We start from the raw sequence: 114,383 nt of genomic DNA, 5'->3' as shown, positions 1-114,383 counted from the left end.
TGCGTTGCCCAGAGCTGGATCCTCGGTGTAGGCGTAGAGGTCCTTGGTTGGTGGGTTCCACAGGTCCTCGAGGAAGCCGGTCTCGATGGCGCGGCCCCAGACGTTCTGGTCGATGGAGAACGGGGACTTGGTGGACTGCTCGATAGGAAGGTTGATTTCCTCGGCGAAAGCGATGGCCTTGTCGCGGGTCCAAGCGTAGTCACGAGCTGGTGCGATGATCTCCAGGGAAGGATCCAGGGCGCGGAAACCGACCTCGAAGCGGACCTGGTCATTGCCCTTACCGGTGCAACCGTGGGAGACGTGCGTGCCACCGTGCTCCTGAGCAGCCTCAATCAGGTGCTTGACGATCAGTGGGCGGGAAATAGCAGATACCAGTGGGTACTGCTTCATGTACATGCCGTTGGCCTTGATGGTTGGCAGGCAGTAGTCGTTGGCGAATTCGTCCTTGGCGTCGATCACGATGGATTCGACAGCGCCGCAGTCAAGGGCGCGCTGGCGGACGGACTCCATGTCCTCGCCGCCCTGGCCGAGGTCAAGAGACACTGCCACAACTTCGCCGCCGGTCATCTTGGCAAGGTATGGGATGGCGACAGAGGTGTCGAGGCCGCCAGAGTACGCGAGAACTACGCGATTAGACATGGTATTGAAAACTCCTTGTTAAATGGTTTTTTAGTTATGAGCGGCGGCTGAACAATTCGCCAAGTTCTTTGCCCGACATGGGTTCGCGGGCGAGAACGAATACCGTATCGTCGCCTGCAATCGTACCGACGACCTCATTCATTCCTACACGGTCAATGAAGCTCGCCAGGTATTGGGCTGCCCCTGGCGGCGTACGCAGCACCGCGATGTTGCCGGTGTGATCGACGGAGACCAAAAGATCGTCCAGCATGCGGCGCAACTTCTCTTGCGGGCCACGGGGTTGTTCGATCCGTTGGCCGTCGACAAGCCCAACGGCGTAGAACGCGCGACCGCCGTCGGGACGTACCTTCTTGGCGCCGAGTTCGTCCAGGTCGCGAGACAGGGTCGCCTGGGTGATGTCGATGCCTTCGTCGAGCAAGAGCTCGGAAAGCTGCACCTGACTGGAGACGCGGTAGCGTTCCAGGATCTCGAGGATGCGGGCTTGGCGAGCAGTGCGCGTAACCGGGTTTGTCATGTACTTATCCTTGGTGTTCCATCAGCCAAACAAGCAGGGCCTTCTGCGCATGGAGGCGGTTTTCGGCTTCGTCGAAAACACGGGACTGTGGACCATCAATGACCTCGGCGGTCACCTCATTGCCACGATAAGCAGGCAGGCAGTGCAAGAATACCGCAGACTCCTTCGCACGCTGCATCACGTCGGCGTTTACCTGGTACGGCAAGAACGGCGTCCGGCGATCAAGGCCATCGTTTTCCATGCCCATGGAAACCCAAGTATCGGTGATGACCACGTCTGCGCCGTCGACCGCGTCCAACGACGAAGTCACGGTGACAGTTGCCCCGGTCTCCGCTGCGCGCTTTTCAGCACGCTCGACGAACTCCTGCTGAGGCTGAAAATCCTGTGGCGCGCAAATGGCAATGTCCATACCCGCGGTCGCGAAACCAAGCAGGTAGGAATTAGCCATATTGTTGTCGCCATCGCCCAGATAGACTGCCTTCTTGCCCTTCAGACCGGCAGGACCCTGCTCCGGGCAGAGATTCTCAACGCAGGTCTGCAGGTCCGCCAGGATCTGGCAGGGGTGCAGGTCATCGGAGAGCGCGTTGACGATCGGCACCGTAGCAGTTTCGGCCATCTGGGTCAGGTTCGTGTGCGCGTACGTGCGCCACACGATGGCAGAGACAAACCTAGATAACACTGCGCCGGTGTCCTGGAAAGACTCGCCCTTGCCCATTTGGGAGCTGCCGGAATCGACGACGATGGCGTGCCCACCCAACTGTGCGATGCCCGCATCGAAGGAAAATCGGGTGCGCGTGGAGGTCTTGTCAAAGAGCACTGCTACCGACTGCGGACCTGCGAAGGTATCGCGAGAGTAGGGTGCCTTCTTCAGCTCCGCAGCCAAGGCCAGGACTTCTGCCTGCTCTGCAGGGGTGAGATCGTCGTCGGCGAGGAAGTGACGGACCATTTAGGCCTCCTTGGAGATGTCGGCGAGCAGCCGCGAAAGGCGCTCGGTTGCTTCGGTGAGTTCGGCGTCAGTGATGATCAGCGGCGGGGTCAAGCGCAGCACGCTTGCCGACGGCGCATTCAAGATCAACCCATAGTCGGGCCCCTTCGCCACTGCCTGCTTCGCCCAGTCACCCTTGAGCACGATGCCCAACATGAGGCCGCGGCCACGCACGCTGTCAACCTGAGCAATCTGAGCAATCTGAGCTGCAATTTCGCTACCCTTGCGGGCGACGTCAGCGCAGAACGCGTCGTCGATAATGCTCAGCACGGCGTTACCTGCAGCGCAGGACACTGGGTTGCCACCGAAGGTGGTGCCGTGGGAGCCAGGCGTGAACAGCTGCGCTGCCCTGCCGTGCGCCAGACAGGCACCGATCGGCAGTCCACCGCCCAGCCCCTTGGCCATGGTGACCACGTCGGGAATGACGCCGTCGTGCTGGTGCGCGAAGAAGTCGCCGGTACGGCCGACGCCCGTCTGCACCTCATCGACGATGAACAGAATCTCGTTGTCATCGCAGAGTTCGCGCACGTCCTTGAGGAATCCCGCTGGCGCCGGAACCACACCGGTCTCGCCTTGGATTGGCTCGAGGATGATAGCGGCCACGTCAGTTGGGTTGATGGCGACCAGCTTGCGCAGGTAGTCGATGTCGCCGTACGGGTAGAACTCAACGCCAGATGGCATGGGTTCGAATGCCTTACGCTTGTCCGGCTGGCCGGTCATTGCCAGCGAGCCCATCGTGCGACCGTGGAAACCGTGCTCGGCAGCCAGGATGCGACGCTTGCCGGTCAGGCGTGCCAACTTGAAGGCTGCCTCGTTGGCTTCCGCTCCAGAATTGCAGAAGAAGACACGAGTCTCGGCGGCAAGCTCTGAATTACCAGCGGCAAAACGCTGAATCAGAGCAGCGCCCAAATCCATCGCTGGATCCGTCTGAAACAGGTTAGAGGTGTGCGCGAAGTTGGCCACCTGCTCGGAAACGGCGGCGACCAGCGCTGGGTGGCCATAGCCGAGCGCGTTCACCGCAATTCCGGCCAGCAGGTCGATATGCTCGCGCCCCGCCGAGTCCGTGAGCGTCGCACCCGACCCGCTGACTATCTTGAGCGCCGGCGTGCCGTAATTGTCCATCAAAGTGTCAGACCATTGCGCCATTTACTTGTCCTTCCTGAAAACGGTGCCGTCCGGGTAATTGTCGCGGTCGTAGCCGTCGGGTAGCACCATGGTGCCGATGCCACCCATGGTGAGCAGCTCGAGCAGCACGGAGTGTGCGATGCGACCGTCGATGACGTGCGCTGCAGCAACGCCATTATCGACGGCTTCGAGACATGACTCCATCTTAGGGATCATGCCGGAATCAAGCTTTGGCAGGATGTCCCGCAGCTTGGAGGACTTAATGGCGCTGACCAGCGAGTCCTTGTTCGGCCAATCCGTGTAGAGCCCCTCGACGTTGGTAAGGATCACTAGTCGCTCCGCACCGAGTGCACCGGCGAGTGCGCCAGCAGCGGTGTCAGCGTTGATGTTGTACACCTCGCCGTCATCACCAGGAGCGACGGTCGATACCACAGGGATTCGACCAGCATCAATGATGTCCATGATCGTGTTGGCGTTAACCTCAGTGATGTTGCCGACGAGTCCGATGTCGGTGAGGACGCCGTCGACGTCGACAAGCCGCTTTTCGGCGCGGAACAGCCCACCATCCTCGCCGGAGGTGCCCACGGCATAAGGCCCGTGCGAGTTGATCAGGTTGACCAAGTCACGTCCGACTTGGCCAAACAGCACCATGCGGACCACTTCCATAACCTCGGGAGTGGTAACGCGGAAACCGCCCTTGAACTCGCCGTCAAGGTCGAGTCGTTTGAGCATGGCGGAAATCTGCGGTCCGCCGCCGTGGACAACCACCGGCTTCACGCCTACGGTGCGCAGGAATACCATGTCAGCGGCGAAAGCTGCCTTGAGTTCCTCGTCCACCATGGCGTTTCCGCCGTACTTCACGACGACGATCTTGTCGCGATAGTGCTGCAGCCAGGGCAATGCCTCAGCTAGGACATGCGCCCTCTCAGCAGGATTGAGATCGGTAGTCATGATAAGCTCCTAGCTGGAATATGCCGAGTTGATTTCCACGTATTCGTGGGAAAGATCCGTCGTGCGCACCATGGCAGTACCAGGGCCGCCGGTTCCCAGGTCTACGAGGACATCAATGTCCGCGCCGGACAGATCCACATTGCGGGCATTCGGGGTACCCGTCGTCTGCTCGCAGACAGCCTCGCCGTTGAAGTAAACGGAAATGTTCTCTGGGTCCATGTCGGCGTCAGCCATGCCAACTGCGGCGAGGACGCGGCCCCAGTTCGGGTCTGAGCCAAACATGGCGCACTTGAACAGGTTGTCCCGGCCCAAGGTGCGAGCGGCATTGAGCGCCTGCTCATTCGTGGTGGTGCCCTGCACGGTGATCTTGACGCGCTTGGTTACGCCCTCAGCATCGCCTTGGAGCTGATCAGCTAGATCAGCGCAGGCCTGCAGCACAGCAGCTTCGAACTCTTCCACACTTGGCGTGATTTCCGAAGCGCCATTGGCCATCAAGATAACGGTGTCATTGGTGGATGTCGAGCCGTCGATGTCCAAGGTGTTGAATGTGAGGTCGCAGGCCTTCTTCAGTGCAGCCTGCGCAACATCCTGAGCCAATGAGGCATCAGTAGTTAGGCAAACCAGCATCGTGGCCAGGGACGGGGCCATCATGCCCACTCCCTTGCCCATGCCCGCCAGTTGCCAGCCGTTGCCGGCAACGAGGACTTCTTTCTTCACGGTGTCAGTAGTCATGATAGCTTCCGCTGCAGCAGAGCCATTGTCGCCGAGGCTACCGGTCAGTTCGCCTACGCCGGCAAGGACCTTATCCATCGGCATTGGCTCGCCAATAAGCCCGGTGGAGCATGCGGCGACGTCTTCGGACGCGAAGCCCAATTGCTCAGCGACGGCTTCCACAGAGGCGACGGCATCCTGGTAACCACGTTCGCCGTTGCAGGCGTTAGCGTTACCGGAGTTGTACAAGATTGCTTTGAGCTGGCCGTCGGCAAGCGCTTGCTTGGACAGCTTTACTGGGGCGGCAAACACGCGGTTACGGGTGAACACGCCGGCTGCGGTGAACTCAGGACCTTCGTTGACGACGAGCGCCATGTCCGGATTGCCTGATGGTTTGATTCCGGCAGTCGTTGCTGCGGCCAGGAACCCCTTAGGGGTGGTGATAGACATTGGATCTCCTTTAAGGGGCCAGGCCGGTCAGTGGCAGGCCAGCGGTTTCGTGGTATCCGACAGTCAGGTTCATGCACTGCACGGCGGCACCGGCGGTGCCCTTGGTCAGGTTGTCGATCGCGCTGGTCACCAGGAGCACGCCTGCATCCGGGTTGGCTTCGACCTGAATGTGGACGGAGTTGGAACCAACCACGTTCTTGGTTTGCGGCTGCTCGCCTACTGGGAGCACGTGAACAAACGGCTCATCCTTGTAGAACTCCGCGTAGATCGCATGTGGATCTTCATCGCTGATCAGCGGCGCGGTGATGGTGGTGAGAATGCCGCGTGGCATCGGCGCGAGCACCGGCGTGAAGCTCACGCTCACCTGCTTGTCCGTCACCTCGGCCAGGTTCTGCGTGATCTCCGGGGTGTGCCGGTGCTTGCCAGCGGTGTTGTAGGCCTTGGCATTGCCCATGGTTTCGGCACCGAGCATCGCAACGCTGGCCTTCTTCCCCGCCCCGGACACGCCGGTGATGGACACCACGTTCAAGGTCGGCTCTACCAGCTGCTTTGCGACGGCCGGGAGTGCCGCCAGCGTTGCGCCCGTTGGGAAACACCCAGGTACGGCTACCCGATTCGTGTTCTTGATCTGCTCACGATGCCCTGGCATTTCCGGGATGCCGTATGCCCAGGTGCCCGCATGTTCAGAGCCGTAAAACTTCTCCCAGTCCGCCTTATTCTTGAGCCGGAAGTCGGCGGCGCAGTCGATGACGATGGTGTCCGGACCGAGCTGCTGGGCGATCTCGGCTGAGAAGCCGTGCGGCAATCCGAGGAACACTACGTCGTGGCCCGCGAGAGTATCCTTATTGGTGTCAACCAGACGTCGGTCACGTAGCTGTGGCAGGTGCGGCATGAGGTCCCCCAAGGACTGGCCCGCATTGGAACCGCCCGTCAGAGCACCGATGGTCAGGTCACCGGAAATATACGCCGGGTGATTCAGCAGCAGGCGGAGGATTTCCCCACCTGCATAGCCGGAAGCCCCAGCGATCGCTACGTTCAAAGTCATGCCGACCAGGATAGCATACTATGCATGTTTTTGGAAAGTATGCATTAGCTAGTTTGCAGCCATGATCCAAAAGTAGCCCGGACTGTTTCCTCGCAAAACCCGATTCCTAAAACACGATAGCGCGAGTAGCGCTCTTGATACTTCTTTCTTTTCAGGGAAAAAGAAGAAGCCCTACTCGCACTATCGTGTTCCACACATCGAGGATCAGAGAATAGAAAACCCGCCCACCCTCTACCATTCGGCAAGGGCAAGCGGGCACAAACTAACAAGAGCTTAAGCGTTGACAGTTTCCTTCAGAGAAGCGCGGTTGCGGTGCCAGTAGGCCATGCCCAGCGCCACGATGGAGCCACCGATGATGTTGCCGATGGTCACAGGGATGAGGTTGTCCACGAAGTACGAGCTCAGGGTCAGGCCGGACAAGTCCTTGCCTGCCATTGCTTCCATCACTACCGGGTCTGCCTGGGCCTTGAGCAGCAGACCTAGTGGGAGCATGAACATATTCGCTACAGAGTGCTCGAAGCCGGATGCCACGAACAGGCCAATTGGGAAAGCTACTGCCATGATCTTGTCCGTCACGGTCTTGCCAGCGAAAGCGAGCCACACAGCAAGACACACCATGACGTTACACAGAATGCCCAGGAAAATGGCCTCCACGAAGGAGTGGCTGACCTTACTCAGAGAGGAGTTCAGCACCACTGCTCCCCATGCACCCTTGTTAGAGGCTGGGGTGCCGGCAAAGAAGATGAACAGCGCCGTAATGAAAGCGCCAGCCATATTGGAGAAGTAGACGATGGCCCAGTGCTTGAGCATCTCGCCTACGTTGAGAACCTTTTCCTTCACCAGGAATGTGGTCATGGTCGTAGAAGTAAAGAGGTCTGCGCCAGTGACGATGACCAGACCAAGGCCGGTGGAGAATACGACGCCACCGACAAACTTTGCCCAGCCAAGTGGCATGTCTGCCGAACCCATTTGGGTGGTGATGAAAAAGATGAAGCCGATGGCGATCATCGAACCGGCGAACATCGAGGACACGATCATGGTGCCGAGAGGAGCTTTGGCTTTCGCCAGGAGGCCGCCCTTGGCGGTGTCAATGATCTCGACAGGAGTCGAGATCAAGGTGGATGCAGACATGGATCACCAATCTGTTAAGAGGTGCGAGGATTTACATCAGTATCTTAACGTCAAAGTGATCCATACCTGCAAGTGAAATTCACTATCCGCGCATTTCAGCACCAAAAGCCTGAGCGGCAGCTTCGGCAGCAGCCAGGCGGGCGGTGTTGCACTCCTCATCGGTCAGGGTCCGATCAGATGCGCGGAACACCAGTGAGAACGCGAGAGATTTCTTGTCGGCGCCCAGTTGTTCGGAGCGGTAGACGTCGAAAAGCTCTGCCTTCTCCAGCAGCTGGCCAGCACCCGCCTCGACCACCTTGCGCACGGACTCCACTGGCGTATCTTCCGCCACGACCAGCGCCAGGTCCTGCAACAACGCCGGGAACGCTGACAAAACTGGTGCAGGCAGGCTCGGCTCGAACGGCAGCGCCGTGATGTCCATTTCCATCGCGCAAGTGCGGGCAGGCAATCCAGCGCGCTCGAGAACCTGTGGGTGCAGCTCGCCGGCGTAGCCCACAATCTGTCCATCTACCTTCAGCGCAGCGCAGCGACCTGGGTGCCACGGCAGCATGTCGGCGTTTTCCAGCTCCAGCGTCACGTCTGCAGCGCGCGCGACAACCTGGGCTGCCTCGATCGCATCAGCGTAGGTGTACGCGCGACCTTCGCCCCACGGGCCTTCCGGCTCGAGGTCTCCGGAGCCCACCACAGCAACATGCAATGGCTGGTGTGGGAGGGACTCGATCAGTTCCGCGATCTCTGCCTCGGTTGGGCGCTGGCTTACCGACGGCATCGGCGAAACTCCCGTGCCCCGAGCGAAGGAAACCTGCTCCACGCCATAGAGAGAAACATCGACCTGGCCGCGGGCCACGTTGCGCTTCACGGCGTCCAACATGGACGGCAGCAAGGTGGTGCCGAGGATCGCGTGGTCAGATTCCAGCGGGTTCTGCACGGTCACTACGCTGCGACGCGGGTCGTCCTGGTCCAAGCCCCATACGTCAAAAGTGTCGTTGGCAATGAACGGCGTCGGCAGGATCTCGAGGTAGCCATTGTAGGCCAGCGCGTGGGTTACTGCGCGGCGACGCTTCTGTGCAGGAGTCAGACCTTGGCCTGCGGGCGCGGTCGGCACGATGGATGGAATTGCCTCCAGGCCTTCCAGACGCAGCACCTCTTCAACGAGTGATTCCTTGTAGGTCAGGTCAGAGCGCCACGCAGGAGCGGTGACGGCGAGCTTGCCGCCACATTCAGAAACCTCGACTGCGCAGCCGACTTCTTCCAGGCGCTTGATGACGGTGTCGCGGTCGTAGTCGACTCCCGCAATCACGCTCGGGAAGTTCACTGGCATTTCTACCGTGGCTGGTGCTGGCAAGGAGCCGACCATGGTGCGGCCAGCATCAACGGTGCCGCCACCGTACTGAGCCAGCAAGGATGCTGCGATATCCAGGGCGATTTCTGGCAGCGTTGGGTCGACGCCACGCTCGAATCGTCGGGAAGCCTCGGAAGAGAGCTTGTGGCGACGGCAAGTGCGGGCCACGGTGATGGGATCCCAGATTGCCGCTTCGAAGTAGACGTCAGTCGTATCGTCGGCGATCTCCGAGGTGGAACCGCCCATCACGCCTGCCAGGGACTGGATGTTCTCGGAGTCGCAGATGACGACGTCTTCCGGATCCAGCTTGCGCTCAGCGTGGTCCAAAGTGGTGAGCTTCTCCCCTGCCTTAGCGTTGCGTACCGTGAGTGCGCCGTTAATACGTGCAGCGTCGAAGGCGTGCATTGGCTGGCCGAGCAGGATCATCACGAAGTTGGTGATGTCGGTCGGCAAGTTGACCAGGCGCTGGCCCGAAAGCAGCAATTCGCGTTCCATCCAGAACGGGGTCTTTGCCTTCGGATCAATGCCAGTGACTTTACGCAGGCCGAAGCGGACCGCCTTGGTCTCTGGGGAAAGAGTTACCGGCAGCGCCTCGCCGGCTACAGCAGGAACGTCCACCGTGATGCCCGCGATGGAAGGGTCCAACGCGACATCACCATAAGAAAGGTCGAACGCGGACGCGATTTCGCGGGTCAGGCCACGGGCCGACAGCGCGTAGCCACGATCTGGCGTGACGTTGACGTCAAAGACGGTGTCGTCCAAACCGAGGACGGCGCGAGCGTCGTCGCCAGGTTGCCCTGCAGTGGTCGGCAACGTGATGATGCCCTTGGTCTGCTTGTCGGCCATGCCGAGCTCGGCGGCGGAGCAGATCATGCCTTCGGAGACGTGATCGTAGGTTTCACGGGCAGCGATCTTGAAGCCGCCTGGCAGTTCAGCGCCTGGCAGGGACACGACAACCATGTCTCCCTCGGCAAAGTTGCGGGCGCCACAAACAATGCCCTGGAGCTCGCCAGTACCGTTTGCGGAACCCACGTTGACCTTGCAGTAGCGGATCGGCTTCTTAAATCCGGTGAGCTCTTCGATGGTTTCAACGATGCCCAGCACCAGCGGACCGGTGGTCTCTTCGATCGGCGCGTAGCCTTCGGTTTCGAAGCCGACGCGGACGTAGCCGGCATCCATCTCTTCAGCGGTAACGGACCAGCCCGAGTTCTTAGCGTTCAGCAGCGAGGTGACCCAGTTTTGGGAAAGCAGCATGGTTTCAATTTCTCCTTAAGCCTGGATGCCGAACGGCAGGGTGAATCGGACGTCGCCTTCGACCATGTCACGCATGTCCGATAGGCCGTTGCGGAACTGCAGGGTGCGCTCAAGGCCCATACCGAAAGCGAAACCGGTGTAGACCTCCGGGTCAATGCCAGCAGCAATGAGCACGTTCGGGTTGACCATGCCACAGCCGCCCCACTCAATCCAACCTGCGCCGCCCTTCTTGTTAGGGAACCACACGTCTACCTCAGCAGACGGCTCGGTGAATGGGAAGTAGTTGGTGCGCATGCGGGTGCGGGTCTCTGGGCCGAACAGGGTCTTTGCCAAGTGGTCCAGCGTGCCGCGCAAATGCGCCATGGTCAGGCCCTTATCGACGGCCAATCCCTCCACCTGGTGGAAGACCGGCGTATGCGTCGCGTCGAGTTCATCCGTGCGGAACACGCGGCCCGGGCAAGCGATGTACACGGGGACATCCCGGGAAAGCATGGTTCGGACCTGCACTGGTGAGGTGTGGGTTCGCAATACCTGTCGCGAGCCTTCTCGCGACACGTGGAAGGTGTCCTGCAGGGTGCGAGCTGGGTGGTCCGGCAGGAAGTTCAGCGCGTCGAAGTTGAAGTACTCAGCCTCGATCTCAGGGCCGTCGGCGATCTCCCAGCCCATGCCGATGAAGATATCGGCGATGTTTTCAGACAGCTGGGTGATGGGGTGCATCGCGCCGCGGCGACGGGTGGTTGGGACAGTGACGTCGACACGCTCTGCCACGAGGACCTCGGCATTGCGCTTCTCCTCGAGAACGACCTTGGCCTCAGCAAACGCCTTCTCCGCGCGGCCACGAGCCATGTTCACAAAGCGACCAGCATCCTTGCGCTGGTCCTTCGGGATCGAGCCCAGCGCCCGACGAGCCATAGAAATCGGGGCATCGTCAGCTAGGTGAGCCTTACGCGCCTCCGCCAGCTCATCGAGGTTCTGCGCCTGACTAAATGCGGAAACTGCTGCATCCGCTAAGTCATTGAGGTTAGCTTCGGTCAACTCGATGTCGCTCACCAGTAAAGTCCCCTTGAATCGAAGTGAAAGTTCTAACCCAAGTACTATACCGCGCTGTCCAGACGCGCAGGCGTAGCACCTACACACCCATTACCCCGCAGCCAAAAGTCAGTCGAGATGATTAGGTCGAGTGAATCGGCGAAACACAAAAAGTTCCACGCTAGCAATAAGAGCTGCAGGGACGATGGCAAATATCAAAAGGAAGAACGGGGGCATCGGTGTCGGAGCGGTAGCTACGATGTACGCCAAGATCGAAAGAACCGCGCACATGCCGAGGATATAACCATAAAATGTCCCTGGATGATTCATCCGCCCTCGTACCGAGACAGCCAAATTAACCGGAATCATCAGCGTTCCAACAAGTAGAAGCACCAAATAAATGACTGACCAGTAGCCGGTGACGTGAAATCCCACCAAGACCAGCGCCAGCACGAGGTGAATTCCAACGCCGATGCGCAACATTCTTGAACCTCCCACCTAGAATATCAATTCCAAGCCTTGCACATGGCTTAATGAAAAAGACGTTTGTTATCGTACTGATACTTATTTTTCCGATTGTTAACGATTTCAAATGAGCATGTGAATCATGAAACATTTTCGAACTCTCACACTCATTGCCCTCCTGCAGTCAGCGCTCAACCAGGCGCTTCCGCGACACCGATAACCGAAACAGAAGTTGTGCCGGAACCGTATACAACGCACGATTTCGTCACGCCTATGAGACTTGGACCCACTTACGGAAATCACTGCGGGTATGACAACTCCAGTGATGCTATTCCAAAGGACAGCCTTGACGCAGCATGTCAACGTCACGACCTATGTTTGAAAAACGCCGCTGGCAATCGGGACTTTATGATCAGCTGCGACAATTCTTTTCTCGCTGAACTTCGATCGATGCAGGGATGGATGACTGGTGGCGCCTTGAACTATATTCGAATCGCCATTCCGGTGATTGAAGGTGCGAAAGTCTGTCGTCCCTGGTGCCGCTAGTCCCCAACTAACCGCCTGTTTGCTTCCTCCAGAACCTCATCCTTCTTGCAGAACGCGAACCGTACCTTGGTTCGCCACTGCTCGGGATGGTCGGTGAACACCTCGAGTGGGATCGCAGCCACGCCCACCTGCTGTGGCAGGTTCATACAAAACTCAAGGCCAGGCTGCCCAACGTCCGCGACGATGTAATAGGTACCCGCGGTGTCGTAGACGTGATAGCCGCGGGCGCGAAGGCCGTCGGCAAGCAATTTCCGCTTGTTATCCAGCTCGGCAACCATACCCTGCACCCAGCCCTTTTCCTCACGCAGCGCGTATGCAACCGCGGGCTGGAAAGGGGTGGCACCCACGTAAGTCATGAATTGCTTGGCCTTCACGACGCCGTCCAGCAGGTCGCGCGAGGCCACCGCCCAACCGGTCTTCCAGCCAGTGCAATTAAAGGTCTTCGCCGCCGAGGAGACCGAGATGGTGCGCAGCCACATGCCGGGCAGCTCCGCTAAACGAATGTGCTGTGAACCCGGGAAGACCAGGTGTTCGTAGACCTCGTCGGACAGGACGATCAGGTCGTGGCGAACACACAGCTTCGCCAACTCTTCGAGCGCCCCGCGGGAAAACACCGCACCGGTGGGGTTGTGCGGCGAATTCACGATGATCATCGCGGTTTTGTGAGTCACTGCAGCCTCAACCGCATCGACATCCACATCCCACGTGTTGCCGACTGCTTTCAACGGTACCGCCACGCGCTTGGCCCCTGCCAGCGCAATCGCCGCAGCATAGGCGTCGTAATACGGCTCCAGGACAATCACTTCCTGGCCGGGCTCCACGTGACCGAGCACGGCGGCCGTCAACGCTTCCGTGGCACCAACCGTGATGAGGACATTGTCGGGTGCCACGACCCGATCGTAGGCCACAGCTTCACGCAGCTTCGCGACGCCCATCCCCGGCGCATACTGGTTGTTGCCACCGGCAATTTCCTGTTGGGCTATCTCCAGCATCCGCGCTGGGCCATCCGTATCTGGGAATCCCTGCCCCAGGTTGATGGCGTCGTGCTCGACCGCCAAAGCGCTCATGCGCGCAAAGATGGTTTCACCGAATTCTTGCAGACGGGATACTGTCATCGATTCTGAGCCTTCGACGATTCATACATGCAGATCGAGGCTGCCGTCGCCAGATTCAGTGACTCAGCGCGACCACGGATAGGGATCCGCATAGTGATGTCGGCCTTGTCCAGCAGTTCTTTTGGCAGTCCGTGTGCCTCGTTGCCGAAAAGCCAGGCAGTTGGCTTTGCAAGAAGTTCATCGGCGTCATCCAGGCTTGCTTCCCCATCTGGAGACGTCGCGATGATCTGCAAGTCACGTGCCTTGAGTGAATCAACGATGGTTTGGAAGTTAGTCTCGCGGATCACTGGAATGTGGAACAGCGAACCTGCTGACGCGCGAAGCGCCTTCGGGCCCTGTGGATCCACTGTTTCACCGGCGAACAGCACCGCGTCAGCTCCCACAGCATCCGCTACACGGATGAGCGTGCCTGCGTTTCCGGGTTCGCTGGTTTCCACAGCCACCATCACCAGGCGTGGCTTGCTGCGCATGACGTCGCGAAGCGGCCACAGCACTGGCTTGCACACCGCAAAAATGCCCGTGGTGGTGACGGTGTCGGACAGAGTTTTTGCGGCCTTGTCCGAGATCGGGTGGACGTAGACGTTCATGTGTCCTGCGGCTTTGAGCAACTCCGTGAAACGCTCGGCTGCTCTCTCGGTAACAAAGACGTCCTGCGCAGCGCCGGTGGCGATCGCTGCTTCCACGGAGTTCTCCCCTTCTGCAAGGAAGAGCTCTGCCTTTTTTCGACCAGCGGTCTTTAGTAGCTTTGCCGCGTTCACCACCCGTGGCGTGCGCTCCGTGAATGCCTGCGAAAAGTCTAAGTTCATGGGCCTTAGGTTACCTTCCCTCCCCATCGAGGTACTGCTGGGCTGCCCGATTGCCCACGAGGATCACCGGAACGAACATCAGCAACCCCACCATGAGGATGGCGAAAAATGTCCGCCCTGTTATCTGAAAGGAAGCGAGCCACAATGCACCCAGAGCCCCAAAGAAGTAGATGGCGATGAACACGTTGATCGTAGACACCGTGCGGTGAGCCGCCTGCCACGCGCCTTTCGACGCCGTGGTGGTCGGCGTATTAATTCCAGGGAACTTTCGGTAGTCCCCTCGCGGCGCTACCAAGCCCATGAAGAGGAAAAGTAGACCGAAAAGAGTCAGTGTCACCGTCATGAAGATCATTGCCACAGCTTAACCCCAAAGGAACGCCCCCATCCGGGCGATCCTTGCATCACACCCCCATGACCTGGCTTTTTTTAATCATTTAGGTGACGTATCTATTATTGCTTAGTCATATGCTTGGTTCTACCGTAAAGCTATCCAACAAGAACCAGAAAGGTCGCAACAGAAATGGACAAGTAAATCTACGGTGCCATGTCCCGCGTCTTTGGAGTCGTCCTCACCATCGTCGGCGCAATCCTCCTGTAAACAGGCATGTTCGCCCACGGCTTCGCCACCGACCGACTCAACCAGGAAAAGACCACCATGCCTTCCGGCCAAGCGATCACGTCCCTGAAGAGCCAAGAATCCCAAGATGCCCTCAAACCATTCGAAGGCCAGCCAATGACCACCGGCCCACAGGCCAAGGTCTACTCGGACCACTTCATCTGGGATCACATGATGGCGTCCTCCGATGGCAAGACGTACCAAGAAATGGGCGATGTCATCAAGAAGGCCAAGGCGGACGGCAAGTCGGAAGACGAAATCAAGAAAATGAACGAGACCCGCGACTCCCTATTCAAGGGCGACGCACTTCGAGGCATCCTGCTTAACGCCTACGGCTGGTGGCTCGTCGGTACCATCGCTATCTGGGCAGGAGCTGCACTGCTAGCTCTCGCTGCCATCCTTCTCGCGCTAGGGTTCACGGTCCTGCGCACTAAGAAGTAGCCTAAAACAGAATTTGCCCCTGGCCAGGATTTCTACAATCCTGTTCAGGGGCCTTTTCATGTGTGCTATTTGGTCAGTGGAACGCCGTTGGCGTCACGATCGTATGGCGAAGATCCCGCGAGAATCATGACGAACTCGACTAGCACCCAGATGCCGATAGCCATCAAGATGAAGAATCCGATGATGAGCCACGCCGTAAAAAGTCCAAGGATCGTACCGATGAGCTGCATGACTGCGCGGTTCGTATTGCCCAGATAGAAGTTGTGCGCACCCCAGCCACCGAGGAAGAACGCGAGCAACGCTGCAACGATCATCTGTTTAGGCTGCTGCTGCACCATCGGCACCGCATACTGCGGCTGACCGTAAGCAGGGGGCACCGGCTGAGCCGGGAACTGCTGCGCAAACTGTTGCTGCTGAGCATAAGGGCTTTGCGGTGCCGGCTGGCCGAACGGGTTTTGCGGAGCCGGAGGTGGAACGGGCAGCCCGTCCTTGTCAAATGCCTGATACGGATTCTCTGGATACGTCATTCCTATTGCCACCTTAAAATTTGAGGGTCCATTGTGATTGAAGCCCAAACCACAACTAAGTGCAAATGCGAAAAGCACCCCATCTTTCGATGAGGTGCTTCCAGATCAAACCTAAGCTGCAGGAGCGTTAACGTCCTCAGGCAGAGCTGCCTTGGCAGCCTCGCAGATCGCAGAGAATGCAGCGAAGTCGTTGACTGCAAGCTCAGCGAGCATCTTGCGGTCGACCTCGATCTCAGCAAGGCGCAGGCCCTGGATGAGACGGTTGTAGGTGATGTCGTTCATGCGAGCAGCCGCGTTGATACGGGTGATCCACAGGCGACGGAACTCAGACTTGCGCTTACGGCGATCGCGGTAAGCGTAGGTCATGGAGTGGAGCCACTGCTCCTTGGCCTTACGGTAGAGGCGGGAGCGCTGACCACGGTAGCCCTTGGCGGACTTCAGGATCTCGCGGCGCTTCTTCTTGGCGTTCATTGACCGCTTGACACGTGCCATTGAAATACTTCCTTAACTGTCTAAAAAGTGAATGGGGTGAAAAGTGGTCGAAATTAAGCCAGGCCGAGCAGGCGCTTCATGCGCTTCTCGTCAGACTTGGCAACGTCGGTGGTGCCCTTCAGACGACGGGTGCGGGTAGAAGGCTTGCCTTCGAGCAGGTGGCGACGGTTAGCCTTCTCACGACGCAGCTTGCCGGAGCCGGAGATCTTCACGCGCTTAGCAGTGCCCTTGTGGGTCTTGTTCTTCATTTAAGTTGTCCTTATTAGAAAGAGTCGGTTACTTCTTGCCCTTGCGGACTGGGCCGAGGACCATGGTCATGTTTCGGCCGTCCTGCTTTGGCCTCGACTCGACGATGCCAAATTCGGCAACATCTTCGGCGAGACGTTCCAGGAGTCGGTAGCCAAGCTCAGGTCGGGACTGTTCGCGACCGCGGAACATGATGGTGACCTTGACCTTGGATCCCTTTTCCAGGAATCGGATCACGTTACTCTTCTTCGTCTCATAGTCGTGATCGTCGATCTTTGGACGAAGCTTCTGCTCCTTGACCACAGTCTGCTGCTGGTTCTTACGAGCTTCGCGGGCCTTCTGGTCCTGCTCGTACTTGAACTTGCCGAAGTCCATGATCTTGACTACGGGTGGCTTCGCGTTAGGTGCGACCTCGACCAGGTCGAGATCAGCATCGTAGGCAAGCTTGCGTGCGTCCTCAATACGGACGACGCCGACCTGCTCACCATTTGGACCTACAAGACGTACCTCGGGAACCCGGATACGTTCGTTGATGCGAACTTCAGCGCTGATGTGTACTCCTCAATTTGCAGTAAAATAACGTGGTACCGCTTGGCTTGAAGTGTCGATTCCCCCGAGCACTCACGACAAAAACCCGCAAGACCATAATCGGTCGTGCGGGAGATCCGTAAGCAATAAAGCTCTTCTTTGACCATTATCCAACCCGATGGGCGGCTTCTGGTGGGAGGGACCTCCACTTGCGGCCTGCACACGAAGAAGTTTTCGCGCACGAGGCGGTAGCCCCATAAAGTTAGCATGCGGGCATAACAATTCCAAATCCCGCCAGCACAGCGATTCATAACTCCATACAATGCCGGTATGAAGCTGAATCCAAACGAAGACGCACAGCTGAGGCAAGTGGCGAAAAAGCTCCAGGAAGCCGAAGCTCTTCTCGGCGACGTGCGCGAACTCCTTTTCACACTCTACGAGTCACAGGACCAGGCGGTCCAACCCGCCCCGGCTCCGAAGCCAGTGCCGGTGGCACCGCCGCTGCTGCGACCTGCGGCCGTCGAGAAGCCTGCAAAGCCTGTCAGCGCCGAGAAGGTCGTGATTCGGCTCGTCGCCGCCGCTGGCGTATTTGTCACATTGCTCGGCGTCGCCTTCCTGTTGTGGCTGGTGTGGAACCTTGTAGGCCCGCTCGGCAGAGTAGTTGCCGCCTGGCTGATCTCTGTTCTGCTGTTCGTTGGTGCGGTCCTCGTTCGTCATTTCAAGCTCGCCAACGAGGGCAGAATCGCCTTCGCTACCGCGTCGCAACTGACCAGCTCGCTGACGGTCATGGCAACGGTGTCGCTGCTGCATTGGTGGACCCCGCTCACCGGCGCCATCGTGTTGCTCCTGCTCCTTGCCTTCTTTGCCGGAGTGGCAAGACTGTGGAACTCCGAGCTCATGCTAATCATTACGAACCTCGCAGGCTTTGCGCTGTTTATCGGCTACGTCTTCTTCGGGGACTTCTTCTCTTTCCCCGTCATCGCGCCCGTCCTGTTTCTCGCCGTGGCTTCCATGCAGCGTCAGTGGTTTACCGCGAGGACCCTCGCAGCGGCCTGTGGCCCGATCGCAGTTCTCGTCGCTGCCACCGATGAAGCCAATGTCAACCACGCCTTCCCTATCAGCCTGACGGTCCTGCTCGGCGTGGCGGTGTTCGTCGCCGTCCCGCTTATCGACGACTGGCGCTCCCGATCCGATATTTATCTGGGCTGCTACTCGCCGGTCGCAATGCTACTGATCGGTGGTGTCTTCGCCGACACCTTCTTGGAATTGACGATCATGATCTTCCTCTTCGTGGCATTCGCACTGCTCTCGGTCATGTTCCACGGCGCGCATGCCGTCGCACCGCTGACCGCCCTGCCGATCGTCTACCTGTTCTGGTGGGCGAAGGCGCCAGAGCTCGGGTCCGGTAGCTTGATTGCGCAGCCGTGGTTGGTCGCACTGTACTTCCTCGTCGCCAGCGGATTCGCCTGGTGGCTGGGCAGGAACAATCGCTATAGCTGGTACCCGTGGGCGTCGATGTTCGTGGTGTCGCTGATCATCTCCGGAGAGCTAGCCATGGCTGTGTTTACCAGGAAACCGCTGTGGCTGACGGATCACGTGGCCCTCGTCCAGGTGCTTACGATCAGCGTGTTCATTGGAGTCGTCTTGTTGGTCCGCCGCGCGCTCCAGGGATTCTCGCCAGTTGCACTGGTGATCATTGGGCTCGGTGGCCTGCATTTGAGCACCCTCGTGGTGGTCGGCCTGTCCACCTATGTGTTTGGCCTGCTGGGCGACGACGGCATGCGCCTTGGTTACCTCTTGGGGCACGCGGCCGTTTCCTTGCTGTGGCTGCTGCTCGGCGCCTACATCTTGATCATCACGCGGAAGCTGTCCGAACGCACTTCCCTCATGGTCGGACTCGTGCTGACGTTGGCGTCGCTGTTCAAGCTGCTCTTCTTCGACATGAGCACGCTTGACTCCTTCATTCGCTTCATCACCTTCCTTTTCGAAGGTGTCCTGCTGCTCGTGATCGCTTCCCTGCGCGCTCGGCGCACGAAAACGCTACAGCAGGTCCCGCAGGAAAGTGCCGGTATGGGACCCCACTACTGATGCAACGTGCTCCGGAGTGCCAACGGCAACGACCCTGCCGCCACCGGAGCCTCCCTCCGGGCCCATGTCGATGACCCAGTCAGCGGCCTTGATCACGTCGAGGTTGTGCTCAATGACGACCACTGAGTTGCCCTTGTCCACGAGCCCCTGGATAACCAGCATGAGCTTGCGGATGTCCTCGAAGTGCAGGCCAGTGGTGGGTTCATCCAGGATGTAGATGGTGCGCCCCTTGGAACGCTTCTGCAGCTCGGAGGCCAACTTCACACGCTGCGCCTCACCACCGGAGAGCGTGGTCGCGGACTGCCCCAGGCGCACGTATCCCAAACCCACCTCAACCAGCGTGTTGAGGTAGCGGTGAATTGAGGTAATCGGCTCGAAGAACTCAGCTGCCTCAGAAATCGGCATGTCCAGCACCTCGGCGATGTTCTTGCCCTTGTAGTGCACCTCGAGCGTTTCGCGGTTGTATCGCGCCCCATTACACACCTCACACGGCACATACACGTCTGGCAAGAAGTTCATTTCGATCTTCAGGGTGCCGTCGCCGTGGCAAGCCTCGCAGCGTCCGCCCTTGGTGTTGAAAGAGAACCGGCCAGGCTTGTAACCACGCACCTTCGCCTCAGTGGTTTCGGCGAAGAGATTACGGATCTTGTCAAAGACACCCGTATACGTGGCCGGGTTCGAGCGCGGGGTACGACCGATCGGGCTCTGATCAACCTGGACCAGCTTGTCCAGGTGCTCCAGCCCCTCAACTCGCTTGGCTCGGCCCGGCACCTGGCGCGCACCATTGAGCTCGTTAGCCAAGGTCGTAGCCAAAATCCGGTTAATCAGGGTGGACTTACCAGAGCCGGACACACCCGTAACGCAGGTGAGGATGCCGAGTGGAATCTCCACGTCGATATCATCCAAGTTGTTTTCGCGGGCGCCAACTACTTTCAGCATGCGCTCCGGATCCAGCGCTCGTCGCTCGTCCGGAACGCCCAACACTCGCCGACCCGACAAGTAGGCGCCAGTGAGCGATTCATCGCATTCCAGGATTCCTGCGGGCTCGCCCTGGTACACCACCTCGCCACCGTATTCGCCGGCCTTCGGGCCAATATCAACCAGCCAGTCCGCGGCCTTGATGGTGTCCTCGTCGTGTTCCACCACGATCAGCGTGTTGCCGATTTCCTTCAGCCGCTGCAGTGTTTTGATGAGGCGCTGGTTATCACGCTGGTGCAGACCGATGGACGGTTCATCCAGGACGTAGAGGACGCCCGCGAGACCGGAGCCGATTTGCGTCGCCAAGCGGATGCGCTGAGCCTCGCCACCGGACAGCGTCCCCGCCGAGCGCGACAGGGTGAGGTATTCGAGGCCGACGTCGAGGAGGAACTTCAGACGCGCATTGATCTCCTTGAGCACCGCGCCGGCGATGATTTGCTCACGGGCATTGAGCTGCAGCGTGGTCAGGAACTGGGCAGCATCCTTGATTGAGAGGTCGGTCAGCCCCGCGATGGACTTCTCCCCTTCCGAAGACGCCAGTCGGACCGACAGAATTTCCGGCTTCAGGCGCGCGCCGCCACAGGAATCACACGGCACCTCGCGCATGTAGCTTTGGTAGCGCTCCTTGGACCATGCACTTTCGGTCTCGTCCGACTTGCGATGGAGAAACGGAATCACGCCTTCGAACGGCGCCGACCAATTTCGCACTCGCCCATAACGATTCTTGTATCGGACGGACACGACTTCCTTGGAGCCGTACAACACCTTCTTCTTATTCGCCGCGCTCAGCGACGAGTACGGCGCCTTCGGATCCACGCCAATGCTCTCGGCGAAACCTTCAATCAGCTTGTCAAAATACTTACTGTTCGGCGAGGACGTCCACGGCTGGATCGCAGCATTCAGCGCCGCGTCCGGGTCCGGAATAATGAGGTCAACGTCCACCTCCTGCTTGGTGCCCAGGCCGTCACAGGTCGGGCACGCACCGTATGGAGAGTTGAAGGAGAACGCACGGGGCTCCAGCTCTTCGACGGACAGGGTGTGGCCGTTCGGGCAGGCCATCTTCTCAGAGAAGCGTCGGATATCGCCGGTGTCGACGAATTCGAGCGCGACAACACCGTCGGCAAGCTTCAGCGCGGTTTCGATGGAATCTGTCAGGCGTTGCTTCTGCGAAGCTTTGACCTGCAGACGGTCGACCACGACCTCGATGTCATGCTTGATCTGCTTTTCCAGCTTCGGCGGATTGGTCAGCTGGTGGACTTCCCCGTCAACACGCACGCGCGAATAACCCTGGGCTGCCAGATCCGCGAAGAGGTCCACGAACTCGCCTTTTCGGGTACGCACCACGGGAGCTAGGACCTGGAATTTCAGCCCTTCCTCCATGTCAAGCACCTGATCCACGATTTGCTGTGGCGTCTGGCGCTCAATCTTCGCGTCGCATTCCGGGCAGTGCGCTGTGCCCGCGCGAGCGAACAGCAGACGCAGGTAGTCGTAGACTTCCGTGATCGTGCCGACGGTGGAACGCGGGTTGCGGTTCGTCGACTTCTGATCGATCGACACTGCCGGCGAAAGACCATCGATGAAGTCCACATCCGGCTTATCCATCTGCCCCAGGAACATGCGGGCGTAGGAGGACAGGGACTCCACGTATCGTCGCTGGCCTTCCGCAAAGATCGTGTCGAAAGCCAGCGAGGACTTGCCCGAGCCCGATAGGCCGGTAAACACGATCATTTTTTCGCGTGGAAGGTCGATGTCGACGCCTTTGAGGTTGTGCTCCCGTGCGCCACGTACGATCAGCCGATCAGCCACTGCGTACACCCTTCGTCCGTTGTTTTGTACTCAAACAACAGTACCCTGTCGGTATGACGCTCATTTTGGACAGCATCTCCGTATCCGCCATGGACAACAACTGCTACCTGCTCGTCGCGGGCAATGAGGCATTGCTTATCGACGCCGCTGATGACGCCCCCGCCTTGCTGAAACTCGCGGAAAAGCACGGCGCCCACATCTCACACGTCCTCACAACGCATCGCCACTCGGACCATGTCCGCGCTCTACCTGCAGTGCTCGAGGCCACCGGCGCGACCCATATCGCGTCCTTCCTGGACTCCCCGGCACTCCCCGCACCAGTAGATCTGGAGCTGCACCATGGCGATGCGTTCACCTTCGCAGGCCACGAATTCCGCGCCATCATCCTGCGTGGTCACACCCCAGGTGGGCTCGCATTCGCGGCCACTGTGGACGGTGCCACCCACCTGTTCGTCGGTGACTCCCTCTTCCCCGGCGGCGTGGGCAAAACCAACAACGAGAATGAATTCCGTCGCCTCTTCACCGACGTGACTGAGCGCATCTTCGACGTTTTCCCTGACGACGCCATCGTCCACCCAGGCCACGGCACGTCGACCACGCTCGGTGCCGAGCGCCCGCAGCTGCAGGAGTGGGCAGAGCGCGGCTGGTAGTTATCGAACAGTTATTTTCCCTGCTCAACGCCGCAAAATTCCGGGGGTAGCAACAAAAAGCTCCTGCGATGTTGTCAGAAAACTGTCTACCATGGTGCTACACCACTTTAGAAGGAGATTTAGACATGATTCGTAAGATTGCCCGCCCAATGCTCGCTTCCGCTTTCGTCGCATCCGGAGCCGATATGGTGATGAACTCCGACGAGCACCGCGATGGCACCAAGGAGATGCTGACCAAGCTGCGCTCTGTTGTGCCGGCACAATACGCCTCCTACATCCCTAATGACCCAGACATGGTCACTAAGGCCCTCGGTGGCGCCCAGGCAGCCTCCGCTTCCCTGCTGGCGCTGGGCAAGGCTCCTCGCCTGACTTCCGCTGCCTTGGCTGCCATCACCATTCCGACCGTGCTGTCTCGTTACGCATTCTGGGAGACCCAGGACGCGAAGGAGAAGCAGGATCGTCGCAATGGCCTGATCACCAACACCGCTCTGCTTGGCGGTTTGATGATCGCTTCTGCCGACACCCAGGGAAAGCCAGGTCTGCAGTGGCGCGCTGAGCACGCTGGCAAGGCCGCTAACAAGAAGATCCAGGCCGCTTTGCCAACCAAGTCCGAGCAGGAGAAGATCGCGGACAAGGTCACCGGTTACATCGACGATGCCGCCAAGTACTTCGATGACAACAAGGATGACTGGCTCGCCCGCGCTCAGAAGAACTCCGAGGTAGCCAAGCACAAGTTTGTGCAGGTAGCAGCCACCGCGCAGGAGCGCGCTCAGGAGCTGCAGAAGGTGGCCGCTGAAGAGGCAGGTCGCGCACAGAAGAAGGCCTCCAAGCAGGCTGCTGTCTACCAGAAGAAGGCCGACAAGGCCACTGTTAAGGCACAGAAGAAGCTAAAGAAGTACGATATCTAACTAGTTTCTTTACCCGGCCGTCGCAACCTCTACGGTTGCGACGGCTTTTACCATCGAGGGAGTACATGAGCGAGATAGCGGCAGAGCAACGCTACCTGGACGGCCTCTTCGACCGTATTGACGCCGAAGTGACCAAGGCCAATGAACGACTCAAGGAAGTCATGCTCCGGGTCGACCGGTGCGAGCGAGACGCCGAAGCACTGGTAGAGCGCGAAACGGAATACCACGCCCTCAACGAAAAGCTGGACAAGCTCACCCTCGCCCAACTCGGACTCGTATTCGGACGGATCGACGTGGCCGACGATCAACCGGAGAATCCGGTGCGTCCTGACCTGGACCGACGCTATATCGGCCGCATCGGCATGGATGATCGCGAAGACGGGTACCGCACCCTCCTGTTGGACTGGCGTGCGCCGCTCGCCCGGCCGTTTTACCTCGCTACGACGGCGGAGCCGTTGGGCGTCGAGAAGCGTCGGCACATCCGCACCAAGGGCCGCACCGTCGTGTCCGTGGACGATGAAAATCTGACGCAGGCGACCGAGGATTCGAATGTTGCTGGCGAATCCGCCCTCGTTGCTGCACTGAATGCGGCGCGCGGCAGCCACATGAATTCCATCGTGGAGACGATTCAACGCGAGCAGGACGAGATTATCCGAGACCCGACGCGGGGCGTAATGGTGGTTGAGGGCGGTCCCGGCACCGGAAAAACGGCCGTCGCGCTGCACCGCGTCGCTTACCTGCTGTACTCGTGGCGCGAGCAACTCGCTAAGACCGGTGTGCTAATCATCGGGCCCAACGACGTGTTCCTGGAGTACATCTCCCATGTGCTGCCCGAACTCGGCGAAACCGGCGTCGTGCTGGCGACCACGGGCAACCTCCTTGTCGAGCCATCGGAACAGGACAGCCTGCTCGCGCGCGAAGTCAAAGGCAGCGAAGAGATGGTCTACATCCTGAAAAAGGCCGTGCAGGCGTATCAGGTAGTTCCCGCAGACCGCACACTGCGCATCGGCAGCCTCGATATCATCTGCACCTCGGCGATGGTCAGCAAGGCCCGCGCCACCGCACGCCGTTCGCGCCGCCCGCATAACGACGCCCGTCCCATCTTCGCCGATTCCCTCATCGACCAACTCGCCCACGCCCTCGCCTCAGTGATTGGCGCGGATCCCCTCGGAGGAAAGAATCTCCTCTCCGCAGGCGACATCGCCGAACTCCACGATGAACTCGCCGAGGAGCCGTTGGTCAACCAACTCATCGACGAACTCTGGCCGGAGTTGGAGGCCGAAACCGTTCTCAAGGAGCTGCTCACCTCGCGGACACGCATCGCGGAGGTCGCACACGAATACGACGAGGAAACTCAGGACGCCCTCTATCAACCGCATGACGGCTGGACCCCCACCGACTCGGCGCTGATCGACGAGCTGCACCAGCTCATCGGCATCCCGTCAGAGAGCTCTCTGACGGAGGACTGGGACCAGGAAGTTCTCGAGGCCCAGGCAGCCCTCGATATCCTCGAAGGCTCGGCCGTGCAAGACACCGACGACGGCTTCGATGCCGAGGTACTCCAAGCGCACGACGTCATTGACGCGGAGACCTTGGCCTCCCGACAACAAGTGCGCGATGACCGTTCGACAGCGCAACGGGCCCGCGCGGACCTCACCTGGGCCTATGGACACGTGGTGGTAGACGAGGCGCAGGAGCTCTCCCCGATGGAATGGCGGATGGTCATGCGACGCTGTCCGTCCCGCTGGATGACCTTGGTCGGCGACACCGCTCAGACTGGTTCCCCCGCCGGCGTGGACTCGTGGGCCGAGACCTTGGACCCCTTTGTGGGCGATCGCTTCATCCGGAAGTCGCTGACGGTCAACTACCGCACCCCACGCCCGATCGCTGAGTATGCGCAGATCCCTGCGGAGTCGATCCGCGACGGCGAGCCGGTGCGCTACGGCAAGGTGGCGGATCTGGAGAAGTACTTACCTAAGGACGGGCGTTCCTACGTAATCATCCGCCCTGGCGAGGTCGAAAATGTAAAAGGCCTGGAGTTCGACCACGTTATGGTGGTGAATCCAGACCAGATTCTGGCGGGCCCGCAGGGGCGCCAAAACCTCTACGTGGCCGTCACACGGGCCACGCAAACGCTCACGGTGTTGGACTAGCCAGCGACGGTGTGCACGATCATGACGTCACAGTCGGACTGACGAGCGACATCGGCCGGGACGGAGCCCAGCAGGCGACCCGTCAGAGAGTTAATGCCGCGGTTACCGACGACCAGCAGGTCGGCCTTGTGCTCGGTCACGATAGCCATGAGGGCCTCCACTGGGGTGCCTGGCTTGATGGCGGTCTCGATCTTGGTTGCGCCGACGCCCTGAGCTGCCTCAGAAGCCTTCGCCAGGTTCTCCTGCGCTGGGTCATCGCCCAGGACGGTGACGGAATCCTGACGCAGGGTCTTGTTAGCGTCTTCCTTGGACTCGTAGTAAGCACAACCGATGATCAGGGTCGCATCGAAAGCCGCCGCGATGGCTGCGGCGCGCTCAACGGCCATAAGAGAGGACTTGGATCCATCCGTGCCGACCACGATTTTGGTGTACTGACTCATTGGGGACCTCCAAATAGGGAACGTTTAAAGCTGATTTTACATAAAGCCTAGATTCCGGCTTCATTCAAACCACGCAATTCTTTTTTCAAGTCTATTACTTCATCGCGCAAGCGTCCTGCCAGCTCAAACTTGAGTTCGCGCGCGGCCTCCCGCATTTGGGCGGAGAGGTCGTCGATAAGCTTCTTGATCTCGCCCTGCGCCATCGTGGACGTGTCACGCTTTTCGACGACCACCGCCGCGTCGCCCTCTTCCTCCACCATTTCCAGGATGTCCGCGATCTTCTTCCGCAGCGGTTGCGGATCAATGCCGTGTTCGGTGTTGTAGGCGATCTGCTTTTCGCGGCGACGCTCAGTCTCCTCCATAGCCTGTTGCATGGAGTCGGTGATCCGGTCGGCGTACATGTGGACTTCGCCCGACACGTTGCGGGCCGCACGGCCGATCGTCTGAATGAGCGAGGTGGTCGAGCGCAGGAAGCCTTCCTTGTCGGCATCGAGGATCGACACCAAGCTCACTTCTGGCAGGTCAAGGCCCTCGCGCAGCAGGTTAATGCCGACGAGGACATCATACTCGCCGAGCCTGAGCTGGCGCAGCAGCTCGACGCGCTGGAGAGTATCAATGTCCGAGTGCAAATAACGCACCCGAATACCGTTCTCCAGCAGGTACTCCGTGAGGTCCTCAGACATCTTCTTAGTTAGCGTCGTGACCAGGACGCGCTCGTCCTTCTCCGTGCGCAGGCGAATCTCATGGATCAAATCATCGATCTGCCCCTTCGTCGGCTTCACCACAATCTTCGGATCCACCAGGCCCGTCGGGCGAATGACCTGCTCCACGAACTCGCCACCCGTCGCCGCCATCTCGTACTTACCCGGGGTCGCCGACATGTACACGCACTGGCCCTTGCGCTGATCGAACTCCTCCCACGTCAGCGGGCGGTTATCCAGCGCGCTCGGAAGACGGAAACCGAACTCGACCAGGTTGCGCTTCCGGCTCGCGTCGCCCTCAAACATCGCGCCAATCTGAGGCACAGTCACGTGGGACTCGTCGATGATCGTGAGGAAGTCATCCGGGAAATAGTCAATGAGCGTGGCTGGCGCCGAACCCGCCGGGCGGCCATCAATGTGACGCGAATAGTTCTCAATACCGCTGGTAAAGCCCACCTGCTCGATCATCTCAATGTCATACTCCGTACGCATCCGCAGGCGCTGCGCCTCCAGCAGCTTGCCACGATTCTCGAAGTCAGCCAGCCTGTCGGCCAATTCCTCTTTAATCGCCTTCAGCGCGCGCTCCATCCGCTCCGGCCCCGCCACATAGTGCGTCGCCGGGAAAATTCGCAGCTCCTCCACCTGGCGAATGATGTCACCCGTCAGAGGATGGATGTAGTAGAGCGAATCGATCTCATCTCCGAAAAACTCGACCCGCACCGCGAGCTCCTCGTAGGCGGGGATGATGTCGACGGTGTCGCCTTTGACGCGGAAGGTACCACGCGTAAAAGCGACGTCATTACGCGCGTATTGAATGTCAACGAGCAGCCGCAGGAACTTGTCGCGTTCGATCTCTTCGCCCACCTGTAGATACACAGAGCGATCCAAGTACGACTGCGGCGTACCTAAGCCATAGATGCAGGAAACGGAACTGACAACCACCACGTCACGCCGACTGAGCAGGCTCGACGTCGCGGCGTGCCTCAGCCGCTCGACGTCCTCGTTGATCGAAGAGTCCTTCTCGATGTACGTATCACTCGACGCGATGTACGCCTCAGGCTGGTAGTAGTCGTAGTAACTGACGAAATACTCGACCGCATTGTTCGGCAACAACTGCCTCAACTCATTCGCCAGCTGCGCCGCCAACGTCTTATTCGGCGCCATCACGAGCGTCGGCCGCTGCGTCTTCTCAATGAGCCACGCCGCAGTCGCCGACTTACCGGTACCAGTCGCGCCGAGCAACACCACGTCGCGCTCTCCCCTGCTCAGCCTCTCAGAGAGCTCTCTGATGGCTGTCGGCTGGTCGCCACTGGGCTGAAACTCCGAAATCACCTCGAACTTGCCATTGCTGCGCTCGATGTCCTCGGGACGATGCTCCGATACAGGAATCAGGGGGTGTTCTGCAGGAAATGCCATGGCTCAAGCCTACATTCTGTGGATAACTCAAGTTATCCACAAGACGCACGCTTCTCGACGCCCACCACTGGCGCAAACTCTTGTACCTTCACAGCCATGTTCGCCGAATTCGCCGCCGCCCACGCCCCAGGAATGGCCATCCTCGAGGATTGCGCCCGCCTGGTGCGTCAGCTTGGCGAACCCGAGCTCGCTGCCCAATCTGGGCTTCCCGAAACCACCATTCGAGCTTTCGTCGCCGCTCACAAACAGCTGCAACCATTCGCGGAACTCGCCACGGGAATTCCCGTCGACATTCTGATCCTCGTTTCCCGTTGGTCGAAGAAGGTACAGCCCGACCTCATCCCTGCACTGCTCGAGGCCGTGCGAGGAGTCTCGCATTCGGAAGCCGAGGATCATCTTCGGGCTGCTGCCCGTGAATTCGGCAAGCCGAGGCCGCCACGCGGGACTGTGGGCGTCGCAAAGCGCCCGGACTTTTGGGGCCGCCGCCGCGTGACTTTTCATCTCACCGACGCCGAATTTGCGCAGGTGCGCGCGGAGTCGCAGCCCTTCATCGATGCTGCCCGCGCCAAAGACGAGTCGCTGACCTACGGACAGGCACTGGACGTATGGTTCAAGCGCCAATTGCTTTCGCCGGCGCGGGCAGGCAAGCCCACCTACAAACCGGTGCTGCTACTGCCGGTCGACTCTTCGTTGATCTGGGACCGTGGCTCCCTCGTCACTGCCGACGGTGCGCGGGTCAATCCACAAGAACTGCTCGACGCGCAGCTCGACGACACCGGTTGGGCATTGCAGACAGCCCTGGACGCCGACGGAGTCGCCCAAGTGGTGACCGTCGCTGCCATCCAGAACACTAGGTTTTCTTCCGGGGTGCATCGGATGATCGCAGCGCTCGAAACCCTCGTCTGTGCCTGGCCAGGCTGCCACCACGTCGCCGCTGAATGCCAAGCACACCACATTGAGGCAGTTCGCAACGGAGGAATGACCGCGTGGGATAACCTCACACCGCTTTGCGCAGTGCACAACGGTATGAACGATGACATACCGGAGCGGGTCAAGAATGGGCGGATCATCCGCGGAAACGGTGGGTACCCCGGACTACAACGAAGACCCGGAGACCCCGTGCGCTACTCAGCAAACGACCTGCTCACCTCAGGCTGGCGCGGACTCACATACGATCATTACGCACGAGCACACTAGCCAAATGCTGCTGCATTGGCTCGCCCACCGCTGCCATATGGAATTCCGTGTGCAGTGTGTCGCCCTCAAGGCGGTACACGCGCTTCGTCGCGTCCACCTGCTTAGCGGTGCTCGAATTCTGAACGTTTGACTCATCAAGCGTGATCGTCGTGTCAGTGACGGTGCCTTCTAGCAACTCCGTCTGACCGGTTGGCTGAGCGATAACGAACTCAACCTTATCCTCGCCCACCGGACGCAGGTAACCCGTCTCTGTATGCAACGGCCCGTTCGGGCCCTTCGTCTTCTGGACATACACCAGGAACGGCTTCCCCGGAATCTGGGAAAACTCTAGCGTCTCCTCGTATTCAAAAGGCTCAATCGTCGGGTAAAAACCTCGGCCGGTGCCCTGCCACGTACCTACAAAAGAACTAAGCATTGCGAATCCTCTCCTCTAACGCGTCTATCTGAGGGACCAAGTCCATCATGAGACCATTATTGTCAATTAAGACATCGGCTGCAGAATTGCGTTGCTCGTCACAAATCTGAGCCGCCATGCGTTTGCGTGCATCGGCTTCCGTCAGACCACGCCTGATAAGGCGTTGAACCCGAGCCTCAGGCTCGACGGTGACGACAACTACCAAGTCCATGTCCTCGTGCAGGCCCTGATCCACCAAAAGAGGCATGTCATAGATAACCGCTTCCTCACCGGCAGCTTCCGCTTCCTTAAAGGCCAGAGCCGTCTCTGACCGGATTTTGGGGTGCGTGATGCTGTTGAGCAGCTTGGTCTTCTCCGAGCTGGCGAAAGCGAGCCGCGCGAGTTCTGCCCGGTTCAGTTCGTCACCGTCGAGGATGGTGTCGCCGAAGGCCTCCACGAGTTGTGGAAGCACCGACGGGATGATGTCGCGGGCGATTTGGTCGGCGTCGATGACGGGGAATCCGCGGGCTTCGAGTAATGAGGCGACTGTTGATTTGCCGGAGCCGATGCCTCCGGTGAGTCCGATTCGTAGCATAGAAACAACAATAGCCCGGCCAAAGGGCCGGGCTATGTGGAGCTAGAAACTAGTTGCCTGCGAGCTTCTCGCGGAGAGCAGCGAGCTGCTCGTCGGATGCGAGGGAGCCTGCGGTCTCTTCTGCTGGTGCTTCGTCTTCGGAGGAGGAAGCTGCTTCGGAAGAGTAGTTTGCTGGGGCAGCTTCTGCAGCCTCAGCGGCGGCGGCACGGTTCTTCTCGATCTGAACGGTGTGCAGCTGGTGGCGACGCTCGGACTCTGCGTAGCGAGCCTCCCACTCTGCGCGCTGCTCTTCGAAGCCTTCGAGCCATTCGTTGGTCTCTGGGTCGAAGCCTTCAGGGAAGATGTAGTTGCCCTGCTCGTCGTAGGAGTCAGCCATGCCGTACTTGGATGGGTCGAACTCTTCGGTGTAGTCCTCATCAGCCTGCTTGAGGGAGAGGGAGATACGACGACGCTCGAGGTCGATGTCGATGACCTTGACCATTGCTTCGTCGCCAACGGTGACGACCTGGTCTGGAACCTCAACGTGGCGCTCAGCCAGCTCGGAGATGTGGACTAGGCCCTCGATGCCCTCTTCAACGCGAACGAATGCACCGAATGGGACGAGCTTGGTGACCTTACCTGGCACGATCTGGCCCACAGCGTGGGTGCGTGCGAAGACGCGCCATGGATCTTCCTGGGTAGCCTTCAGGGACAGGGAGACGCGCTCGCGCTCGAGAACAACGTCGATGACCTCAACGGTGACTTCGTCGCCAACGGTGACAACCTCAGATGGGTGGTCGATGTGCTTCCAAGACAGCTCGGAAACGTGAACCAGACCGTCTACGCCGCCAAGGTCGACGAATGCGCCGAAGTTGACGATGGAGGAGACGACGCCCTTGCGGACCTGGCCCTTCTGCAGCTGTGCGAGGAACTCGGAGCGTACCTCGGACTGGGTCTGCTCGAGCCATGCACGGCGGGAAAGCACAACGTTGTTGCGGTGCTTGTCCAGCTCGATGATCTTGGCTTCGATCTGCTGACCGATGTATGGATCAAGGTCGCGAACGCGACGCATCTCAACGAGGGATGCTGGCAGGAAGCCGCGCAGACCGATGTCCAGGATCAGGCCGCCCTTGACAACCTCGATAACGGTACCGGTGACTGGCTCGTCCTTCTCCTTGAGCTCCTCGATGGCGCCCCATGCACGCTCGTACTGTGCGCGCTTCTTGGACAGGATCAGACGACCTTCCTTGTCTTCCTTGGTGAGGACGAGGGCGTCGATCTGGTCGCCAACCTGGACAACATCGTCCGGGTCAACGTCATGCTTGATGGAGAGCTCGCGGGACGGAATGACACCTTCGGTCTTGTATCCGATATCGAGCAGGACCTCGTCGTGATCGACCTTGACGACGGTACCCTCAACAATGTCGCCATCGTTGAAGTACTTGATGGTTGCGTCGATCGCTGCGAGGAAATCCTCAGCGGTGCCGATGTCGTTGATGGCTACCTGAGGAACGTTGTGGTTGGGCATGTGTTAATAGCTCCGAAAGCTTATAGGAAATCGAAAATGGACAGGGGATCTGCGCGCCTGAACTGCAAGAACGAGGGCATGATACTTTCCTATAGAGCATCCACCACACGCTTATGCCGACACGCTCCAAAAACATTAGCCCCTTTCACCTGCAGAATCAAATAGGAAGTGATGCATGTCAAATACCTTCTCTGACGCTAATCGCACCTGGTGGGACCAGGATGCACATGATTACCACCAGTCACATTCTGCGTACCTTTCTTCCTTTTATTGGTGCCCCGAAATGCTGCACGAAAAGGACGCACGTTTGCTTGGCGACGTCACAGGCAAGCGCATACTCGAAATTGGCTGCGGCTCTGCCCCATGTTCGACTTGGCTTCGCGATAGAGCCGAGCTCGCAGTGGGTTTCGATATTTCTATGGGAATGTTACAGCGAGGCACAGGTAATCTCGTCCAAGCCGATGCCTTGAGCTTCCCCTTTACGGACGACTCCTTCGACATCGTGTTTTCCGCGTTCGGCGCGATCCCCTTTGTAGAGTCCTCTCTGACGGTCCTGCAAGAAGCGGCACGAGTACTCAAACCTGGCGGCCGGTTTGTTATGGCCATCAACCACCCGATGCGGTGGATTTTCGCCGATGATCCTGACTCTTTTGCCGTTCAGTACAGCTACTTTGACCGCTCAGGCTACACCGAATTTGAGGGTGAGCGGCTCACGTACGCGGAGCAGCACCGTACCCTTGGCGACCGGATTCGGGAACTCCTTCACGCAGGTTTCGTGCTGGATGATTTGTTGGAACCCGAATGGCCGGAGGATCTCACCGAGAATTGGGGCCAATGGTCGTCGAAAAGGGGCAAGATTTTTCCCGGCACCGCCATCTTTGTTGCGCACTTACCCCAGTAGCGCGAGATTCCATCCTTTCAGCGCGTCAGAGATGCCCATGATGCCGCCCTTGGTCTTGTTGGCATCGGATACTCGAGAGGCGACACCGACAGCCCAGGCACCATCCTTCGACAATGCGAACACGGCTCCACCGGAGTCTCCACGATCGTAGATTCCACGCGCGTAAAACTGGCCGTCTTTGTCGATAGAGACAGGTACACCGCACGAGTACCCGGTTGTGGCCCCTAGGTGACAAATCGGATTCTCTCCCTCCAACGCCTTCTCCGGGGACATCCATCCTTTAAGCTCGTAGGAAGTCGGCAGCTTAGGGCTCACGAGGTTAGGATCGCTGATTTCGATCAAGCCAATATCGAGCCCCTCGATCGCTCCTACGGCATCTCGGTCGACCAAGGACGCGGCCATTGTTCCGAACTTACGCGCCTTCCCTTCCTTGTTGACGATCGCGAATTCATCACCCTTCTTGCCACAGTGCCCTGCAGTAATTAGGTAAAGCGTCTTCTTGTCTTTCTCTCGCGCCAGGAAACCTGCCGAACAGGAAGCCTGGGCCTGCACGTTGTAGATCTTCACACCTGGCTGCACCTTCTCCGGGTAGCGCAGGAACTCCCAGTCCACAGAGTTGTGGTACAGGATGCCGAGGTTATCGTCACGTCCGCGTTCGCCGGACTTATCGTGCTCTGGGTCGACTTTGGTTCGGTCGATGTCTTTGTCGTTAGATTTTGACTTAGGTTTAGCTGTCGTCGTTGTCGGCTTAGGTTTGGCCTTGGTACTCGTAGTCTTGGGCTTCACCGGCAATGTGACCTTCACGTCGCCCCCGTCACCATTCATCTTGCATTCGAGTTCGAAATTCTCCGATAGGGAACCTTTTCCGGTCGCGGTACCAGAGATTTTTCCGTCGAAGCCGTCGGCAGTGATTTCAGACTCAGAAATGCTGGCGCTCAGGAGCATTGGGGAGCTTTTGCGGTCTGAAAGCGCTTCGAGTTCGGTGTTCATTGCGTTTTCACACAAGCGAACTACGTCATTGACGTTGAGTTTTGCGGCTGGTTTCACCTCATCACCGGCGGAAAAATTACACCCAACGAGAGTGAAACTCGCTACGAAGATCCCGGCAACAACTGTGCGAAAGCTCATACCAAAACTCCATTTCCATAATTTTTTCATCATGCTAGTAGAGTTTTGATAGGTAGGCCATTTGAAATTGCGGGGATACCGCATCACACCGATCAGAGGGCCTCCAGAGCCAACATTGTAAGAAAATTCGGAGCCACTGCCACACCAGTTAAGTACTGATAAGGCACGTGCACGTACTGGACACCCACCAACTCACCTTGAGTCTCCCGTACTTGAAGACGTGTTTCAGCATGAGACGAAACAGAATCTTCGTACGCGTAGCCAGAGTTGGCACTACTCATTCCCATTGCATAGTTTCCTGAAAAGATTGGGCGAAAATCTGAGTCAAGGAAGCAAGGTCTGTGCCGCGAGCGGGACGAAGTTCGATGCTCATACCATCAGGCTTAGTGCGCCGCCTCGTCCCAGTTCTCGCCGTGCCCAGCGGATACTTCCAAAGGCACGGACAGGGTGATCGCGGCGTTCATTTCGCGTTCGAGAATCGACTGCACGTCAGACAGCTCCCCAGGAGCCACTTCCACCACGAGTTCGTCGTGGACCTGCAGCAGCATGCGGGACTTCATTCCTTCCAACGCGGCGGCTACGCGGATCATGGCCACCTTGATGATGTCAGCAGCAGTGCCCTGGATCGGCGCGTTGAGCGCAGCGCGCTCGGCGTTTTCGCGGGCGACTCGGTTATCGGACATAAGCTCTGGCAGGTAGCGCCGGCGGCCGAACAGTGTGGAGGTGTAGCCGTCGATACGCGCTTGCTCAACCACTTGTGTGAGATAGTCTCGAACGCCGCCGAAGCGTTCGAAGTAGGCGTCCATGATCTTTTTCGCTTCGCCGGGCGAGATGTCGAGTTGGCCGGAGAGTCCGAAGGCGGAGAGGCCGTAGACCAGGCCGTAGGACATGGCTTTGACGCGGCGGCGCAGCTCTGGAGTGACCTCGGAGACGGGAACGTCGAAGACGCGGGAGCCGACGTAGTTATGCAGGTCTTCGCCGGCTTTGTAAGCGGAGATGAGCCCGGGGTCTTGGGACAGGTGGGCCATGACGCGCATTTCGATCTGCGAGTAGTCGGCGGTAAGCAGCGTCTCAAAGCCGGAGCCGACCTGGAAGGCAGCGCGGATGCGACGGCCGGCCGGGGTGCGCACCGGGATGTTCTGCAGGTTCGGGTCAGTCGAAGACAGACGCCCGGTGGAGGCCACCATCTGATTGAAGGTGGTGTGGATACGCCCGTCAGAGGACACGGCCTTGATCAAACCGTCCAAAGTAGTCTTCATCTTCTGGTACTCGCGGTGCGCGAGCAGGTGATCCAAGAACGGGTGCGGATGGTTGACGGCGAGCGTCTCGATTTCCTTGGCAGCGGTCGAGTAGCCGGTCTTCGTCTTTTTCGTCTTGGGCATGCCGAGCGTCTCAAATAGCACCACCTGCAGCTGCTTCGGCGAGGACAGGTTCAACGTCGGGTCGCCGGCGAGCTCGCGGGCTGCGGTTTCCTCGTCTGCAACCATCTCCACGAAGGTGTCCCGCTGTTCCTCCAACGCAGCCACGGACACCGCAATGCCGGCGGCTTCCATGCGCGCAAGAATGCTGACGAGCGGCAGCTCCAACGACTGGTATAGCTCGTAAGACTCAATGTCTTGCAACTCTTGTGTCAGCTGTTCGGCCAGCTCCCAGATCGCCGCGGCGTGATCCACGAGCTTAGTGTTGTCAGACAGCAGGGACAGCTGTTCCGAGTCCGCTGCTAACTGCTTCTTTAAGTGGCGCTGATACACGTCAGACAAGGCGTAGGTGCGCTGGCCCGGACGCAGCAAATAGGCAGCCAAGGCGGTGTCGTGCGCGATGCCGTTCAACTCGTAGCCACGACCAGCCAGCATGTGCCAGGCAGCCTTCGCATCGTGGAAGAACTTGGGCTCCTCGGAGGCCAGCCATTCGCCGAGGGCGCGATCGTCTTCCTCGGTCAGTTCTGCTAGGTCGACGAGCAGGGCGTGGCGGTGGGCATCGATAAGCGCGAGCTGGTGCGCGTCCCCCTCACCTGGCTTTGCGACACCCGTCACCGCCACCGCGATAGGCCCGCGCGGGAGCCACTCGGTGAGGGCTGCCTTGTCGACGACCACTTCAGAGAGCTCTGTGACGGGTGCCTGTTGGATGTCGGCTTTGACTACGGCGAGGACTCGTTCGCGCAGGTTCGTGCCGAACTGCAGCTCATCGAACTTTTCGGCGATCTCGGTGACATTGGCTTGCTGGAAATCGAGCTGGTCGGGGCTGACGGGCAGCTCCATGTCCTTGACCATTTCGGTGAGTTCGCGGTTCATTTTCACCTGTTCGATGCGTTCGCGGAACGCGTCGCCAGCCTTGCCCTTGATATCGTCGGCGTGCGCCACGAGGTTGTCGATCGTGTCGTACTGCTGGATCCACTTGGTGGCGGTCTTCTCCCCCACTCCTGGGACGTTCGGGAGGTTATCGGAAGGGTCGCCACGCAGCGCCGCAAACTCCGGGTACTGGGCAGGAGTCAGGCCGTACTTCTCCTCGACAGCAGACGGGGTGAAGCGGACGAGGGTGGACACGCCGCGCATCGGATAGAGCACCGTGGTGGTGTCATTGATCAGCTGGAAAGAATCGCGGTCGCCGGTGACGATGAACGTCTCAAAGCCCAGAGGCTTGGCCGCCGTGGCGAGCGTGGCGATGATGTCGTCCGCTTCGAAATTCTCCTGCTTGATCGTGGTGATACCGAGCGTGTGCAGGATGTTTTCGATCAGCTCGACCTGGCCACGGAATTCCTCTGGAGCAGCCTCGCGCTGCGCCTTATACTCCGGGAATTTCTCCGTGCGGAAGGTCTTGCGTCCAACATCGAATGCTACGGCGATGTGATCTGGTTTTTCCTCGCTGAGCAGGTTCGACAGCATGGACAAGAAGCCATACACCGCGTTCGTGTGCTGCCCGCCGGTGGTGGAAAAATTCTCGGCAGGAAGGGCATAAAACGCGCGGAAAGCCATTGAATGGCCATCGATCAACATCAGCTTCATGGCACTCAAGTCTAGGCGATTTTATTTGTCGGCCTGCTATCGGCTAATATTTCTCCGCAGGCCCCTGTATCCCAATTGGCAGAGGAAACGGATTCAAAACCCGTGCAGTGTGAGTTCGAGTCTCACCAGGGGCACCATTACCCGCTCGCTGAGAGCGGGTTTTATGTTTTCACCGTGTTCCGAGCCCTCTTGACTGATATAGACCAGTTAATATCTCTTAACGAGAAACTTTCTACGTCCAAAGATATGCTCAGATTATGAAACGATACCTGTGTGTTACTTTGAGCTGCTTGGCCGCTGTGACGATTTCCGCCTGCGAATCGACTCCGGAACCCAAAACCGTCGAGATCACCACTACTGTCGAAACGACAAAGACCGTCGAGGTCACCAAATCTCCTTCCAGCACTCCACAATCGAGCAGCAAACCACCTTCATCATCCACACAGACTTCGCAGCAACCACCTGCTGCCGAGCCTCCAGCCCCGGCCCCAGCGGCCGCTCCAGTAGTAGAAGAGAAAATCGAAGACTACCCTGCCCAACCTCAGCAGTTCTTTGCACCTCCACCGCCAGCCCCAGCCCCAGCACAAGCCCCTGCCCCTGCCGCGGCTAGCTACGGAAGCTGTAAAGAGGCGCGCGCAGCTGGAGCCGCCCCACTGTATAAGGGCAGCCCGGGGTACTCTTCCAAACTGGATCGAGATGGCGACGGCGTCGCCTGCGAATAGTTCGCACACTCACAACCCATAAAACTCCCACGTCTGCCGTGCCAGCGGATGGTCGGCCCCCACCGACCACTGCAGCACGTTCCATTGCCAGTGCCCAAAGCGTTGCCACAGAGTGTCGCGCTGGGAGTAGGGCACGGGAGCTGCGCGTCGTGAATCCCCTATCTGAGCAGCAATCACGTTGAACATGTCGGCTTGGATCCAGTCGTCGACACGCGCACCGTTTATCTGGAGGACGTAGTCACGGTTGGCCCCTGAGTAAGCGGAGTGGTTGCGGGGCATCGATGCCGCATAGCCAAGCTCGGCATGGGTTGCTTGGTAAACATTGAGCAGCCGATCGAGGTCGGAGTTTCCGGTATAAGTATCGGCAGGAATTTCAAATGAGTCCAGGTTCCGACTCGCCCCGATCAGCTCCGCCCCGAACAGTCGCACGGCTAGGGATTGTGCTTCAGTCAGCCCGGGCGCGTGCGCGGCTGTGGCGAAGAGCTCTTCCGCCATCGAGAAGTCTTCAGCGATGAGTGCGACACCAATTGCGGCTGCGTGGGGGCCGAGTGATCGGAGCAGGCTGCCGTCGAAAAGCATGCTTTGGAGCGTTGCTGCCTCGCCGTACTCTTCGAGGTGCCCGTTAGCCCAGGATCCGGTCGCCCCGAGCAAACCATCCGGCTGGACCGCGCAGGCGGCGTCGTCACCAGCGCAGATGTGCCGTACCTTGCCCGTGAGGTTTCTGAACGCGCCGTCCGGACGCGGGCCAGACAACCCAACGGATGACACGGGTGGCAACGCGGCAGAAGAATAGAGCAGCACCCCACCGTCAGCGGTGAGTCGGCCGGGGGCGCCGGTGTCGGTGACCGCCTCCGCGTCGCTAAGCCGGGCCCGGGTCTGCCACGAGGTACGCGGCCAGCAGATCTGCAGGCTGGATCGGCGCCTCACCGTCAGACACGCGCTTTGCGACGTCCCCCGACACGTCCGCACCCTGCGAGAACCCCGCCACAATGAACGTCGTCTCCGGGCATGCGCTGCGAACTTCGGTCATGCGCGCCAGCACGCGCTCGACCCCGTTTTCACGGGACTACCCATAAGGCACGACCACGGTGTCCTTGAGCAGCCACGAGGTTCCGGCGACTCCGGCGGTCGCATTGTAGGGGGTTTGCCAGGCGGACACCTCTGCAAATTCCTCGGTGAGATTCCGGGCAAAGTTGGTGCCGGCCCCCAAGCTGTAGATGTTCGTAGGGTCGTCCGAAACCGACGATCCGCCGGTGCCTGCGGTAACGATAATTTCAACGCGTGAACATTGTGCGGCAGGCTGCGCGTAAGCCACTGGCGCGTGCCAGCTGACCAGCAACGATGCTAAAACAGCGATACTAAGATTCTGTGCCCCTCTCACAAGGGTAACCATAACCCGAGTCGGGAAGTTTCTCAGCGCATAATCGGGTTTGCATGACCCCCATGAACTGCATATATTACTAACATATGCAAATTATTCAGCAGGCTGCGTCAACCAGGCGTTGGAACCGCAGAATAAGCACAACCAAGGACACCCTATGAACCTTTTCAAGCGATCGTCAACCAGACGAACCGCTTCCTTACTCTTCGCCACACTGGCGCTTGGCAGCACCCTTACTGCCTGCGTTACGAATTCCGAAACGGGCAACCCCGACGGTTGGCAAGAAATCAAGCCTGCCCCGGTGCCCGAGATCCAGGCCATGGTGCCGGAAGCCATTCGCAAAAAGGGCACGATTTCCATCGGCTCGAACCCGCCGTTTGCACCGATGGAGTTCAAGGATTCCGACGGAGCAATCATCGGCATCGACGTCGATCTTGCTCGCGCCGCAGCCTCAGTGATGGGCCTGGAACTGGTGGTTCAGGAACAGGACTTCAACCTGATTTTGCCGTCGATTAGCGGTGGCACCGTCGACTTTGGTGCGTCTGGCTTCACGGACAACGAAGAACGTCGCAAGAACTACGACTTCGTCAACTACCTCAGCGCTGGCTTGCAATGGGCCCAACCTACTGGCGAGCATGTCGATCCGGACAATGCATGTGGCTTGACTGTTGCCGTACAAAAGGGCACCGTCTCGGAGACCGACGACGTGGCACTGCGTTCGGAAGAGTGCGTCAAGCAGGGCAAAGACCCCATCAAGATGCTCTCCTACGAATCCTCCGACCAGGCCTTTACCGCCCTGGTGCTTGGGCGTGCCGACGCTGTATCCGCCGACTCCCCCATCACCGCCTTTGCCATCGCGCGCGCGGACGGAAAACTGGAAAAGACTGGCGAGATTTTCGACGCAGCCGACTACGGCTGGCCCGTCCCGAAAGGCTCTGACCTCGGCCCCGCCCTACAGGCTGCGCTGCAGCACCTGATCGACACGGGCGACTACGCCAAAGCCCTCGAGCCTTGGGGCGTTACCGAAGGCCTCAAAGACACCGCGACCCTCAACGGCAAATAGAAGGACTTAAATGACTACCCCAGATCGCATCCAGGCGAAGCCACTTCGCCACCCCGGCCGTTGGGTCGCTGCCGCCATCATGGCAGCCCTAGCGGCATGGTTCCTCATCAGCGCCGCAGGCAACGAAGCCTACGGTTGGGACACGTACTTCAAGTATCTTTTTGATACCCGCATCGCCACGGCTGCGCTGCACACCTTGGCCATCACTGTCCTAGCGATGCTGCTCGGCCTCTTCCTCGGCGCTCTCCTCGCGGTGCTGCGCATGTCCCCCAACCCCGTCATGCGGGGAGTGTCCTGGCTGTACCTGTGGATTTTCCGCGGCACCCCGGTCTACGTTCAGCTCGTGTTCTGGGGTCTGATCGGCGCCATCTACTCCAGCGTCAACCTCGGTTTCACGGAAATCAGCCTAGAAAATGCATTCAAGAACGCCTTCCTCCTCGCCGTCCTGGGCCTCGGTCTGAATGAGGCCGCCTACATGGCAGAGATTGTCCGCGCCGGCATCCAGGCAGTACCTGAGGGCCAGATTGAGGCATCTAAGGCACTGGGTATGAGCTGGTGGCAGACCATGCGCCGCACGGTCCTCCCCCAGGCCATGCGCATCATCGTCCCACCAACTGGCAATGAGTTCATTTCCTTGCTCAAGACCACCTCGCTGGTCATTGCGATCCCTTATGCTGGCGAACTCTACGGCCGCGCGATGGACATCTCCAACGCCTTGTTTGAGCCAGTGCCGATGCTCCTCGTCGCCGCCACCTGGTACCTGGCCATCACCTCGATCCTGATGGTTATCCAGTCTTACGTGGAGAAGTACTATGAGCGCGGCGCCACCCGCCAGCTCACCGCCCGCCAACTTGCCGCGCTTGCCGACGCCGAAGGCCGTCTTCCTGGCAACGTCGAAATCACCGAGGAGCGCTAACCCATGACTGATCTGATGATCGACGCCCAGCACGTCTACAAGGATTTCGGCCAGCTCGGCGTCCTCAAGGGCATTGACCTCCAGGTGCCTCGCGGCACCGTCACCTGCCTGATCGGCCCGTCCGGCTCCGGCAAGTCCACATTCCTGCGTTGCGTCAACCACCTGGAGAAAGTCTCCGGCGGCCGACTCTACGTCGATGGCGAACTCATCGGCTACCGCGAAAAGGACGGCGTTCTCTACGAGATCTCCGAAAAGGATGCCGCCAAGCAGCGCCAGGACATCGGCATGGTGTTCCAGCAGTTCAACCTGTTCCCGCACCGCACCGTGATCGAGAACATCATCGAGGCACCAATGCTGGTCAAAGGCATGCCTGAGGCTGATGCTCGCGCGCTTGGCATGGAACTTCTGAAGCAGGTCGGCCTCGAGCACAAGGCCGATGCCTACCCAGTCCAGCTATCCGGCGGTCAGCAGCAGCGCGTCGCCATCGCCCGCGCTGTGGCTATGAAGCCAAAGCTCATGCTTTTCGACGAGCCCACCTCCGCCCTTGACCCAGAACTCGTCGGCGAAGTGCTCCGCGTGATGCGCGGACTCGCCGAAGATGGCATGACCATGCTCGTTGTCACCCACGAAATGGGCTTTGCCCGGGAAGTTGCCGACCAGGTCGTCTTCATGGACGGTGGCGTAGTTGTGGAATCCGGTACCCCAGCCGAGGTGCTGGACAACCCGCAGCACGAGCGCACTCGCGCCTTCCTCGGAAGTGTGATGGGCGGACACTAAGCTTCCGCATTCTAAAAAGGGGTCTCGCGCTGCGCGCGGGACCCCTTTTCGTGGATAAACTACAGCGCCAGCGCGCCACGCACCAGCGCGGACAAGCCACCCGCTCCGGCTAGGAGCAGTGCAAGCTTGTGCGCACGATCGCGAGAGATGATCTTCGACAGCTGGGTGCCCAAGTAGATTCCGATGAACATACCCAGCAAACCCACCGGCCACACCCAGGGCGATGTAGCGCCGAGGTTGCCTGCCCCCAGCAGTGACTTGATCAGGAAGGACATGCCGCCGGAGATTACGAAGAGCGGCTGCAGGGTGGCTGCAAAAGAGCGATGATCCCAGCGCGCCGCTTGCGCGTACACAGTAATCACCGGGCCGGCCACAGCAGCCAGAGTATTGGTAAAGCCACCGACAACACCGGTCACCAACATGGGGATCCGGCCGCGAGGTTCGGGCATCCGCCCCTTCAGAGCAGACACCATAAACAGGGCAATCAAGATCAATGTGCCGAAGAGAATCAACAGCAGGCCATTGGAAACTTGCTTGATCAACAGGGCCCCTGCAATCGCACCAAAAACCATGACGGAGCCGATGTAGAAGCATCGTCTCCAGTCGATATGTTCGCGGACGGTGTAACCCGTCATAGCGGCGTTGACCATTGCCAGAATGTTCACCACCATGACACCCTGCACGGGACCCATGGCGATGGCAAGCACCGGAGCAGCGATGAGCCCTAGTCCCATTCCGGCTACGCGTTGGAGTCCGGAGCCGAGTGCAACGATGAAGAGGATGAGTATGAGTAGGGCCACGCGAAGTTACATTACTCCGCTATTGACGAAGCCTCGCTAGCAGGGCATCAACGACCACGGGCGGCAGCAAACCGTCCAGGGATCCACCAAACTTGGCCACTTCTTTGCACAGCGTGGAGGAAATGTAGCCGAGTTCGGGGTCGGTCATTAGGAAGTTAGTCTCGACCCCGGAAAGGCGCTTGTTCATCTGCGCCATCGGCAGCTCGTATTCGTAGTCGAGCGAAGAACGCAGTCCCTTGACCAGCACGGGGATGTCATGGGCGGTGGTGTAGTCGACGAGGAGCCCGGACCAGGTATCCACAGTCACGTTGGACAGATGCGAGACCACCGAACTGATCAGTTCGACACGCTCATCAGCATTGAACATGCCGGATTTACTGGGGTTGTACGTCACGAGCACAACGACTTCCTCATACAGGGCTGCGCTGCGCTCAATGATATTGAGGTGCCCTAAGGTGATCGGGTCGAAGGATCCGGGGCAAGCTACTCGCATACAAGCTCCTTGTGGAAGACGGCCATGTCCATCCGGGCGATGCCGTAGGTGCGCTTCTTAAGTTTCTGCGTGGTCGGGACGAACCATTCTGGCCACGCGGTTTCAGGCGATTCTACATGCCTTTCGACGACCACGACAGCGCCGTCTGCAAGCGCGGGCGTGAGGGCGTGCAGCATCTCGACCACGGACTCGTCGGCGAGCTCATACGGCGGGTCGATGAGGGCCATGTCGAAGTAGTCACGTGGCGCGCTCGCGAGGTATGTGGAGGCTTTGGCTTCGACCACCTGGACGCGCGGGTGCTTGACCACGTCCGCGTTGTAGCGCATGATCTCGCAGGCAGCGGGGGAAGAATCAACGAGGACGACGGCTTCGGCGCCTCGAGAAGCGGCCTCTAGGCCAAGCGCGCCGGAACCTGCGAACAGGTCAAGGACGTGGAAGCCTTCGAAACCAAAGCGAACCTGCAGGGAGGAAAACAGTCCCTCTCGGGCTCGGTCGGAGGTCGGGCGTGTGCCTTCTGGTGGCACTTTGATTTTGCGGCCACGAGCCTCGCCGGAGATGATGCGATTCACTGCTCCCCCAATTCCAGAAGCGCATCGCCGCCGGTAACGTCAGCGAAGTCCTCGAAAGCAAGGCTGCCGACCACACCAGGGCCGGGAGCGACTACGGGTGCTTCCAATTTGACGGTTTCCACCATGGCGAGGACGTCGCCGGTGGTCACGGTGTCGCCGGTGGCTACGACGTAGCGCACGATTCCGGCGAAGGGAGCGCAGATTTTCATGGGTCTTAGCTTAGCTCTTCTCCAAATAGTCTTGGCCTTCGATTCCCTTAACGAGTCGCTCGGCCAGCGGGCGGTTCCTGGCGACCAGCGCCTCGGCGTCGACCGTGGCCTGCTGAATCAGCTCAGTGTCGTAGATCAGGCTCAGCAGCTTCACTTGCTTGCGGGTGCCAGACTGCGCGGTGCCCAGCACGTCACCTTCCTGTCTCGTACGCAGGTCTAGCTCGGCGAGTTCGAAGCCGTCGGTGGTGGCGGCCACAGCCACCAGGCGCTCATACGACGGCGTCGACGGCTCCATCGTGGTGTGCAGCAAACACAGCGACTTATGCTCACCTCGGCCCACTCGCCCGCGCAGCTGGTGGAGCTGGGATACGCCGAAATTCTGCGCCTCGCGAATGTACATCACCGTGGCGTTGGGCACGTTGATGCCCACTTCGATCACGGTGGTGGCCACCAAAATGTCGCTGCCACCGGCCGCGAAGTCAGCCATGACCGTGTCCTTTTCCTCACCGCTCATCCGCCCATGCAGCTTTGCGACGCCCAGTTCCGGAAACACCTGCTGGCTCAGCAGCGCAAAGGTTTCCTCCACTCCCCCTTCGCCCTCAATCCGCGGGCACACGACAAATGCCTGCCTACCAGCGGCGACCTCCTCGCGGATCCGTTCCCACGCGCGCGCCACCCAGTCGGGTTTGAACTCGGGCACCACGGAGGTCTGGATTTCTTGGCGGCCGCGGGGCAACTCACGCAGGGTAGAAACAGCGAGGTCAGCAAAGGAAGTCAGGGCGATGGTGCGCGGGATCGGGGTGGCCGTCATGACCAGTAGGTGCGGGGTGATGCCTTCGCGCCCCTTGCCGCGCAGCTGGTCTCGTTGTTCGACGCCGAATCGGTGCTGTTCGTCGACCACAACCAGGCCCAGGTCAAAGAATTCCACCGAGTCCTGAATGAGGGCGTGGGTGCCGATCACGATGTCGGCCTGCCCGGAAATGATATCCAGGAGAGCTTGACGCTTGCGTGCAGTACTCATGGAACCGGTGAGGACGACAACGGACGTCGGCAAGCCTGCTGCGGACAGCATTTCAGTAAGGCCCCGGGCATGCTGGACTGCGAGGACCTCGGTGGGTGCGAGCATGGCGCACTGGCGGCCGGCATCGATGGCCTGGAGCATGGCAATCAACGCGACGACAGTCTTGCCGGAGCCGACTTCGCCCTGGAGCAGGCGTTGCATGGGGTGCGATTCGGCCAGGTCAGCCGAGATATCCCCCACCACTTCTTGTTGTCCGGCAGTCAGCGGGAACGGCAGCTGGCCGAGGAAGTCCACGCGCACACCATCGTCGGCGGCCGGGCACGCGGGGGCCTGCTGCGCGGCGGTATCCGCGTGCCGGAGTGCCATGACCAGGGCAAGTCCGAGGGCTTCGTTGTATTTGATGCGTTCGATAGCCTGCTCGGGGCCGGGTTCTTCGGGAAAGTGGATGGCGCGCAGCGCGGCGTCAAAGGATGGGAGCCCCGCAGGAATGGTGTCCAAGGGCTCGGCAATTTCAGGGGTGTTATCCAAGAGGAACTTGATGGCGCCCATCATTCCCCACGCCGTGTAGCCCTTGCGAGCTGGGTAGATAGGGATGTAGTCGAGTTCGGACAGGAGCTCTTCCAACTCTTCTACGGAAGCAAAGGCAGACAGGTCACGGAGCTTACCCACGCCCCGCTTCGGCTTCTCCCCCGGCTGTGGCAACACGATGAAGGCGGGCTGGGACAGTTCCGCTACGCCCCGGAAGTATTTAACCTTGCCGGAAACCATCACGTTGGTGCCGGTCACCAGCTGTTTTTCCGCTAGCCACGAATTAAAGAACGTGGCTTCAACTTCGCCCATGCCATAGTAAATCCGCACCTTGGTGAGCTTCTTGCCCGTCTTCGTCCGAATGGTGCCACCGCTCATCACCGTGCCGATCAGGGTCACCTGGTCGCCCTCGGCCGCGTTTTCAATCGACACCGCGCTGCCATGGTGCGAATAGGCGCGCGGGAAGTGCATCAGCAGCTCGGAGACAGTGGCATAGCCGAAAGCCTTGGTGATCTTGGCCGCCTCCTTGGCGGGCAGGACGTCCTTCAGCAGGCGCGCGTCTTCCCAGCCCAGCACTGCTACTCCACGCCGATTTCGACCAGGTTGTCGATGCCCTCCGCCGGGTAGACCATGATGTCCACCCCAGAGCGCGACCCCAGCGAGCCACGGAGCTTATCGACGTCCAGCGCCGCGCCGGCAGCGTCAGTGAGCAACAGCGTCACCAGCTCCCCGCCACCTTGCAAGAGCCGCAGCACAATCTGCTCGGTGGCATCCTGAATACTTTCGGAGACTAACACGAGCTCCGCGCCAGAGGTGACGAGGATATCTCCCTTGGAGCACGCACCAGCCTGGGTCAACATGGACTTATCGGCGCGGGTAAGGACGGCCGTGCGCATGGATCCGGCTGCCTCGGCCATGGCATAAGTATCAGCAGCCAGTGGCTGGCCCGGATCGTGGACGGCAAGAGCAGCGATGCCGGACACCAGACGCGCCGTCGGCAGGATGTTCATCGCTGAGTCGATGGCGTGGCTGGCCAGCTCGGCGTTGACCAATTCGCCGTACTCAAGCATGCCGTTGGGCAGCAAGATCACCTCGTCCACAGCAGCACGCCGGACCGTATCGACGATCTGGGAAACTATGTCCCCGCCAGTGCGTGAGATGACGGTGGCACCGGCCTCTTGGTAGAGCTTGGCGATGGGGCCTGCCGGGGCAATGGCCAGGATGAGGCGATGCAATGTCGGCGGTTGCTCTGCGGAAGGCAGGACCTCGATGCGCAGATCCTCCAGTTTGCCGTGCGCGATTGCTTCCTCGATCACCTGGCCGGCGACTCGGCTGTGGATGTGGACCTGGCCGCTGGTCTCTGAGTCCCGCGCGATGAGCAGTGAATTTCCGAGCGGGCTCAGCTGCTCAGTGAGTTGATCAATGTCAGCCTCGGAGATGTAGAACATCACTTCAAGCTCGGCTGGAACACCGTGGCCAGCGTGGCTGGTACCCAGTGCTGCTGCGGACCACTCCGTGCCGTTGACTTCATCAGCCAGCGCTTCCAGCAGCAAGACGAAGCCCTGTCCACCGGCGTCGACAACACCTGCTTCCCGCAATACCTCGAGTTGGGACGGGGTCTTCTGCAGGGCCACCCGCGCGGCATCCACCGCCGTCGCTACCTGGGCGACCAGTGAGGTGTCCTCAGCGGCATTGACAGCAGCAACGGTAGCGCGCAGGACGGTGACTACGGTGCCGTCAACAGGATCGACGATGGCGCGCAGCACCATGTCGAGAGCGAGATTGAGGGATTCCCGGATGGCGAGCCCATCGAGCTCCCCACTCGCCGCTGCCGTAGCTATGCCACGCAGGACCTGGCTGAGCACCACCCCGGAGTTTCCTCTAGCACCGCGGACGGCGCCAGCGGACAAGGCCGCGGTTACCCGTGCTGCGTCAGCTTGATCCTCTGGACTGAGTTTGCGAGCTTCATCGAGAGCAGACTCCATCGTGTGGGTCATATTCGAGCCAGTATCGGCATCGGGGACCGGGAACACGTTGAGGGCGTTAATCTCTTCGCAATGCTGGGACAACAAGGACACCGCGCGGCTTGCCCAATTGATCAGGCCTTGCCCACCCAGCGTCCCAGTAGTCATTGACTCAGACATAGTTGCATAGTCTACAACTCCCATGTCACCGGCTCAGCCCCGGCTGCAATCAAATGTTCATTCACCCGCGAAAATGGGCGCGAGCCGAAGAATCCCCGGCGCGCTGACAGCGGCGAAGGGTGAGCGGATGCAATGACGGGGGTAGCTCCCAGGAATGGCTGGATGCTTTGCGCGTCGCGTCCCCAGAGCACGGCGACCAAGGGCTTGTTTCGGGCCACCAGCGCCTCGATCACGTGCTGGGTGATCGCTTCCCATCCCAGGCCGCGGTGTGACCCTGCCTGGCCCGGCGCGACGGTAAGCACCCTGTTGAGCAGCATGACGCCCTGGTCTGCCCACGGGCTGAGGTCTCCGGACTGTGGGATGGGCAGGCCCAGATCCGTGGCATATTCGGCGAAAATGTTATTGAGGCTGCGCGGGAGCGGGCGAACATCGGGTGCCACCGAGAAGGACAGTCCCATGGCATGCCCTGGGGTGGGATATGGGTCTTGCCCCATGATCAGTACTTTGACTTCATCAAAGGGGGTCTGGAAGGCACGAAACACGAACGCCTCCGGCGGCAGGAAGTTGTCCCCCACCTTCGTACGCATGGCAATGCACTCGTCTTTGATGTCAGCGAAGACTGGTTCCCAGGATGGATGCATGGCTTAAAAGCTTACCCAGCCGGAGGTGGTTGACGGCTGTGCGCCGTCGAGAAGCACGCCGTGGGCGCTGGCCTTGATCACCCGCCCGATGCGGCGGAACCCACTGGGGACGGCGTGCGCGGTGGTGGCCAGGAGGGTGTGGTCTTCGCCGCCGCCCAGGATCCAGGTCCACGGGTCCACATCGAGCAGGTCGGCGGCACGCAGCTGGAGTTCGTCCGGCGCGATAGCTGCTGATTCGACGTCGATGGTCACGTTCGAGCGGGCGGCGATGGTGCCAAGGTCCACGACGAGGCCGTCCGAGTTGTCGGTCATGCAGGTGGCGCCGGTGGCACGAGCAATAACGCCGCGACCCGGCATCAGCGATGGGTTTACGAACCCATCCACGAGCGGCGTCAATTCTTTGGGTACCCCGTCCCGGCCGAATCGACTCAGCAGTGCCAGGCCGGCAGCGGAGTAGCCGATGCACCCAGAGGCTACTACCTGTTGGCCGGGGCGAGCTCGATCCAGAGTGAGCGGCGCCGCAGAGCCCCCGAGGGATCCGATGGCCGTCACAGAGAGGGTGAGCAGCTCGCCGCCGGTAACATCGCCGCCGACGAGTTCCGCGTTGTAAAACGCCACTTGAGTTTCCACACCTCGGGCAATGCCTTCGATCGTGTCCACCGGCGTGGATTCCGGTGCGGAAAGCCCCAGTACCGCGGCAACGGGGCGGGCGCCCATGGCCTCGATGTCAGCGAAATTTTGCAAAATGGCGCGCTGGCCGATCTCCTCTGGGGTGGACCAGTCCTGGCGGAAGTGCCGCCCCTCCACCAGCAGGTCAGTGGTGACGACGGTGCGGGAATTCGGTGCCGGTTGGCCAAGCACCGCGGCGTCATCGCCATTGCGGGACGACGGCGCGACTGCCATAATCCGCGCAATGGTCTCGCGCTCGCCGATCTCACCGATGGTCAGCTGAGTGGAAGTCATAGTGGGCGTCCTTTGAAAATTCTGATACCAGTACCGGGCTAAGCTTAAACACTATGAGCGAGCTCGGAGATTCCCAATTTAAGCGAACCCCCATTTTCGTCGCCTTGGCCTTAGCTGTCGCTTTGGTCCTCGGTGTGCTCATCGGAGCAAAACTAGTCTATTCGAAGGCGGCGAACCAGCCGGTGGCAATGGCCGCCCTGGACTCCCCCGACGCAACCTCTACCGAATGCGCCTCGCTGCTCGACGCGCTGCCGGAGAAGTTGCTGGGGCACCGCCGCGCCGAGCTCGCCGAACCCGCCCCTGATGGCGCCGCCGCCTGGGCGTCCAACTCGGTGGAAAAGGTCACGCTGCGGTGTGGTGTGTCCCTGCCGCTGCAGTACACGGAATTGTCCACGCTTATCGACGCCGAGGGCACCCAATGGCTCCAAGTCATCGACGCCACCCCAGGCTCTGACATGCAGACGTGGTACTCCATCAATTCCTTTCCCACTGTGGCCGTCACGGCCGATGCCGCGTCTATGAACGGCCAGGAGAATCCAGTGAAGGGGCTTGGGGACGCACTGGAGAAACTGACCAAGCGCACCACGGAGCCGAATCCGATCCCGCTCATTAACTTGGCAACTCCGAAGGCCGAAGACGCGCAGTGCACTGCTCTGATGCAGGCGATGCCGGAGTCCGTGGCCGATGGCTACGCCCGCGCCTCAGTCAATATCCCGGCCGGTGTGGCGTGGGTGAAGCAAGGTCACGAGCCTATCGTGGTGCGCTGCGGCGTAGAGGATCCAGCCAGCTACGAGGCTGGCGCGCAGCTCAACCAGGTAGATGATATCCCGTGGTTCGAGGACACGAAGCTGGCCAATGGCACGACCTCCGGCGCTTACTACGCCTTGGGCCGTCAGGTGAACGTGGTGATGTCTATGCCGAGCGATGCCGGTAACACGGCAATCACCACTTTGAGTCGGGCGATTTCGGTGAACACTCAGGTCAAGTAGATCGATCCAATGAAATTTCCCCCGTGAGAATGTCAGAATCAGCACATATTTGACATTCTCACGGGGGAAATTTCTTAACAATCGCCCCTAGCTATGCCGTACCAGTGCGCGCTGAATCAGGATGTCCAGAAGGTCGGTGTACGCCACTCCTGAGGCGGCGAACATCTGCGGGTACATCGAGATCGGCGTGAAGCCCGGCATGGTGTTGATCTCATTGAGAACCGGGCCTTTGTCGGTAACGAAGAAGTCGACGCGGGCCAAACCATCGCAGTTCAACGCCTTGAAAGTCTCAATCGCCAGAGACTGCACCAATTCCAGGGTGGCTGGTGGAAGTGGGGCTGGAATCTTAGCGGTGACGATGTCATCGAGATACTTGGTGTCAAAGCCGTAGAAGCCTTCATCTGAAGAGTCAGTTCCCTGCAGCATCGATGGATAAGAAGCCACGAGGGTGCCGTCTGGGTACTGCAGCACGCCGCATTCCACCTCGGAGCCGATGATCTCGGCCTCCACAATCACCTTCGCATCGTGTTCCAACGCCAGCTCGACTGCGGCGGGCAGGTCGTCCCACGAGGTCACTCGAGAAATGCCGATAGAGGAACCGCCGCGGGCAGGCTTCACGAACACCGGCAGGCCAAGCAGATCCTGTTCCGCTTCCGACAAGAAGGTGCGCCCGCGCAGGATGACTTCGCGACCAATCGGCAGCCCCTCGGCCGCCGCCAGCTTCTTGGTGTACTCCTTGTCCATACCGTTAGCGGACGAGAGCACACCCGGGCCAACGAATGGGATGCCGGAGAGCTCGAACATGCCCTGGATGGTGCCGTCCTCACCGAAACGCCCGTGGAGGATAGGAAAAACGACATCGGCCGTCGCAAAGAGCGTGCCGTCTTCGAACCTGAGCTGGCCCTTGGTGGCAGGCTCCATCGATAGGCTGAGGGACCGAGTGAAGGTCACGGTAGGAAGCTCGCGGCCGTCGCGCTGGAGGCGGGCCGGGTCGGACTCCCCGACGGTCCACCGGCCGTCCTGCGTGATGCCCACGGGGATGACCTCGTACTTGTCCGAGTCGATGTGGCTCATGATTGCTCCTGCGGATACACAGGAGACGGAGTGCTCGGAGCTGCGGCCTCCGTAAACGACTGCTACTTTGATGCGATTGGTCACGGAGACGATGTTACTACTCGGACTTTTTGGATCGTCCCATCAGCGCGGAAATCATGTCTGCAACGGCCATGTCCTCGTGGCACACGGCGTGCACGGCGTCGGTGATCGGCATGTCTACCCCGTGTGCCTTCGCCAGCGATGCCACTGCCACCGAAGCGATCACACCCTCCGCGACCTGCCCGTTCGTCGCCGCGCGCGCCTGGTCGAGGGTCTGCCCGCGGCCCAAGCGCTCACCAAATGTGCGGTTACGGGACAGCGGTGAGGAACAGGTAGCCACGAGGTCGCCGAGCCCCGCAAGGCCCGAGAACGTCCGGGCATCAGCGCCGAGCGCCACACCCAGGCGGGTAATCTCCGCCAAGCCACGGGTGATCAGGGTGGCTAGGGTGTTCTCCCCCAGCCCTTTGCCCACGGCCATGCCACACGCCAGCGCGATGACATTCTTGCAGGCGCCGCCGATCTCGCAGCCCACCACATCCGTGTTCGTGTACGGGCGGAAGTACGGCGCCGCCGCAGCCGCCTGAATCAGCTTCGCACGGTTTTCATCCGGGCACGCAATCACAGTGGCCGCCGGTTGCTCCAGCGCCACTTCACGAGCCAGGTTCGGCCCCGAGAGCACCGCCACCCGACTCGGATCCGCCCCGGTCACCTCCGCGATCAGCTCGGACATCCGCAGATTCGTATCCCGCTCGACACCTTTGGCCAGCGATAGCAGCGACGCATCCCCCGGAATCAGCTCGCGCCAGGCCTCCAGATTTGTGCGCAAGGTCTGCGACGGCACCGCCAGCACTACGATGTCTGCGGTGTCCAGCGCGCGGGCGGCGTCGGCGGTAGCGCTTATCGACGGCGGGAGAATCAAAGACGGCAGGTACTCGGGATTTTCCCGGGTGATCTGAATTCGCTGCGCTTGCACCTCGCGGCGCGCCCACAGGGTGACGGTGTTTCCCGCATCTGCGAATACTTTCGCGATCGTCGTGCCCCACGATCCTGCGCCCATCACTGCGACCTTGACCATGGGACCAGCCTTCCTGTTGTTATTCAGCACACTCGGCGCGCCGAACGTGCACTTTGCCGAAGAGTCGACAAAGATAGTGACAAATACTGACCCTTATCTTAGGGGTCAGCTTAGTTAAGTCAGCGAAGGATTGAGCCCATGTCGAAGAATGTTGCGAAGCATCGTCACGAAAACGACAAGGATGTGGACAATGATCTCGCGGTGACCGGGCGTTTCCAGCAGATCATCGCGGAACCAGCTAAGGAATTCAAGCGCTCCACCCTGGCCGCCGGCGCCGTCCTTTGGCGTGGTGATGTGTCTTCCCTTGACTCCATCGAAATCGCAGTCATCCACCGCCCGTTCTACGACGACTGGTCCCTGGCCAAGGGCAAAGTTGACCCAGGCGAATCCCTCCCAGTTACCGCTCATCGAGAAATCTTCGAGGAAACTGGCTACGACGTGCGCCTCGGCAAACTCCTCGGCAAGGTCACCTACCCGGTCCTCGACCGCACCAAGGTGGTCTACTACTGGACCGGCGAAGTCCTCGGCGGCGAGTTCACCCCCAACAATGAGGTGGACGAGATCCGTTGGGTCTCGATCTCCGAAGCGATGGAATTGCTGTCTTACGAAGTCGACCGCAACGTCCTGGCCAAGGCAGAAAAGCGCTTCCGCCTGCCAGCGACCACCCGCATCCTCTATGTTCGCCATGCCAAGGCTCATGACCGGCGGGCCTGGGCCGGAGATGACAATCTTCGGCCGCTGGATAAGAAGGGGCGTCGACAAGCAGAGATGCTGGTCCCGATGCTGCTGCCGTTCCACCCCACCGCCGTCTACTCGGCGCTGCCCGACCGCTGCCAGGCAACCGCCGCGCCGATCGCCGACGAGCTCGGCGTGGAAACCATCGTTGATCCGCTGTTCGGCGACGATGCGTGGCTCGGCGAGATGGTGAATGCACAGCGACGCTTTGAGGAGATCATCGCCGCTGGCGGCACCTCCGTGGTGGTGGCTCAGGGCACGATCATCCCAGACATGATCGCAAGCCTGTCCGCGGCCGGCCGCCTGCCGTTGGATGAGATTCCGTGCAAGAAGGGTTCCGTCTGGGTGCTCAGCTTCAATAATGGTGAGCTGACCGGCGCTGACTACCTTGCCAGCGCGTTGCCGGTGAAGTAGCCAGATCGGCTATTTAGGACCCAACTCCGCTTCCAGGACCTCTTGCGCAACCTTCATGGCGGACAGCGCTGCCGGTGCGCCGCAGTAGCCGGACGCGTGGATGATCGCCTCGGTAATCTCTTCGCGAGTCAGGCCGTTGGCCAGTGCGCCCCGGACATGTCCGCGCAGTTCCTCCGTGGCGCGCAGCGCGACCAGCATGCCGATGTTCAGCAGGCTGCGGTCGCGACGCGACAGGCCGTCACGATCCCACACGGTGCCCCACACGGTAGCGGTGATGTGCTTTTGGAGCTCTTCGCCGTCGGTGCCGGCGTTGCGGGCGAGGGCGGCATCGACGAAGTCATCGCCCATGACTTCGCGTCGAATCCGGATGCCGTCTTCGTAACTCATAGCGTCTCCGGCTTGAATGCAGGCCGCGCGGCTTCAAACGTAGAGATTGCCTCTTCGTCGCGCAGGGTGAGGCTGATGTCGTCGAGGCCCTCCATCAGGCGCCAGCGGGTGTAGTCGTCGATCTCGAATTGCACGATCACGCCGTCAGCAGAGATGGTGCGCTCTTCCAGATTCACGGTCAAGGGAAGGCCTGGCTGGGCCTCCATGAGCTTCCACAGCAGTTCCACGTCTTCCTGGGAGCACTGGGCTGCCAGCAGACCGGATTTGCCGGAGTTGCCGCGGAAGATATCAGCGAATCGGGAGGAGATGACGACGCGGAAGCCGTAGTCCATAAGCGCCCAGACGGCGTGCTCGCGGGAGGAACCGGTACCGAAGTCGGGGCCGGCGACGAGGACGGAGCCAGACTTGTAGGCATCTTGGTTGAGAACGAACGATGGGTCCTTGCGCCAGGAAGCGAATAGACCATCGTCAAAGCCCGTGCGGGTGACGCGCTTCAGGAAGACAGCTGGGATGATTTGGTCAGTGTCTACGTTGGACGCGGTGAGCGGAACGCCAACACCGGTGTGCGTGGTGAACTTTTCCATGACTGCTCCTTACAGATCTGCTGGGCTGGACAGGTAGCCGGTGACCGCGGTGGCGGCGGCTACTGCTGGGGACACGAGGTGGGTGCGTCCGCCGACGCCCTGGCGCCCCTCGAAGTTTCGGTTCGAGGTGGAAGCGGAACGCTCACCAGGGGCAAGCTGGTCTGGGTTCATGCCCAGGCACATGGAGCAACCCGGTGCGCGGAACTCAGCGCCGAATTCTTCGAAGACCTTGTCCAGGCCCTCGGCGACGGCTTGCTCGCGGACGCGCGCAGATCCCGGGACAACCAGCATGCGGGTGCCCTCTGCAATGGATCGCCCTGCCACAATCTGGGCAGCAGTGCGCAGGTCTTCGAGGCGACCGTTGGTGCAGGAGCCCACGAAGACGGTATCAATCTTGATCTCCCGCAGCGGCTGGCCAGGCTCCAGACCCATGTACGCGATAGCCTTTTCAGCCGCAGCGCGCTCGGAGTCTTCGGCGATGTCTTCCGGAACTGGCACGGAAGCGCTCAGTGGCAAGCCCTGCCCAGGGTTGGTACCCCAGGTGACGAATGGGGTGAGGGCGGCTCCGTCGATTTCGATCACGGTGTCAAAGGCTGCGTCGTCATCGGTGCGCAACGACTTCCAGTACTTCACTGCTGCGTCCCAGTCCGCGCCCTTCGGTGCGTGCGGGCGCCCCTTCAAAAACTCGAAGGTTGTCTCATCGGGAGCGATCATGCCAGCGCGGGCACCGGCCTCGATGGACATGTTGCAGATGGTCATGCGGGCTTCCATCGACAGCTTCTCGATGGCTTCACCACGGTATTCGATGATGTGGCCCTGGCCGCCGCCGGTGCCGATCTGGGCGATAATCGCCAGGATCAAGTCTTTCGCGGACACGCCGTCGGCAAGCTCGCCAGAGACGTTGACCGCCATGGTCTTGAACGGCTTGAGCGGCAGCGTTTGGGTGGCGAGCACGTGCTCAACCTCGGAGGTGCCGATGCCCATGGCGATGGATCCGAAGGCGCCGTGGGTGGAGGTGTGGGAGTCGCCGCAGACGACGGTCATGCCGGGCTGGGTCAGTCCCAGCTGCGGGCCGACGACGTGGACGATGCCTTGTTCAATGTCGCCCATCGGGTGCAGACGGATCCCGAATTCCGCTGCGTTTTTGCGCAGCGTTTCCACCTGTGTGCGCGAGATCATGTCCTTGATCTCTTCAATTGCGCCAGTCTTAACGCCGACAGTGGGAACGTTGTGATCCTCAGTGGCGATGGTCAGATCCGGGCGGCGTACCTTGCGGCCGGCCAGGCGGAGGCCGTCGAAAGCCTGCGGGGACGTCACTTCATGGACAAGGTGTAGATCGATGTAAATGAGGTCGGGCGAGCCGTCCTCACCTTTTGTTACGATGTGGTCGTTCCAGACCTTTTCCGCCAGGGTCAATCCTCTACCCATTGTGCGTCTCCTTGTCCCTCGTGACTAATTAAATCCCATTACGGATTGAATTCCATATATTGAGATGTTAGTATCATAGCATGGAACACGATAGCATAGGCGAGATTTCAAGCGGAATTAAGGTGCTCGACCGCTCGGTACTGATCTTGCACGCCGTCGCCGATGGCCCGCGCTCCTTGGCGCAGCTGTGCGATGACACCAGACTCCCCCGAGCCACCACACACCGCCTAGCCACCGCGCTCGAGGCCCACGAATTCCTCTCCCGCACCGAGGATGGTCGCTGGCGCATCGGACCTGGACTGGTTTCCCTGAGCGCCGGCCACGGCGATCTCCTCATCGAAGCCGCCACCCCGCTCATGCACCAGATTATGGAAGCCACCGGCGAATCCGTGCAGCTCTACCGCATTTCCGGAAACACCCGCCTCTGCGTCGCCTCCGTGGAACCAAGCTCCGGCCTCCACAACACGGTGCCCGTGGGCTCGCGCCTCTCGCTCACCGCAGGTTCTGCCGCGCGTGTTTTCGCTGCCTTCGGCACCGACGAGATCAGGGCGCGCGTGCTTGCCGACGCCCCCTTCACCGCAGCAGACCTGGAACAAGTGCGTTCCGATGGCTGGGCGGTATCCTTCTCCGAACGCGAGCCTGGCCTTGCCTCCGTATCCGTGCCGGTCTTCAATGGCAATGGTGCAATCGTCGCGGCACTGTCGATTTCCGGCCTGGACGCACGTTTCCCGCGCGATGCCGGCGAAAAGTGGGGCTCATTGCTGACCGAAGCGGCCAATCAACTCGTGTCGTAGAGTCAGATATGTGACGCAAGAACTTATCATCCCGGAAGCTGCGCGAAGGCTCGTCGATAAGGCGAGCTCCATCGTTGCATTCACCGGCGCCGGTATGAGCGCCGAGTCCGGGCTGGCAACGTATCGCAGCCCAAAGTCCGGGTTGTGGGAGAACGTCGACCCCACAGCCATGGCGAGCATCGACGCATGGGCACGCGACCCCGAGCCAATGTGGCAGTGGTACCTGGCTCGACGCGAACAAGCAGCCCAGGCTGAGCCAAATGCGGGCCACCGTGCACTTGCGGGAATTCCTGTCATCACGCAAAACATTGATGATCTGCACGAACGCGGCGGAGCCGAGGACGTAGTTCACCTGCACGGAAGTTTGTTTGAGTTCCGCTGCACCATGTGTGCTCGCCCCTACCGCGGCCCCCTGACCAATGAACTCATCAGTTGCCCACTGTGCGAGAACCTCATTCGACCTGGAGTCGTATGGTTTGGGGAGATGCTGCCTTCCAAGGAATGGAACCGGGCAGAAGAACTGATTCGCGACTGCGACTTGCTCATCGTCGTGGGCACTTCCGGCATCGTGCAGCCAGCCGCGTCGCTGCCCTTGTTGGCTCGTCACGTGTTAGAGATCTCACCAGATCCGACCTCACTTACCCCCATATCTGACTATTCCTGGCGCACAACAGCTGCTATCGGATTATCAGCATTGCTACACTGGATTAGATAGTTCTGTAATCAGGTTCGGTTAGCCTTGTGAGGATCCGCCACTCATGTTTTTTCCGGCAATAACTCCTACCGAGCGTTTGCTCACAGCTGGAGCTTATTTGGCGAGCGTGAAGGGCTTTGACAGCGCTACCGTCTCCGCTGCAGCCGCCGAGGTAGACATTTCTCTTTCTCAGGCTCGAGCGCTGTTCCCCACCGCCGAAGTATTCGACCGGGGACTTTTGGACCATCTCGCACAACGTATGCGGTCATACGTGACCTACGATCCGGCGGATACGCTCATCGATCGCTTGTGCAGCATCGCCGAGGGGACGTTCAATTTCTCCCAGTCAGAAAAGCACTGCTTTAATGCGCTGATCAGCAGGCCGTGGCCGAACAGTGAGCACCCCTTTGAAGTTCTCGTGAACGAAGCCACAGTGGGCATCACCGACCCACTGTGGAATTACAAACGCACCGCGTTTGTATCACTAAGTATCGGTTTCGCTCATATCGCGGCATTCGGCCAAGTTCGGCTCCTACTGCCCATGGTCAAACGCCAGCTGCTGCGTGGGATTATGCGAATGGTCCGCAGCTCCTTCAAAACCCAACGCATTGAAAACTTCGGCCCCCACGAGCCAACCGGGATCCCAGCAAGTCCTGCCTCAGACTGCGACGTCAAAACGCTTCTGTTCCAAGCTGCCATCGAACAATACTGCCACGAGGGACCCGACGGTCTCACGCTCGATGCCTCTATTCGGCGCGCGGGAATCGATATCAGGGCGCTCAGGCTTTTCGACGGCGATGTCGCTTTCATCCGTGAGCTCGAAGACTACATTGATAGCAAGGCCAAGGAAGCGTTGCTCGCTGAACTCGATGCGCTGCCAGAATCGGCCACCGCCGCCCAAAAGATGAAAGCCCTTGCCATCGGGTACGTCAACTTTTCCGTCCATGATCCTCAAGCGCTGAGCGCATTGACGTTCGTGTCATCCGGATCGATTGTTCCAGCTCCGATAGCGGACGATTTTCAAAACTATGACACACTTTCGATTTTGATGAGATTAGTAGAGCAAGCCATCATCGAGCTCGGCGGCAGCGCAAATCAATGGTCGCTTTTCGAGCAGACTATTGCGGCGTGGTCGTACGGCCACGGAGCTGGATTCCTCGCCTCTCAAGGATTCTGGAAACAGATCCCAGAGGAGGCCCGCTGGGCATGTATCACCGGTTCAGTGGAATGTATTATCGCAGGACTCGGTCCCGAATACTTCGACGGGACTGACGACTAGGCGGCTTGTCGTGAAAAAGCTAAAGGCAGTCAGTTTCTGAAACTGACTGCCTTTAAGTTTGTACCCCGTACGGGATTTGAACCCGTGTTACCGGCGTGAGAGGCCGGCGTCCTAGGCCGCTAGACGAACGGGGCATGTTCGTTACTGTTACGACTCAGCAATATTAAACTTTGGCAACGCTGTTTACCAAATTGCCTGTTAAAGGGTTGTTAACGAACAAACCTTCCCCAATGAGGAAAACCTTTTGGGTAGTTTGGCAAATGTGAGTCCTAGTCAAGTCGAAAATCGCGCTCTCTTGTTATTACGAGAGAAGTTAATTGTCGCTGGCGTCTCAGTTGCGAGTCAGCCGAATGCTCGGACGCTGCATCTTGATTCTGTCGCTGCGTCTTTGCAGGCCCATCCGGACGATGTCGCGCTCATTTTCTCGTCCCATCAGCAGTTTTACGATGCGATCCTCGAACGCATTTGTTTTCAGTTCAACTATTACATCGATAAGTACTGCAAGGAATTAGGCGATGAGGCCAGTTTTGCGGAGAGGATCTGGGCCGTCGCAAAGGGCTATTTCGAGTTTTCACAGCTGGAGACGGAGTCATTTGGCGCGTTCACCACACTCCTCGCTTTTGACCATCACTTGCAGAGCTTTGATGAGGACATCGCGGAAGCGGACTTCCACCCGCTACTGAAGCGGGTGTTGATTTTGGTGCGGGATGAGATCCGCGCGCAAAACGGCCCAGAGGATCTGTGGTTACTACGCTCGCGTGGCTACCCGATTTTCGCCGCGATCCACGGCATCGCCCACCTGGCGTCTTTTGGTTTGGTGCGGTTCTTTAATGACACGGCCAAAAAGCAGGTCGCGCGGTCAGTGTTACACCACATCCTCGCAGGTGTCGGTGATTCTCTAGCCACCGGACGTCATTTGGTGGTCGAGCCGCATGGTTTTGCAGGCAGTACCGAATTCCCGCAGATCCTGCCTGCTCGGGAAATGCCTCGCAGCACCGACGACGAGATCCGAAATGCGATTTTCCGCGGTGCCATCGAAGATGCTGTTCACAATGGCGTGGCCGATTTGACCGTAGAAGGCGCCTGCGAGTGGTCAGAAGTTCCCCTGGAACAGGCCCGAAGACTACTCAAACCCGATGTCCCGTTCGAACTTCAGGTGGATGAACACCTCGATTTGTGGATCAAGCGAGTTACTCTCCAACAGGTGCAGGCGCTGGGAGATAATCCGAAGACGGTCGCCATCGCGAAGTCCACGGGTTTAGGCTACGTTGCCTCAGCGATGATGGATCCCGCTGCGCTGGACATTTTCATCGCCTTGTCTAACTCTTCGATCGTCCCGTCGGCGTTTGATGGCAATCCGATCAACGCCAATATGGGCCCCACTTTCCAAGTACTGCTCACCTACGTGCGCGCTGTGATTGTTGAGGGCGGAGGGGAACCGACCCCGTGGTTGTTGTTTGAGAACACGCTCGACGTCTGGATTGTCGCCCACGGGCTGGCCAATTCCTTCTCAGTCGGCCCACTGCGCCATATCGATAAGGACTTCAAGTTTGCGGTGCTCAATGACACTGTCGATTTGAACACGGCGAGCGTCGTCACTCGACTGGACTTGGAGTTGGACGGCGTGGAAGCCAGAACCCTTAGAGGCTAGCCAGTCGCTCGACGTTGGCCGCATAGGTTCGCAACACCTCATTATCAGGCAGCCGCTGGGATGCTACCTCCAGGATGCTGCGGTACCACCACTGCTGGCGCTCCTTGCCGGAATTGAACCGCTCCCACAGTTCATCGCCGATAGCGTCATGATCAGCGAGAATCGACATGAGGTTGTGGGACTTGTCGCACAGGGACACGATGAGGGATTCGTCGCTGGCTTCGTCGCGCAGGTGCGCGATGTAGGCATCGGAGCGTTCCTGCCAGGAATCTGCCTCGATTTTGGTGACCCCCTGCACGATTCCGAGCACGCGGGGACCAAAGTCGGCTTCGATCTGGGTGGCACCGTAGGTCTCGGGTATGTCTTCGATGGCGTCGTGAAGCAGGCAGGCGATTAACACATCTTCGTCATCGGTAATGCTCGCAGCAATCGTCATTACGCCGAACAGGTGGGAGACGTACGGGATGCGGGTGGCCTTGCGGTAGTGGCCGTCGTGTGCGGTGGCGGCGGCGTTTATGGCGCGCATCATTCGAGGGGTAAACATAACACCAGAATACCCCGCCACATGGACGGGGTTTCTGTTTCTAACGCATCGGCTACTGCTGACCGGTTTTCACAACTTAAGTCGGCGATCGCTGTGGAGGTTTCGCTTGCCCCTATTTCTCGGAGGCAACGTCCACTTTTTCTCTGCGGGGAAAGTTTGCCGAGTGTGCAATCAGCGTGCCTGATCTGCGGACACTTTGCTCATTCACTTTCCTTCTGCTAGCTCCACCTTCGCGCTTTTCGCGCCTTCTCGAAGGATTGGATTATGGCTGTGCTCGCTGTACAGAAGGGGTGACGGCAGTGCGTCGATAATTCTCTACCTCTACCATTCACTCTCCTTTCTATGTCGGCTACTTTTCAAGCCATACAACGTTGTATACCTGCAGCATAAGCAATGTTATAACCAGAGGGAAGCCTTTGTGAAAATATTCATTAGCGCATGCTTCGCACCAATTTTTCACACTTTCGCCAATCCCCAGACATTCAGCATGCAACTGGTTATAATAACCCTCGGTCGCGCGCTTATCGACGCCCGATTGTGAGCCAACAAACCCTAGAGACTTACCCGCTCAGCGCCTACGATTAAAGGTATGAAACGGCTGACAATTTCCCTCCTGGCAGCGACATTGACAGTAACTTTGACTTCGTGCGGCTCGGGTGACACCGACAACACCGCCACGGCAAGCTCCGAAGCCACTGCCCCACACACCGTGGTCACCACGGTCACTGAGACGGCCGAGAGCCCCAGCCCGAAGTCCATACCATCGACTGCGCCTCAGCCAGCCGTTACCTCGACCCCAGCACCCGTTTCCACCTCGGATGAGATTTACGAACAGCTGAAGACAAACCCCAGCATCGGCGCACCGATCACTATCAACGGACAACAATCCACCGTCTGCGTTTACGGAGATGGCTACGGACTCAACCTTGTGGCGGCCGGGCAAAACACTAGCTGCGAATTCGCTAGAGCGGTCATGGACGCACAAATTGAAGAAATCAAGGCGGAAATGGCAAATGTCCGCGACCACCTGAAATCCCCCATCGATGTCATGAGTCCCGTGACCGGTGAGCGCTACACCATGCAGTGCAGCACCGCCCCATCGAAGCTGATCACATGCACCGGCGGCAACAATGCCACCGTGTACATGTACTAGTTCTTTTGCTAGAACGTTTTTCGGTCCCAAATCTCTTCGTATTTTTCAGCAACGAGTGGCCAAATTAATTCCTGCACATCTACTATGCTGTGAATTCCTTCAGCCATCTTTCCCCGCAAAACAAAGTCGTGCGGAATCACTCTTCCGGAATGATCAGAGCGACCCAATGGATCCATTATTCTTGCTGCGGTAAATTCGCTACAAATTCGAACAAATTCAGGGACTTCTGTCTTATTAGCAAAGGCCTGTTTATAGGTAGGAAGCGGATCTAGTTCGCCTCCGTCATCGAGAAACTGGAAACCCCAGTTTTGCCCTCGTGTGGCCCACATCAAGGTCATTTCGAATCCCTTACCAGAACTCGATCATGTTCGGCTTGGTTTAGCCGCTGAGTAAACTCCGCAACCAATGCCTTCAAGAACTCGCGTTTTTCTGTGGCCTCAGCTTGGATGCGTGCCAGATTTTCAAAAGACTGATCGGCCATTTGCTCGACGAGGTCTGCAAAGAAACTTGCGGCTACAAATTTGATATGTCCGGTGCCTTTTCCTGCCCGTAAGGCTTTGACAACAACAGGAACCAGGACCTTAACCAGATCCAAGTCCAACATCTTCTCTGCAAGGTTCATCGGCAAAACCTTGAACTCCTGCCACCAGAGATGTCGTTGAATTGGTAGCACACAAGCTAGTGGCAAAAGAACATCGAGCCCCTTGCGCTGACTCATGTCAATGGAACCAGGGGTGAACTTCGCGGAGGAAAGTAGCAGAAAGTCTTTCCCAAACGAGAATGCCTCGTCATCCTCGATAAACTCAAGCAACTTAGACCGAAGCGCATTGATCTCACTTCCGGCCTTCTTGTTCAAAAGATTCTCAAAGTCTTGGACGGTCATGTCGGGCCATAGATCGGCCTTTGATAAAGCCAGTACCCAGATCCTCGGAAACTGCTTGAGTAAACCGCCACATTGCAGAATTTCGTCCTGAACGTCGCTGAGAGTGCTGGAAAAACCATCGAACAAATACCGCAGGTATCGTTCTTCCTCGCCAGCATATTCCTGGAGTCGTTGACCATCGACTAGAAACAGTGCGACATCCGACCCCAGCATTCTACGGAAGGTCTGGGCCTTATCTCGGCGTTCAGATTCGGTCGATGCGCCTCCCTCAAACCATTCACCTGGGTAATCCCACCAAGTAAGGCGCACTGAATCAGTCTTTGCTAGCTCTTTGAGCCCGAGTCCTCTTTGCTTGAGCTTGAACACGGTATGAATTGATTCGAACTTATTAGTTAGCGGGACCTTATGATCCTCTTTCATTCCTAAATACTGAGAGATGAGCGAGGTGTGCCGGTCATCCTGTGCATGAAGGTCGAACAGTGGCTGCTCAAGTTGGATGTTATCGCGAGCAGCACCATAAAACGAGCACAACAGTACCGTTTTGCCACTTCCAGCTTGTCCGAAGACCGCAATTTGCTGGTCCACTGTCCTATTTTGGTTCATGCCTAATAGTCTAGTCAGAATGCGCAGACACCGAATCTGTAATCTTCGGTTTGAAATGACCAGTTTCAGGCTCTGTCATAAACAAAAGAGCCCCTTCCGAAGAAGGAGCTCTTTGACTTTGTACCCCGTACGGGATTTGAACCCGTGTTACCGGCGTGAGAGGCCGGCGTCCTAGGCCGCTAGACGAACGGGGCAGGACTACTGTTGTTTATGCAGTACAGTGAACTGCTGCTGGCCTACCAGGACTCGAACCTAGAATGAGGGTACCAGAAACCCTTGTGTTGCCAATTACACCATAGGCCAATGTTTCCAGCGGTTTAGCGCGCTGTGCAACGAGGAATACTATAACCACAAGGGTGCAACTTCGACAAATCCGCAGGTCAACGCCCGCTGGATTTGGTGATGCAGACCGACAAAATCGGGGCGAATCGTCAGGCTGCTTTACCAAATCCGGCCGGTGGGTCTATGCGAACGGCGTCTGCTCCAGCGCCTTCTTCAAGCGGAAGAGCGTGGATTCCTTGCCCAGGAGCTCCATGGACTCAAATAGCGGCGGGGAGACTGCTGCGCCAGAGATGGCCACACGAAGCGCTCCGTAAGCCTTTCGAGGCTTGAGTTCCAGATCCTCGATGAGAGCCTTGGACAGGGCGGCCTCGATCGCTGGCGTGGAGAAATCGTCCAGGGAAGACAGCACCTCAATAGCCACAGTCAGTGGCTGTACCGCGTCTTCCTTCAGGTTCTTGCGTGCGGACTTTTCTTCCAGCTCCAAAGCCTCGTCCTCAACGAAGAGGAACTTGACCAGGTCCCAGCCCTCGGAAAGGGTCTTGATGCGGGTCTGGGTCTGCTCGGCGAGGAAGGCGAACTTGTCCGCTGGGTACTCAGGAGAGAACTCGAAGTACTCTTCCAGGTAGGCGCGGAATCGTGCGGCAAAATCCTCAGGGGACAGCAGGCGAATGTGATCAGCGTTGATGGCTAGGAGCTTCTTCTCATCAAAGCGTGCCGGGTTGGAGAGCACGTCCTTGATGTCGAAGTTCTCAACCAGCTGCTCAACGCTAAAGATGTCCTGATCGGAAGACAGCGACCAGCCCAGCAACGCCAGGTAGTTCAGCATGCCCTCTGGGATGATGCCGTTGTCGCGGTGGTTGAACAGGTTGGACTGCGGGTCGCGCTTGGAGAGCTTCTTGTTGCCCTCGCCCATCACGAATGGCATGTGGCCAAACTCTGGCGTAAACGACGTGACGCCAATCCGCTGCAGCGCCGCGTAGAGCGCCAGCTGACGGGGTGTGGAAGGCAGCAAATCCTCGCCGCGCAGGACGTGGGTGATGCCCATGAGCGCATCATCGACCGGGTTGACCAGGGTGTACAGCGGTGCGCCGTTGGAACGGGCCACCACATAATCCGGCTGGGTCGACGACTGGAAGGTGATCTCGCCACGGACCAGGTCGTTCCAAGTCCAGTCCTGCTCTGGCATCCGCAGGCGCCACACTGGCTTACGGCCCTCGGCCTCAAACGCGGCAATCTGCTCTTCGGTCAGGGTGCGGTCGTAGTTGTCGTAGCCCAGCTTCGGATCGCGGCCGGCGGCTTTGTGGCGCTCTTCCACTTCCTCGGCCGTGGAGTACGCCGGGTAGACCTCCCCGGCGTCGATAAGCTTGCGCAGGACGTCAGCGTAGATGTCCATGCGCTGGGACTGGCGGTACGGTTCGTGTGGGCCGCCGGTGACCACGCCTTCGTCCCAGTTCATACCGAGCCACGTGAGGGAATCGATGATGGCCTGGTAGCTATCCTCGCTGTCGCGGGCGGCATCGGTGTCTTCGATGCGGAAGATGAGCTTGCCGCCGGTGTGGCGGGCATAGGCCCAGTTGAACAGTGCGGTGCGCACCATGCCGACATGCGGGGTGCCGGTTGGCGACGGGCAGAATCGTACGCGTACTTCAGTCATGGCACCCAAGTCTAGTCCAGTAAGCTTGTCTAACTATGAGTAACCCTCGCCCGTCGACCGCACCTGATTTCCTCCTTTCCCGAACACACGGTTCGGTGCGTACTCAAGGGTCGGCGCGCACGTTTACGGACCCGTGGGAGGCAGCCGAAGCACTGAAATCAGGCGAGGTGGAGATGGTGGTCGGGGCCCTGCCATTCCTCCACGGAGCGCCCGCAGCTCTGACCGTGCCTGAGCGGATCATTCGCGAAGACGGACCCCTCGAGCCCCACTCTTACTACCGCATGGGTCCCGGCGCGGAGCTATCCGCCTCCGTGGCAGGCTTCGACCCGTCCCCAGACGAACACGTCGAACGCGTGGCCGCCGCCCGCGCCACCATCACCAACACCGCGCTGGAAAAGGTGGTGCTCGCCCGCGCCGTAGACATTAGCTTTGCGACGCCAGTAGACCCCCGCCTCGTCGCTGCACGCCTGATTGACAATTCGCACAACTTCGATGGCTTCATCGCCGACCTCTCCCCCGTCGGCCGAGGTTTCCTGGTGGGCAGTTCCCCAGAAGTACTGATCAAACTGCAGGGATCGACCGTAACGGCTTATCCGTTGGCCGGTTCCGCCCCTCGGTCGACTGATCCGGTGAAGGATCACCTGGCTGGCGCCGACCTCGCAGCCAGCGCAAAGGATCTAGCCGAGCACCGCTTCGTGGTCGATCACCTGCTGCGTCTGCTGGAGCCGGTATGTGGCACTGTTTCTGCACCTGAAGTTCCAGAGCTAACCAAGACTGACGAGATGTGGCATTTGGCCACCCCGATCGTCGGCACCCTGTCCAAGCCGATGACTGCCCTGGAACTCGCGCTCCTCGTCCACCCCACCCCGGCAATCTGCGGCACCCCAGTCGATGCCGCAGAGGCGCTCATCGAATCCGTAGAAACCCCACGCGGCTTCTACGCCGGCGCCGTCGGCTGGTGCGATAGCTCAGGTGACGGCGAGTACATGGTGGCGATCCGCTGCGCCGAAGTCTCCCCCGATGGCCTCACCGCCCGGGCCTGGGCCGGCGGCGGGATCGTGGCGTCTTCGTCCCCTGAGGCGGAGCTTTCGGAAACAGACGCAAAACTCCGAACTATTTTGCGTGCCCTCGGACTCTAGCTGTTAGCAGTAGATCATCCTTGTGGTGCTTGCCGTTGCCGTGCTGCACGGCGCGCTGCTTCTTGGTGATTTCTAGATCCCACTCATCCCCGAGTAGCTCTTCCGCGTTGTGGGGCATGAGGTAATCCTCTGGGGCCTGGTGCTGCGGGAACTCGTGGTGCAGCAGGACCAGAGTGCCGCTTGCGTTCAGGCACTCTTTGAGCTTCCTACCTGCATCTTTGGCGAGAGGCACGTAGGACGCAACAATGAGGTCATAGGTGCCTAGTTCGAGCTCCTCGAAAGTACCCACGTGCAGCGTGGCCTCCGGGCACTTCTGGGCTGAACGCTCGATCGCCGTCGCGGAGGGATCGATGCCGGTAACCTCCCACCCCTGATCGTGGAGCCACTTCACGTCGGCGCCCTCGCCACACCCGATGTCCAGCGCGGTGCCTGGGCGCGCGTTCTGTAGCTCTTTGACCAGGTTCTCATTGGGATTACCCGACCAGACCTGGTCCTGGGACGCGTAGAGTTGTTCGAAATTGTGGTTCATACGTTGCCTTTCACAGACTGTCAGGAGTTCCCCTTGCTCTACCTCTACCTCATCGCCGGCGTGCTCATCTCTTTGGGACTGACTTTATCGTGCAAGGTCATCGACTGGTTCGTGGCAGCCCTCCGGGGTGCTCGACCCGTGATCACGCCAAGACTCATCGTCATCGGGCACACTGTGCTGGTTATGCTAGCCCTCGTGGAAAACAGGCACCCGTTGGTGATCATCGAGATGGGGGTATTCCTGGCGACGGGTTTACTGATTAGTTGGGTGGGGCGAAAGTTTTCTCCGGATTCTAGATACATGAAACCCGATAGTCAGAGTAGAGCATTTACTACCATGTCAAAAAGAGACAAGTAGCAGCATTTTTACTCGGACTATCGGGCTTCATGCATCGAAAATCGCGCCGGTCGCAGACTTATGCCCGCTCGACTGGGTTGCCCAGCTTACCGATGCCCGCAACCTCGATCTCGATGAAGTCGCCAGGGAACATTTCCTTGGTGCCTGCTGGGGAGCCGGTGATAACGACATCGCCAGGCAGCAGGGTCATGGACTCGGTGATCATTTCCAGGATCTCACCGAAAGTCTTGATCATCTGGTTAGAGTTGGAGTCCTGTGGCGTGGTGGTTTCGCCGTCGTGGGTCAGGTGCGCCTTGATGGAGATGTTGTCGAACTCGAACTTGGACAGGTCGGTTTCGATCCATGGGCCCATCGGTGCGAAGGTGTCGATGCCCTTCGCACGTGCCCACTGGCCGTCGGCAAACTGCAGGTCGCGGGAAGAAACATCGTTCAAGATGGTAAAGCCGAGAACGTAGTCCTGCCAATCATCAGCCTTGACGTTCTTACATGGCTTGGAAATCACCATGGCGACCTCGCCCTCGAACTCGACCTTCGTGGCGAAGTCAGGGATCTTAATAGCAGCGCCAGGACCGACAACAGCGGTCGAAGGCTTGAGGAAGATCGTTGGTGGCAACGCATCGGCGCTCTTCTGGAACACCTCCGCAACGTGGTCGGCGTAGTTGCGACCAAGGGCGACAATCTTGCCTGGCAGCATAGGGGCGAGCAGGCGCACCTCGGCAAGAGGCCACTCCTTGCCGGTAAATTGTGGAGCTTCAAATGGATGTCCGGAAATCTGCTTAGCGGTGGTTCCCTCGTCATCGATGACGCAGAAACACATTCCTTCAGGGGTGGCAATTCGTCCAATTCGCATGGTTGAATCATACACAGATCAGGGTTGCAAGCTGCTTAAGTTACCTAAGGATAATTGTTTTACTTGGCATAAATACAGCTCTGCGCAGGCCAGGGCGTCCGTCAGTGCATTGTGGGAGGGGTAATTGGGGAGATTATAACGCGCGCGGACCCGGGGCAGACGGAGATCATCACCACGCGGATAGGTACCCATTCGCTCCATGTGGCGCCGCTCCAACGCGAAGGTGTCCACGATTTCCGGTTTGAACGAACGTCCCAATTCATGGCGCAGAAAACCGAATTCGATCGCGGCGTAGTGCGCGAGCAGCACCCGGCCTGCTAGCGCCTCTTGGAACACCGGTAATACCTCTGACAATGGAGACCCAGCAGCCAGGGCGTCGTCGGTAAGCCCATGCACATTCACCGAAGAGGTGACATCGGCGGCATCGGAGAAGACAAAGTACTGGGCCTGATCGAGTTTGATCACGTCGCCATCGACGGGGACCCAGCCGATCGACAGCATCCGATCCCGGCCAGGTTTGAGGCCGGTGGTTTCGATGTCCACGGCCAGCAAGCGGAGCTCGTCGACGGGCGGGTTCGGCCGGAAGAATCTCATATGCTGCGCACCGGGAACTTGGTAGCAAGGGCAGTTTGCATCGACTTGATCACCTGGAAGGCATCCCGCAGATGCTCGCGCTCCATCTTGGAGAGCTTCGCAGGATCGACATGGTAGCTCGCCTTCTCCCCTGCCCGGATTTGATCGGCTTGCCAGCGCAAGGACATGGTGAAGAGGAACTCATAGGCGTCGACGAGATCGCTCGCCCCCTGTTCCGAAACCCCGTTGCCTGCAGAGGCCTGCAAGCGCGCGATGGTACCGACCTCCGACACACCTGCGGCCAGCGCGTAGAGGCGAGCCATTTGCACCACCGCCGCGATGCCGCCCTTCTTCACATCCAGGGTGTTGGCATACTCGCCGGAGCGGTCGAGGACAAAACCGCGGAAGAAACCGAGCGGCGGTTCGCGTCGAGAAGCCAAAGCAGCGAGGTGGGCATGCATGCGACCGGCGCCTTTCGCCATCTCGACAGCGGCGGCGTGTACCTGCTCGGCAAGCTCGAGGGAGCCATAGATGCCTCGGAAGTCGAAGAACGTCTGGGAATGCAGCAGAGCATCCGGTTCGGGAGCGGTAATCCAGGTGCGGAACGTGGAGATCCACTCGGAGACGGTCATCCGCCACTGCGGGGTCATCGCCATCATGTCGCCAGGACACAGCACCTGACCTGCCTTGTCGAGGCCCTCGCAGACATAACGGGTGAGGTTTTCGAAGTACTCGGCGTGCTGTGTCGGGTCATAGGAATCGGAAAGCACCAGGCAGTTGTCTTGATCCGAGGCCAGGCCCATGCCACGACGACCTTGGGAACCTACGACGACGAAGCAGTATGGCACGGGCGGTGCGCCAAACTTTTCCTCGCCGAGCTTGAGCAAACGCCGGGCCAGCGCATCCGCTGCGACGGTGAGCAGCGCCGTCACTTCCTCCGCGGAGGCGCCGCGTTCGATGAAGCGCACGGCCACGTCCGCCGCGTTCGAGTACACCTGCTGCAATTCCTCAGGCGAATTGCGGCGCGACAGATCGGCGGTGAGGTAGATCGGGTCGTGGCGCAGCAGGCGCATGATGTCGGCGGAGGCAATGACGCCCACGATCTTGGCATTATCGACGACCGGTAGGTGGTGAATCCCCCGCTCGGCCATCATCAGCATGGCTTCGAACGCGAGGGTATCCGGGGTGGCAAAGATCGGGTTCGGAGTCATGATCGCCGACACGGGGCGGTCAATGGATCCCCCGGCAGCAACCAGCTTGCGCAGATCGCGGTCGGTGATGATGCCCTGCAGTTCGAAATTCGGCGCAATGAGCAGCGAAGAAACGTTCACTTCCTGCATACGCGCCGCCGCGGCCTGAATCGTCTCATTGGGATCAATCTGCGCCGGATCGGTGATCATGAACTCGCCGAGCTTGGTGCGCAGCACATCGGCGCTGGAGGAATCGCGGAGCTTGGAGGCAGCCTGGCGGATGCGGGCACTCTGAGTGGAGAAATAGCTGTCCAGGATGGGATTCGCCGCCGCGAGTTCCAGGTACACCTCGCGCGGAATGCGCAGCAGTAGTGAGTCCTCTACCGCGAGCATCGTATAGAGCGAGGCGGTGTTGTCTTTGAGGGTCGAATATCCGAAGGATCGGCCAGCTTCTCGACGATCCAGCAGCACGCCATCCGCGTCGAGTACGTCCACCGCGCCGGAGCGGATGATGTGGCAGTAGTTGTTGCTGTCACCGACCTGAAAGATAAGGTCGCCCCGGCGCACATAGATCATGTCCATGCGGCCGGGCAGCGTCCGAAGAGTCGCCGAGTCAAGCTCGGAGTATGGCATGTGGTTGCTCAGGAAATTCTGGATCTCCTCAAGTTCAACGGTCATGCCATGAGACTAAACGCTCGCGGCGATTCTGTCTCCTATTTCACTCGTAATAATTTCAGTGCGGGAAATCACATCAGCCTCCACAGCCTTTTCGATCCGCTCCGCATTCGCCGCATCCCCCAGGTGGCGCAGCATCAGTGCAGCTGACAGGATTGCGGCGCTCGGATCCGCAATACCCTTGCCTGCAATGTCCGGCGCGGAACCGTGCACCGGCTCAAACATAGAGGGGTTGACGCGGGTGGCATCAATATTGCCCGATGCCGCCAGGCCAATGCCGCCCGTGACCGCACCAGCCAAGTCGGTGAGGATATCGCCGAAGAGGTTGTCGGTGACGATGACGTCGTAACGCTGCGGGTCGGTGACCATGTAGATGGTCGCGGCGTCGATGTGGTTGTAGTCCACGGTGACCTCGGGGTATTCCTTTGCCACGTCGGCCACGGTGCGCTCCCACAGGCTGCCCGCATTAACCAGCACGTTCGTCTTGTGCACCAGAGTCACGTGCTTGCGGCGGGTCATCGCGCGCTCGAACGCGTCACGCACCACGCGCTCCACGCCGAAGCGGGTGTTCTGCGAGACCTCGGAGGCTACTTCGTGCGGGGTACCCACACGCAGACCGCCACCATTACCGCAGTACAGGCCCTCGGTTCCCTCGCGGACGACCACGAAATCGATCTCACCGGGGTTCGCCAGCGGGCTTGTCGACGTCGGGTACAGCTTTGCCGGTCGGAGATTGACATGGTGGTCCAGCTTAAACCGCAGTTGCAGCAGCAGGCCACGCTCCAGGACGCCAGGAGGCACCTCACCTGGGGCGCCAATGGCCCCCAGCAGGATGGCGTCGTGTTCTTTGAGAGATTCCAGGTCCGCATCGGTGAGGAGCTCGCCGTTCTTCAGGTAGCGGCGGGCGCCGAGGTCGAATTCTGTGACTTCGATGTCGTCGCGAACCGCGCGCAACACCTTGAGCGCTTCGGCGGTGACTTCTGGGCCGATGCCGTCGCCATCAATAACAGCAAGTTTCAACATGCGGGATTCCTCTCTCATTTTGCGGGATTGTTGAGAGTGTAGCACGTCTGCACCGCTGAGCGGGTCAAAGGTTCACAATTAGGAATGAGAGAAAGACAACAAAAAAGGAAGGCCACCACTTTAGGGCAGCCTTCCTTTTCGGGGACTAATTAATCCAGGTTGAGCTGGAACTTCTTTGCACCGCCGAGGGATGCGCCGATCTCCTCGAAAAGCTCCTCTGGCACTTCCTGGTTCACGCGCAGCACGAGGATAGCGCCGTTGGACTCCTGCTCGAGGGACATAGCAGCAGCTTCAACGTTGATGTCCTGGGAACCCAGCAGGGTGCCCACCTTACCCAGTGCGCCAGGAGCGTCTGGGTAGAACAGGAACAGGTTGCGGCCGGTGGCACGCATGTCGATGCCACGACGGTTGATGCGAACGATCTTCTCCTGGCCGTCCAGTCCGGTCAGTGCGCCCACGACGGAGGCCTTGGTGCCGTCTGCCGCGAAGGTACGCACGATCAGGGAAGAACGGTGGGTCAAGGACTCAGAGGAAGAGGACACCTTGAGCTCAACGCCACGGGTTTCCGCGATCTGTGGCGCGTTCACGAAGGTGACAGGCTGATCGGTCTGGCCGGAGAACAGGCCACGCAGGGCAGCCAGGCCGAGTACCTCGGAGTTCTCGGAGGACAGCTCACCACAAGCCTCGACCTCGATGGAAACTGGTACGCCATTGAGCAGGTGACCTGCGACCAGGCCGAGCTTGCGAGCCAGTTCGAGCCAGAGGGAGACCTCTTCGCCCACGCGACCGCCGGAGACGTTCACTGCGTCAGCAACGAACTCGCCCTTCAGCGCCTTGAGGACGGAATCTGCCACGTCGGTGCCGGCGCGGTCCTGGGCTTCCACGGTGGAAGCACCAAGGTGAGGAGTAACGACAACCTCTGGACGCTTGAACAGCGGAGAGTCGGTGCAAGGCTCGGTGGCGAACACGTCGAAGCCTGCGCCACGGATCTGGCCGGACTCGATGGCGTCGCACAGTGCCTGCTCATCAACCAGGCCACCACGGGCAGCGTTGATGATGATCTGGCCCTTCTTGGACTTAGCAAGCAGCTCAGCATTGAACATGCCGGCCGTTTCCTTGGTCTTTGGCAGGTGGATGGTGACGAAGTCGGAGCGACCCATCAGGTCCTCAAGAGAGGTCAGTTCGACGCCGAGCTGAGCGGCGCGAGCTGGGTTTGCGTATGGGTCGTACGCAATGATGGTGGTCTCAAAAGCAGCAAGACGCTGGGCGAACAACTGGCCGATATGACCGAAGCCGACGATACCGATGGTCTTGCCGAAGATCTCTACACCCTTGAAGGAAGAGCGCTTCCACTCGCCTTCGCGCAGCGATGCGTCTGCCATTGGGATCTGGCGCGCGGTGGACAGCAGCAAGGAAATTGCGTGCTCACAAGCGGAGTGAATGTTAGAGGTCGGCGCGTTGCACACCATGACGCCACGCTCGGTGGCTGCCTGAATGTCAACGTTGTCCAGGCCAACACCGGCACGGCCGACGATCTTCAGCTTGGAAGCTGCAGCCAGCACCTCGGCATCGACGGTGGTAGCAGAACGCACGAGAAGCGCGTCAGCTTCTGGAACAGCGGCGAGCAATTCGGCCCGGTTTGGACCATCTACCCAACGAACTTCAACGGCATCGCCGAGCGCGTCAACGGTGGACTGCGCAAGCTTGTCGGCGATAAGTACTACAGGACGGTCATTGAGGGCCACGAAAACATCTCCTGATGATGGGATTGACCACTACGCGCAGGCACGACCGCGTCGGCGCACAGCAGGTTGGCGCCGGCACGAATGGCGACAACTGCTCCGTAGTTTAACCCCTATCCATTCTGCGCATCTGTTTACTCCACGAATATAGGGGTGCTTTTATACACATGCGTGCATAGTTACTGGTAGGTGACCAACCACGGTCGCGGCTCAGTGTCCATCGTTTCCTTGGGGGTAAACATGGGCTTGTCTTCGTCGTGGAAGTTCTTCCAGGCTAGGAAGATTCGCGGATCCAGTCCCTTGCGGATTTCATCCCACGTGCCCAATTTCTCTCCGCGCGCGCCATGACCATCGACGTGAATAATCAATGCAATCTCGTCATGGAATTGCAGCTGATCGCGGTCACGGATCATTTGCGTTTGGAACTGGTGCACGACCAAAGGCTTTTGTGACACGTCATTGTCTCGAGTGAGATCGGCGAGCCAACGCGAGACATCGTTAATTTCGCCCGCGCTCACATGACCAACATCGTGCATCGGCTTTTCCTGTCCGTAGAGCTTCCACTCCGGATCCAGCGCCAGCCCAACGTTAGGTCGCTTGAGCAGTTCCTCGTAGCGCTTGGCCTGATCCAAGAACGAGGCTCGGCCGGGCTGCAAATCGAGGATCGCATAACCACCCGCGTTCGTAATCGCGTCCACATACGGCGCCAGCTCCTCCACGGTGGATTCATTGGAATAGTCACCGTCCGCGCCCGGTTGGCTGGCTGCCACGGTGGCAATAATTTCGAAGGCCGGTACCACCGTTTCCTCGCTGTGAGCTTGATACTGCTTCGCCCGTTCCTTCACCTCCGCTACCGACGCTTCCAAAGGCTGCTCGCCGAGTTCCCCTAAAGCTGGGCCACTGGGGTGTCCGTACAGCGCCACGATGCGACGACCTGGGAATACGAGACCGCCACCACCAGGTTGCTGCGGACTGTGCGCGGCCGAGCGAATGCGGCGCGCCAGCTCGTCTGCGGTGCCAAAGGCGTCGCCAAGCGCCAGCATGGGCTGGTTCGCGAGCCCGGCCGTGGCGGTGACCGTCTCGGCGTTAAACCGCGGGTCGACATTTTCAAGGTAGGTGACATTGGCACCAAACGCCCGCGCCGTCGCTACCGCCGCAATGCTCGAATCAGCGGTGGCCAGCACCGGTGGCGCTGCTCCCCCGTCTTGCTTACTCTGCACCGGGAAGGTCTTGGCCTTCTCACCACTCGGGGCCAACGAATGGCCGGGCACCGTGAACTCGGTGGGCAAGTTGGGGTCGGTGTGAACGAGGTCCATCAGGAGATTCTGGGTCTCCCTTCGCTGAAATGCGAGCGAGGTCAACTCCCCGATGCCCTCCGCAGTGCCAGGGTCGACCACTGTTTCAATTCGCTGCAGATTCAGCGGGGTCGCGTCCCCAACCATCAAGATGTGCGTCACTCCCAGCTTGCCGAGCGCCGTCGCAACATCTGCGCTGGTCTCCGGGGTCGAGACCATCATGGGCGCGTGCGCCACAATGCTTATCGACGCCGCTCGGGCCTGCGCAGCCACACTCGGCCCAGAAATCACAGCAGTTTCAGACTTCTCGAAAATCGTCTGGGCAGCTTGAACTCCCGACTGATGCGGATCCGACAACACCTGTGGCGTTGTGCCGAACCTCGCCGCCACCGGGATGTTTTGATTGACGTTCTCCCGCACCTCAACGGGTGATTGTGGCAGCGCAGAACCGCAGCCAGTCACCAGCGTCGCAAGGGTCAACGCCCCAAACAATGTTCGAAAATTAATAGCCCTCTCCTTTCGAGATACCCCACCGACACTACAAAAATTCTGCGATGGATGTGCTCCCCGACACTGGAAAAGCAAAAAGACCGCCTCTCAAAACGAGAGACGGTCTTGGTCTTAATTGCTTAGATCAGTGGTTCCTTAACCCAGCTCATAAGCTTGCGCAGGTTAGCGCCGGTTGCTTCGATTGGGTGGTTGGCAGTTTCGGCGCGCAGACCCTCGAGCTCCTTGTTGCCGCCTTCAACGTTGGCGACGAGGCGCTTGGTGAAGGTACCGTCCTGGATGTCCTTCAGAATGTCGCGCATGGCCTGCTTGGACTCTTCGCCGATGACGCGTGGACCGGAGAGGTAGCCACCGAACTCTGCGGTGTCAGAGATGGAGTAGTTCATGGCGGTGAGGCCACCCTCGAACATGAGGTCAACGATCAGCTTCATCTCGTGCATGCACTCGAAGTAGGCCATCTCCGGCTCGTAGCCTGCTTCAACGAGGGTATCGAAACCAGCCTTGATCAGCTCTTCCGCGCCACCACACAGAACTGCCTGCTCACCGAAGAGGTCGGTCTCGGTCTCGTCCTTGAAGGTGGTCTCGATGATGCCGGCGCGGCCACCACCGATAGCGGAAGCGTAGGACAGGCACAGTGCCTTGCCCTCACCCTTTGGATCCTGGTCGATGGCGATGAGGCAAGGAACACCCTTGCCATCTTCGAACTGACGACGAACCAGGTGGCCTGGGCCCTTAGGGGCAACCATGCCGATGGTGACGTTTGCTGGCGGCGTGATCAGGTCGAAGTGGATGTTCAGACCGTGGCCGAAGAGCAGAGCGTCGCCGTCCTTCAGGTTTGGCTCGATGTCCTGGGTGAAGATCGCTGCCTGGGAGGTGTCCGGAGCCAGCAGCATGATGACGTCTGCCCATGCAGCAGCATCAGAGTTGGACTTGACGTCGAAGCCAGCCTCGCGTGCCTTGTCAGCAGAGCCGGAGCCATTGCGCAGGCCGATGCAGACCTCAACGCCAGAGTCGCGCAGGTTCTGAGCGTGAGCGTGGCCCTGGGAGCCGTAGCCAATGATGGCAACCTTGCGGCCTTGGATCAGGGTCAGGTCGCAGTTGTCGTCGTAGATCATCTCGATAGCCATTGAAAAAAGTGCCTTTCTGTTATGTGTTGTTAAAGCTTATTAGGTGCCATGGTCTTCGGGCCGCGATTCATCGCAATTTCACCCGAATGTAGGAGTTCCCGGATGCCAAACGGCTCAAGGACTTCCAGAAGTGCGCCCAGTTTGCCCGGGGTGCCGGTCGCTTCGATGACGACGGACTCCGGTGAGACATCGACCACGCGAGCGCGGAAGATGTTGGCGGCGTCCACCACATGCGGGCGACTGGTGTTGTCTGCGCTGACCTTCACCATCATGAGTGCGCGAGCGATGGTGTTTTCATCATCCAAGCGCACCACCTTGAGCACGGGTACCAGTTTGTTCAGTTGCTTAGTGATCTGCTCCACCGCAATATCATCGCCGTAGAACACTACGGTGATGCGGTTGATGCCCTCGGTTTCGGTGCGCGCGGAAGACATGGAATACATGCTGAATCCGCGGCGAGCGAACATGCCCGAGATACGGGCGATGATCGCATCTTGATCCTGGACCAGAACGCTGAGGATATGGCGGGTTCCAGATGGAGTTATCATTACTGCTCCCTTTCGATCACGTCGGCAACTTCGTTCGGGCCGTCGGCAGACTCTTCCTCAAACAGCGGCTGAAGCCCCTTGGCATACTGAATGTCCGAGTTGGAGTGACCAGCTGCGACCATCGGCCACACCTGAGCGTCCTCGCCCACGATGAAGTCAATAACTACCGGACGATCATTGATCTCACGCGCCTTCTGAATGGTCGGCAGTACGTCCTCGTCGCAGGTCACGCGGAACGCGGCGCAGCCCATGGCCTCGGCAAGCCCGACGAAATCTGGCAGGTAGTTATCGCGGTCGCCCAGGTTGGAGTTGGAGTGGCGACCGTCGTAGAACAGGGTCTGCCACTGTCGCACCATGCCCAGGTTGCCGTTGTTGATCAGCGCCACCTTGATCGGATAGCCCTCGACGGCACAGGTGACCAGTTCCTGATTAGTCATCTGGAAGCAGCCATCACCATCGATCGCCCAGACTTCCTTGTCAGGATGCGCGGCCTTTGCTCCCATTGCAGCCGGGATGGCGTATCCCATGGTGCCCAGGCCACCAGAGTTGAGCCAGGTTCGTGGGTTCTCAAAATCAAGGAACTGAGCAGACCACATTTGGTGCTGGCCAACGCCCGCACAGTAAATGGCCTCCGGGCCAACTTCCTTGGATAGGGTCTCCACCACACGCTGTGGCTCGACGATGTCTTCGCCTTGTTCCTCATAGCCGCGCGGGAAGCGCTCCACCAGGTTGTTCAAGAAGGCCCACCACTGCTTCATTTGTGGCTTTGGCAGGTTCTGCGACTGGTACGCGTCGAAAAGCGCGGTGAGCACCTCACCTGCGTCGCCCACGATCGGCACGTGCGCTTCGCGGATCTTTCCGATTTCGGCTGGGTCGATGTCCGCGTGAATGACCTTGGCGCCGGGTGCGAAGCTGTCGACGCGCCCGGTGACACGGTCGTCGAAACGTGCGCCGATGGTAATCAGCAGGTCAGCGCCCTGCATCGCGCCGACGGCTGGAACGCTGCCGTGCATGCCCGGCATACCCATGTGCTGTGGATGGGAGTCTGGGAAGGAACCCAGGGCCATGAGGGTGGTGACCACTGGGATGCCGGTGAACTCAGCAAACGCGCGCAGTTGTTCGGACGCATTTGCCTTGATTACGCCGCCACCGATGTATAGGACAGGGCGCTGAGATTCGGAGATCATCCGAACGGCTTCATCGATCTGTCGACCATGCGGGGTGGTCACTGGTCGGTAGCCAGGCAGGTTCATCACAGGCGGCCAAGAAAAGTCCATCTTGGCTTCTTGGACGTTTTTCGGCACATCCACGAGGATCGGGCCAGGGCGGCCTGACGACGCCAGATAGAACGCCTCCGCGATCGCGGCCGGAATCTCCTGGGCATCGGTGATCATGAAGTTGTGCTTGGTCACCGGAATGGTGATGCCGCGGATATCGGCCTCTTGGAACGCGTCGGTACCGAGCAGGCTCGCGCCCACCTGGCCTGTGATCGCGACGATTGGCACGGAGTCCAGCATGGCATCAGCCAGTGGGGTCACCAGGTTAGTGGCGCCTGGGCCGGAGGTGGCGATACAGACACCGACCTTGCCGGAGGCTTGTGCATAACCGGTGGCAGCATGGCCAGCACCCTGCTCATGGCGGGTGAGCACGTGGCGGACTTTGGTGGAGGAGTACAGCGGGTCGTAGAGCGGTAGCACTGCGCCGCCTGGAATACCGAACACCACATCGGCGCCCAGTTCCTCGAGAGAACGGACAATGGCTTGCGCGCCAGTCATGCGTTCTGGCTGGTGCGTTTTCACCCGCTGCGCCAGCGTCGCTGGCGACGGGGCCGAACCGGTTTTCCCTGGCTCAGTCACGAGTTGCTCCTTTGGGTATGAGGATCACAGTTACTTCGAACTTTCCGCGATCTCGTCTCGGATCCATGGGTGGCGGTCCTTGATGAGTAGTCACTTCCAGCTCAATCGGGGCTTAAATGTCAAAACCCTCGGCCAACACTGTGGTGGGTGTTGTCGAGGGCGCTTGACTGGGGACGACTTGTAGGCGTCGCTACGGCAAGCGCCGTGAACGTACGAGTACTACAAGTCGAATAATGTGCATGCCTCGATAATACACAGTGCGTTGGATATGAAAAGCAATTTTGGGAAATTCCGTTCCATTTCCACCCCCGCAAGTGTCTCACACTTTGAAACAGTTGTCCCATTTTTGCCCCCGAGAGTTACAACCCCCTCGATTTACCTGCACAAATACCCGCATGATGATCGCGGAAATAGCCCCGACTCCCACCAGATCCCCCCTCCTGCATAGAATGACCACTATGAGTTCTGAGACCGCCTCCTCGCCTAACACGCCACAAGCGCCGCAGGCAGCCACCTTCCACGCTGACCGCACTCACCTCATCGGTGCTGGTGTGATGGCGCTGATCTCCTTGCTCGTCATCGGTGCAAAGCCCCTATACCTGTTTTGGATCCTGGCTATTCCTGCGCTTTTTGCGTATTGGGTACTGAAATCTAAGACGATTGTTGACGAGAACGGAATCACCGCCCACCACGCGTTTACCGCTGCCCAAAAGGTGTCGTGGGAGGATTTTGCTGGTATTCGGTTTGGCGGCAGCAAGACCTTTGCCAGGAACTCGTCCGACAAGGAGTTCTCCCTCCCCGGGGTGTCCTTCAACTCTTTGCCTCAGCTCAGCGCCGCCTCCCAGGGGCGCATTGTTGACGTACTAACTGCCGGCCGCGAAGCCGCCGATGAAAAGGTCGTGGTTTTCTACCGCGATGGTCGACAAATCCTGAAGCATAAAGATGAGGCCTAAACCCCCTCGTGAACAAGTAAGCGAGTAGCCATGATCCCTCTCCGTTCAAAAGTAACCACCGTTGGTCGTAACGCCGCAGGTGCCCGCGCTCTCTGGCGCGCAACCGGCATGGGCGACAATGACTTTGGCAAGCCGATCATTGCTATTGCCAACTCCTACACGCAGTTCGTCCCGGGCCATGTTCATCTCAAGAACGTGGGCGAGATCGTTGCGGAGGCCATCGTGGCAGCTGGCGGCGTGGCCAAAGAGTTCCACACCATCGCTGTCGATGATGGAATCGCCATGGGACACGGTGGCATGCTGTATTCCCTGCCGTCGCGCGAAATCATCGCTGACTCGGTCGAGTACATGGTCAATGCCCACACTGCCGACGCCCTGGTCTGTATTTCTAACTGTGACAAGATCACCCCGGGCATGCTGAACGCTGCTCTGCGTCTGAACATCCCCGTAGTTTTCGTCTCCGGTGGTCCGATGGAAGCTGGCAAGGCAGTTGTTGTCGACGGCGTCGCCCACGCTCCCACCGACCTCATCACCGCGATCTCCGCGTCTGCCAATGATTCCGTGGACGAATCCGGCCTGACCGAAGTCGAGCGCTCCGCTTGCCCAACCTGTGGCTCATGCTCGGGCATGTTCACCGCAAACTCCATGAACTGCCTTACTGAGGCCCTCGGCCTTTCCCTTCCAGGCAACGGCTCCACACTGGCTACCCACGAAGCACGTCGTGCCCTGTTCGAGGAAGCCGGCCGCACCATCGTCGATCTCGCCAAGCGCTACTACGGCGAAGGCGACGAGTCCGCGCTGCCACGTAACATCGCCACCAAACATGCCTTTGAAAACGCCATGGCACTCGACATGGCCATGGGTGGCTCGACTAACACCGTGCTACACATTCTCGCGGCAGCCCAGGAAGGCGAGATTGACTTTGACCTGGCTGACATCGACATGTTGTCCAAGAAGGTCGGCTGCCTGAGCAAGGTCTCCCCTAACTCCGACTACCACATGGAAGATGTCCACCGCGCCGGCGGCATCCCCGCGATCCTCGGTGAGCTCTACCGTGGCGGACTCTTGAACGAGGATGTCCACGCCGTACACGCCCCGACGCTCAAGGAATGGCTGGAAGACTGGGACATTCGCTCCGGTAAAGCCACCGAGAAGGCTATCCAACTGTTCCACGCCGCTCCTGGCGGAGTCCGCACCACCGAGGCATTTTCCACTAATAATCAATGGGACAGCCTGGACACGGACGCTGCTAACGGCTGCATCCGCGACGTCGAGCACGCTTATACCAAGGACGGCGGACTCGCTGTTCTGCGTGGCAACATCGCTCCTGACGGCGCGATCATCAAGGCCGCTGGCGTGGATGAAGACCTCTGGCACTTCACCGGACCGGCACGCGTGGTGGAATCCCAAGAAGAGGCTGTGTCCGTCATTTTGAACAAAACGATCCAGCCCGGCGACGTCCTCGTCGTGCGCTACGAAGGCCCCTCCGGCGGCCCGGGTATGCAGGAAATGCTGCACCCGACTGCGTTCCTCAAGGGCGCCGGACTTGGCAAGAAGTGCGCACTCATCACCGATGGCCGCTTCTCGGGCGGCTCCTCAGGTCTGTCCATCGGCCACATCTCCCCTGAGGCTGCCCATGGCGGCGTCATCGGGCTGATTGAGGATGGCGACATCATCACCATCGACGTGCATGAGCGTCTGCTGCAGGTTGAAGTGAGCGAGGAGGAACTGGAGCGGCGTCGTGAAGCCATGCTCACCAGCGACAAGCCGTGGCAGCCTCGCGCCCGCCAACGTACCGTGACCCGGGCCTTGCGCGCTTACGCACAGCTAGCAACCTCTGCGGACAAGGGAGCCGTGCGCCGGGTGGACTAAAGTGGGTCACTATGATTGTGTCCCCGTCGCAAGCCGTCAGAATGGAATTGAGTCCTAAAGTTCTTTGGACCATCTGTGGAATCGCCCTCGTTTCTGGCTTCTGGCAGATCTACATGTTCTTCACAAAATGGGAATTTTTGCTGGACATGGAGGTCTACCGGGCCGGGGGGAGGGCGTTTTTGGACAATCAATCGCTGTACTTTGAGTCCTTCAACGTTCGTGGCGTCGTATTGCCGTTCATCTATCCGCCCTTCGGAGCCGCGATTCTGTCTCCGTTCGCGTTGGTAAGTAGCGAGGTAGCCGCGGCATTCGTGCTCGCCATGTCCACGGCCCTGACGTTTGTGTGCATCTATGCGATCGCACAGGCTCTCATCGCGAACCGCTTACACGCCTTCACTTTCGCGTGCGTGATGTGGCCGCTGGCACTGCTGTCAGAGCCGCACACCATGAACGCCAGCTTCGGACAGATCAATGTGCTGGTCATGGCGCTGTGTGTCCTGGATTTAGTGCCCCGTAAACGCTGGCTACCCCAAGGCACGCTGATCGGCATCGCCGCGGCCATCAAACTCACACCGGTCGCGCTCTGCCTGTTCTTCCTGCTCAGGAAGGATTTCAGGGCAATCGGGTGGGCAGTTGTTTCGGGTGTAGTGGTCACCGCGATCACCGCGTGTTTCCGTCTCACTGCCACAATCGAGTTCTACACCGACACAATTTTCAAGATGAATTCCACCAGCGAGGCAGGCGTGAGTACTGCCTACCTGACCAACCAATCAATCAAGGGGATGCTCGCGCGCTGGGCGCCATCTGAACAGGCAGCGGTGGCCCATCAAGGTTTGATTGACATCCTGTGGCTGGTGTTCGTCGTGATCGCGATCGTCGCTGTCGCGCGTCTCATGATCATGATGTTCCGCCGTGACATGATCGTGGATGCAGCCCTGGCCAACGCGGGCCTTATGCTGATCATCTCCCCGATTTCGTGGTCGCACCACTGGGTATGGATGCCGCTATTTGCCATGGTCTTGTTGTTCCGCTGGCTCACTACAGCAGGAAATCCAGTGCTGCTTGGAATCTGCGCAGGAGCCACATGGCTATTTTGCTTACAAATCAAGCCGCACTGGATTTTTGGTGATTTGAATGCTGAGATGTTCCACCTCAGCATCCTGGAAAAGCTGGTCCTCTCGGGCTATCTCTGGCTGATGGTCTTCATCGTGGTCAGCCTGTTCGTGGTGATGAGAGGAAACCCAGCTCCTAGCCGAGTGGATTAACGCCCGCGAGGAACCACCACATGGCGACGGCGCCAGCAACGCCGACGATCGCCCAAATCCACGAGGATACGAGTGGTCGCTTTGCCCAGCTGCGCGCGACATCCAAGGAGATGCGACCAGGTCCGGTGAACTGCAGCCCGAATGCGATGAGTGCGAGCAGGAACGGCAGAATGAGGCTATCGCCTGGGTTGAGCCAGCTAATTCCATCTTGCTGCGCCAGCGCGTGGACTGCGCCGAATCCAGTGACCGCGGTGGCGATCGAAGCTGCCACCGGGGTGAGCAGGCCGAGCAGCAGGAACACACCAGCCACCAGCTGCATCGTTGGCACGGCAATGGCCAGGATGTCGCCCATCGCGTAATTCGCGAACTGCTCCTTCAGACCATTAATGCCCGGCGCTCCACCGAGCTCGAAGAAGGTTTGTACAGCCATAAAGGTCAGCAACGCACCGACGCCCAGGCGAATAATCATCAAACCAAGGTCGATCGTGCCGCGTCGGGCATCTGCAGGCTTATCGACGACCGGGGCGTCATCATAATCCGTTGTCGTAGCCGGGGTTGCTGAGGTAGCAGTTGCTGAGAAAGGGTCGGACATGGCGGCAGCAGGCTGCTGATACGGCGACTCGGACACTGTCGGAGCGTCGAAAGATGCGGTCGGCTCTGGTTCATTGCTGACCTTGTACAGGTCATGGGTAGCAGTCGCATCGTTCGTGCTCACTGGCGTTGATTCAGAAACAGCTTCTGCAGCATTCGGGTCAATGTTCTTCGGCGCCGAACGGCCGTAACGCTCATAAAACTTACCTAGCCCCGAACCGCTTTTCTTCGGGTCATAGGTGGGGACATTGTCCAGACCATCAAGGTCTGCTGGTTGCATTCGGTCAGGGTGCTGATTGTTGGTCATGCCACAAGACTAGGCCAGCATCCCTCGGCAAATACCGACAAACACGGCAAAAAACCACGTCGATTCGATAACGTATCGAACTTTCTAGGACAAGTGCTGCTTTGCGGCATCCACGACGGACTGGGTGAGATCCTGCAGCATGGCCGACTGTAGACGCCAGTGCTGCCAGTAAAGAGGGACGTCGACATGCGTGCTGTCAAGCAACACCAATTCGCCGGTCTCGAGCAGCGGATCGCTCTGCAGGTCGGCAACATACGCCCAGCCTAAACCGCAGCGCACGGCTTCGAGGAAAGCCTCGGAGGATGGGATCTGACTGACGCGACGCTCGCGCGGGCGCTCCGGGAGCCGACCACGCCAGTCAGATTCCTGGATGGCATCGTTGGGGCCGTAGCGGAGCACCGGCATGTCGGCCCAGTCGATGCCTTCATCGGAGGTAAATGCATCTTTCAGGGCAGGGGTGGCCACCGGTCGGTATCGCATAGTTCCCAACTCGCGTACGTCGCACCCTGATACCGGCGTTGCCTCAGTTGTCACGGCGCCGAGACAGTCACCGCGACGCAGCAAAGTGAGCGAGTGCGCCTCATCCTCGATGCGCAGCTGCAAAGTGGCATGCTTCCACTTGGCTACGTCGGAAAACACCGACTGGAACCATGTTGCCAGGGAATCAGCGTTGATAGCTACCGACAGTGGGACTCGGGAAATACTGCGTTCCAGCGCGACGTCAGTTTCAGCTTGGAGCAGCGCCATTCGACGCGCAGCCTGCGCTAGAATTTCGCCCGCGTCGGTTGCGGCCACCGGGCTGGTGCGACGAATAAGTACCCGCCCCATGTCAGACTCCAACGCTTTGATGCGCTGGCTCACTGCGCTAGGCGTAATGCGCAAGGCGTCTGCGGCACCTTCGAAGCTGCCCTCATCCAACACGGCGAGCAACGTAGTGAGATGATTTTGGTTCATGAAGTAATACTAACGCACCTTTAGCATGTTTCGAGCGAAATCACTCTAGCGAGTTTAGGCATTTTCACTTCCAGGTAGGAAGATTACATTTGCTTAAAATGCAAAGTAGGCGACAATAGAGACCATGAGCGTTTTTGTTAGTGGTTTGATCATCGGCCTATCCCTCATTGTTGCCATCGGCCCCCAGAATGCGCTGATTATCAAGCAAGGAATCAAGCGGGAACACGTCGTTCCTATCCTCATCGTCTGCTTGCTTTCCGACGTCATCCTCATCCTGGGCGGCACCCTCGGAGTGGGAGTGCTCGTCGAAAGCGCTCCTATGTTCCTCAGCGTGCTGAAGTGGTTCGGTGCAGCGTACCTTGCGTACTTCGCCTTCACATGCTTCCGCGATGCCGCAGCCCCATCAGAGACTGGAATCGTGGCCGAAGAAAGTCCCCGGTCTCATAGTTTGGAGGGGGGCGATGTGCTGGTAAAGACCGCCCCAACACGCACCCGGAAGCGAACTTCTTGGCACCGACCAGTTCTCACGGCTCTCGCCTTTACTTGGCTGAACCCCGTGGCCTATATCGATGCTCTGGTGATGCTAGGTGGCATTGCCAATCAACATGGAGAGGTACTTCGCTGGAACTTTGCCGCCGGAGCGCTTGTTTCCAGTGCCATCTGGTTCCCCACCATTGGCTTTCTCTCCGTCAAGGGAGCGTCAATCCTGCAACGACCCGCTATTTGGCGAATTATCAATGTGGCCATTGGCTGCTTGATGATCTTCATGACCATCAAGCTGGTCCTGCACTAGCAAGTACAGGACCCACCAACGGTCTTAGTTAGCAGCGAACTTCCGGCGAGCAACAAAGCCTGCGGCCAGAACGAGCATGAGCGCAATACCTGCAAGCACACGGATAGACATGGATTCACCCGTGGCAGCCAGGACACCGCGCTTCTTCGCAGCCACTTCGCCCTGCTTCTGCTGGCTCTCAGCTGCTACGCCTCCGCGCACCTCTTGCTTGGCTACACCCTTCGTGGCTTCACCCTTAGTGGTGTCTTCCTTCTTGGTCTCGCCCTTTTGAGTCTCTTCCTTCTTGGTTTCCTCCTTCTTGGTTTCATCCTTCTTCGTCTCGTCCTTAGCAGAAGAGCCGTCAGAAGATCCGCTGGAAGAACCATTGCTATCGGAGGACAGCAAGCCACCGAATGAAAGCACAGCAAGGGTGACACCGGTCAGACCCAAGATGGTACGGGCATCAATGTTGCCCAGCAGGTTAGCGGAGGAACCGGACTCCTTCTGATCGCCCGTCTCAGTACCCTCAGTCTTAGCGGAAGACCCCGAAACAACATTATCGACCGCGGAAGATGCAGAAGAACCAGTCTCCCCCTTCGTCTCAGCACCTTCGGTGCGAGAGGAAGAACCGGAGGTGATCTTGTCCGCTACGGAGGAAGCAGAAGAACCAACTTCTGCCTTGGCTTCTCCGCCAGCCGTGTTTCCGGTGGTCGGCTGAGTCTTGTTGCTGGAGGCACCGTCGGCGATAACGGAAGCCAATGCGCTCGAACCTGAATGCGAAGACATTGCTGGAGCCTTAACCTCTACCTCAGCACCGGTCTTGCCGTCAGCAACGGCCTGCTGGGCGGCCAGTTCGGCATCGACGCGCAGCTTGAGCTGAACAAGCTTCAGCAGATCTTGAGCTTCGATAGCAGCGCGAATTTCAGCTTGCAACTCTGGAGAGAGCTTAGCGAACTGCTGCAGGGAACCCGCAATTCCCTCAATGGAGTAGGAGAAAGAAGAACCGGCAGTTTGCGCCTGGGCTGCAGGAAGCACGGACAGAGACATCGCACCTGCAACAGCCAATGCAGTAACAGAAGTAGCAAAACGCTTCATAATTTTCCTCTAATTGGTGAATTCAATGGGACATCACTGGCACGCTGTTGCGACCCAGTCGAAGGTGAAATCATTCTCACCCACAAGTATCTTTGACCAATTAAAGCACTTTGGAAACTTTAGTAACATTAGTCTCAATTGTCACACCAGTAACATTACTAACAAAGTGCAGGTGGAGGCCAGTTTTGACAGAAATAGGAAAAGCCCCCATTTGGGGGCTCTATTTGCGGGCAACCTATTGATTTGGTGTGCCGATTGACGTCGTTAAGCCGACATCGTTGCCGCCAGCGACACCCTCAAACTGCCACCCCACCACAGCGTTGCGCACCGACGCGGCCAACGGATTCGCCGGCTGCACGCAACTGATGGTGAGCAACCTACCCGGAGTTGGCTCAGCACCCCAGATTTCGGAATTGTCCGCCAGTGTTTCCTTCTGCGGGGCATGAAAATCGGTGGCTCGATAGACCAACCACTTACCCTCCGAGGCTACGGTGCGAATGTATAGCTTCGCCCCTTCTTGCACAGTCTGACGGTCGTTCTTGCCGTCGTAGAGATTGTTGAAAACTGCGGGCACTCCGGCACCTGTGTGGCCAGCGACGACAACGAGGTCATTAGCATCGGTGCCAGGCAGTACATACGGCATGTCCGGACTGGTGTACACGCAGGCGTTGCTCATCGACTTCGGATCGATCGCCCCGTTCTTCACCCGGCACGGCTCTTCATCAAAGGATGCCCGGATGTCTACGTCAGGAATAACGATCTCCAGCGCCGCGCTTGGATTGATGTGCGCGATGTCCTCGGTCTGCACAGCGCCAGACGACACCTCTGGTGGGATCTCCGCCTTCGGCGAACACCCCACTAAAGCTACGGCGCACATGGCAGCGAGAAAACGCTTCACACCTGGTTCCTTTCGCGTGGCGATCAGCCTACTTACACTTCTGTGCGATCAGCTTGTTCACCGTGGCCGGATCAGCCTTGCCGCGGGTCGCCTTCATCACGGCACCGACAATGGCGCCGCCAGCTTTAGCGTTGCCGGCCTTGATCTTTTCCACGACGTCTGGGTTCGCCGCCAGGGCCTCGTCCACAGCCTTCTCGATCGCGCCGTCATCCTGCATCACTTCAAGGCCACGCTTCGCGACGACCTCGTCAACGTCACCTTCACCAGCAAGCACACCGTCGATTGCCTGACGGCCGAGCTTGTTCGTGAGTTTGCCTTCCTTAATCAAGGCAACAACCCGGGCCACGTGTGCTGGGGTGACAGCCAGGGCATCGAGCTCGGTATCAGCTTCCTTGGCCTTCTGGGACAGGTAGGAAACCCACCAAGAGCGAGCCTCGTCAGGGGTGGTGCCTTCTTCCACGGTCTGGATGATGAGATCCAGTGCGCCAGCGTTCACCAAGTCACGCATTTCGGCGTCGGAAAGCTGCCATTCCTCCTGGATGCGAGCCTTGCGTACCCACGGCAGCTCGGGAAGCGTGGCGCGGATTTCTTCCACCCATTCGCGTGGCGCGATCACTGGTGGCAGGTCAGGATCGTTGAAGTAGCGGTAATCTTCCGCGGTTTCCTTCGGGCGTCCCTTGGAGGTCGAGCCGTCGGTCTCCTGGTAGTGGCGGGTTTCCTGATCGATGGTGCCACCTGCCTCGAGCACAGCAGCTTGACGCATCATTTCGTAACGCACCGCCTGCTCAACGGACTTGATGGAGTTAATGTTCTTCGTTTCAGTACGGGTACCGAATTCGACAGTGCCCACTGGGCGCAAGGACAGGTTAGAGTCCACGCGCATAGAACCCTGGTCCATGCGAGCGTCGGAAACGCCGAGCGCCTTCACCAGGTCACGCAGCGCGGACACATACGCGCGAGCAACCTCTGGGGCACGCTCCCCTGCGCCTTCGATCGGCTTGGTTACGATTTCGATCAGGGGGACGCCTGCGCGGTTGGCGTCGACAAGCGAGGAGGTCGCGCCGGAAATGCGGCCGTCAGCGCCACCGAGGTGGGTGAGCTTGGCGGTATCTTCCTCCATGTGTGCGCGCTCGATCTCGATGCGCCAGGTCTCGCCGTCATCAAGGACGACATCCAAGTAGCCGTCATACGCGATGGGCTCGTCGTACTGGGAGATCTGGTAGTTCTTCGGCTGATCTGGGTAGAAGTAATTCTTACGCGCGAAGCGGGAGGATTCCGCAATGGAGCAATTCAGCGCGAGGCCGATCTTGATCGCCCACTCGACACCTTTTTCGTTTACCACCGGCAGTGCGCCCGGAAGTCCGAGGCTCACGGGATCGACGTTGGTATTAGGGTCTGCGCCAAAGTGCGCGGAGCTGGCGGAAAACATCTTGGTTTCCGTGGCCAACTCGACGTGAACTTCCATGCCCATAACCGGGTCATACTTGGTCAGTACTTCGTCGAAATCCATCAGGTCAGTCATGGTTATCTAGTGTACTAAGTTCCGTGGCTCGGGTTGCGTTTGGGACCGTCGTGCCACGTTTTCTGGGTGACCACGAGAAAATAAAAAGCGCCACAGGTCCGAACAACCTGTAGCGCTGGTGAAACGCGAAAACTAGCCGAAGAGTGCGCAGGCGGTTTCGTAGCGCTGCAGCGGAACCTGCTTGAGGGTGCCGACTGCCTCTTGGAGGTCGATGAGCTCGATGTGCTCGCCGTGCAGAGCCACGCACTTGCCGCGTTCACCGCGGTGAACTGCGCGAGCTGCCTGCACACCGTAGCGGGTCGCCAGGACGCGGTCGAAAGCAGTAGGGGTACCGCCACGCTGGATGTGGCCGAGCACCGTGGTGCGAACATCGTGGCCAAGACGCTTGTGGATTTCATCCGCAATGACTTGGCCGATGCCGTTGAACGTCTTGTGGCCGAATTCGTCCTCGCTACCGAGGTCGAAGTCCATGGTGCCTTCTTCCGGCAGGGCGCCTTCAGCGACCACGATGATGCCGTACTTCTCACCCATCTGGAAACGACGTTCCATTTGCTTGGAGATGGCCTCAATATTGAATGGCACCTCTGGGATCACGATGTGGTGCGCACCGCCGGCCATGCCCGCGTGCAGAGCGATCCAACCCACGTGGCGACCCATAACTTCCACGATCATCACGCGGTTGTGGGATTCAGCTGTGGTGTGCAGGCGATCGATGGCGTCGGTAGCAACGGCCACTGCGGTGTCGAAGCCAAAGGTGTAATCGGTGCCGTTGACGTCGTTGTCGATGGTCTTTGGCACGCCGATAACAGGGATTCCGTTGTCAGCCAGCCACTGTGCACCCTTCAAGGTGCCTTCGCCGCCGATTGCGATCAGGGCGTCGACTCCGGCATCGGCCAGGTTCGCTTTGATGGTGTCCAGGCCGGCCTTGAACTTGTCTGGGTGAAGGCGACCGGTGCCGAGGATGGTGCCGCCCTTGAGCAGAATCTTGTCAATGTCTGCGTCGTCATACAGCTGTACGCGGCGGTCTTCCATCAAACCAACCCAGCCGTCTTCGTAGCCAATGACGTTGGAGCCGAATTCAGATGAGCAGGTGCGGACGATACCGCGGATAACAGCATTGAGTCCAGGGCAATCGCCACCGGAGGTGAGAGTCGCAATACGCATGGGCTCTATAGTAGTCAGCTCCTAGCTAGCTGTCCGTATGAAGGGGCTGCGCTCGGAACCGCGAGACGCTGATAAAGCCGGCACACAGCACCAGCAACGGAACGATCATGGACAAGCCCATGGCGTTGGCCACACTGGTGTGCTGCACGAATACTTGCATCGCGGCACCGATGGCTGCCGAGCCCACCACCGCTCCGACCTGCCGGGAGGTGTTGTACACCCCGGACGCCGCACCGAGCTTATCGACGTCCATATCCCGCATCGTGGTCGTCGCATTCGGCGACCACACGAAGGCATTTCCCACGCCGAGCAACGCGGAGCCAAGCAGCATCCATCCCACTGGCACACTGTCGCGCATGATCACTACGAGGCTCAGCATTGCCACGACCATCATGCCGAAACCGAACATGGAAAGGACCCGCGGGTGCAGTCGGTCGGCCATGCGCCCGACGAAGGGAGCGAACACACCAGAAATCACTGCCATTGGCACGAGCATCAGCCCGGCGGCTTCGGCAGACAATCCCCTACCTTCCTGCAGGTAAAGCATGATCGGGAGCATCGTACCGGCGACGGCGAAACCCATGGTGGAGATGGAAAACGAACCATGGGAGAAATTAGAGTTGCTGAAAACCGCCAGTGGTAGGAGCGGGTGCTCGGCCCGGGTTTGCAGCCAGAGGAACACTCCGATCAATGCTAGTCCGGCAAGCAGCCCCAAGAAGAGCCACCACGCCCAGCCGAAATTAGGCCCCTCTTGCAGCGAGAAGACGACGAGGAACATCGCTGGGATGACGGTGAGGACGCTGAAGACGTCGACACGCGCTGCGGTGGCCCCCAGGTCCGGCACCCACGCGAGCACCATGAGAATGCAGACTATTCCCACTGGCACATTGATGAAAAAGATCCATTGCCAGCCGACGGTTCCCACGATGAGGCCGCCCAGCACGGGACCGGCCAGAGAAGCAAGTCCGGCGACAGCGCCCCATACGCCCATCGCAGCACCGCGCTTTTCGCGCGGGAAAATGCGGTTGATGACGCTCATCGATTGCGGAGTCAGCATTGAGGCACCGAGCCCCTGCACCAGTCGCGCAGCGATAAGCCACCCAATGCTCGGCGCGAGACCACATGCGAGCGAGCTCAGGGTGAACACCACCATGCCCGCCACATACATATTGCGCTGGCCAAACCGATCTCCCAGCCGGCCCGTCACCAGCAGCGGCACCGCGTAGGCGAGCAGATAGATAGAAGTCACCCACACGACCGAGCCCAAGTCGGCACCGAGTTCCGCTTGCAGGGCTGGGGTCGCTACGGCCACGATCGTCTGATCGAGCAGGATCATGAAAAAGCCCGTACACAGCGCGGTCAAGGCCTTCCAGGGATTGGTTTGAGTCACCGGCCAAGACTACTACGCGGGCTCTTTATAGTGCGGCAGTACCTTGTAGCCCTTCCAGATCGCCCACATCGAGATCGGTGCCCAGAACACAAACAATGCCACTGCCAGCCAATAGATGGTGTGAAACTTCAGCGCAAGCGTGGTGAGCGACAGCCCAATGGGTGAAACAAACAGATTGATAGCGGTGAACAAGGAGAAGGCTCGGCCACGGACTTGCTCGCTGGTGACCTCAGTGATGGTCAAGGTATGCACCGGCCCAAACAATCCGCTGGCCAAACCTGCGGCTGCCATTCCCAACAGCACTGCCCATTGGTTGGACAAGAACGCTGTGCCAAAGAATGCGAGCGAAAACAGGGCCATAGACAGGCCCCACACGCGGCGTCGATAAGCGGTGCCCAACCAACCCACCAGCCCGCCCGCCACGATCATGCCCACCGCAAAGGCCGACATCGCGAGCCCGAGCATGAGGGGCTTATCGACGCTCTCGAAGTGCGCCGGCAGCAGCACCAGCAACAACGGGCTGACCATGAGCCCCGAAGTAAGCGCGACCCAGACAAACAGCTTGATCTCCGGGCGCTGAACAATGCTGCCCCACGCCCGCCAACCGCGGAAGACATCTTCTGTCGGATCGACCGCCGCGTGGGTGATTCGCAGCAGCATGGTGAAAGCGGCGGCGAGGAACGAACACGCAGCGGTAATCCACAACACGAGCTCGATCGAAACCAGGGACATCAGTACGCCCGCCAGCGCCGGACCAAGCAAGAAAGTGATGCCGGTCAAGGCCTGCAGGGCCGCGGAGAGTTTGTCCACCGTGACACCCGAAGTTCGCGAAACGTCGGTGATTAGTGCGTTGCGCGCCGCCATTCCGGGGACATCACCCACCGCACCGATGATGCCCAACGCGATGAACCATCCCAAGGTGGCGCCGAAATTTTGATCGACGAGGATCAACGCCGCCACTGACGCGCCGGAGATCAAATCGGACAGAATGGAAACCGGCTTGCGACCCACTTTGTCTACCAGCTGACCGCCAACGATCGCGATGATCAGGCTCGGAATCGCCACCGCCGTGGCCACGATGCCTGCTGCTGCGGGATCCCCGGTCCGGTTCAGCACCAGCCATGGCCAGGCAATGTGCGATACGGCATTACCCAGCATTGACGCACCCGCAGAGGCCAGGTAAATGCCCGAAACGATTCTCATAAGTCCAGTATGCTACGAAGCATGGGTAAAGCAATTCAGATCAAAAAGGCAACTGACGTCAACACCGCGTCCATCATCGGCGCAGGTCTCATTGGTGGCTGGCTCACCGCTCGCGAAACTGGCATTCGGCCACTCGGCGGTGTCGTTCTCGCTGCCGCCGGGCTGTGGGCAGGGCGCACCTGGTTGGCTAAGCAAGGCCCGGTGACCACCGCGGCGCTGACCGCCACCTACCTGGGCGCGTTCGGCGCCTCTCACCCACTGGCAAAGAAAATCGGCGCCTGGCCATCGGTGATCGCTGTGACCACCGTGGCAGCAGGCGCCGCGTGCGTGCTGTCAGATATTAAGCCTGCTCAAAAGTAGCAGTATCGATAACGAAGCGGAACTGGACGTCGCCCGCGACCACACGGTCGTAGGCGGCGTCTACGTCATTCACGCCGATCTTTTCGATGTGAGCGCCGAAGCCGTGCTCCGCGCAGAAGTCCAGCATCTCCTGGGTCTCGCGGATGCCACCGATGTTGGAGCCCGTGAGGACCTTGGATCCCATGATGAGCGAGCCGAAACCAAGCTTCTGCTGCTCAGGTGGCAAACCAACCACTGCCATGACTCCGCGAGGCTTGAGCAAACGGAGGTAAGCATCCAGGTCGATGTTCGCACTGATGGTGTTCAGGATGAAGTCGAATTCACCGCGGTGCTCCTTGAAGAAGCCCTCCTCGGTCGTCGCCAAGGTGCGCACAGCACCCAGTTCCTTGGCCTTCTCGGCCTTCTTCAGGCTGCGGGAAAGCACGGTGACGTCGGCTCCCTTAGCAGCGGCGATTTGCACGCCCATGTGGCCTAGGCCGCCGAGGCCGAGCACGGCCACCTTCTGGCCCTTCTCCACCTTCCACGCTGCCAGCGGCGAGTACGTAGTGATACCTGCACACAGCAGCGGAGCTGCAACGTCGAAGTCGAGTTCGTCTGGGATGCGGCACACGAAGTTCTCGTTCACCACGACCTTCTGGGCGTAGCCACCCTGGGTGATGGTGCCGTCCACGTCTTCGGAATTGTAGGTGCCCACGGCGCCGTTCAAGCAGTGGTTCTCGAATCCGGCCTGACACTGCTCGCACTCACCGCAAGAGTTGACCAGGCAGCCGACGCCGACGCGATCGCCGACCTGCCACTTAGTAACCTTGCTGCCCACTGCTTCGACGACACCAGCGATCTCGTGGCCGACGGTCAGCGGGAAGTGCGCCTCGCCCCACTCGTTGCGGATGGTGTGGATGTCAGAGTGGCAGATGCCAGCGGCCTTGATAGCGATGACAACATCGTCTTCGCGTGGATCGCGGCGCTGGATGGTCGCGATCTCAAATGGTGCGTCCGGGCTGGTTTTCTGTAGGACTTTGGTCTCAATACTCATGGAGGCCAGTGTAGATTCGCCTCCCTTATGCTGCATATTTGCAATTGTTTTCAACATAATCCGGGCGGACGAACTCGCAGTCGGCAGCCAAAACGCCCCCCTTCGCCAAAGGCAAAAGGGGGCGCTAGTCAAGCTGAACTCTTATCCGCGGCCAGCCTCAAAGGCCGCGCCAACGCGGTACAGACGATCATCGGCAAAGGCAGGTGCCATGATCTGCAAGCCGGTCGGCAACTGGGTATCAGAGGCCAGGCCAGCTGGGACGGACATGCCACACAGTCCGGCAAGGTTCAGCGGCAGGGTGCACAAGTCGAAGTTGTACATCGCCATCGGGTCGGAGACCTTCTCACCGAGCTTGAAAGCAGTGGTCGGAGTCGTCGGAGCAACCAGGACGTCGCACTTTTCGTATGCCTGGGCAAAGTCCTGTGCGATGAGAGTACGCACGCGCTGTGCCTGCAGGTAGTACGCGTCGTAGTAGCCGACGGACAGTGCGTAGGTGCCGAGGATGATGCGGCGCTTGACCTCAGGCCCAAAGCCTTCGGCGCGGGACAGGGCCATCACTTCGTCGGCGGAACGGGTGCCGTCGTCACCGACACGCAGGCCGTAGCGCATGCCGTCGAAACGCGCGAGGTTCGAGGAAACTTCACACGGGAGGATGAGGTAGTACGCGGCGAGGGCGTCGTCGAAGTGCGGGCAGTCAACCTCGACAACCTCGGCGCCCTGCTCCTTGAGCTGCGCGACGGAGGCATGGAAAGCCTCGAGCACGCCTGGCTGCCAGCCTTCGCGATCAAATTGCTTGACCACGCCGACGCGAACGCCCTTCAGATCTCCGGAAGCGCCTTCGCGGGCTGCTGCAACGACCGGCGCAATCGGGCGGTCCACGGAGGTGGCATCGAACTTGTCGTGTCCTGCGATCACTTCATGCAGCAGCGCGGTGTCAAGGACCGTGCGGGCGGTCGGCCCGACTTGGTCCAGAGAGGATGCGCAGGCGATGAGGCCATAACGGGAGACGGTGCCGTAGGTCGGCTTCACGCCCACGGTGTTGGTCAAAGCGGCCGGCTGACGGATGGAGCCGCCGGTGTCGGTGCCGATGCCGAGTGGTGCTTCACCAGAGGCGATGGCTGCAGAGGTACCGCCGCCGGAGCCGCCTGGGGTGCGCTCGATGTCCCACGGGTTTTTGGTAGGGCCGAATGCGGAGTTTTCGGTGGACGATCCCATAGCGAACTCGTCCATGTTGGTCTTGCCCAGGATCGGGATGCCAGCGGCGCGGATCTTGGCCGTGACGGTGGCATCGTAAGGGCTCATGTAGCCCTCGAGGATCTTCGATGCCGCGGTAGTTGGGGCATCGGTGGTGGTCAGCGCATCTTTCAATGCCAGCGGGACACCGGCGAGTGCAGACGGAATGTCTCCCGCTGCAATGCGCTTATCGACGTCCTCCGCCGCAGCCAACGCCTGCTCAGTGCCCACGTGGAGGAACGCGTGCAGATCGCCATCGATGTCGCCAATACGATCCAGGTGAGCCTGGGTAACTTCGACTGAGGACACTTCGCGCGAGTGAATCTTGTTCGCGAGGTCGGCTGCGGTCATCGAGGTCAATTCATTGGAGTTCTCGGCTCCAACCAAGTATTTGTTCATGTCCTTATTCCCCCAGGATCTGTGGGACAACGAAGCGCTGCTCGGCTGCTTCTGGTGCCTGGTCGAGTGCTTGCTCAGCGGTCAGGGTCTTTTCCACTACATCGGGGCGCATGCGCGTTTCGATGTCGTGTGGGTGGCTCATTGGCTTCACGCCTTCCGCAGCGACCTTGCCGACGGCGCTGACATTGGCGACGATGCTGTCAATCTGTTCTGCGTAGATGTCCAGTTCTTCATCGCTAAGGGCAAGCCTGGAAAGTTTTGCCAGGTGAGCGACCTCTTCGCGCGAAATTTCAGGCACGAGTGTTACTCCATTCGATTGGGCTTTGATTGCTTCTCTAAACGCTACCCGAAAAGTCTAGCTGAACTGGGTAGAGGGGGTTTAAACCGGGCTAAGTGGAACTAAATGTCAGTGACGCGCGTTATATATTGAGAAAGATGCCCCCATGAAAGGCGTAAACCGATGTCATACCTCATCCGTGTCATGATCCCCGATACTCCCGGCAGCCTCGGCCGACTAGCCGACGCTTTGGGTTCCATCGCGGGCAACATCGAATCCGTGGACATCGTGGAAGTCTCTTCTGACGGAGAAGTCACCGACGACATTGTGGTCTCGTTGCCGCAGGGCACGCTGCCAGACTCCATCATTACCGCCGCTCAAGCCCTGCCGGGAGTCATCGTCGACTCCATCCGCCCGTTCTCTGGCGTCGTTGATCGACGCGGACAGATCGAAATGCTGGCAGCCGTGGCCTCACACCACCGCAATCGGGACAAGGCGATGGCCGACTTCGTCGACGTTCTGCCCCGAACTATGACCTCAGGTTGGGCGATTGTGCTGGACAACGGAGAGGCAATGTCCCGGATCGCAGGCTCCAGCGCAGCTCCCGAGGATGACGGCACGAACCCACCGCATGCGGATGTCACGAGCGCCCGAGTTCTGCGTGAAGAAGAAACCTGGGTGCCAGAATCCTGGCGGCTTCTCGACGCCTCCCTCTGCGCCGCCCCCATCGGCGCCACCGGCATGATGCTGGTCGTCGGCCGACCTGGTGGCCCAGATTTCTTGGCCACCGAAGTCGAGCAGATCGGTGCGCTCTGCGGGATCGTCGGCGCGATCCTTAGGTAAGTTGTCCGGTCTCTAGCAGCTGCACGAACTGTGCTTCAGTGAGCACCGGCACGCCAAGCTCGCGTGCCTTGGTTTCCTTAGAACCGGCGTTTTCACCGGCGACTACGTAATCGGTTTTCTTCGACACCGATCCGGAAGCCTTGCCGCCACGGGAGACGATGGCTTCCTTGGCGGAGTCTCGGCTGAAGCCCTCCAGGGTTCCAGTGACCACGATGGTCAGGCCTTCCAGTACTTGTTCTGGGAGATCTACTACGGAGTCTTCCATAGTCACACCCGCGTTGGCCCAGGTTTCCACGATGGTGCGGTGCCACTCCACGTCGAACCAATCCTTGAACGATTGCGCAATGATGGCGCCCACGCCTTCGGTGGTGGCGAGGTCTTCAACCGTCGCCGAGCGCAGCGCAGCCATGGAGCGGTAGCGAGTAGCCAAGGCCCGGGCAGCGGTGGGGCCAACGTGTCGGATGGATAGTGCCACGAGGACTCGCCAAAGGTCAGCTTTCTTTGCTTCGGCAAGGTTTTTGAGCAGCTTCTTGCCCGAGGCATTCACTGCGCCCGCTTTGGTCACGTAGACGCTGGTCCGGGCCAGATCTTCCTCGCTGAGATTGAACAGCTCCGCTTCGTCGATAAGCACGCCCGAGCGGATGAGGTCGTGGGCGCCCTTCTCCCCCAGCGCCTCGATGTCGAAGGCGCCACGGCCGGCGAGATAGGTCAGTCGCGCGCCGAGCTGACCAGGGCAGGAACGGGTGTTGGGGCAGCGCCAGTCTGCGTCGCCTTCCTTGGATGGTGCCAACACTGCGTCGCATTCCGGGCAGTTGCTTGGGAAGACGTACTCGCGTTCGCTGCCGTCGCGCTTTTCGACGATGGGTCCAAGCACCTCAGGGATAATTTCGCCCGCCTTGCGGATGACCACGGTATCGCCGATGAGCACGCCCTTGCGTTTGACCTCACCTGGGTTGTGCAGCGTGGCCATCGAGACGGTGGATCCCGCGACGAAAACGGGTTCCATCACGGCGAACGGTGTCACGCGGCCGGTGCGTCCGACACCGACCTGGATGTCCAGCAGCTTGGTGGTGACCTCCTCAGGCGGGTACTTGTACGCGATTGCCCAGCGTGGGGCGCGTGCGGTGGCGCCGAGTGCGCGCTGGGAAGCGATGTCATCGACTTTGACAACGAGCCCGTCCATCTCGTGGACCGCGTCGTGCCGATGGTTTTCCCAGTACTTCACCTTCGCCACGACTTCATCGGCCGTCGTGACGGATTCCGTGTACTCAGAAACGGGCAACCCCCACGCCTTGAGCGCGAGGTAGGCATCGTGCTGGCTGGCCGGCGCAAAGCCTTCGAGGGCGCCGATGCCGTGGCAAATCATGCGCAGGCGACGCTTCTTCACATCCTCCGGGTTCTTCTGACGCAGCGAACCAGCGGCAGCGTTGCGAGGGTTGGCGAACGGTTTGCCACCTTCGGCCACACGAAGCGCGTTGACCTCGGAAAAGTCCTCGACCGCAATGAAGACTTCACCACGTACTTCGAGTAGCTCTGGGATCGGGTATTGCTCGCTGCTAATCAGCTGATCGGGAATGTCCTTAATGACGCGGGCATTTTCGGTGACATCCTCCCCCACCCGGCCGTCACCGCGGGTGGCGGCACGCTCAAAGCGTCCATTGCGGTAAATCAGGTCGATGGAGAGCCCGTCAATCTTGAGCTCAGTGAGGTACGTCTTTGCTGGGGTTCGGGTGAGCCAGTCGCGGAGCTCGCCTTCGTCAAAGACATTATCCAGGCTCATCATGCGCTCGAGGTGCTCGACGTTGGCGAAGCTCGAGGTCAGCTCAACGGGGGCACCAACCTCCATGGTCGGCGAATCAGGAACGGCGAGTTCCGGGTGCTCGGCCTCGAGTTGCTGCAGTTTCTGGAAGAGTTGGTCAAAATCCGCGTCCGGGATTTCCGGGGTGCCGTTGTAGTAGAGGTCGCGGTGGCGACGAACTTCTTCGGCGAGATCATTCCATTGTTTGCGCAGCTGGGCATGAATATCAGTCACGGTCACCGATTGTACTTCGAACGGTTGGGGGCACCCGTGTCCGGAGGTCGGTCTAGAGTTTTGGGCATGGATACGTTTAGCCCGCAGCGCATGCTCTCCTTCGACCTCGAGACTACTTCTGCGAATCCTTTCGAAGCTCGCATCGTCACCTCCGCGCTGGTGCGCATCCAGGGACGCGATGTAGACGCCCAGGAAATGCTTGCCGACCCGGGCGTTGAGATCCCCGAAGGCGCCCAAAAGGTGCACGGCATCACCACCGAATACGCCCGCGAGCACGGCAAACCACACGATGAGGTGCTAGATGCAACCATCGCCGCGATCCAGCAGGGGTGGAAGGACGGCCTTACCCTGATCGTCTTCAACGCTTCCTATGACCTCACTGTCCTGGGCCAGCTGCGTCCAGGGTTTGTGGTGACGGGACCGGTATTTGACCCCTTTGTCGTCGATAAGCTCAAAGATCCGTACCGCAAGGGAAAGCGCACCCTTACGGACCTATGCGCGCTTTACGACGTCAAATTAGACACGGCCCACGAGGCGACCTCCGATGCCCTGGCTGCGGCGCGCATCGCGTGGAAGCAGGTGCGCCAGTGGCCTGAGCTAGAGAAGATGCCTGTTGATGAGCTGATGGAATTCCAAGCGGTGGGCTATTACCGTGCTCAGGAGAGTTTCAAACGCTATTTGGAGGGCAAGGGTTCGGACAGTAGCGACGTCAATCTCTCCTGGCCAATGCAAAGCTAATCACCCATTCTCATTTTGATAGTGGATACTTTTCAGTGCAGGTCAGCCCACTAGATAGCCTTTCCCTATCATTAATTAATACACCCAAAACTTTAAACTCTTGCCGGGCTGCAGATTCGCGGGCATAATGGCGTTTAGTACCGAGCACATGCTCCGGTAACACACTTCAAACGAGGAGACCACACATGGCAATCATGACCGTTGGCGAGCAGTTCCCAGAGTTCAAGCTGACCGCGCTTAAGGGCGGCGACCTCCACGAGGTTAACGCTCAGTCCCCAGAGGATTACTTCGAGGAAGTTTCCCTGGACAAGTACGAGGGCAAGTGGAAGATCGTCTTCTTCTACCCTAAGGACTTCACCTTTGTTTGCCCTACCGAGATCGCTGCCTTTGGCAAGCTGAACGAAGAGTTCGACGATCGCGACACGGTCGTGCTCGGCGGTTCCACCGACAACGAGTACTCCCACTTCAACTGGCGTGCAACCCACCCAGAGCTGAAGACCGTTCCTTTCCCAATGTTCGCTGACGTGCGCCACGACCTGATCCGCGCCCTGGGTGTTGAGAACGCAGACGGCGTTGCCGACCGCGCTACCTTCATCATCGACCCAGACGGCGTTATTCAGTTCGTCTCCGTCACCCCAGACGCTGTCGGCCGCAACGTTGACGAGGTCCTGCGCGTCCTCGACGCACTGCAGTCCGAAGAGGTCTGTGCCTGCAACTGGCAGAAGAATGACCCAACCAAGAACATCGACAAGCTCGAGGTTGTCAAGGAATCCCTGAACTAGGATCCCCTCTTGCCCCGCCGTCGATCTTGGCTGCGGGGCACTCTTTTACCCAAAACTCATTTTTGAAGGATCACACATGTCTATCGATAACCTGAAGTCCGCTCTCCCTGAGTACGCCAAGGACCAGAAGCTGAACATCGGCTCCCTCACCCGCTCCACCGAGCTCAACGAGGAGCAGCTCTGGGGCTCCCTCGTTGCTGCAGCTGCCGCAACCAAGAACGACACCGTCATCTCCGAGATCGTCGACGAAGCAAAGAGCCACCTCTCTGCGGAAGCTATGGAAGCAGCCTTCGGTGCCGCCACCGTCATGGCCATGAACAACGTTGCGTACCGCTCCCGCCACATGCTGGGCGACGACTACACCAACGTCAAGATGGGCCTGCGCATGAACATCATCTCCAACCCAGGCGTGGAGAAGGCCAACTTCGAACTGTGGTCCATCACCGTTTCCGCAATGAACGGCTGCGAGGCTTGCCTCGTGTCCCACGCTGAGACCGTGAAGGCTGAAGGCCTGACCAAGGAGCAGGTCTGGGAAGCAGTCAAGATCGGCGCTGTTGTCAACGCAGTGGCACAGTCTGTTCAGATCGAGGCTTCTCGCTAGTTTTACTCTTTACCTAAAAACTCACCGCACCACATGCGGTGAGTTTTTACTATTTGTGGCTCCAGGGTAATCCCTGATCATTTCATTCAATTGATATGCCGAGCGACGTGCAAGTATTTATCCTGATGGTATGAAACTAAGAGTCTTCACTTTGTTGGCCGTGCTCCCACTGTCCTCATGTGGGACTGCTGAGGTAGCTCCTCCGCAAGAGACTGTGGTCGTCGTCGAAACCATTTCATCGACCATTCCATCTGAGGCTTCCTCACTTGCCACAACGGTTGCAGAAACTACACCGAGCCCAGAAACAAGCAAGCATGCAATCAAGGCAGGACAAGTGGGTGGTGATTGCGGTATCTCCGCCCAAGGAGATCAGATTCATGCCTACCCGCAAACGTCGTGTGAATTCGCCGCTGCCATGTACGATGCCGCCATCACCCTGACATATCAAAATAAGAAAGGCGCTAGCGGCAATTTCGCTTATTCCGCCGATACTACTGTGAACAGCCCAGTTACGGGCCAGCCTTACGCACTTCGCTGCTATTTAGGCTCGGACCAGAGAGGGCTGATATGCGCGAAAGTGGATTCACAAAACACTGTGGGCGCCACGTTCCACTCGACAAACCCAAGCTCTTCCTGGGCACATCGGGTGACACTAGTCGACTAAGAAAAGCTACTCCACCACTTCAGCCGAACTCGAAATCCGGGTGAACGCCGAAGGTCCTTCCCGCATCTAACGAGTGCTGCCATGCACTCAGATGCCGAAAGGACCTTCGTTGCTACCGATGAGGAGCTACTTCACAGGGCTCAATTCACAGCGAAGAAGCGCTTATCACCGAGGAAGCCTGGCGATACTGCAAGGGTGCCCTTCTCCACGTCAGCAGCAGGAACCTCGAACGGGATATTACCTGTCGCGGAGGCACCGTTATACATTGTGTTTACGGATTCCAACTCATTAGGAGCCATGAGGAAGGTATCAGTCCAGGAGATGCTGTTACCCGAGGTGGTTACGTATTCCACCATAGGAATCAGGTACTCGCCCTCAGGCTTGCTGCCCTTGTACTTGTAGGTCAAGTTGGCCATGATTTGAACATTGCCTGGCTTCGGATCGTCATTGAATTCGTTTTCAGCCTTGATCTTGGCAGCAGCGTTCAGATCGACGGAATTCACCGTCACTATCCAATCCTTGTTCTCAATGGTAGAACCGACCGGCAGCGGGTTCTCGCGGGATAGACCCTTTTCATCCTTGCCACCCACAATCCCCTTGGGATCATTTTTGGATCCACCGTTCGAGACCACGGTTTCGCCACCCGTGAGTTCGTCGTCGAAGTCTTTGGCCACAAAGAACACAGCCATGGCACCGGCGACCATGGTGCCGACCACCGAAATAACAATGGCTGCAATCGCCGCCGCTTTTCCTTGATTCTTCATGAACAGCGCAACAATGCCCATGATGAAAGCGATCGGTAGTGCGATCCAACCTAGTGCCATCACTGCCTTGATGCAGGCCAAGACGGTGCCAAGCACGGCAAGGACCAACGCGATGATGCCTAAGATGTTGGGCTTCTTTGGCCCCTGGTTCATTTGTGGCATCTGTTGCTGGGCAAATTGAGGCTGGTACTGCTGCTGGAACTCAGGTTGTCCGCCGGCCTGGAAACCTGGTTGGCCCTGAGGAGGCGGAGGGGTCTGCTGATATGACTGTTGTTGATACGGCTGTTGTTGGTAAGGCTGTTGTTGGTAAGGCTGCTGCTGTGGCTGCGATTCAGGAGCTGCCTGCGATTCAGGAGCTGCCTGCGGCTCTGGCGCCCCTGGGAATGCTGGCCATTCCGGCTTGTTTGGCTGGTTCTGGTTTCCCGAAGGCTCGAAAGGGTTCGTCACAAGAATCTCCAATGTTGGCAACAGTCAGCTACAACTATTTACCTAACCACTAGACAACGATGCTCGCGGGAAAACACCCCCGTTTTAGCTGAAAAACTGTTCAGAAACAGAAAACTCGATCAGGAGAACTCACACCCGATCGAGTCGCGCTACGCGAAGGACTATTTCGCAGGGATCTTCACGTCAGCTACATCCTTGCCGTTGGCATCGTCCAGGCTGATTTCCCAATTGCCCGCTTCGAGCTCCGCATCATCGACGCGCGTATTTGGGTGCTGATCTTGTGCCTGTTTAATGGCATCTTCGATTGTGACGGTAGCATCTTGTGCTTCCTTTGCATCGGCGGCATCCTTTTCGCGTTCCTTCTCGGTTGCCTCGCCCTGTGCCGGAACGTTGTATTCGATGACTTCTTCACCAACGGCCACGTCGATGCTGTAGATTTCACTGTCATCCTGGCGGTCGATTCCCGATATCTTACCGTCGGGGTTTACGCCCTGCACCGCCTGGATTGCAGCCAAGACAGGGTCTGGGCCCTCGGCTGGAGTTGGCGTTCGCTGCTCGGACACTTCCTTCTGGACGGTTTCCTTGATTTCGGAAGCCTTGGAGGATGCCTTGTCCGAAGTCTCGTTTGCGGTCTGCTCGGCCTGGGAGCAGGAACCCAGCAGCAGGCCCGTGCCGGCAATGAGTGTAATTGCAGAGATCTTAATCGTAGACATGTACTACTCCTTCAGCTCTTTCGAATGAATGGAGTTTCCACGCTAGTTAAATTCAGGTTAACTCGCTTATAGATTCCCAGCGTCTCGGGCCAAAATGTCCGAAACGTTACGCGCAAAGGCCAAAGCCGCACCAGCGTCCGCCAGCGCCAGTTTTTCAAGCTGAACTGGGTAAACGTCAATTGATTGTAATTGCAATCGATCCAGCCCAAGCTCATCCCACAGCTTTGCTAACGAAACAGCAACAGCTCGGGGACGCTCGCCAAGTTCGTCAATTCTGTCGGGTTTGATGCCCAAGCCGACCTCCACACCGCTGGACACCAAGGCACCAAAACCGTCCAAGTTCTCGGTCCCAATGATGTGCTCGCGATCCAGGAAGACCTTGGGTGCTCGAAGCTGCCACAGTGGTTCCTCGAGATGCAAGATGTCGCAGTCCAATAGTTCCGGTTCTGGGATTGCCGGAAAGGTTTCCCATTGGGTGGCGCCCTTTAGTTCACCTCGCATGACCGGACCAAGTAATGGCTCGTCCACTTGGGTGAGCACGTCGCAGGAAAAGCGCTTACGTACATCTGCGACGTGCTCAGAAAGTCCAAAAGCCAATCCTTCTCGAATGTCTTTCATGGCACCGCGATCAGAGATGGCCCGATGCCCATTTGCTAGCTCGAGCGAAGCGGCCAACGTCCAAGGACCAATAGCTTGCACCTTCAACTGTTCGACGGAGGTGCCCCACACTGATTCGCACAGGTCAAGATCCTCTTCGAGGCGATCCCAAACCCGGCGCGTCACTAATTGTGGTCGATTGACCAACTGCCAAGCTCGGGGGCCAGCCTCCACGTTGAATGGCAAGAGTCCAGCAGTTCGACCAATCGGGTCAGATCCTAGGCCACGGGCGGGCAGAATCGGAAGGGGTAGCACCTGGCATTCACCGGCGAGGACATCGGCCGCGTCGATAAGCGAGGTGCCCGGCATCGGTCCTAGCGCGTGGTGCATGTGATCGTCCCTGAGCCGAGCACAATGTCGCCGTCTGCGTCAGCCAGGTAGAGGACTGCGGCTTGGCCACGCGCGACGCCGTCGAGGGGTTCGTGGAGTTCGAGCCGCATGCGGTCTTCGAGGATGTGCGCCGTGCATGGCACGACTTCGCCGTGGGCGCGGACCTGCACCTGGCATTCAATGGTGCCGGTCATGGCAGGGTGCAAGACCTTCAGTCGGTCGGCCTCGATGGTGCGCACGGCCAAGTCTGCGCGGGAACCCACGGTGACCTCGCCGGTGGCAGCGTTGATGTCGGTGACATAGCGGGGCTTGCCATCGGCTGCGGGCTGCTTGATGTCCAGCCCCTTACGCTGGCCAATGGTGAACTCGTGCACACCCTGGTGTTCCTTGAGCACCGTGCCGTCTTGGTCCTTGATCAGGCCCGGCCGCATACCGATGTGCTTGCCCAGGAAGGCCTGAGTGTTGCCATCGGGAATGAAACAGATATCGTAGGAGTCCGGCTTCTTGGCCACCGAAAAACCATGCTTGGCGGCCTCTTCGCGGATCTGCGGCTTTGGAGTGTCCCCGACCGGGAACATGCAGTGGTCCAGCTCTTCGCGAGTGAGCACGCCGAGGACGTAGGACTGGTCCTTTTGTGGATCATCGCCGCGACGCAGGTGCCCGTCGATGATCTTGGCATAATGGCCCGTGGCGACGGCATCGAAGCCGAGAGCCATCGCGCGCTCCAGCAAGGCGCGGAACTTGATCTTCTCGTTGCAGCGCAGGCAGGGATTCGGGGTTTCGCCGGCTTCGTAAGACTGGATGAAGTCATCGATCACGTCTTCCTTGAAGCGATCCGAGAAGTCCCACACATAAAACGGGATGCCAAGCTTGTCGCAGACGCGACGCGCATCGGCGGAGTCTTCGAGCGAACAGCAGCCACGAGCTGACTCGCGGACTGCTTGCGGGTCGCGGGAAAGCGCCAAGTGCACGCCGACGACATCGTGACCGGCCTCCACGGCGCGGGCGGCCGCCACCGCGCTATCGACGCCACCACTCATTGCTGCAAGAACTCGCATGTTTTCCCCTTTCAGGTGGACTAGCTTAGTCGAAGGTAGCCTGGGGACATGAATGTCCACTACCGGCTGGTTTTCGACGACTATGTGCTCGAGCGTTGCGGCTCGCACGTGCGCATCACGCGCGGTGGCAAGAATTGGTATTGGTATAACGGCTCGGTGACGTGGCGGTTCGATGAGGATCTACCGCTCGCCCAACCGGGCTTTCGTCTCCCCTCCTGGGAAGGCATCACTCTCCTGGCGATGGACGATGACGACTTCTACGAAGAGCTCGGCGAACACACCTCGAAGGAGACCGAATTCCTCGGCCGCCTCGCGCTGGAGCTAGTCATGGAGCCCCGCGTGTCTGTCATCGTGGACAAAGAGACCGGGGTGCGGCTGGGGCTGCGGTCACCGCGGGCCTCGCTCTTATCGACGTCCTTCGAACTCCTTCCCGGTTCTTTGAATGCCACGTGGACCGGGCCAACCAGAAAGATCATGTTGCCCGCGGAATTCGAGGGACGGGTCGTCAATACGCTGCCCGCCTTGGACACCGAGCTGCGGGTGATCACCAACCGGCACGAGCTGCAGGGCGAGCTTGAAGAGTATCGGGTAGGAAATCGCGTGCCACTCGCGCTGCAATTCTCCACGGGCCAGGCTTGGCACCCGCAATGCGAGCAGACCGTTCGCGGCTGGGTGCATATTGATAGCGGTGAACCGAACCCCAACTGGCACGGCTTGCTGATCAGCAGAGGCTGGACCGCGACCTACTCCACCAACGAACCGCGACGCGGGGATCAGGAACTGACCGGATTCTTCTATGACCGCGACAATCTCCATTGCCCAGTTACTTACGTGGAGATCACGGCGATCCATGCAGTCCTGTCGCATGCAGATTCTGAAGAGCAGCACTACCTTCCGGTAGCCGATGCCTCTGCAGTCCCTACGGCGGGTGGGTGGAAGGCGGAGGAATTCATCATTGATGGGTTCAGCGTCGATCCCCCGCCTCTGGTGCAGTGGCAGCCAGGCTACGGGTACATGCTGGCCGACGATGAGGTGCTATGGGCAGCATGCGTCGACATTCCAGCTGTTGACGCCTATTCCTTGGAGACGGGCGAATTGCTGCGGCGGGTGCACGTCCCCGCGCCACTGGATCAGCATCGGAGACTCAAAGAAGATCCCTCGCGGGGCGTTGTCATGGCCTTCGGAGATCAGAGCTATGTGCTTCACTCCGGGGAGACTTTTTCTGTTTCTCCCAAGAAGCAGACGTCAGACCCGATGCTCACGGAGTTTGATGACGGGATCGCGATGTACAACCGCATGGATCCTGTCACCGACACCGACCAGATGATGCTTGTTATCGCCGGCGTAGGCGAAGTTCCGCTCACCTCCCCTGAGCCCGTTCCCGTAGGAATCAGCAACTTCATCCGAATTGATGCATTTTGGTTTGCGGGCCTCATCGTCACGATTGTGGGTGATCAGGTGCGGTTTTTCACTGCGGAGGGCTCAGAAACTACTCCGCTTGCCGGAATCGATTGGGTGAACGCCCAGCGGTTCCAGAGCGTCATCATGGAGTGTGTGGAAGACAACTCCCGCTTCTTTGATCCTGCGGACGGCTCGCTCATTACTTCGTTTGAGGGATCCATCGAAAGGATCATGCGCGGTGCACCCGAACACCTTGTTGTGCTCGCCGATCAGAAGATCTGGCAGTGGCGACCGACCAGCGATTGGACCTTTGTGGAGGCATCTTTTGAATAAGGCAGATGTGGCTCGCTTGTATGCCCGGGCCGAATATGTGACGTACCAAGTCACCGTCGAGGTCACCGGCACACCACCTGGCCCTCCGGAACAATTTATGTTCTTTGGCCCCGCCGTTCTTTTTAACCCCGACTTGAACGGGACCACCATCAGCCGATCGGATGATCGCGGATTGCTCACCGTCACCCGCGGCGACAAGCCACTGGTTATCCGAAACCGGGAGTCGATGTGGGTCTTTGGGCGCACCGGGGCCGAAGACATCCCAGGCCACTACCCCTCGGGCACCTTGGTGTCCTCGGTAGACCCGAACCCTTTCCTGGGGCCGATTCGACTCAAAAAATTCGATCTGCTCGGTAAAGGCAGCGTAATCGGGCGCCCTACATGGCGACTCATAGACGAACACCTCCACATTGATATTGATCAGGAATACGGCATCGTCTTGGCCGCCGAATACCCCGACTTCCGCATCGCGGCCACCTCTATTACGATCCTCGATTCCCTCGACGCCACCTGGGACGGCCCCACCGTCCCCCGCGATGACCTCGGCAATGTCATCAGCCCCAAACCTGCGCCCACGCTTCCCGGCGCGATCGACCACCTGCCACCGCTTGCCGACGGCCGACTCCGCATCCACGTGACAAAGGCGGCACTCGAGTATCACAAGGTCGATTGGGCAGTCGGCGATGTCACCGCGATGCCGCTGAGATTCCATACTTCTTCCAGCCCGATCCAAGGGTTGGAGTGCGAAGTGAGATGCCAGGTCCGTCATGATGGGCGGCCTCCGGTCGTCGAGAAGCAGGAAGCGTGGTGGCAGGGGTTGGCGCTTGGCGACGGCTGGTGCGCACAGCTCATCTCAGACAGTCCGATATCTGGTGATGTCACCCTCGCGGGGTATTTCAAGTGGTGGGCCTATGACTTTGACCGCACGAGCACCTGGCTGCGGATCGAGTCCTTGTATGCGGTCGTGTCGGATGAGAATGACGTGGTGTTGCAGCAGCTTTCTAGGGCCGAGAATGAGTTCAACGATTACTCCCCCAACGGCTGGGAAACGAAGGGATACATCGTGGATGCAACTCCGGTTCCCTTGTCTGAGGCTCCGGTTCCGGAACAGGTTGTCCTGGCGGGGCATGTGGCAGCGGATGAGAAGTATCTTTGGATCGCTGCCGTCGGGTTCCCGCTGGTTGAGGCCTACGATGCACGTACCGGCGAGTTCAGCCATCGGGTTTCTTTGGCTGCTCCAATTGGCCGTGATCCGCTGCTGAAGTTGGCCTCTGAAAACCAGGTGGTGGCTGTGATCAACGGAGAGGTATTCCCGCTGGGCGAGGCTCCGGTGGCGTTAGCAAATTCAGCGATTGACCGCTTCATCGAGCCTTACCGCGGAGTGTCGGTGAAACACGACTTTGGGTCGGTGGAGTTTTGGGTCGATGAGCTGCTGACTTCTTTTGAGCGAACAGGCGCGCAGCGGATCTTCGACGCCACCCCTGAGCGCATCCGGATGCTCACTACTGGGCAGCTGCATCAGTGGACGCCGGAAACCGGTTGGACCTCGATGGCGCTGACAGGCGGCCAATTCGTTTTGTAGACACTGCACCCGATTTCATTTTTCTGCATTTTTAGAATTATGGATTTGGAGCAACGTATTGATGCCCTGGAACGTCGACTAGCAGCACTGGAGGCCCAGCAGCCGTCACTGGAGAATGGCATCATCAGCTTTCAGGGCGATGTGCTGCTGGAGGGGCGCGCCTATCAATACGCATGGACCCGCCCGGCAGACCATCTGACCGGCGACGCCTTTTTCGAATCCCTCGAGCGCGTCAGTGCGCTCGCCCATCCGATCCGTCATGCCATCCTGGCCCGACTCCTCGAAGGTCCAGCCAGCGTCAATGATCTGGTGGACAGCGGTATTTCTTCCTCAGGCACCGCCTACCACCACCTCAGCGCGCTGCAATCTGCCGGCTGGGTCCGCAAAATCCACGGCACCTTTGAGATCCCACCTGCCCGCGTCATCCCACTACTCACGATCATCGCCGCTAGCGAGGACAACACATGAGAAAAGCACTGGCCACCGTTGTAGGACTAGCGACCGTCGCCGCACTCGTCATTTTCGGCCCCCAACCCGTAAAGCTTGCCGACACCCAAACCGGCAATCCCCAACTAGCAACCTTTCTTGCTGAAAACTCCCCACGTGGCGCCCACAATGTCACCGCCTTCGTCCTCGACGGCGATCAGCCAGTGTTCGCCGGACTCGGCGCCAATGAGCACACAGAAGTTGAAATTGGCTCCGTAACCAAGACTTTTACGGCGGAATTGCTGCGACAGGCCGTCGAAAAGGGCACCGTACGGCTGGACACCAAGGTCTCTGACATCATCGACACTCGCGGTGCCCCGATTGGCTCTGCAACCCTTGAGCAGCTCGCCAACCACGAGGCCGGCCTGCCACGCAATCCCGGTTTGGACACGCTTTCCCTTTTCATTGAGCGCAACCCATATGGATCGGTGACGCGGGAGGACATCTTTAAGATGGCTTTGAAGGCTGATTTAAAGGGCCAGGGTGAGCGCAATTACTCCAACCTGGGCGTCGCTCTCTTAGGACAGCTCATTGCCGAAAAGGATGGCCGGAGCTGGGAAGAGATGGTTCAGCAGGACATCTTTGATCCGCTGGGCATGACTTCAACGTACGTGGCCTCGGTTGGCAAAGCCGCAGATGCACCGCATGGCTTGAATGGTCGGGGCCGTGAGGCTGCGAACTGGGAGATGGATGGGTACGCCCCGTGTGGAGCGATCCGGTCTACCGCTTTTGACATGGCGAAATTTGCTTTGCACGTCCGTTCCGTTGGGGTTCCATCGTATGCCTGGAAGCACGATGATTACGGCGCATCTCACAACGGCAGTACGGGCGGTTTCCGCACGATGCTCGTGTTCGACCCAACCGGCCAGCGAGCAGCATTTGTCAACAACAACTCCACCACTCGAATGGATGAGCTCGGAAAGGAGATGCTGAAATGGCAGCAGTAATCAGTTGGGGGCTACCGCTGGCGGCGCTGGTGTGGATTGCCTGCGAGATTCTTTTCTCGAAAACGCGTTCTTTTGCATCGGCCTTGTTTATTGTGTTTGCCGTGTGGCTTTTATGCATGGGTCGAGTGGATTGGCTTGCTACGGTTCCAGTTTTTCTTTGGTGGATAATTGCGGTTTTAGCTGGTGTTATGGTTTACCGTTCACTGTGGCCGATTGAGGGGCGCGAGTGACACAAGTGCTCTAATTGCTGTTTGTTTTTGGTGGGGCGATTCGTTAGAATTTCGCTACTTTTTAGCTCTTGTGTTCTATTTCCTGTGGGCTAAAATGAAGGCATGAACATCGGGGAACTTCATACACTCACTACGGTCAAGGAGCTGTTACAGCGCTCCGTTGACTTTGGTGAGCCGTTTGAAGACTTCCCCGTTTTGCTAGAAATCAAGGAACTTGTTGCTCGGCTCGAAACTGACATGGCTGCGGGGCGTGAGAAGAATGAGATTGAACGCGCGGGCGCGTCCTCTTTCCAGGCCCGTCGCATTCACCGACGCACACTCAACCCGTGGCCAAAAGAGGTACCCGTCGAGCATCAGGACCTCATTTTGTCGGCTCTTGAGAAACTGAGTTCAGCTTCTTCTCGACGCGAGGAAATCTACGACCTAGCTGCGGCAACCGCTACCGAGTCCTCCCCCAAAGCCACCCATGCCTACGCCAAGGAGCTGGTCCGGGAAGAAAACCGTCGCCTTGCCCAAGACCCGCACGAAGCCTACAACCAGCGTCGCTTCCAACTCCGCGACCAAGACGAACACGGCGGGTGTTCCTTCAATGGCTACGCCCCCGCAGCTCACGCAGCACTACTCAAGGCGCTCATGGATGACGCATGGCGCATCGAACAGGCCACCGACGACCGCCGCAAGGATGACAATCGCACCGTTGCCCAACGCCACGCCGACAATCTCTTCCAAGTCCTTCGCTGGGCTTCCCAAACCCGCCAAGACACCGTAGGCCACTGCTCGCTCGTCATCGGCGTCACCGAAGAAGACGAATTCAATTGGCAAGCCAATTTTGGCAGCAACGTCGGCATCGACCTCACCCTCTACGATCTTGAGCTTCTCGACGGCCACCGCATCACCGACTACATCGTCGTCCACGACCACAACGGCGCCGTGAAATCGCTCGTGACCGCTAGCAGATCAGCCACTTTCCGCCAGCGCCTCGCAATGTTCTCCCGAGATGGGTGCTGCGCCTATCCGGGCTGCGATGCACCACTCAGTCGCTGCGAAGCACACCATGTGACCCCTTGGTCGCGCGGCGGCCCCACCAGCATCGATAACCTGGCACCCTTGTGCCCCAAACACCACGGTTGGAATGATGACAGCGCGGTCGAAGCCCACATAAAGATGATTCTGAACGGGGTTCCGATCCACGTCGATGACACCGGAGACCGGCGAAGAAACAATAGTCCCAGGGCCAGACATTCCAACGCCCGCCGCCTGATAGACAAAAACTAGCGAACCTGCCCCGAAAGGAGCGGTCCCGCTAGCATGCCCTCAGCTAGTAGCTAGCTCTCCACCACCGGCAAATACACCCGGTCACCAGCAGCAGAGAACTCAGCAGACTTCTCCTTCATACCGGCTTCCAGGGCTTCTACCGTCTCCAGCCCGTGCTCAGCCGCGTAGTCACGCACGTCCTGAGAAATACGCATGGAGCAGAACTTCGGGCCACACATCGAACAGAAGTGCGCGGTCTTCGCAGGTTCAGCCGGTAGGGTCTCATCGTGATACTCCAGCGCGGTATCCGGATCCAACGCCAACGCGAACTGGTCATGCCAGCGGAATTCGAAGCGGGCCTTGGACAGCGCATCGTCACGTTCCTGCGCACGCGGGTGCTGCTTAGCCAGGTCCGCGGCGTGGGCAGCGATCTTGTAGGTGATCACGCCAACCTTGACGTCGTCACGGTTGGGCAGGCCAAGGTGTTCCTTCGGAGTGACGTAGCAGAGCATCGCAGTACCAGCCTGGGCGATCATCGCAGCGCCAATGGCGGAGGTGATGTGGTCATAGCCGGGCGCGATATCGGTAGCCAGGGGCCCCAGGGTGTAGAACGGCGCGCCGTGACACCAGTCCTCTTCCCACTCCACGTTGACCGGAATCTTGTGCATCGGCACGTGGCCGGGGCCTTCGATCATGACCTGGACACCACGGGAACGGGCAATCAAGGTCAGCTCGCCCAAAGTCTTCAACTCCGCAAGCTGAGCTTCGTCGTTCGCATCCGCAATGGATCCCGGACGCAGGCCATCACCCAGGGAGAACGTGACATCATACTGCGCGAGAATGTCGCACAGTTCCGCAAAGTTCTCATACAGGAAGGACTCGCGGTGTTCCTTCAAACACCAGGCCGCCATGATGGAGCCGCCGCGGGAGACGATGCCCGTAACGCGGTTTGCGGCCAGCGGGATGTAGCGCAGCAGCACACCTGCATGTACGGTCATATAGTCGACGCCCTGCTCGCACTGCTCGATGATCGTCTCGCGATAGATCTCCCACGTAAGGCGGGTCGGATCACCATTAACCTTTTCCAGCGCCTGGTAGATCGGCACGGTGCCCACTGGCACTGGGGAGTTCCGCAGAATCCACTCGCGGGTCTCGTGGATGTCCTTGCCCGTGGACAAGTCCATGATGGTGTCAGCGCCCCAACGGGTGGCCCACACCATCTTCTCTACTTCTTCAGCAATAGACGAGGTCACGGCAGAGTTGCCGATGTTCGCGTTGATCTTCACCGCGAACGCTTTGCCGATGATCATCGGCTCAATCTCTGGGTGATTCTTGTTCGCACAGATCACGGCGCGACCTGCGGCAACCTCATCCCGCACAAATTCCGGCGCCATACCTTCACGTGCCGCACAAAATGCCATCTCCGGGGTAATCACCCCGGCACGCGCCCACGCCAGCTGGGTCTGTACCTTCAACGATGGATTCTCTTCGGAAGCAGGCACAGCCTCCGCACGCTCCCAGGTACGAACCGGAGCCAAGCCCCGCTCCAAATCCAATTCAGGATCCTCAGCAGTGTAGATTCCCGACGTGTCATACACATCAAAATGTTCCCCAGTGGTGAGATCGATGCGTCGCGCTGGGATGCGGAGCGTCAAGTCACCAAAGGGAACCTCGTTGTAGATTTTGTGACTGCGATAAATCGGACCGGTGGTAACGGTTCCATTTTCAGGCAAAGCAGACTTAAGCATGAGGTTCCTCCCTACGCCGGCATTATCCGGACAGGTTAAACGGTCGACGCTCCGAGTGTTGCGTCCTCTCAGCAAAGAATCGGCTTTGCTCCCGTGACGATTGGTTCCCCTAGTCTAGTAAATCTTCCGGCCGCGCAATGGGTTTTCCGAGTTTCTGCGATACCAGGGGCGCCCACGGCATGCCTAACTCCGACGGTTGCAGCAGCTGCGACTTCCCCACCGTCAACCGACCATCCGCCAACACCCCGATCTCGTCGGCAACCGCCCAAGCAAAATCAACGTCGTGCGTCGTCAAAATGACTGTGCATTCCAAGGCATCCAAAACGGTGAGCAACGACCGCACTGCCAAGGGATCCAGCCCCGCCGTCGGCTCGTCGAGAAGCAAATAGGAGGGCCGCATCGCCAGCACGCCCGCCAGCGCGACCAGTTTGCGTTGACCATAGGACAGCCGATGCGGCACCCGGTCCGCGAGGTGCGCGACCCCAGCCAGGTCCATCGCCTCTGCCACGCGCTTATCGACGTCCTCGACCCCCAAATTCACTGGACCATAAGAAACGTCTTGGTACACCGTCGGCGCAAACAGCTGCTCATCGGGCTCTTGGAGCACCATCTGCACTTGAGAGCGCAAAGCCCGTCGCCCAGCACGCGAATAGTCGTAGGGTTCGTTTAACGCCAACGTCCCAGAATAGGGCTGCCACGCCCCTGCCATGAGTTTGAGCAGGGTCGATTTTCCGGAGCCGTTCGCGCCCAACACGGCCAACCGCGATCCAGTAGGCACCGA

At 59.2% G+C, this 114,383-nt stretch carries 107 protein-coding genes, 4 tRNA genes, 1 pseudogene and 1 riboswitch (2 of these 113 running past the window's edge); of the genes and pseudogenes, 35 read left to right on the top strand and 77 right to left on the bottom strand.

The features are described 5' to 3' along the window. The 14 genes from CKALI_RS05115 to CKALI_RS05050 form a co-directional block, all read right to left on the bottom strand. A protein-coding gene (locus CKALI_RS05115) for an argininosuccinate synthase (protein ID WP_156192284.1) crosses the window boundary here: on the bottom strand, positions 1–639 show its 5' portion. The gene continues 558 nt to the left of window position 1, outside the view; 639 of the gene's 1,197 nt are visible here — the first part of the coding sequence; the start codon lies at positions 637–639; its stop codon lies off the left edge, out of view. Between the two features lie 34 nt (positions 640–673). Continuing rightward, entirely contained in the window at positions 674–1,153 is a 480-nt protein-coding gene (locus tag CKALI_RS05110; RefSeq protein ID WP_156192283.1) for an arginine repressor, read from the bottom strand. A gap of 4 nt (positions 1,154–1,157) precedes the next feature. Next, positions 1,158–2,099, bottom strand: a complete 942-nt coding sequence (argF, locus tag CKALI_RS05105) for an ornithine carbamoyltransferase (RefSeq protein ID WP_156192282.1) — start codon at positions 2,097–2,099, stop codon at positions 1,158–1,160. Then, complete coding sequence (locus CKALI_RS05100; protein WP_156192281.1) at positions 2,100–3,284, bottom strand: acetylornithine transaminase; 1,185 nt, start codon at positions 3,282–3,284, stop codon at positions 2,100–2,102. Next, positions 3,285–4,214 (bottom strand): acetylglutamate kinase, encoded by a 930-nt coding sequence (gene argB / locus CKALI_RS05095; RefSeq protein WP_156192280.1) that lies wholly within the window; start codon positions 4,212–4,214, stop codon positions 3,285–3,287. It lies immediately after the preceding gene. A gap of 9 nt (positions 4,215–4,223) precedes the next feature. Beyond that, entirely contained in the window at positions 4,224–5,375 is a 1,152-nt protein-coding gene (gene argJ / locus CKALI_RS05090; RefSeq protein WP_156192279.1) for a bifunctional glutamate N-acetyltransferase/amino-acid acetyltransferase ArgJ, read from the bottom strand. Between the two features lie 10 nt (positions 5,376–5,385). Further along, on the bottom strand, positions 5,386–6,420 hold the full coding sequence (gene argC, locus CKALI_RS05085; RefSeq protein WP_156192278.1) for an N-acetyl-gamma-glutamyl-phosphate reductase: 1,035 nt from the start codon (positions 6,418–6,420) through the stop codon (positions 5,386–5,388). A 273-nt stretch (positions 6,421–6,693) separates the two neighbouring features. Then, positions 6,694–7,551 carry a formate/nitrite transporter family protein gene (locus CKALI_RS05080; RefSeq protein ID WP_156192277.1) on the bottom strand — a complete coding sequence of 286 codons (858 nt, stop codon included), beginning with the start codon at positions 7,549–7,551 and terminating at the stop codon, positions 6,694–6,696. An 82-nt stretch (positions 7,552–7,633) separates the two neighbouring features. Further along, entirely contained in the window at positions 7,634–10,147 is a 2,514-nt protein-coding gene (pheT, locus tag CKALI_RS05075; protein ID WP_156192276.1) for a phenylalanine--tRNA ligase subunit beta, read from the bottom strand. A 15-nt stretch (positions 10,148–10,162) separates the two neighbouring features. Then, positions 10,163–11,197: a phenylalanine--tRNA ligase subunit alpha gene (gene pheS, locus CKALI_RS05070; RefSeq protein ID WP_156192275.1), complete on the bottom strand. Its 1,035-nt coding sequence runs from the start codon at positions 11,195–11,197 to the stop codon at positions 10,163–10,165. Positions 11,198–11,305: 108 nt separating this feature from the next. Then, positions 11,306–11,659 (bottom strand): hypothetical protein, encoded by a 354-nt coding sequence (locus tag CKALI_RS05065; RefSeq protein ID WP_156192274.1) that lies wholly within the window; start codon positions 11,657–11,659, stop codon positions 11,306–11,308. 524 nt (positions 11,660–12,183) lie between these two features. After that, positions 12,184–13,302, bottom strand: coding sequence for a pyridoxal phosphate-dependent aminotransferase (locus tag CKALI_RS05060; protein ID WP_156192273.1), 1,119 nt, complete (start codon positions 13,300–13,302; stop codon positions 12,184–12,186). Further along, positions 13,299–14,108, bottom strand: a complete 810-nt coding sequence (locus CKALI_RS05055) for a TrmH family RNA methyltransferase (protein WP_156192272.1) — start codon at positions 14,106–14,108, stop codon at positions 13,299–13,301. The genes CKALI_RS05060 and CKALI_RS05055 overlap by 4 nt, the downstream gene beginning before the upstream one ends. 10 nt (positions 14,109–14,118) lie before the next feature. Then, positions 14,119–14,460: an SdpI family protein gene (locus tag CKALI_RS05050; RefSeq protein ID WP_156192271.1), complete on the bottom strand. Its 342-nt coding sequence runs from the start codon at positions 14,458–14,460 to the stop codon at positions 14,119–14,121. Positions 14,461–14,712: 252 nt separating this feature from the next. Between CKALI_RS05050 and CKALI_RS05045 the strand changes: the two genes are divergently transcribed. Beyond that, the gene (locus tag CKALI_RS05045) at positions 14,713–15,165 is read left to right on the top strand and encodes a hypothetical protein (RefSeq protein WP_231580536.1); all 453 of its coding nucleotides are present in this window, start codon (positions 14,713–14,715) and stop codon (positions 15,163–15,165) included. A 65-nt stretch (positions 15,166–15,230) separates the two neighbouring features. Here the strand turns inward: CKALI_RS05045 and CKALI_RS05040 are convergent, their stop codons facing one another. From CKALI_RS05040 to infC, 4 genes are all read right to left on the bottom strand, one after another. Further along, complete coding sequence (locus CKALI_RS05040) at positions 15,231–15,692, bottom strand: TM2 domain-containing protein (RefSeq protein WP_156192270.1); 462 nt, start codon at positions 15,690–15,692, stop codon at positions 15,231–15,233. A gap of 111 nt (positions 15,693–15,803) precedes the next feature. Then, positions 15,804–16,184, bottom strand: a complete 381-nt coding sequence (rplT, locus tag CKALI_RS05035) for a 50S ribosomal protein L20 (protein ID WP_156192269.1) — start codon at positions 16,182–16,184, stop codon at positions 15,804–15,806. Between the two features lie 53 nt (positions 16,185–16,237). After that, positions 16,238–16,432: a 50S ribosomal protein L35 gene (rpmI, locus tag CKALI_RS05030; protein ID WP_156192268.1), complete on the bottom strand. Its 195-nt coding sequence runs from the start codon at positions 16,430–16,432 to the stop codon at positions 16,238–16,240. Positions 16,433–16,460: 28 nt separating this feature from the next. After that, positions 16,461–16,982, bottom strand: a complete 522-nt coding sequence (infC, locus tag CKALI_RS05025) for a translation initiation factor IF-3 (RefSeq protein WP_156192267.1) — start codon at positions 16,980–16,982, stop codon at positions 16,461–16,463. Positions 16,983–17,288: 306 nt separating this feature from the next. Between infC and CKALI_RS05020 the strand changes: the two genes are divergently transcribed. Further along, positions 17,289–19,046 carry a DUF2339 domain-containing protein gene (locus CKALI_RS05020; protein ID WP_156192266.1) on the top strand — a complete coding sequence of 586 codons (1,758 nt, stop codon included), beginning with the start codon at positions 17,289–17,291 and terminating at the stop codon, positions 19,044–19,046. On the opposite strand, the gene uvrA is transcribed toward CKALI_RS05020, so the two are convergent. Continuing rightward, on the bottom strand, positions 18,999–21,830 hold the full coding sequence (uvrA, locus tag CKALI_RS05015) for an excinuclease ABC subunit UvrA (protein WP_156192265.1): 2,832 nt from the start codon (positions 21,828–21,830) through the stop codon (positions 18,999–19,001). The two genes, CKALI_RS05020 and uvrA, sit on opposite strands and share 48 nt — an antisense overlap. Before the next feature lie 53 nt (positions 21,831–21,883). On the opposite strand from uvrA, the gene CKALI_RS05010 reads away from it, so the two are divergent. The 3 genes from CKALI_RS05010 (at position 21,884) to CKALI_RS05000 (ending at position 25,541) form a co-directional block, all read left to right on the top strand. After that, entirely contained in the window at positions 21,884–22,480 is a 597-nt protein-coding gene (locus CKALI_RS05010) for an MBL fold metallo-hydrolase (protein ID WP_156192264.1), read from the top strand. 125 nt (positions 22,481–22,605) lie between these two features. Beyond that, the gene (locus tag CKALI_RS05005) at positions 22,606–23,388 is read left to right on the top strand and encodes a DoxX family membrane protein (protein ID WP_156192263.1); all 783 of its coding nucleotides are present in this window, start codon (positions 22,606–22,608) and stop codon (positions 23,386–23,388) included. 65 nt (positions 23,389–23,453) lie between these two features. Continuing rightward, a complete protein-coding gene (locus CKALI_RS05000) occupies positions 23,454–25,541 on the top strand; it encodes a HelD family protein (protein WP_156192262.1) in 2,088 nt (695 codons plus the stop codon). Here CKALI_RS05000 and CKALI_RS04995 read toward each other — a convergent pair. Beyond that, entirely contained in the window at positions 25,538–25,981 is a 444-nt protein-coding gene (locus CKALI_RS04995) for a universal stress protein (protein WP_156192261.1), read from the bottom strand. The two genes, CKALI_RS05000 and CKALI_RS04995, sit on opposite strands and share 4 nt — an antisense overlap. Positions 25,982–26,028: 47 nt before the next feature. After that, the gene (uvrB, locus tag CKALI_RS04990; protein WP_156192260.1) at positions 26,029–28,098 is read right to left on the bottom strand and encodes an excinuclease ABC subunit UvrB; all 2,070 of its coding nucleotides are present in this window, start codon (positions 28,096–28,098) and stop codon (positions 26,029–26,031) included. A gap of 96 nt (positions 28,099–28,194) precedes the next feature. On the opposite strand from uvrB, the gene CKALI_RS04985 reads away from it, so the two are divergent. Further along, a complete protein-coding gene (locus CKALI_RS04985) occupies positions 28,195–29,295 on the top strand; it encodes an HNH endonuclease signature motif containing protein (RefSeq protein WP_156192259.1) in 1,101 nt (366 codons plus the stop codon). Here CKALI_RS04985 and CKALI_RS04980 read toward each other — a convergent pair. Genes CKALI_RS04980 through rpsA form a run of 3 tightly spaced genes read right to left on the bottom strand, consistent with a single transcriptional unit; the run spans position 29,264 to position 31,791 of the window. Next, positions 29,264–29,710: an FABP family protein gene (locus CKALI_RS04980; protein WP_156192258.1), complete on the bottom strand. Its 447-nt coding sequence runs from the start codon at positions 29,708–29,710 to the stop codon at positions 29,264–29,266. The genes CKALI_RS04985 and CKALI_RS04980 overlap by 32 nt on opposite strands. Continuing rightward, positions 29,703–30,284 (bottom strand): dephospho-CoA kinase, encoded by a 582-nt coding sequence (gene coaE / locus CKALI_RS04975; RefSeq protein ID WP_156192257.1) that lies wholly within the window; start codon positions 30,282–30,284, stop codon positions 29,703–29,705. The genes CKALI_RS04980 and coaE overlap by 8 nt, the downstream gene beginning before the upstream one ends. A 49-nt stretch (positions 30,285–30,333) precedes the next feature. Then, positions 30,334–31,791, bottom strand: a complete 1,458-nt coding sequence (gene rpsA, locus CKALI_RS04970; protein WP_156192256.1) for a 30S ribosomal protein S1 — start codon at positions 31,789–31,791, stop codon at positions 30,334–30,336. Positions 31,792–31,966: 175 nt separating this feature from the next. Here rpsA and CKALI_RS04965 point away from each other — a divergent pair, with 175 nt between their 5' ends. Beyond that, positions 31,967–32,692, top strand: coding sequence for a class I SAM-dependent methyltransferase (locus CKALI_RS04965; protein WP_156192255.1), 726 nt, complete (start codon positions 31,967–31,969; stop codon positions 32,690–32,692). Here the strand turns inward: CKALI_RS04965 and CKALI_RS04960 are convergent. Both CKALI_RS04960 and polA read right to left on the bottom strand, forming a co-directional pair. Next, complete coding sequence (locus CKALI_RS04960; RefSeq protein ID WP_156192254.1) at positions 32,681–33,820, bottom strand: chymotrypsin family serine protease; 1,140 nt, start codon at positions 33,818–33,820, stop codon at positions 32,681–32,683. The two genes, CKALI_RS04965 and CKALI_RS04960, sit on opposite strands and share 12 nt — an antisense overlap. Before the next feature lie 383 nt (positions 33,821–34,203). After that, positions 34,204–36,813 (bottom strand): DNA polymerase I, encoded by a 2,610-nt coding sequence (polA, locus tag CKALI_RS04955; protein ID WP_156193660.1) that lies wholly within the window; start codon positions 36,811–36,813, stop codon positions 34,204–34,206. Between the two features lie 69 nt (positions 36,814–36,882). Between polA and CKALI_RS04950 the strand changes: the two genes are divergently transcribed. Together CKALI_RS04950 and CKALI_RS12270 are read left to right on the top strand one after the other, a co-directional pair. After that, positions 36,883–36,959: transfer RNA gene (locus tag CKALI_RS04950), tRNA-Leu, on the top strand. 120 nt (positions 36,960–37,079) lie between these two features. After that, complete coding sequence (locus CKALI_RS12270; RefSeq protein ID WP_231580535.1) at positions 37,080–37,544, top strand: excalibur calcium-binding domain-containing protein; 465 nt, start codon at positions 37,080–37,082, stop codon at positions 37,542–37,544. Between the two features lie 9 nt (positions 37,545–37,553). Here CKALI_RS12270 and CKALI_RS04940 read toward each other — a convergent pair whose 3' ends face one another. The 3 genes and pseudogenes from CKALI_RS04940 to CKALI_RS04930 form a co-directional block, all read right to left on the bottom strand. Beyond that, entirely contained in the window at positions 37,554–38,471 is a 918-nt protein-coding gene (locus tag CKALI_RS04940; RefSeq protein WP_156192253.1) for a hypothetical protein, read from the bottom strand. After that, positions 38,404–38,595: pseudogene (locus CKALI_RS04935) on the bottom strand (cutinase family protein); the annotation flags it as partial. The gene CKALI_RS04940 and the pseudogene CKALI_RS04935, both read right to left, overlap by 68 nt. A 15-nt stretch (positions 38,596–38,610) precedes the next feature. Next, entirely contained in the window at positions 38,611–38,925 is a 315-nt protein-coding gene (locus CKALI_RS04930; RefSeq protein ID WP_156192251.1) for a hypothetical protein, read from the bottom strand. A gap of 157 nt (positions 38,926–39,082) precedes the next feature. Here CKALI_RS04930 and CKALI_RS04925 point away from each other — a divergent pair, with 157 nt between their 5' ends. Genes CKALI_RS04925 through CKALI_RS04915 form a run of 3 tightly spaced genes read left to right on the top strand, consistent with a single transcriptional unit; the run spans position 39,083 to position 41,681 of the window. Continuing rightward, positions 39,083–39,988, top strand: a complete 906-nt coding sequence (locus CKALI_RS04925; RefSeq protein WP_156192250.1) for an ABC transporter substrate-binding protein — start codon at positions 39,083–39,085, stop codon at positions 39,986–39,988. Between the two features lie 10 nt (positions 39,989–39,998). After that, a complete protein-coding gene (locus tag CKALI_RS04920; protein WP_156192249.1) occupies positions 39,999–40,904 on the top strand; it encodes an amino acid ABC transporter permease in 906 nt (301 codons plus the stop codon). Positions 40,905–40,907: 3 nt separating this feature from the next. Next, on the top strand, positions 40,908–41,681 hold the full coding sequence (locus CKALI_RS04915) for an amino acid ABC transporter ATP-binding protein (protein ID WP_156192248.1): 774 nt from the start codon (positions 40,908–40,910) through the stop codon (positions 41,679–41,681). 59 nt (positions 41,682–41,740) lie between these two features. Here CKALI_RS04915 and CKALI_RS04910 read toward each other — a convergent pair whose 3' ends face one another. Genes CKALI_RS04910 through CKALI_RS04875 form a run of 8 tightly spaced genes read right to left on the bottom strand, consistent with a single transcriptional unit; the run spans position 41,741 to position 49,049 of the window. Then, the gene (locus CKALI_RS04910) at positions 41,741–42,481 is read right to left on the bottom strand and encodes a sulfite exporter TauE/SafE family protein (protein WP_156192247.1); all 741 of its coding nucleotides are present in this window, start codon (positions 42,479–42,481) and stop codon (positions 41,741–41,743) included. Positions 42,482–42,500: 19 nt separating this feature from the next. After that, entirely contained in the window at positions 42,501–42,974 is a 474-nt protein-coding gene (gene coaD / locus CKALI_RS04905; RefSeq protein ID WP_156192246.1) for a pantetheine-phosphate adenylyltransferase, read from the bottom strand. Further along, on the bottom strand, positions 42,965–43,543 hold the full coding sequence (locus CKALI_RS04900; RefSeq protein WP_156192245.1) for an RsmD family RNA methyltransferase: 579 nt from the start codon (positions 43,541–43,543) through the stop codon (positions 42,965–42,967). The genes coaD and CKALI_RS04900 overlap by 10 nt, the downstream gene beginning before the upstream one ends. Beyond that, positions 43,540–43,752 carry a biotin/lipoyl-containing protein gene (locus CKALI_RS04895; RefSeq protein ID WP_156192244.1) on the bottom strand — a complete coding sequence of 71 codons (213 nt, stop codon included), beginning with the start codon at positions 43,750–43,752 and terminating at the stop codon, positions 43,540–43,542. The genes CKALI_RS04900 and CKALI_RS04895 overlap by 4 nt, the downstream gene beginning before the upstream one ends. A gap of 10 nt (positions 43,753–43,762) precedes the next feature. Beyond that, positions 43,763–45,877: an ATP-dependent DNA helicase RecG gene (locus tag CKALI_RS04890; protein WP_156192243.1), complete on the bottom strand. Its 2,115-nt coding sequence runs from the start codon at positions 45,875–45,877 to the stop codon at positions 43,763–43,765. 2 nt (positions 45,878–45,879) lie between these two features. Continuing rightward, the gene (locus CKALI_RS04885; protein WP_197079770.1) at positions 45,880–47,445 is read right to left on the bottom strand and encodes a DAK2 domain-containing protein; all 1,566 of its coding nucleotides are present in this window, start codon (positions 47,443–47,445) and stop codon (positions 45,880–45,882) included. 11 nt (positions 47,446–47,456) lie between these two features. Beyond that, the gene (locus CKALI_RS04880) at positions 47,457–48,086 is read right to left on the bottom strand and encodes a uracil-DNA glycosylase (protein WP_156192241.1); all 630 of its coding nucleotides are present in this window, start codon (positions 48,084–48,086) and stop codon (positions 47,457–47,459) included. 3 nt (positions 48,087–48,089) lie between these two features. After that, entirely contained in the window at positions 48,090–49,049 is a 960-nt protein-coding gene (locus tag CKALI_RS04875; protein WP_156192240.1) for a thiamine-phosphate kinase, read from the bottom strand. Positions 49,050–49,102: 53 nt separating this feature from the next. Here CKALI_RS04875 and CKALI_RS04870 point away from each other — a divergent pair, with 53 nt between their 5' ends. Beyond that, positions 49,103–50,038, top strand: a complete 936-nt coding sequence (locus CKALI_RS04870) for a DUF3515 domain-containing protein (RefSeq protein ID WP_156192239.1) — start codon at positions 49,103–49,105, stop codon at positions 50,036–50,038. An 87-nt stretch (positions 50,039–50,125) separates the two neighbouring features. On the opposite strand, the gene CKALI_RS04865 is transcribed toward CKALI_RS04870, so the two are convergent. Beyond that, positions 50,126–51,205 carry a D-alanine--D-alanine ligase family protein gene (locus CKALI_RS04865; protein WP_156192238.1) on the bottom strand — a complete coding sequence of 360 codons (1,080 nt, stop codon included), beginning with the start codon at positions 51,203–51,205 and terminating at the stop codon, positions 50,126–50,128. A 4-nt stretch (positions 51,206–51,209) separates the two neighbouring features. Continuing rightward, complete coding sequence (locus CKALI_RS04860; RefSeq protein ID WP_156192237.1) at positions 51,210–52,208, bottom strand: NAD(P)H-dependent glycerol-3-phosphate dehydrogenase; 999 nt, start codon at positions 52,206–52,208, stop codon at positions 51,210–51,212. Positions 52,209–52,346: 138 nt separating this feature from the next. On the opposite strand from CKALI_RS04860, the gene CKALI_RS04855 reads away from it, so the two are divergent. Then, positions 52,347–53,357, top strand: coding sequence for an NUDIX hydrolase (locus CKALI_RS04855; protein WP_156192236.1), 1,011 nt, complete (start codon positions 52,347–52,349; stop codon positions 53,355–53,357). A gap of 9 nt (positions 53,358–53,366) precedes the next feature. Here the strand turns inward: CKALI_RS04855 and CKALI_RS04850 are convergent, their stop codons facing one another. Genes CKALI_RS04850 through leuC form a run of 3 tightly spaced genes read right to left on the bottom strand, consistent with a single transcriptional unit; the run spans position 53,367 to position 55,756 of the window. Further along, a complete protein-coding gene (locus CKALI_RS04850; RefSeq protein ID WP_156192235.1) occupies positions 53,367–53,744 on the bottom strand; it encodes a carboxymuconolactone decarboxylase family protein in 378 nt (125 codons plus the stop codon). After that, positions 53,741–54,328, bottom strand: coding sequence for a 3-isopropylmalate dehydratase small subunit (gene leuD / locus CKALI_RS04845; RefSeq protein ID WP_156192234.1), 588 nt, complete (start codon positions 54,326–54,328; stop codon positions 53,741–53,743). The genes CKALI_RS04850 and leuD overlap by 4 nt, the downstream gene beginning before the upstream one ends. Before the next feature lie 9 nt (positions 54,329–54,337). Continuing rightward, complete coding sequence (gene leuC, locus CKALI_RS04840; RefSeq protein ID WP_156192233.1) at positions 54,338–55,756, bottom strand: 3-isopropylmalate dehydratase large subunit; 1,419 nt, start codon at positions 55,754–55,756, stop codon at positions 54,338–54,340. Positions 55,757–55,836: 80 nt separating this feature from the next. Between leuC and CKALI_RS04835 the strand changes: the two genes are divergently transcribed. Genes CKALI_RS04835 through CKALI_RS04825 form a run of 3 tightly spaced genes read left to right on the top strand, consistent with a single transcriptional unit; the run spans position 55,837 to position 58,523 of the window. Further along, a complete protein-coding gene (locus CKALI_RS04835; RefSeq protein ID WP_156192232.1) occupies positions 55,837–56,550 on the top strand; it encodes an IclR family transcriptional regulator in 714 nt (237 codons plus the stop codon). A 25-nt stretch (positions 56,551–56,575) separates the two neighbouring features. Then, entirely contained in the window at positions 56,576–57,265 is a 690-nt protein-coding gene (locus CKALI_RS04830; RefSeq protein ID WP_156193659.1) for an NAD-dependent deacylase, read from the top strand. Positions 57,266–57,308: 43 nt separating this feature from the next. Further along, complete coding sequence (locus CKALI_RS04825; RefSeq protein WP_156192231.1) at positions 57,309–58,523, top strand: hypothetical protein; 1,215 nt, start codon at positions 57,309–57,311, stop codon at positions 58,521–58,523. 61 nt (positions 58,524–58,584) lie between these two features. On the opposite strand, the gene CKALI_RS04820 is transcribed toward CKALI_RS04825, so the two are convergent. Next, a tRNA-Glu gene (locus CKALI_RS04820) sits at positions 58,585–58,657 on the bottom strand. Positions 58,658–58,785: 128 nt separating this feature from the next. Between CKALI_RS04820 and CKALI_RS04815 the strand changes: the two genes are divergently transcribed. Then, on the top strand, positions 58,786–60,174 hold the full coding sequence (locus tag CKALI_RS04815) for a hypothetical protein (protein ID WP_156192230.1): 1,389 nt from the start codon (positions 58,786–58,788) through the stop codon (positions 60,172–60,174). On the opposite strand, the gene CKALI_RS04810 is transcribed toward CKALI_RS04815, so the two are convergent. Beyond that, on the bottom strand, positions 60,164–60,718 hold the full coding sequence (locus CKALI_RS04810) for an HD domain-containing protein (protein WP_156192229.1): 555 nt from the start codon (positions 60,716–60,718) through the stop codon (positions 60,164–60,166). The genes CKALI_RS04815 and CKALI_RS04810 overlap by 11 nt on opposite strands. Before the next feature lie 589 nt (positions 60,719–61,307). Between CKALI_RS04810 and CKALI_RS04805 the strand changes: the two genes are divergently transcribed. After that, positions 61,308–61,871 (top strand): hypothetical protein, encoded by a 564-nt coding sequence (locus tag CKALI_RS04805; RefSeq protein ID WP_156192228.1) that lies wholly within the window; start codon positions 61,308–61,310, stop codon positions 61,869–61,871. Between the two features lie 8 nt (positions 61,872–61,879). On the opposite strand, the gene CKALI_RS04800 is transcribed toward CKALI_RS04805, so the two are convergent. The 5 genes from CKALI_RS04800 to gltX all read right to left on the bottom strand — a co-directional run bounded on the left by CKALI_RS04800 (position 61,880) and on the right by gltX (position 65,302). Beyond that, positions 61,880–62,209, bottom strand: coding sequence for a hypothetical protein (locus CKALI_RS04800; protein ID WP_156192227.1), 330 nt, complete (start codon positions 62,207–62,209; stop codon positions 61,880–61,882). After that, entirely contained in the window at positions 62,206–63,357 is a 1,152-nt protein-coding gene (locus CKALI_RS04795; RefSeq protein WP_156192226.1) for an ATP-binding protein, read from the bottom strand. The genes CKALI_RS04800 and CKALI_RS04795 overlap by 4 nt, the downstream gene beginning before the upstream one ends. A gap of 121 nt (positions 63,358–63,478) precedes the next feature. Further along, positions 63,479–63,551: transfer RNA gene (locus CKALI_RS04790), tRNA-Glu, on the bottom strand. 37 nt (positions 63,552–63,588) lie between these two features. Further along, a tRNA-Gln gene (locus CKALI_RS04785) sits at positions 63,589–63,660 on the bottom strand. 160 nt (positions 63,661–63,820) lie between these two features. Further along, a complete protein-coding gene (gene gltX / locus CKALI_RS04780) occupies positions 63,821–65,302 on the bottom strand; it encodes a glutamate--tRNA ligase (protein ID WP_197079769.1) in 1,482 nt (493 codons plus the stop codon). 26 nt (positions 65,303–65,328) lie between these two features. Here gltX and CKALI_RS04775 point away from each other — a divergent pair, with 26 nt between their 5' ends. Continuing rightward, positions 65,329–66,432, top strand: coding sequence for an isochorismate synthase (locus CKALI_RS04775; protein WP_156192224.1), 1,104 nt, complete (start codon positions 65,329–65,331; stop codon positions 66,430–66,432). Here CKALI_RS04775 and CKALI_RS04770 read toward each other — a convergent pair. The 10 genes from CKALI_RS04770 to CKALI_RS04725 all read right to left on the bottom strand — a co-directional run bounded on the left by CKALI_RS04770 (position 66,407) and on the right by CKALI_RS04725 (position 78,623). After that, the gene (locus tag CKALI_RS04770) at positions 66,407–66,961 is read right to left on the bottom strand and encodes a class I SAM-dependent methyltransferase (RefSeq protein WP_156192223.1); all 555 of its coding nucleotides are present in this window, start codon (positions 66,959–66,961) and stop codon (positions 66,407–66,409) included. The two genes, CKALI_RS04775 and CKALI_RS04770, sit on opposite strands and share 26 nt — an antisense overlap. Positions 66,962–67,376: 415 nt before the next feature. Beyond that, a complete protein-coding gene (locus CKALI_RS04765) occupies positions 67,377–68,168 on the bottom strand; it encodes a fumarylacetoacetate hydrolase family protein (RefSeq protein ID WP_156192222.1) in 792 nt (263 codons plus the stop codon). A gap of 18 nt (positions 68,169–68,186) precedes the next feature. Beyond that, entirely contained in the window at positions 68,187–68,711 is a 525-nt protein-coding gene (locus tag CKALI_RS04760; protein WP_326519813.1) for a 3'-5' exonuclease, read from the bottom strand. Positions 68,712–68,758: 47 nt separating this feature from the next. Further along, positions 68,759–70,609, bottom strand: coding sequence for a putative nucleotidyltransferase substrate binding domain-containing protein (locus tag CKALI_RS04755; RefSeq protein WP_156192220.1), 1,851 nt, complete (start codon positions 70,607–70,609; stop codon positions 68,759–68,761). 9 nt (positions 70,610–70,618) lie between these two features. Further along, a complete protein-coding gene (locus CKALI_RS04750) occupies positions 70,619–71,626 on the bottom strand; it encodes a 3-isopropylmalate dehydrogenase (protein ID WP_156193658.1) in 1,008 nt (335 codons plus the stop codon). 152 nt (positions 71,627–71,778) lie between these two features. Next, positions 71,779–73,374, bottom strand: a complete 1,596-nt coding sequence (gene serA, locus CKALI_RS04745) for a phosphoglycerate dehydrogenase (protein ID WP_156192219.1) — start codon at positions 73,372–73,374, stop codon at positions 71,779–71,781. Positions 73,375–73,550: 176 nt separating this feature from the next. Beyond that, positions 73,551–75,146, bottom strand: coding sequence for an MBL fold metallo-hydrolase (locus CKALI_RS04740; RefSeq protein WP_231580534.1), 1,596 nt, complete (start codon positions 75,144–75,146; stop codon positions 73,551–73,553). Positions 75,147–75,295: 149 nt separating this feature from the next. Then, on the bottom strand, positions 75,296–76,300 hold the full coding sequence (gene ilvC / locus CKALI_RS04735) for a ketol-acid reductoisomerase (RefSeq protein ID WP_156192218.1): 1,005 nt from the start codon (positions 76,298–76,300) through the stop codon (positions 75,296–75,298). A 29-nt stretch (positions 76,301–76,329) separates the two neighbouring features. Further along, positions 76,330–76,848: an acetolactate synthase small subunit gene (gene ilvN / locus CKALI_RS04730; protein WP_156192217.1), complete on the bottom strand. Its 519-nt coding sequence runs from the start codon at positions 76,846–76,848 to the stop codon at positions 76,330–76,332. Beyond that, a complete protein-coding gene (locus CKALI_RS04725; RefSeq protein WP_231580554.1) occupies positions 76,848–78,623 on the bottom strand; it encodes an acetolactate synthase large subunit in 1,776 nt (591 codons plus the stop codon). Before CKALI_RS04725 ends, ilvN begins: the two co-directional genes overlap by 1 nt. A gap of 539 nt (positions 78,624–79,162) precedes the next feature. Here CKALI_RS04725 and CKALI_RS04720 point away from each other — a divergent pair. Genes CKALI_RS04720 through CKALI_RS04710 form a run of 3 tightly spaced genes read left to right on the top strand, consistent with a single transcriptional unit; the run spans position 79,163 to position 82,794 of the window. Then, positions 79,163–79,657: a PH domain-containing protein gene (locus CKALI_RS04720; protein ID WP_231580533.1), complete on the top strand. Its 495-nt coding sequence runs from the start codon at positions 79,163–79,165 to the stop codon at positions 79,655–79,657. A gap of 30 nt (positions 79,658–79,687) precedes the next feature. Beyond that, positions 79,688–81,529 carry a dihydroxy-acid dehydratase gene (ilvD, locus tag CKALI_RS04715; RefSeq protein ID WP_156192214.1) on the top strand — a complete coding sequence of 614 codons (1,842 nt, stop codon included), beginning with the start codon at positions 79,688–79,690 and terminating at the stop codon, positions 81,527–81,529. 11 nt (positions 81,530–81,540) lie between these two features. Beyond that, positions 81,541–82,794 (top strand): glycosyltransferase family 87 protein, encoded by a 1,254-nt coding sequence (locus tag CKALI_RS04710; RefSeq protein ID WP_156192213.1) that lies wholly within the window; start codon positions 81,541–81,543, stop codon positions 82,792–82,794. Here the strand turns inward: CKALI_RS04710 and CKALI_RS04705 are convergent. Together CKALI_RS04705 and CKALI_RS04700 are read right to left on the bottom strand one after the other, a co-directional pair. Next, positions 82,778–83,692, bottom strand: a complete 915-nt coding sequence (locus CKALI_RS04705; protein WP_156192212.1) for a DoxX family protein — start codon at positions 83,690–83,692, stop codon at positions 82,778–82,780. The genes CKALI_RS04710 and CKALI_RS04705 overlap by 17 nt on opposite strands. Positions 83,693–83,776: 84 nt before the next feature. After that, on the bottom strand, positions 83,777–84,646 hold the full coding sequence (locus CKALI_RS04700; RefSeq protein ID WP_156192211.1) for a LysR family transcriptional regulator ArgP: 870 nt from the start codon (positions 84,644–84,646) through the stop codon (positions 83,777–83,779). Between the two features lie 124 nt (positions 84,647–84,770). On the opposite strand from CKALI_RS04700, the gene CKALI_RS04695 reads away from it, so the two are divergent. Next, a complete protein-coding gene (locus CKALI_RS04695; protein WP_156192210.1) occupies positions 84,771–85,439 on the top strand; it encodes a LysE/ArgO family amino acid transporter in 669 nt (222 codons plus the stop codon). A gap of 24 nt (positions 85,440–85,463) precedes the next feature. On the opposite strand, the gene CKALI_RS04690 is transcribed toward CKALI_RS04695, so the two are convergent. From CKALI_RS04690 to CKALI_RS04665, 6 genes are all read right to left on the bottom strand, one after another. Beyond that, the gene (locus tag CKALI_RS04690) at positions 85,464–86,513 is read right to left on the bottom strand and encodes an LPXTG cell wall anchor domain-containing protein (protein WP_156192209.1); all 1,050 of its coding nucleotides are present in this window, start codon (positions 86,511–86,513) and stop codon (positions 85,464–85,466) included. Positions 86,514–86,748: 235 nt separating this feature from the next. After that, entirely contained in the window at positions 86,749–87,411 is a 663-nt protein-coding gene (locus CKALI_RS04685) for a sortase family protein (RefSeq protein WP_231580532.1), read from the bottom strand. A gap of 28 nt (positions 87,412–87,439) precedes the next feature. Beyond that, entirely contained in the window at positions 87,440–88,933 is a 1,494-nt protein-coding gene (gene gatB / locus CKALI_RS04680; RefSeq protein ID WP_156192208.1) for an Asp-tRNA(Asn)/Glu-tRNA(Gln) amidotransferase subunit GatB, read from the bottom strand. A gap of 132 nt (positions 88,934–89,065) precedes the next feature. Further along, positions 89,066–90,097 carry a 6-phosphofructokinase gene (locus CKALI_RS04675; protein WP_156192207.1) on the bottom strand — a complete coding sequence of 344 codons (1,032 nt, stop codon included), beginning with the start codon at positions 90,095–90,097 and terminating at the stop codon, positions 89,066–89,068. A 25-nt stretch (positions 90,098–90,122) separates the two neighbouring features. After that, positions 90,123–91,487: a DHA2 family efflux MFS transporter permease subunit gene (locus tag CKALI_RS04670; protein WP_231580531.1), complete on the bottom strand. Its 1,365-nt coding sequence runs from the start codon at positions 91,485–91,487 to the stop codon at positions 90,123–90,125. A gap of 12 nt (positions 91,488–91,499) precedes the next feature. Then, positions 91,500–92,690: an MFS transporter gene (locus CKALI_RS04665; protein ID WP_156192206.1), complete on the bottom strand. Its 1,191-nt coding sequence runs from the start codon at positions 92,688–92,690 to the stop codon at positions 91,500–91,502. Positions 92,691–92,711: 21 nt separating this feature from the next. Here CKALI_RS04665 and CKALI_RS04660 point away from each other — a divergent pair, with 21 nt between their 5' ends. Beyond that, positions 92,712–93,050 (top strand): hypothetical protein, encoded by a 339-nt coding sequence (locus tag CKALI_RS04660; protein WP_156192205.1) that lies wholly within the window; start codon positions 92,712–92,714, stop codon positions 93,048–93,050. Here CKALI_RS04660 and CKALI_RS04655 read toward each other — a convergent pair. The 3 genes from CKALI_RS04655 to gatC all read right to left on the bottom strand — a co-directional run bounded on the left by CKALI_RS04655 (position 93,031) and on the right by gatC (position 96,013). Beyond that, the gene (locus tag CKALI_RS04655) at positions 93,031–94,083 is read right to left on the bottom strand and encodes an NAD(P)-dependent alcohol dehydrogenase (protein ID WP_156192204.1); all 1,053 of its coding nucleotides are present in this window, start codon (positions 94,081–94,083) and stop codon (positions 93,031–93,033) included. The genes CKALI_RS04660 and CKALI_RS04655 overlap by 20 nt on opposite strands. A gap of 141 nt (positions 94,084–94,224) precedes the next feature. Beyond that, complete coding sequence (gene gatA / locus CKALI_RS04650; RefSeq protein WP_156192201.1) at positions 94,225–95,715, bottom strand: Asp-tRNA(Asn)/Glu-tRNA(Gln) amidotransferase subunit GatA; 1,491 nt, start codon at positions 95,713–95,715, stop codon at positions 94,225–94,227. Between the two features lie 4 nt (positions 95,716–95,719). Continuing rightward, positions 95,720–96,013 (bottom strand): Asp-tRNA(Asn)/Glu-tRNA(Gln) amidotransferase subunit GatC, encoded by a 294-nt coding sequence (gene gatC, locus CKALI_RS04645; protein ID WP_156192198.1) that lies wholly within the window; start codon positions 96,011–96,013, stop codon positions 95,720–95,722. 162 nt (positions 96,014–96,175) lie between these two features. Here gatC and CKALI_RS04640 point away from each other — a divergent pair, with 162 nt between their 5' ends. Further along, a complete protein-coding gene (locus CKALI_RS04640; protein ID WP_156192196.1) occupies positions 96,176–96,835 on the top strand; it encodes an ACT domain-containing protein in 660 nt (219 codons plus the stop codon). On the opposite strand, the gene ligA is transcribed toward CKALI_RS04640, so the two are convergent. Then, positions 96,828–98,867 (bottom strand): NAD-dependent DNA ligase LigA, encoded by a 2,040-nt coding sequence (gene ligA / locus CKALI_RS04635; protein WP_156192193.1) that lies wholly within the window; start codon positions 98,865–98,867, stop codon positions 96,828–96,830. The genes CKALI_RS04640 and ligA overlap by 8 nt on opposite strands. A gap of 66 nt (positions 98,868–98,933) precedes the next feature. On the opposite strand from ligA, the gene CKALI_RS04630 reads away from it, so the two are divergent. The 3 genes from CKALI_RS04630 (at position 98,934) to CKALI_RS04620 (ending at position 100,988) form a co-directional block, all read left to right on the top strand. Beyond that, positions 98,934–99,605 (top strand): 3'-5' exonuclease, encoded by a 672-nt coding sequence (locus CKALI_RS04630; RefSeq protein ID WP_156192191.1) that lies wholly within the window; start codon positions 98,934–98,936, stop codon positions 99,603–99,605. Positions 99,606–99,790: 185 nt separating this feature from the next. Next, positions 99,791–100,387 (top strand): peroxiredoxin, encoded by a 597-nt coding sequence (locus CKALI_RS04625; RefSeq protein WP_156192190.1) that lies wholly within the window; start codon positions 99,791–99,793, stop codon positions 100,385–100,387. A gap of 76 nt (positions 100,388–100,463) precedes the next feature. Then, positions 100,464–100,988 (top strand): carboxymuconolactone decarboxylase family protein, encoded by a 525-nt coding sequence (locus CKALI_RS04620; protein WP_156192189.1) that lies wholly within the window; start codon positions 100,464–100,466, stop codon positions 100,986–100,988. An 804-nt stretch (positions 100,989–101,792) separates the two neighbouring features. Here the strand turns inward: CKALI_RS04620 and CKALI_RS04615 are convergent. The 4 genes from CKALI_RS04615 to mnmA all read right to left on the bottom strand — a co-directional run bounded on the left by CKALI_RS04615 (position 101,793) and on the right by mnmA (position 105,621). Continuing rightward, positions 101,793–102,863, bottom strand: a complete 1,071-nt coding sequence (locus tag CKALI_RS04615; protein ID WP_156192188.1) for a hypothetical protein — start codon at positions 102,861–102,863, stop codon at positions 101,793–101,795. 161 nt (positions 102,864–103,024) lie between these two features. Then, the gene (locus CKALI_RS04610; protein WP_156192187.1) at positions 103,025–103,576 is read right to left on the bottom strand and encodes a hypothetical protein; all 552 of its coding nucleotides are present in this window, start codon (positions 103,574–103,576) and stop codon (positions 103,025–103,027) included. Positions 103,577–103,642: 66 nt separating this feature from the next. Continuing rightward, positions 103,643–104,563 carry a uroporphyrinogen decarboxylase/cobalamine-independent methonine synthase family protein gene (locus tag CKALI_RS04605; protein ID WP_156192186.1) on the bottom strand — a complete coding sequence of 307 codons (921 nt, stop codon included), beginning with the start codon at positions 104,561–104,563 and terminating at the stop codon, positions 103,643–103,645. Further along, entirely contained in the window at positions 104,548–105,621 is a 1,074-nt protein-coding gene (mnmA, locus tag CKALI_RS04600; protein WP_156192185.1) for a tRNA 2-thiouridine(34) synthase MnmA, read from the bottom strand. The genes CKALI_RS04605 and mnmA overlap by 16 nt, the downstream gene beginning before the upstream one ends. 48 nt (positions 105,622–105,669) lie before the next feature. On the opposite strand from mnmA, the gene CKALI_RS04595 reads away from it, so the two are divergent. From CKALI_RS04595 to CKALI_RS04570, 6 genes are all read left to right on the top strand, one after another. Beyond that, positions 105,670–107,355 carry a hypothetical protein gene (locus CKALI_RS04595; protein ID WP_156192183.1) on the top strand — a complete coding sequence of 562 codons (1,686 nt, stop codon included), beginning with the start codon at positions 105,670–105,672 and terminating at the stop codon, positions 107,353–107,355. Continuing rightward, positions 107,348–108,937: a hypothetical protein gene (locus CKALI_RS04590; RefSeq protein WP_156192181.1), complete on the top strand. Its 1,590-nt coding sequence runs from the start codon at positions 107,348–107,350 to the stop codon at positions 108,935–108,937. Before CKALI_RS04595 ends, CKALI_RS04590 begins: the two co-directional genes overlap by 8 nt. Before the next feature lie 39 nt (positions 108,938–108,976). Continuing rightward, positions 108,977–109,405: an ArsR/SmtB family transcription factor gene (locus tag CKALI_RS04585; RefSeq protein WP_156192179.1), complete on the top strand. Its 429-nt coding sequence runs from the start codon at positions 108,977–108,979 to the stop codon at positions 109,403–109,405. Then, positions 109,402–110,370 (top strand): serine hydrolase domain-containing protein, encoded by a 969-nt coding sequence (locus CKALI_RS04580; protein WP_156192177.1) that lies wholly within the window; start codon positions 109,402–109,404, stop codon positions 110,368–110,370. Before CKALI_RS04585 ends, CKALI_RS04580 begins: the two co-directional genes overlap by 4 nt. Further along, positions 110,358–110,600, top strand: a complete 243-nt coding sequence (locus CKALI_RS04575; protein ID WP_156192176.1) for a hypothetical protein — start codon at positions 110,358–110,360, stop codon at positions 110,598–110,600. The genes CKALI_RS04580 and CKALI_RS04575 overlap by 13 nt, the downstream gene beginning before the upstream one ends. Before the next feature lie 102 nt (positions 110,601–110,702). Beyond that, complete coding sequence (locus tag CKALI_RS04570) at positions 110,703–111,875, top strand: HNH endonuclease signature motif containing protein (RefSeq protein WP_156192175.1); 1,173 nt, start codon at positions 110,703–110,705, stop codon at positions 111,873–111,875. A 50-nt stretch (positions 111,876–111,925) separates the two neighbouring features. Here CKALI_RS04570 and thiC read toward each other — a convergent pair whose 3' ends face one another. Both thiC and CKALI_RS04560 read right to left on the bottom strand, forming a co-directional pair. Next, entirely contained in the window at positions 111,926–113,602 is a 1,677-nt protein-coding gene (thiC, locus tag CKALI_RS04565; protein ID WP_156192174.1) for a phosphomethylpyrimidine synthase ThiC, read from the bottom strand. Then, a riboswitch (TPP riboswitch) is annotated at positions 113,594–113,707 on the bottom strand. Its footprint overlaps the gene before it by 9 nt. Before the next feature lie 4 nt (positions 113,708–113,711). Beyond that, positions 113,712–114,383, bottom strand: partial view of an energy-coupling factor ABC transporter ATP-binding protein gene (locus CKALI_RS04560; protein ID WP_156192173.1) — the 3' portion only. 60 nt of this gene lie beyond the right edge of the window; only the last 672 of its 732 coding nucleotides appear in the window; the start codon falls outside the window, past its right edge — the gene reads right to left on this strand; it ends in the stop codon at positions 113,712–113,714.

The sequence above is a fragment of the Corynebacterium kalinowskii genome, assembly GCF_009734385.1.
Classification (GTDB): domain Bacteria; phylum Actinomycetota; class Actinomycetes; order Mycobacteriales; family Mycobacteriaceae; genus Corynebacterium; species Corynebacterium kalinowskii.
Note: the sequence above shows the minus strand (reverse complement) of the source record. Positions and strands in the feature narration are given on the sequence as shown.

What these genes read in the sequence shown, in the direction of transcription:
- CKALI_RS04805 (WP_156192228.1), top strand. Translation starts at nt 61,308, where the DNA reads ATGAAACGGCTGACAATTTCCCTCCTGGCAGCGACATTGACAGTAACT.
- CKALI_RS04595 (WP_156192183.1), top strand. Translation starts at nt 105,670, where the DNA reads ATGAATGTCCACTACCGGCTGGTTTTCGACGACTATGTGCTCGAGCGT.
- argC (WP_156192278.1), bottom strand. Translation starts at nt 6,420, where the DNA reads ATGACTTTGAACGTAGCGATCGCTGGGGCTTCCGGCTATGCAGGTGGG.
- CKALI_RS05080 (WP_156192277.1), bottom strand. Translation starts at nt 7,551, where the DNA reads ATGTCTGCATCCACCTTGATCTCGACTCCTGTCGAGATCATTGACACC.
- CKALI_RS04860 (WP_156192237.1), bottom strand. Translation starts at nt 52,208, where the DNA reads ATGGTCAAGGTCGCAGTGATGGGCGCAGGATCGTGGGGCACGACGATC.
- thiC (WP_156192174.1), bottom strand. Translation starts at nt 113,602, where the DNA reads ATGCTTAAGTCTGCTTTGCCTGAAAATGGAACCGTTACCACCGGTCCG.
- CKALI_RS04875 (WP_156192240.1), bottom strand. Translation starts at nt 49,049, where the DNA reads ATGACTTCCACTCAGCTGACCATCGGTGAGATCGGCGAGCGCGAGACC.
- CKALI_RS04655 (WP_156192204.1), bottom strand. Translation starts at nt 94,083, where the DNA reads ATGAGTATTGAGACCAAAGTCCTACAGAAAACCAGCCCGGACGCACCA.
- CKALI_RS04960 (WP_156192254.1), bottom strand. Translation starts at nt 33,820, where the DNA reads ATGAGCTTTCGCACAGTTGTTGCCGGGATCTTCGTAGCGAGTTTCACT.
- CKALI_RS04925 (WP_156192250.1), top strand. Translation starts at nt 39,083, where the DNA reads ATGAACCTTTTCAAGCGATCGTCAACCAGACGAACCGCTTCCTTACTC.
- CKALI_RS04825 (WP_156192231.1), top strand. Translation starts at nt 57,309, where the DNA reads ATGTTTTTTCCGGCAATAACTCCTACCGAGCGTTTGCTCACAGCTGGA.
- ilvD (WP_156192214.1), top strand. Translation starts at nt 79,688, where the DNA reads ATGATCCCTCTCCGTTCAAAAGTAACCACCGTTGGTCGTAACGCCGCA.
- CKALI_RS04755 (WP_156192220.1), bottom strand. Translation starts at nt 70,609, where the DNA reads ATGACCGTTGAACTTGAGGAGATCCAGAATTTCCTGAGCAACCACATG.
- rplT (WP_156192269.1), bottom strand. Translation starts at nt 16,184, where the DNA reads ATGGCACGTGTCAAGCGGTCAATGAACGCCAAGAAGAAGCGCCGCGAG.
- CKALI_RS05040 (WP_156192270.1), bottom strand. Translation starts at nt 15,692, where the DNA reads ATGACGTATCCAGAGAATCCGTATCAGGCATTTGACAAGGACGGGCTG.
- CKALI_RS04610 (WP_156192187.1), bottom strand. Translation starts at nt 103,576, where the DNA reads ATGTCTACGATTAAGATCTCTGCAATTACACTCATTGCCGGCACGGGC.
- pheT (WP_156192276.1), bottom strand. Translation starts at nt 10,147, where the DNA reads ATGCTGCTTTCCCAAAACTGGGTCACCTCGCTGCTGAACGCTAAGAAC.
- gatA (WP_156192201.1), bottom strand. Translation starts at nt 95,715, where the DNA reads ATGAACAAATACTTGGTTGGAGCCGAGAACTCCAATGAATTGACCTCG.
- CKALI_RS04775 (WP_156192224.1), top strand. Translation starts at nt 65,329, where the DNA reads ATGAGTAACCCTCGCCCGTCGACCGCACCTGATTTCCTCCTTTCCCGA.
- CKALI_RS04580 (WP_156192177.1), top strand. Translation starts at nt 109,402, where the DNA reads ATGAGAAAAGCACTGGCCACCGTTGTAGGACTAGCGACCGTCGCCGCA.
- mnmA (WP_156192185.1), bottom strand. Translation starts at nt 105,621, where the DNA reads ATGCGAGTTCTTGCAGCAATGAGTGGTGGCGTCGATAGCGCGGTGGCG.
- CKALI_RS05005 (WP_156192263.1), top strand. Translation starts at nt 22,606, where the DNA reads ATGATTCGTAAGATTGCCCGCCCAATGCTCGCTTCCGCTTTCGTCGCA.
- ilvC (WP_156192218.1), bottom strand. Translation starts at nt 76,300, where the DNA reads ATGGCTATCGAGATGATCTACGACGACAACTGCGACCTGACCCTGATC.
- leuC (WP_156192233.1), bottom strand. Translation starts at nt 55,756, where the DNA reads ATGGGTAGAGGATTGACCCTGGCGGAAAAGGTCTGGAACGACCACATC.
- CKALI_RS05055 (WP_156192272.1), bottom strand. Translation starts at nt 14,108, where the DNA reads ATGAACTTAGACTTTTCGCAGGCATTCACGGAGCGCACGCCACGGGTG.
- CKALI_RS04895 (WP_156192244.1), bottom strand. Translation starts at nt 43,752, where the DNA reads ATGAAAATCTGCGCTCCCTTCGCCGGAATCGTGCGCTACGTCGTAGCC.
- uvrB (WP_156192260.1), bottom strand. Translation starts at nt 28,098, where the DNA reads ATGGCATTTCCTGCAGAACACCCCCTGATTCCTGTATCGGAGCATCGT.
- CKALI_RS04980 (WP_156192258.1), bottom strand. Translation starts at nt 29,710, where the DNA reads ATGCTTAGTTCTTTTGTAGGTACGTGGCAGGGCACCGGCCGAGGTTTT.
- CKALI_RS04870 (WP_156192239.1), top strand. Translation starts at nt 49,103, where the DNA reads ATGAGCGAGCTCGGAGATTCCCAATTTAAGCGAACCCCCATTTTCGTC.
- CKALI_RS04965 (WP_156192255.1), top strand. Translation starts at nt 31,967, where the DNA reads ATGTCAAATACCTTCTCTGACGCTAATCGCACCTGGTGGGACCAGGAT.
- CKALI_RS04710 (WP_156192213.1), top strand. Translation starts at nt 81,541, where the DNA reads ATGATTGTGTCCCCGTCGCAAGCCGTCAGAATGGAATTGAGTCCTAAA.
- CKALI_RS12270 (WP_231580535.1), top strand. Translation starts at nt 37,080, where the DNA reads ATGAAACGATACCTGTGTGTTACTTTGAGCTGCTTGGCCGCTGTGACG.
- CKALI_RS04885 (WP_197079770.1), bottom strand. Translation starts at nt 47,445, where the DNA reads ATGTCTGAGTCAATGACTACTGGGACGCTGGGTGGGCAAGGCCTGATC.
- CKALI_RS04810 (WP_156192229.1), bottom strand. Translation starts at nt 60,718, where the DNA reads ATGTTTACCCCTCGAATGATGCGCGCCATAAACGCCGCCGCCACCGCA.
- CKALI_RS04985 (WP_156192259.1), top strand. Translation starts at nt 28,195, where the DNA reads ATGTTCGCCGAATTCGCCGCCGCCCACGCCCCAGGAATGGCCATCCTC.
- CKALI_RS04795 (WP_156192226.1), bottom strand. Translation starts at nt 63,357, where the DNA reads ATGAACCAAAATAGGACAGTGGACCAGCAAATTGCGGTCTTCGGACAA.
- CKALI_RS04675 (WP_156192207.1), bottom strand. Translation starts at nt 90,097, where the DNA reads ATGCGTATTGCGACTCTCACCTCCGGTGGCGATTGCCCTGGACTCAAT.
- CKALI_RS04920 (WP_156192249.1), top strand. Translation starts at nt 39,999, where the DNA reads ATGACTACCCCAGATCGCATCCAGGCGAAGCCACTTCGCCACCCCGGC.
- CKALI_RS04705 (WP_156192212.1), bottom strand. Translation starts at nt 83,692, where the DNA reads ATGACCAACAATCAGCACCCTGACCGAATGCAACCAGCAGACCTTGAT.
- CKALI_RS05065 (WP_156192274.1), bottom strand. Translation starts at nt 11,659, where the DNA reads ATGTTGCGCATCGGCGTTGGAATTCACCTCGTGCTGGCGCTGGTCTTG.
- CKALI_RS04570 (WP_156192175.1), top strand. Translation starts at nt 110,703, where the DNA reads ATGAACATCGGGGAACTTCATACACTCACTACGGTCAAGGAGCTGTTA.
- CKALI_RS05110 (WP_156192283.1), bottom strand. Translation starts at nt 1,153, where the DNA reads ATGACAAACCCGGTTACGCGCACTGCTCGCCAAGCCCGCATCCTCGAG.
- argF (WP_156192282.1), bottom strand. Translation starts at nt 2,099, where the DNA reads ATGGTCCGTCACTTCCTCGCCGACGACGATCTCACCCCTGCAGAGCAG.
- CKALI_RS04605 (WP_156192186.1), bottom strand. Translation starts at nt 104,563, where the DNA reads ATGCACCACGCGCTAGGACCGATGCCGGGCACCTCGCTTATCGACGCG.
- CKALI_RS05100 (WP_156192281.1), bottom strand. Translation starts at nt 3,284, where the DNA reads ATGGCGCAATGGTCTGACACTTTGATGGACAATTACGGCACGCCGGCG.
- CKALI_RS04720 (WP_231580533.1), top strand. Translation starts at nt 79,163, where the DNA reads ATGAGTTCTGAGACCGCCTCCTCGCCTAACACGCCACAAGCGCCGCAG.
- CKALI_RS05050 (WP_156192271.1), bottom strand. Translation starts at nt 14,460, where the DNA reads ATGATCTTCATGACGGTGACACTGACTCTTTTCGGTCTACTTTTCCTC.
- CKALI_RS04850 (WP_156192235.1), bottom strand. Translation starts at nt 53,744, where the DNA reads ATGAGTTACGAAGACGGCATCCGGATTCGACGCGAAGTCATGGGCGAT.
- CKALI_RS04665 (WP_156192206.1), bottom strand. Translation starts at nt 92,690, where the DNA reads ATGAGAATCGTTTCGGGCATTTACCTGGCCTCTGCGGGTGCGTCAATG.
- CKALI_RS04690 (WP_156192209.1), bottom strand. Translation starts at nt 86,513, where the DNA reads ATGAAGCGTTTTGCTACTTCTGTTACTGCATTGGCTGTTGCAGGTGCG.
- CKALI_RS05010 (WP_156192264.1), top strand. Translation starts at nt 21,884, where the DNA reads ATGACGCTCATTTTGGACAGCATCTCCGTATCCGCCATGGACAACAAC.
- CKALI_RS04625 (WP_156192190.1), top strand. Translation starts at nt 99,791, where the DNA reads ATGGCAATCATGACCGTTGGCGAGCAGTTCCCAGAGTTCAAGCTGACC.
- CKALI_RS04995 (WP_156192261.1), bottom strand. Translation starts at nt 25,981, where the DNA reads ATGAGTCAGTACACCAAAATCGTGGTCGGCACGGATGGATCCAAGTCC.
- CKALI_RS05020 (WP_156192266.1), top strand. Translation starts at nt 17,289, where the DNA reads ATGAAGCTGAATCCAAACGAAGACGCACAGCTGAGGCAAGTGGCGAAA.
- argB (WP_156192280.1), bottom strand. Translation starts at nt 4,214, where the DNA reads ATGACTACCGATCTCAATCCTGCTGAGAGGGCGCATGTCCTAGCTGAG.
- CKALI_RS05045 (WP_231580536.1), top strand. Translation starts at nt 14,713, where the DNA reads ATGTTCGCCCACGGCTTCGCCACCGACCGACTCAACCAGGAAAAGACC.
- coaD (WP_156192246.1), bottom strand. Translation starts at nt 42,974, where the DNA reads ATGCGAGTAGCTTGCCCCGGATCCTTCGACCCGATCACCTTAGGGCAC.
- CKALI_RS04630 (WP_156192191.1), top strand. Translation starts at nt 98,934, where the DNA reads ATGGATACGTTTAGCCCGCAGCGCATGCTCTCCTTCGACCTCGAGACT.
- polA (WP_156193660.1), bottom strand. Translation starts at nt 36,813, where the DNA reads ATGTTGATCGATGGCCATTCAATGGCTTTCCGCGCGTTTTATGCCCTT.
- CKALI_RS04660 (WP_156192205.1), top strand. Translation starts at nt 92,712, where the DNA reads ATGGGTAAAGCAATTCAGATCAAAAAGGCAACTGACGTCAACACCGCG.
- CKALI_RS04585 (WP_156192179.1), top strand. Translation starts at nt 108,977, where the DNA reads ATGGATTTGGAGCAACGTATTGATGCCCTGGAACGTCGACTAGCAGCA.
- CKALI_RS04700 (WP_156192211.1), bottom strand. Translation starts at nt 84,646, where the DNA reads ATGAACCAAAATCATCTCACTACGTTGCTCGCCGTGTTGGATGAGGGC.
- CKALI_RS04765 (WP_156192222.1), bottom strand. Translation starts at nt 68,168, where the DNA reads ATGCGAATTGGACGAATTGCCACCCCTGAAGGAATGTGTTTCTGCGTC.
- CKALI_RS05060 (WP_156192273.1), bottom strand. Translation starts at nt 13,302, where the DNA reads ATGACAGTATCCCGTCTGCAAGAATTCGGTGAAACCATCTTTGCGCGC.
- CKALI_RS04800 (WP_156192227.1), bottom strand. Translation starts at nt 62,209, where the DNA reads ATGACCTTGATGTGGGCCACACGAGGGCAAAACTGGGGTTTCCAGTTT.
- CKALI_RS04770 (WP_156192223.1), bottom strand. Translation starts at nt 66,961, where the DNA reads ATGAACCACAATTTCGAACAACTCTACGCGTCCCAGGACCAGGTCTGG.
- rpsA (WP_156192256.1), bottom strand. Translation starts at nt 31,791, where the DNA reads ATGCCCAACCACAACGTTCCTCAGGTAGCCATCAACGACATCGGCACC.
- rpmI (WP_156192268.1), bottom strand. Translation starts at nt 16,432, where the DNA reads ATGAAGAACAAGACCCACAAGGGCACTGCTAAGCGCGTGAAGATCTCC.
- CKALI_RS04855 (WP_156192236.1), top strand. Translation starts at nt 52,347, where the DNA reads ATGTCGAAGAATGTTGCGAAGCATCGTCACGAAAACGACAAGGATGTG.
- CKALI_RS04620 (WP_156192189.1), top strand. Translation starts at nt 100,464, where the DNA reads ATGTCTATCGATAACCTGAAGTCCGCTCTCCCTGAGTACGCCAAGGAC.
- CKALI_RS04725 (WP_231580554.1), bottom strand. Translation starts at nt 78,623, where the DNA reads ATGACTGGCGCGCAAGCCATTGTCCGTTCTCTCGAGGAACTGGGCGCC.
- CKALI_RS04915 (WP_156192248.1), top strand. Translation starts at nt 40,908, where the DNA reads ATGACTGATCTGATGATCGACGCCCAGCACGTCTACAAGGATTTCGGC.
- CKALI_RS05000 (WP_156192262.1), top strand. Translation starts at nt 23,454, where the DNA reads ATGAGCGAGATAGCGGCAGAGCAACGCTACCTGGACGGCCTCTTCGAC.
- gatB (WP_156192208.1), bottom strand. Translation starts at nt 88,933, where the DNA reads ATGACTGACCTGATGGATTTCGACGAAGTACTGACCAAGTATGACCCG.
- CKALI_RS04835 (WP_156192232.1), top strand. Translation starts at nt 55,837, where the DNA reads ATGGAACACGATAGCATAGGCGAGATTTCAAGCGGAATTAAGGTGCTC.
- CKALI_RS04575 (WP_156192176.1), top strand. Translation starts at nt 110,358, where the DNA reads ATGGCAGCAGTAATCAGTTGGGGGCTACCGCTGGCGGCGCTGGTGTGG.
- ilvN (WP_156192217.1), bottom strand. Translation starts at nt 76,848, where the DNA reads ATGATAACTCCATCTGGAACCCGCCATATCCTCAGCGTTCTGGTCCAG.
- leuD (WP_156192234.1), bottom strand. Translation starts at nt 54,328, where the DNA reads ATGGAAAAGTTCACCACGCACACCGGTGTTGGCGTTCCGCTCACCGCG.
- CKALI_RS04695 (WP_156192210.1), top strand. Translation starts at nt 84,771, where the DNA reads ATGAGCGTTTTTGTTAGTGGTTTGATCATCGGCCTATCCCTCATTGTT.
- coaE (WP_156192257.1), bottom strand. Translation starts at nt 30,284, where the DNA reads ATGCTACGAATCGGACTCACCGGAGGCATCGGCTCCGGCAAATCAACA.
- CKALI_RS04640 (WP_156192196.1), top strand. Translation starts at nt 96,176, where the DNA reads ATGTCATACCTCATCCGTGTCATGATCCCCGATACTCCCGGCAGCCTC.
- CKALI_RS04880 (WP_156192241.1), bottom strand. Translation starts at nt 48,086, where the DNA reads ATGCATCCATCCTGGGAACCAGTCTTCGCTGACATCAAAGACGAGTGC.
- argJ (WP_156192279.1), bottom strand. Translation starts at nt 5,375, where the DNA reads ATGTCTATCACCACCCCTAAGGGGTTCCTGGCCGCAGCAACGACTGCC.